Origin of the sequence: Streptomyces sp. NPDC057249 (assembly GCF_042669245.1) — a bacterium.
Taxonomy (GTDB): Bacteria; Actinomycetota; Actinomycetes; order Streptomycetales; family Streptomycetaceae; genus Streptomyces.
On record NZ_JBHUXS010000024.1, the window covers coordinates 1 to 100,300 of the forward strand.

At 72.4% G+C, this 100,300-nt stretch carries 85 protein-coding genes; 39 read left to right on the plus strand and 46 right to left on the minus strand.

The window, feature by feature from the left end:
• Positions 1–239 precede the first annotated feature (239 nt).
• Positions 240–923, minus strand: a complete 684-nt coding sequence (locus ACFUJY_RS31435) for a DUF3105 domain-containing protein (RefSeq protein WP_383305881.1) — start codon at positions 921–923, stop codon at positions 240–242.
• 219 nt (positions 924–1,142) lie between these two features.
• Between ACFUJY_RS31435 and glnA (ACFUJY_RS31440) the strand changes: the two genes are divergently transcribed.
• A complete protein-coding gene (gene glnA / locus ACFUJY_RS31440) occupies positions 1,143–2,504 on the plus strand; it encodes a type I glutamate--ammonia ligase (protein ID WP_018103490.1) in 1,362 nt (453 codons plus the stop codon).
• 113 nt (positions 2,505–2,617) lie between these two features.
• Here glnA (ACFUJY_RS31440) and ACFUJY_RS31445 read toward each other — a convergent pair whose 3' ends face one another.
• Complete coding sequence (locus ACFUJY_RS31445) at positions 2,618–3,187, minus strand: SMI1/KNR4 family protein (RefSeq protein WP_383305884.1); 570 nt, start codon at positions 3,185–3,187, stop codon at positions 2,618–2,620.
• A 47-nt stretch (positions 3,188–3,234) separates the two neighbouring features.
• Positions 3,235–3,687: a contact-dependent growth inhibition system immunity protein gene (locus ACFUJY_RS31450; protein ID WP_383305886.1), complete on the minus strand. Its 453-nt coding sequence runs from the start codon at positions 3,685–3,687 to the stop codon at positions 3,235–3,237.
• A gap of 667 nt (positions 3,688–4,354) precedes the next feature.
• On the opposite strand from ACFUJY_RS31450, the gene ACFUJY_RS31455 reads away from it, so the two are divergent.
• The 4 genes from ACFUJY_RS31455 (at position 4,355) to ACFUJY_RS31470 (ending at position 6,898) form a co-directional block, all read left to right on the plus strand.
• Entirely contained in the window at positions 4,355–5,608 is a 1,254-nt protein-coding gene (locus ACFUJY_RS31455; protein WP_383306035.1) for a helix-turn-helix transcriptional regulator, read from the plus strand.
• 14 nt (positions 5,609–5,622) lie between these two features.
• Positions 5,623–5,997 (plus strand): hypothetical protein, encoded by a 375-nt coding sequence (locus ACFUJY_RS31460; protein ID WP_383305888.1) that lies wholly within the window; start codon positions 5,623–5,625, stop codon positions 5,995–5,997.
• A 92-nt stretch (positions 5,998–6,089) separates the two neighbouring features.
• A complete protein-coding gene (locus ACFUJY_RS31465) occupies positions 6,090–6,548 on the plus strand; it encodes a tetratricopeptide repeat protein (RefSeq protein ID WP_383305890.1) in 459 nt (152 codons plus the stop codon).
• Positions 6,545–6,898, plus strand: a complete 354-nt coding sequence (locus tag ACFUJY_RS31470) for a hypothetical protein (protein ID WP_383305892.1) — start codon at positions 6,545–6,547, stop codon at positions 6,896–6,898. Before ACFUJY_RS31465 ends, ACFUJY_RS31470 begins: the two co-directional genes overlap by 4 nt.
• 239 nt (positions 6,899–7,137) lie before the next feature.
• Here the strand turns inward: ACFUJY_RS31470 and ACFUJY_RS31475 are convergent, their stop codons facing one another.
• The gene (locus tag ACFUJY_RS31475; protein WP_383305894.1) at positions 7,138–7,431 is read right to left on the minus strand and encodes a hypothetical protein; all 294 of its coding nucleotides are present in this window, start codon (positions 7,429–7,431) and stop codon (positions 7,138–7,140) included.
• 538 nt (positions 7,432–7,969) lie between these two features.
• Between ACFUJY_RS31475 and ACFUJY_RS31480 the strand changes: the two genes are divergently transcribed.
• From ACFUJY_RS31480 to ACFUJY_RS31505, 6 genes are all read left to right on the plus strand, one after another.
• On the plus strand, positions 7,970–9,151 hold the full coding sequence (locus ACFUJY_RS31480) for a S1 family peptidase (protein WP_383306037.1): 1,182 nt from the start codon (positions 7,970–7,972) through the stop codon (positions 9,149–9,151).
• A 139-nt stretch (positions 9,152–9,290) separates the two neighbouring features.
• On the plus strand, positions 9,291–10,199 hold the full coding sequence (locus ACFUJY_RS31485) for a hypothetical protein (RefSeq protein WP_383305896.1): 909 nt from the start codon (positions 9,291–9,293) through the stop codon (positions 10,197–10,199).
• A gap of 113 nt (positions 10,200–10,312) precedes the next feature.
• Complete coding sequence (locus ACFUJY_RS31490) at positions 10,313–13,171, plus strand: LuxR C-terminal-related transcriptional regulator (protein WP_383305898.1); 2,859 nt, start codon at positions 10,313–10,315, stop codon at positions 13,169–13,171.
• A 25-nt stretch (positions 13,172–13,196) separates the two neighbouring features.
• Positions 13,197–13,421, plus strand: coding sequence for a hypothetical protein (locus tag ACFUJY_RS31495; RefSeq protein WP_383305900.1), 225 nt, complete (start codon positions 13,197–13,199; stop codon positions 13,419–13,421).
• Positions 13,422–13,585: 164 nt separating this feature from the next.
• Positions 13,586–14,389 carry a putative protein N(5)-glutamine methyltransferase gene (locus ACFUJY_RS31500; protein WP_383305902.1) on the plus strand — a complete coding sequence of 268 codons (804 nt, stop codon included), beginning with the start codon at positions 13,586–13,588 and terminating at the stop codon, positions 14,387–14,389.
• Between the two features lie 118 nt (positions 14,390–14,507).
• Positions 14,508–17,498: a bifunctional [glutamine synthetase] adenylyltransferase/[glutamine synthetase]-adenylyl-L-tyrosine phosphorylase gene (locus ACFUJY_RS31505; protein ID WP_383305904.1), complete on the plus strand. Its 2,991-nt coding sequence runs from the start codon at positions 14,508–14,510 to the stop codon at positions 17,496–17,498.
• A gap of 187 nt (positions 17,499–17,685) precedes the next feature.
• On the opposite strand, the gene ACFUJY_RS31510 is transcribed toward ACFUJY_RS31505, so the two are convergent.
• Both ACFUJY_RS31510 and ACFUJY_RS31515 read right to left on the minus strand, forming a co-directional pair.
• A complete protein-coding gene (locus ACFUJY_RS31510) occupies positions 17,686–18,594 on the minus strand; it encodes a phosphatase PAP2 family protein (protein WP_383306039.1) in 909 nt (302 codons plus the stop codon).
• A 161-nt stretch (positions 18,595–18,755) separates the two neighbouring features.
• A complete protein-coding gene (locus tag ACFUJY_RS31515) occupies positions 18,756–19,820 on the minus strand; it encodes a LacI family DNA-binding transcriptional regulator (protein ID WP_383305906.1) in 1,065 nt (354 codons plus the stop codon).
• Positions 19,821–20,191: 371 nt separating this feature from the next.
• On the opposite strand from ACFUJY_RS31515, the gene ACFUJY_RS31520 reads away from it, so the two are divergent.
• The 5 genes from ACFUJY_RS31520 (at position 20,192) to ACFUJY_RS31540 (ending at position 26,264) form a co-directional block, all read left to right on the plus strand.
• Positions 20,192–21,469 (plus strand): extracellular solute-binding protein, encoded by a 1,278-nt coding sequence (locus ACFUJY_RS31520; RefSeq protein ID WP_383305908.1) that lies wholly within the window; start codon positions 20,192–20,194, stop codon positions 21,467–21,469.
• A 20-nt stretch (positions 21,470–21,489) separates the two neighbouring features.
• Positions 21,490–22,506: a carbohydrate ABC transporter permease gene (locus ACFUJY_RS31525; protein WP_383305910.1), complete on the plus strand. Its 1,017-nt coding sequence runs from the start codon at positions 21,490–21,492 to the stop codon at positions 22,504–22,506.
• Entirely contained in the window at positions 22,503–23,387 is an 885-nt protein-coding gene (locus ACFUJY_RS31530) for a sugar ABC transporter permease (protein ID WP_383305913.1), read from the plus strand. Before ACFUJY_RS31525 ends, ACFUJY_RS31530 begins: the two co-directional genes overlap by 4 nt.
• Positions 23,388–23,481: 94 nt before the next feature.
• Entirely contained in the window at positions 23,482–25,209 is a 1,728-nt protein-coding gene (locus ACFUJY_RS31535) for a glycoside hydrolase family 13 protein (protein ID WP_383305915.1), read from the plus strand.
• A complete protein-coding gene (locus ACFUJY_RS31540) occupies positions 25,194–26,264 on the plus strand; it encodes a LacI family DNA-binding transcriptional regulator (RefSeq protein ID WP_365679488.1) in 1,071 nt (356 codons plus the stop codon). The genes ACFUJY_RS31535 and ACFUJY_RS31540 overlap by 16 nt, the downstream gene beginning before the upstream one ends.
• Before the next feature lie 109 nt (positions 26,265–26,373).
• Here the strand turns inward: ACFUJY_RS31540 and ACFUJY_RS31545 are convergent, their stop codons facing one another.
• Complete coding sequence (locus ACFUJY_RS31545) at positions 26,374–27,195, minus strand: hypothetical protein (RefSeq protein WP_383306041.1); 822 nt, start codon at positions 27,193–27,195, stop codon at positions 26,374–26,376.
• 554 nt (positions 27,196–27,749) lie between these two features.
• Here ACFUJY_RS31545 and ACFUJY_RS31550 point away from each other — a divergent pair.
• The 5 genes from ACFUJY_RS31550 (at position 27,750) to ACFUJY_RS31570 (ending at position 38,746) form a co-directional block, all read left to right on the plus strand.
• On the plus strand, positions 27,750–29,468 hold the full coding sequence (locus tag ACFUJY_RS31550) for a carbohydrate-binding module family 20 domain-containing protein (protein WP_383305918.1): 1,719 nt from the start codon (positions 27,750–27,752) through the stop codon (positions 29,466–29,468).
• A gap of 89 nt (positions 29,469–29,557) precedes the next feature.
• Entirely contained in the window at positions 29,558–34,882 is a 5,325-nt protein-coding gene (gene pulA, locus ACFUJY_RS31555) for a pullulanase-type alpha-1,6-glucosidase (protein ID WP_383305920.1), read from the plus strand.
• Positions 34,883–34,980: 98 nt separating this feature from the next.
• Complete coding sequence (locus ACFUJY_RS31560; RefSeq protein ID WP_383305922.1) at positions 34,981–37,017, plus strand: ATP-binding protein; 2,037 nt, start codon at positions 34,981–34,983, stop codon at positions 37,015–37,017.
• An 80-nt stretch (positions 37,018–37,097) separates the two neighbouring features.
• On the plus strand, positions 37,098–37,448 hold the full coding sequence (locus ACFUJY_RS31565) for a 5-carboxymethyl-2-hydroxymuconate Delta-isomerase (protein WP_383305924.1): 351 nt from the start codon (positions 37,098–37,100) through the stop codon (positions 37,446–37,448).
• Positions 37,449–37,522: 74 nt separating this feature from the next.
• Positions 37,523–38,746, plus strand: coding sequence for a hypothetical protein (locus ACFUJY_RS31570; protein WP_383305926.1), 1,224 nt, complete (start codon positions 37,523–37,525; stop codon positions 38,744–38,746).
• Positions 38,747–38,775: 29 nt separating this feature from the next.
• Here the strand turns inward: ACFUJY_RS31570 and ACFUJY_RS31575 are convergent, their stop codons facing one another.
• The 5 genes from ACFUJY_RS31575 to ACFUJY_RS31595 all read right to left on the minus strand — a co-directional run bounded on the left by ACFUJY_RS31575 (position 38,776) and on the right by ACFUJY_RS31595 (position 44,139).
• Complete coding sequence (locus tag ACFUJY_RS31575) at positions 38,776–39,498, minus strand: TetR/AcrR family transcriptional regulator (protein WP_383305928.1); 723 nt, start codon at positions 39,496–39,498, stop codon at positions 38,776–38,778.
• A gap of 35 nt (positions 39,499–39,533) precedes the next feature.
• Positions 39,534–40,625, minus strand: a complete 1,092-nt coding sequence (locus ACFUJY_RS31580) for a PDR/VanB family oxidoreductase (RefSeq protein WP_383305930.1) — start codon at positions 40,623–40,625, stop codon at positions 39,534–39,536.
• A gap of 2 nt (positions 40,626–40,627) precedes the next feature.
• Entirely contained in the window at positions 40,628–41,533 is a 906-nt protein-coding gene (locus ACFUJY_RS31585; RefSeq protein WP_383305932.1) for a metal-dependent hydrolase, read from the minus strand.
• A 79-nt stretch (positions 41,534–41,612) separates the two neighbouring features.
• A complete protein-coding gene (locus ACFUJY_RS31590; protein ID WP_383305934.1) occupies positions 41,613–43,526 on the minus strand; it encodes a hypothetical protein in 1,914 nt (637 codons plus the stop codon).
• Between the two features lie 67 nt (positions 43,527–43,593).
• Positions 43,594–44,139, minus strand: a complete 546-nt coding sequence (locus ACFUJY_RS31595; RefSeq protein ID WP_383305936.1) for a carboxymuconolactone decarboxylase family protein — start codon at positions 44,137–44,139, stop codon at positions 43,594–43,596.
• Positions 44,140–44,208: 69 nt separating this feature from the next.
• On the opposite strand from ACFUJY_RS31595, the gene ACFUJY_RS31600 reads away from it, so the two are divergent.
• The gene (locus ACFUJY_RS31600; RefSeq protein WP_383305939.1) at positions 44,209–44,712 is read left to right on the plus strand and encodes a MarR family winged helix-turn-helix transcriptional regulator; all 504 of its coding nucleotides are present in this window, start codon (positions 44,209–44,211) and stop codon (positions 44,710–44,712) included.
• Positions 44,713–44,732: 20 nt separating this feature from the next.
• On the opposite strand, the gene ACFUJY_RS31605 is transcribed toward ACFUJY_RS31600, so the two are convergent.
• Both ACFUJY_RS31605 and ACFUJY_RS31610 read right to left on the minus strand, forming a co-directional pair.
• Complete coding sequence (locus ACFUJY_RS31605) at positions 44,733–45,380, minus strand: LuxR C-terminal-related transcriptional regulator (protein WP_383305941.1); 648 nt, start codon at positions 45,378–45,380, stop codon at positions 44,733–44,735.
• Entirely contained in the window at positions 45,365–46,633 is a 1,269-nt protein-coding gene (locus ACFUJY_RS31610) for a sensor histidine kinase (RefSeq protein WP_383305943.1), read from the minus strand. Before ACFUJY_RS31610 ends, ACFUJY_RS31605 begins: the two co-directional genes overlap by 16 nt.
• A gap of 241 nt (positions 46,634–46,874) precedes the next feature.
• On the opposite strand from ACFUJY_RS31610, the gene ACFUJY_RS31615 reads away from it, so the two are divergent.
• Positions 46,875–49,010: an MMPL family transporter gene (locus tag ACFUJY_RS31615; protein ID WP_383305945.1), complete on the plus strand. Its 2,136-nt coding sequence runs from the start codon at positions 46,875–46,877 to the stop codon at positions 49,008–49,010.
• 72 nt (positions 49,011–49,082) lie between these two features.
• On the opposite strand, the gene ACFUJY_RS31620 is transcribed toward ACFUJY_RS31615, so the two are convergent.
• From ACFUJY_RS31620 to ACFUJY_RS31640, 5 genes are all read right to left on the minus strand, one after another.
• On the minus strand, positions 49,083–49,667 hold the full coding sequence (locus ACFUJY_RS31620) for a winged helix-turn-helix domain-containing protein (RefSeq protein ID WP_383305947.1): 585 nt from the start codon (positions 49,665–49,667) through the stop codon (positions 49,083–49,085).
• Between the two features lie 331 nt (positions 49,668–49,998).
• Positions 49,999–50,910 carry a DUF6891 domain-containing protein gene (locus ACFUJY_RS31625; protein ID WP_383305949.1) on the minus strand — a complete coding sequence of 304 codons (912 nt, stop codon included), beginning with the start codon at positions 50,908–50,910 and terminating at the stop codon, positions 49,999–50,001.
• Positions 50,911–50,993: 83 nt separating this feature from the next.
• Entirely contained in the window at positions 50,994–52,028 is a 1,035-nt protein-coding gene (gene glnII / locus ACFUJY_RS31630; RefSeq protein ID WP_383305950.1) for a glutamine synthetase, read from the minus strand.
• Between the two features lie 113 nt (positions 52,029–52,141).
• A complete protein-coding gene (locus ACFUJY_RS31635; protein WP_383305952.1) occupies positions 52,142–53,263 on the minus strand; it encodes a hypothetical protein in 1,122 nt (373 codons plus the stop codon).
• Positions 53,260–54,732, minus strand: a complete 1,473-nt coding sequence (locus ACFUJY_RS31640; protein ID WP_383305954.1) for a hypothetical protein — start codon at positions 54,730–54,732, stop codon at positions 53,260–53,262. The genes ACFUJY_RS31635 and ACFUJY_RS31640 overlap by 4 nt, the downstream gene beginning before the upstream one ends.
• A gap of 237 nt (positions 54,733–54,969) precedes the next feature.
• Here ACFUJY_RS31640 and ACFUJY_RS31645 point away from each other — a divergent pair, with 237 nt between their 5' ends.
• Entirely contained in the window at positions 54,970–55,884 is a 915-nt protein-coding gene (locus ACFUJY_RS31645) for a Gfo/Idh/MocA family protein (RefSeq protein ID WP_383305956.1), read from the plus strand.
• 18 nt (positions 55,885–55,902) lie between these two features.
• On the opposite strand, the gene ACFUJY_RS31650 is transcribed toward ACFUJY_RS31645, so the two are convergent.
• Positions 55,903–56,442, minus strand: coding sequence for a MarR family transcriptional regulator (locus ACFUJY_RS31650; RefSeq protein WP_383305959.1), 540 nt, complete (start codon positions 56,440–56,442; stop codon positions 55,903–55,905).
• Positions 56,443–56,512: 70 nt separating this feature from the next.
• Between ACFUJY_RS31650 and ACFUJY_RS31655 the strand changes: the two genes are divergently transcribed.
• A complete protein-coding gene (locus ACFUJY_RS31655; protein WP_383305961.1) occupies positions 56,513–57,385 on the plus strand; it encodes an alpha/beta fold hydrolase in 873 nt (290 codons plus the stop codon).
• Here ACFUJY_RS31655 and ACFUJY_RS31660 read toward each other — a convergent pair.
• Entirely contained in the window at positions 57,382–57,747 is a 366-nt protein-coding gene (locus tag ACFUJY_RS31660) for an arsenate reductase family protein (RefSeq protein ID WP_383305963.1), read from the minus strand. The two genes, ACFUJY_RS31655 and ACFUJY_RS31660, sit on opposite strands and share 4 nt — an antisense overlap.
• A 142-nt stretch (positions 57,748–57,889) precedes the next feature.
• Here ACFUJY_RS31660 and ACFUJY_RS31665 point away from each other — a divergent pair, with 142 nt between their 5' ends.
• Positions 57,890–58,171 (plus strand): hypothetical protein, encoded by a 282-nt coding sequence (locus tag ACFUJY_RS31665; protein WP_073965512.1) that lies wholly within the window; start codon positions 57,890–57,892, stop codon positions 58,169–58,171.
• Between the two features lie 51 nt (positions 58,172–58,222).
• Here ACFUJY_RS31665 and ACFUJY_RS31670 read toward each other — a convergent pair whose 3' ends face one another.
• The gene (locus ACFUJY_RS31670) at positions 58,223–58,660 is read right to left on the minus strand and encodes a hypothetical protein (RefSeq protein ID WP_383305966.1); all 438 of its coding nucleotides are present in this window, start codon (positions 58,658–58,660) and stop codon (positions 58,223–58,225) included.
• A 63-nt stretch (positions 58,661–58,723) separates the two neighbouring features.
• Positions 58,724–59,098: a VOC family protein gene (locus ACFUJY_RS31675; protein WP_383305968.1), complete on the minus strand. Its 375-nt coding sequence runs from the start codon at positions 59,096–59,098 to the stop codon at positions 58,724–58,726.
• 526 nt (positions 59,099–59,624) lie between these two features.
• Here ACFUJY_RS31675 and ACFUJY_RS31680 point away from each other — a divergent pair.
• A complete protein-coding gene (locus tag ACFUJY_RS31680; RefSeq protein ID WP_383305970.1) occupies positions 59,625–61,142 on the plus strand; it encodes a SulP family inorganic anion transporter in 1,518 nt (505 codons plus the stop codon).
• Between the two features lie 59 nt (positions 61,143–61,201).
• On the opposite strand, the gene ACFUJY_RS31685 is transcribed toward ACFUJY_RS31680, so the two are convergent.
• The 3 genes from ACFUJY_RS31685 to glnA (ACFUJY_RS31695) form a co-directional block, all read right to left on the minus strand.
• A complete protein-coding gene (locus ACFUJY_RS31685) occupies positions 61,202–61,804 on the minus strand; it encodes a TetR/AcrR family transcriptional regulator (protein WP_383305973.1) in 603 nt (200 codons plus the stop codon).
• Between the two features lie 48 nt (positions 61,805–61,852).
• The gene (locus ACFUJY_RS31690; RefSeq protein WP_383305975.1) at positions 61,853–62,431 is read right to left on the minus strand and encodes a GNAT family N-acetyltransferase; all 579 of its coding nucleotides are present in this window, start codon (positions 62,429–62,431) and stop codon (positions 61,853–61,855) included.
• 170 nt (positions 62,432–62,601) lie between these two features.
• Positions 62,602–64,011, minus strand: a complete 1,410-nt coding sequence (gene glnA, locus ACFUJY_RS31695; RefSeq protein ID WP_383305977.1) for a type I glutamate--ammonia ligase — start codon at positions 64,009–64,011, stop codon at positions 62,602–62,604.
• Between the two features lie 295 nt (positions 64,012–64,306).
• Here glnA (ACFUJY_RS31695) and ACFUJY_RS31700 point away from each other — a divergent pair, with 295 nt between their 5' ends.
• The gene (locus tag ACFUJY_RS31700; protein WP_383305979.1) at positions 64,307–64,774 is read left to right on the plus strand and encodes an RDD family protein; all 468 of its coding nucleotides are present in this window, start codon (positions 64,307–64,309) and stop codon (positions 64,772–64,774) included.
• 74 nt (positions 64,775–64,848) lie between these two features.
• Here ACFUJY_RS31700 and ACFUJY_RS31705 read toward each other — a convergent pair whose 3' ends face one another.
• The 4 genes from ACFUJY_RS31705 to lipB form a co-directional block, all read right to left on the minus strand.
• A complete protein-coding gene (locus ACFUJY_RS31705) occupies positions 64,849–65,559 on the minus strand; it encodes a DUF4191 domain-containing protein (RefSeq protein WP_383305980.1) in 711 nt (236 codons plus the stop codon).
• Positions 65,560–65,569: 10 nt separating this feature from the next.
• Positions 65,570–65,785, minus strand: a complete 216-nt coding sequence (locus tag ACFUJY_RS31710) for a hypothetical protein (protein ID WP_164399985.1) — start codon at positions 65,783–65,785, stop codon at positions 65,570–65,572.
• A gap of 255 nt (positions 65,786–66,040) precedes the next feature.
• A complete protein-coding gene (gene lipA, locus ACFUJY_RS31715) occupies positions 66,041–66,976 on the minus strand; it encodes a lipoyl synthase (RefSeq protein WP_383306043.1) in 936 nt (311 codons plus the stop codon).
• Between the two features lie 159 nt (positions 66,977–67,135).
• Entirely contained in the window at positions 67,136–67,948 is an 813-nt protein-coding gene (gene lipB / locus ACFUJY_RS31720; RefSeq protein WP_383305983.1) for a lipoyl(octanoyl) transferase LipB, read from the minus strand.
• 260 nt (positions 67,949–68,208) lie between these two features.
• On the opposite strand from lipB, the gene ACFUJY_RS31725 reads away from it, so the two are divergent.
• Positions 68,209–69,786 carry a regulator gene (locus tag ACFUJY_RS31725; protein WP_383305985.1) on the plus strand — a complete coding sequence of 526 codons (1,578 nt, stop codon included), beginning with the start codon at positions 68,209–68,211 and terminating at the stop codon, positions 69,784–69,786.
• Between the two features lie 11 nt (positions 69,787–69,797).
• Here ACFUJY_RS31725 and ACFUJY_RS31730 read toward each other — a convergent pair whose 3' ends face one another.
• Positions 69,798–71,144, minus strand: a complete 1,347-nt coding sequence (locus ACFUJY_RS31730) for an NAD(P)/FAD-dependent oxidoreductase (protein WP_383305988.1) — start codon at positions 71,142–71,144, stop codon at positions 69,798–69,800.
• A gap of 182 nt (positions 71,145–71,326) precedes the next feature.
• Positions 71,327–72,226, minus strand: a complete 900-nt coding sequence (locus ACFUJY_RS31735; RefSeq protein ID WP_383305990.1) for a TIGR01777 family oxidoreductase — start codon at positions 72,224–72,226, stop codon at positions 71,327–71,329.
• A gap of 56 nt (positions 72,227–72,282) precedes the next feature.
• On the opposite strand from ACFUJY_RS31735, the gene ACFUJY_RS31740 reads away from it, so the two are divergent.
• On the plus strand, positions 72,283–72,810 hold the full coding sequence (locus tag ACFUJY_RS31740) for a GNAT family N-acetyltransferase (RefSeq protein WP_383305992.1): 528 nt from the start codon (positions 72,283–72,285) through the stop codon (positions 72,808–72,810).
• 9 nt (positions 72,811–72,819) lie between these two features.
• Here ACFUJY_RS31740 and ACFUJY_RS31745 read toward each other — a convergent pair whose 3' ends face one another.
• The 7 genes from ACFUJY_RS31745 to ACFUJY_RS31775 all read right to left on the minus strand — a co-directional run bounded on the left by ACFUJY_RS31745 (position 72,820) and on the right by ACFUJY_RS31775 (position 83,253).
• Entirely contained in the window at positions 72,820–73,338 is a 519-nt protein-coding gene (locus ACFUJY_RS31745) for a DUF4240 domain-containing protein (RefSeq protein WP_383306045.1), read from the minus strand.
• Between the two features lie 61 nt (positions 73,339–73,399).
• Positions 73,400–74,380: a helix-turn-helix transcriptional regulator gene (locus ACFUJY_RS31750; protein ID WP_383305994.1), complete on the minus strand. Its 981-nt coding sequence runs from the start codon at positions 74,378–74,380 to the stop codon at positions 73,400–73,402.
• Between the two features lie 76 nt (positions 74,381–74,456).
• Positions 74,457–77,126 carry a pyruvate dehydrogenase (acetyl-transferring), homodimeric type gene (gene aceE / locus ACFUJY_RS31755; RefSeq protein ID WP_383305996.1) on the minus strand — a complete coding sequence of 890 codons (2,670 nt, stop codon included), beginning with the start codon at positions 77,124–77,126 and terminating at the stop codon, positions 74,457–74,459.
• Between the two features lie 255 nt (positions 77,127–77,381).
• The gene (locus ACFUJY_RS31760; RefSeq protein ID WP_018103556.1) at positions 77,382–78,005 is read right to left on the minus strand and encodes a GntR family transcriptional regulator; all 624 of its coding nucleotides are present in this window, start codon (positions 78,003–78,005) and stop codon (positions 77,382–77,384) included.
• 131 nt (positions 78,006–78,136) lie between these two features.
• Entirely contained in the window at positions 78,137–79,933 is a 1,797-nt protein-coding gene (gene sucB / locus ACFUJY_RS31765) for a 2-oxoglutarate dehydrogenase, E2 component, dihydrolipoamide succinyltransferase (protein ID WP_383305999.1), read from the minus strand.
• A gap of 60 nt (positions 79,934–79,993) precedes the next feature.
• Complete coding sequence (gene lpdA, locus ACFUJY_RS31770; RefSeq protein ID WP_383306001.1) at positions 79,994–81,382, minus strand: dihydrolipoyl dehydrogenase; 1,389 nt, start codon at positions 81,380–81,382, stop codon at positions 79,994–79,996.
• Between the two features lie 317 nt (positions 81,383–81,699).
• The gene (locus tag ACFUJY_RS31775; protein WP_383306003.1) at positions 81,700–83,253 is read right to left on the minus strand and encodes a leucyl aminopeptidase; all 1,554 of its coding nucleotides are present in this window, start codon (positions 83,251–83,253) and stop codon (positions 81,700–81,702) included.
• Positions 83,254–83,481: 228 nt separating this feature from the next.
• Here ACFUJY_RS31775 and ACFUJY_RS31780 point away from each other — a divergent pair, with 228 nt between their 5' ends.
• Positions 83,482–84,342 carry an endo alpha-1,4 polygalactosaminidase gene (locus tag ACFUJY_RS31780; protein WP_383306005.1) on the plus strand — a complete coding sequence of 287 codons (861 nt, stop codon included), beginning with the start codon at positions 83,482–83,484 and terminating at the stop codon, positions 84,340–84,342.
• A gap of 12 nt (positions 84,343–84,354) precedes the next feature.
• Here the strand turns inward: ACFUJY_RS31780 and ACFUJY_RS31785 are convergent, their stop codons facing one another.
• Positions 84,355–85,134, minus strand: coding sequence for an adenosylcobinamide-GDP ribazoletransferase (locus ACFUJY_RS31785; protein ID WP_383306007.1), 780 nt, complete (start codon positions 85,132–85,134; stop codon positions 84,355–84,357).
• Positions 85,135–85,221: 87 nt separating this feature from the next.
• Between ACFUJY_RS31785 and ACFUJY_RS31790 the strand changes: the two genes are divergently transcribed.
• Positions 85,222–85,983 (plus strand): hypothetical protein, encoded by a 762-nt coding sequence (locus tag ACFUJY_RS31790; RefSeq protein WP_383306010.1) that lies wholly within the window; start codon positions 85,222–85,224, stop codon positions 85,981–85,983.
• Between the two features lie 31 nt (positions 85,984–86,014).
• Here ACFUJY_RS31790 and ACFUJY_RS31795 read toward each other — a convergent pair whose 3' ends face one another.
• The gene (locus ACFUJY_RS31795) at positions 86,015–87,115 is read right to left on the minus strand and encodes a nicotinate-nucleotide--dimethylbenzimidazole phosphoribosyltransferase (RefSeq protein ID WP_383306012.1); all 1,101 of its coding nucleotides are present in this window, start codon (positions 87,113–87,115) and stop codon (positions 86,015–86,017) included.
• A gap of 137 nt (positions 87,116–87,252) precedes the next feature.
• Positions 87,253–88,455: a bifunctional adenosylcobinamide kinase/adenosylcobinamide-phosphate guanylyltransferase gene (locus tag ACFUJY_RS31800; protein WP_383306014.1), complete on the minus strand. Its 1,203-nt coding sequence runs from the start codon at positions 88,453–88,455 to the stop codon at positions 87,253–87,255.
• 136 nt (positions 88,456–88,591) lie between these two features.
• Here ACFUJY_RS31800 and ACFUJY_RS31805 point away from each other — a divergent pair, with 136 nt between their 5' ends.
• Positions 88,592–88,831 (plus strand): hypothetical protein, encoded by a 240-nt coding sequence (locus ACFUJY_RS31805; protein ID WP_383306016.1) that lies wholly within the window; start codon positions 88,592–88,594, stop codon positions 88,829–88,831.
• Here the strand turns inward: ACFUJY_RS31805 and ACFUJY_RS31810 are convergent.
• The 3 genes from ACFUJY_RS31810 to ACFUJY_RS31820 all read right to left on the minus strand — a co-directional run bounded on the left by ACFUJY_RS31810 (position 88,812) and on the right by ACFUJY_RS31820 (position 91,610).
• Positions 88,812–89,903, minus strand: coding sequence for a S1C family serine protease (locus ACFUJY_RS31810; protein ID WP_383306018.1), 1,092 nt, complete (start codon positions 89,901–89,903; stop codon positions 88,812–88,814). The two genes, ACFUJY_RS31805 and ACFUJY_RS31810, sit on opposite strands and share 20 nt — an antisense overlap.
• A 265-nt stretch (positions 89,904–90,168) precedes the next feature.
• A complete protein-coding gene (locus ACFUJY_RS31815) occupies positions 90,169–90,891 on the minus strand; it encodes a class I SAM-dependent methyltransferase (RefSeq protein ID WP_383306021.1) in 723 nt (240 codons plus the stop codon).
• 119 nt (positions 90,892–91,010) lie between these two features.
• Entirely contained in the window at positions 91,011–91,610 is a 600-nt protein-coding gene (locus tag ACFUJY_RS31820) for a DUF3043 domain-containing protein (RefSeq protein WP_365685273.1), read from the minus strand.
• Positions 91,611–91,884: 274 nt separating this feature from the next.
• Between ACFUJY_RS31820 and ACFUJY_RS31825 the strand changes: the two genes are divergently transcribed.
• From ACFUJY_RS31825 to ACFUJY_RS31845, 5 genes are all read left to right on the plus strand, one after another.
• Complete coding sequence (locus ACFUJY_RS31825) at positions 91,885–92,661, plus strand: PspA/IM30 family protein (protein ID WP_383306023.1); 777 nt, start codon at positions 91,885–91,887, stop codon at positions 92,659–92,661.
• Between the two features lie 9 nt (positions 92,662–92,670).
• Positions 92,671–92,949 carry a hypothetical protein gene (locus tag ACFUJY_RS31830; protein ID WP_383306025.1) on the plus strand — a complete coding sequence of 93 codons (279 nt, stop codon included), beginning with the start codon at positions 92,671–92,673 and terminating at the stop codon, positions 92,947–92,949.
• Between the two features lie 145 nt (positions 92,950–93,094).
• Entirely contained in the window at positions 93,095–94,360 is a 1,266-nt protein-coding gene (locus ACFUJY_RS31835) for a sensor histidine kinase (RefSeq protein WP_383306027.1), read from the plus strand.
• A complete protein-coding gene (locus ACFUJY_RS31840; protein ID WP_383306029.1) occupies positions 94,357–95,049 on the plus strand; it encodes a response regulator in 693 nt (230 codons plus the stop codon). Before ACFUJY_RS31835 ends, ACFUJY_RS31840 begins: the two co-directional genes overlap by 4 nt.
• 174 nt (positions 95,050–95,223) lie before the next feature.
• Positions 95,224–98,376: an efflux RND transporter permease subunit gene (locus tag ACFUJY_RS31845; RefSeq protein ID WP_383306031.1), complete on the plus strand. Its 3,153-nt coding sequence runs from the start codon at positions 95,224–95,226 to the stop codon at positions 98,374–98,376.
• A gap of 83 nt (positions 98,377–98,459) precedes the next feature.
• Here ACFUJY_RS31845 and nadA read toward each other — a convergent pair whose 3' ends face one another.
• On the minus strand, positions 98,460–99,656 hold the full coding sequence (gene nadA, locus ACFUJY_RS31850; protein WP_383306033.1) for a quinolinate synthase NadA: 1,197 nt from the start codon (positions 99,654–99,656) through the stop codon (positions 98,460–98,462).
• Between the two features lie 234 nt (positions 99,657–99,890).
• On the opposite strand from nadA, the gene ACFUJY_RS31855 reads away from it, so the two are divergent.
• Positions 99,891–100,247: an iron-sulfur cluster assembly accessory protein gene (locus ACFUJY_RS31855; RefSeq protein WP_018103583.1), complete on the plus strand. Its 357-nt coding sequence runs from the start codon at positions 99,891–99,893 to the stop codon at positions 100,245–100,247.
• The last annotated feature ends 53 nt before the right edge of the window (positions 100,248–100,300 follow it).

Below are 100,300 nucleotides of genomic sequence, written 5' to 3' on the forward strand. Positions count from 1 at the left end.
GTCGACGTGCTCTGGGCGATGCTGCGTGACAAGAGGCTGTTCACCTCCGCCCCACCGGTCACGCAGACGGCTTGACTTCATCATTGAGATTCCTCCTGCGTACCGAGGGGCGGCCGTACGAACATCCCCGAGCGAACCCATCGTCATGGGCCCGTTCGGGGGATGCGACCGCTATAGCCCATTCGGGTGTATTTACGACACGAGGGAACTTTCCGGGCGCTCCGTCGCCGCGGCCCGGGTCAGGAGCCGTCGAGGCCGCCCGTGCAGGCGGCACCCGGCTCGGGGGTCTGCGGCCCCTGCACGTAATGCGCGAAGAACTGCGCCACGCGCGGGTCGTCCGCTCCGTCGACGGTGACCTGCTTGCCCCAGGCGGTCAGCATGATCGCACCGGCCTGGTCCTTGTAGGGGCTCATGAGCGAGTACGGCGTGCTGGAGACCCGGTCGGCGAGCTTCGCCAGGTCGGCGGCGGGCGCGTCGTCGGTGTACGTCACCCAGACCGAACCGTGCTCCAGGGCGTGCACGGCGTTCACGTCGGGGATCGGCTTCTTGTAGACCTCGCCGTCGCAGTTCATCCAGACCGGGTTGTGGTCCCCGCCGACCGGCGGCTTCATGGGGTAGTGGACGTCGTCCGTCACATGGTTGCGGGTGAGCTTCTTCGCGTCCCAGGACTTCTCGCCCTTGATCGGCCCGGTGGCCAGGTTCTCGTCCTTCTCGCCGGCGGAAGGCGTGCCGCCCTTCCCGTCGGCGACCATCGAACTGTCCGAGCCGTCGGACTCCTTGTCGAGGATCGTGTACGAACCGAAGGCGACGAGCCCGGCGACGACGACGGCGCTGAGACTCACGGCCAGAATCCGGTTGCGGCGGTCCCGCGCCCGGTCGGCGTTGCGCATCTGCTCTATGCGGGCCCTGCGGTCGTAGCTCATGTCGTGTGGTCCTTCTGCGAAGGGGACGGGGAGCGGCGGCTCGGGGTGACGGGGCGGTTCCCGCCCGTACACACCACGGCCGCCGATCGTAGTGGGTGGCCGAGTGCTCCATGTCACGTCGGGTGCGTAATCTGGGGGAAATCCGGGGTCGTGATACTGGAGTCTCTCCCCAGCCCCGGGAGGTGGAGCACGGACCGTCTGAACTGCAAGGATGTGGCTATGGACAAGCAGCAGGAATTCGTCCTCAGGACCCTTGAGGAGCGCGACATCCGGTTCGTACGGCTGTGGTTCACCGATGTCCTCGGGTACCTGAAGTCCGTGGCGGTGGCACCGGCCGAGCTGGAACAGGCGTTTGACGAGGGCATCGGCTTCGACGGCTCCGCGATCGAGGGCTTCGCGCGCGTCTACGAGTCGGACATGATCGCCAAGCCGGACCCGGGGACGTTCCAGATCCTGCCGTGGCGCGCGGAGGCACCGGGCACGGCCCGGATGTTCTGCGACATCCTCATGCCGGACGGCTCACCGTCCTTCGCGGACCCGCGCTTCGTGCTCAAGCGCATCCTGGCCAAGACCTCGGACCTGGGCTTCACCTTCTACACCCACCCGGAGATCGAGTTCTTCCTGCTGAAGGACAAGCCGGTCGACGGCACCCGGCCCACCCCGGCCGACAGCTCCGGCTACTTCGACCACACCCCGCAGAACGTCGGCATGGACTTCCGCCGCCAGGCGATCACGATGCTCGAATCCATGGGCATCTCGGTCGAGTTCAGCCACCACGAGGGCGCGCCCGGCCAGCAGGAGATCGACCTGCGGTACGCGGACGCGCTGTCGACGGCCGACAACATCATGACGTTCCGCCTGGTGATGAAGCAGGTGGCGCTGGAGCAGGGCGTGCAGGCGACGTTCATGCCGAAGCCGTTCTCGGAGTACCCCGGCTCGGGCATGCACACCCACCTCTCCCTCTTCGAGGGCGACCGCAACGCGTTCTACGAGTCCGGCGCGGAGTACCAGCTCTCCAAGGTCGGCCGCTCCTTCATCGCGGGCCTCCTCCGCCACGCCGCGGAGATCTCCGCCGTCACCAACCAGTGGGTCAACTCCTACAAGCGCATCTGGGGCGGCTCCTCCCGCGCCGCGGGCGCCGGCGGCGAGGCCCCCTCGTACATCTGCTGGGGCCACAACAACCGCTCCGCGCTGATCCGCGTCCCCATGTACAAGCCCGGCAAGACCGGCTCGGCCCGCGTCGAGGTCCGCTCCATCGACTCCGGCGCCAACCCGTACCTGACGTACGCGGTCCTCCTCGCCGCCGGCCTCAAGGGCATCGAGGAGGGCTACGAACTCCCGGCCGGCGCCGACGACGACGTCTGGGCGCTCTCCGACGCGGAACGCCGCGCGATGGGCATCGAACCCCTCCCGCAGAACCTGGGCGAGGCGATCTCCCTGATGGAGAAGAGCGAACTGGTCGCGGAAACGCTGGGCGAGCACGTCTTCGACTTCTTCCTCCGCAACAAGAAGCGGGAGTGGGAGGAGTACCGCAGCGAGGTCACCGCTTTCGAACTGAAGGCGCTGCTGCCGGTGTTGTAGGCGCAGGTCAGGCGTCCAGAGACCAGAAAGCGGGCGGGTCACCCGGTTCAACCGAGGTGACCCGCCCGCAGCCGTGCGCGGCGGCACGGCCGCCGTAGGGGTGGGGAACCGCCTTACGACCAGACGAGTCGGCCTTCGGCGATCTGGCAGACGGGGTAGCGTCCCTCGGCGATCTCCGTCAGCTTCTCCGCCACGGAGTCGAAGTATTGGGCCAGCGACTCGTACTCGCCCGTGACCGTGATGTCACCGACGAACCAACTGCCGACACGTCCGTCCCGCACATCGATGAACTTTCCCATCCAGCCGTCGTGGTCCGACAGGAAGGGGATCCACTCATTGCGCCAGAACGGATTGTCCGGCTCGTCGGGAGGGTTGAACCCGCCGGGCATGGAATGGTTCGCGTAGAGCCCCTCCATCGACCGGATGCCCAGAAAGAAGCTTCCCTCGTCCGGGAACCCGGCGAAGCCGCAACATGCCACGTCGTCATCGAAGTCTTCCTCGGATAGATCCAAATTGTTCTGCAACAGCCACGTCCGCAGGTCCTCAGGGAGGGATATGCCCATCCGCTCCTCGGCGGCCGTGAGCACCTGCTCCGTAGCAGGCCCCGGCAACTTCGCGTGATCGGCCGGGGCGTGCTGCCGAAGGAGTGCCATCACATGGGACCAACTCTCAGCCGTACTCATCGCACGCTGCCCTTCCTCTGCCCGGACGCAAGAACCTTGCGGCGATGCTATTTCGAGCCTCCCGTCGCCCCGGTCCCGTCGATGGTGCGGTGTTCGGCTACGAAGCGGCCGGTCTCCTGCACGGCCCGGCTCGGAAGATCGGTGTACGCCGACTCTGGCAGGCCCGCTGCGACGGCACCCAACTGCTGTGCGAACTCCGGCAACAGGGCCCAAACGGTCGAGGGCACATTTACGGTGGCCAGGAGCAGGTCACCCTCGTAGAAGTAGGCGTCGAGCAGCGGCTCCTCCACCAACAGGCGCACGGCGAGCGGGACGACGTAGGGCAGCGCCACCTGCTGGGAGACTAGCGTCCGCAGATCCGCCGGCCGCAGATCGCGCAGCGGTACGCGCCGTAGCGTGTGCACCTTCCGTACCAGATGGGTCGCGGTGGAGGACGGATCCGGCCAACGCGGCGGGTCCAGCTCATCGAGCGTGCGGTCGAGATGCGTCAAAAGGCCCATGGCGTTCATTGTCGGCCTCGGCCCACGTGTGCCGGCCGGCGTGCCCGGCGAACAGGCAGCAGGCGTCGCCGTCGTGCCCGGGGGCGGTGGACGGGCAGTCCGGGAGGACACAGAGTCCGACTTCGGCGTCGTGCCACCGGAGCCACACGGCCGTGGCGGGACCGGCCTCGTCCAGGAGCGCGTAGTGCGGACCGGCGGTGTGGCGGGGGAGTTGGCACTGCGCGGCCGCGTCGACGCAACCCGACGCCGTCATCTGGCGCGCTTCCTCGGTAAGGGACAGTGGTAGTCGGCGCCAGAGCGCGCAGCGCATCACAGGGCCGTGCGGGCGGGGCGGTCGGTGCAGCGCGGACACATGCACGGTGGGAGCACGCCGGAGCCGATGGGCAGCATCCGGTCGTTGTCCGCCCGCACGTCCGTCCTCGGCCCCCACGACCGGCCGGAGTCGCGGGAGACGCGGAGGGTCATGATCACCCGCGCATCGCTGTCCTTCGCCGAAGATCCTCTTCCCGTAGTCATGATCGAACTCCTTGGTGATTTCGTGCATCCGTCCTGGTCGGACACCAGGAAATCGCGCGAAGTCGCAGGTCTCCACGGCACCACTGCGGCATTCTTGATGCAGATTCGGGCACGGCGCGGAGCCGGTCGGAGTCGGCGTGAGGGAGGCGTCATGGGGTTGGCGGAACGGCGCAGGACGCTGGGTTACAGTCAGGAAAGACTGGCTGAGCTGGTGGGCGTGGACCGTACGACGGTCGGGCGCTGGGAGAGAGACTCGATCCAGCCGCAGCCCTCGCAGCGGCGGCGGCTTGCGTCAGCGCTGGAGATCAGTCCCCAGGAGTTGAATGCCCTCCTGTCACCGCCACCAGCGGTAGTGAGGCAGCCAGCAGGGCGCCAGTCCGCACGTCCCCACTACGCGGGAGACCCCGACGACATGATTCGCCGTGAATTCCTTCGGATACTGACCATCAGCGGGGCTCTGACCATCTTGCCGGTGGAAGAGGCCGAGGCTCTTGTGGACGGTGTACGCCGGGGAGAGCCGGCCGATTTCGCGCGCATGAACAGTCATCTCTGGCAGGTCTATCAACTGGCCCGCTCCAAGGGATCCGTCTACCCGGTTGTCCGTGATCAGCTGACGAATCTGACCGAGGCGCTGGCCGGCGAACGCGGAAGTCCTCGCCCCTTGTTGAACGCAGCGGCTGATCTGTTTCAGCTTGCCGGTGAAGTTGCGTTCGACGGCAGTAGGTACGCCGACGCGGCGGCTTCCTACTCCTTGGCGGCATCGGTCAGCAGAGACGCCGATGCGTACGACCTGTGGGCGTGCGCACTCGTTCGGCATGCCTATGTCGACATGTCGGAGCGTCGTTATCAGCAGGCCGCGCAGATGCTCGGGGCTGCTGCGAGGCTGGCGGCGCGGGGCGACAGTCAGCTCTCGACTCGCCACTGGGTCGCCTCGGTTCAGGCCGAGGCGTATGCCGGGCTCGGTGACCTGGAGGCGTGCGAGCGCGCAATGGACCAAGCAGAGCGCGTACGCGACGTGACGGGAGGCAGCATCAGTGGCGGTTGGCTCAGGTTCGACGGCGCGCGCCTCATGGAGGAGCGGGGTTCGCGTTACGTCCAGCTTGGGCGCTTGGACCTGGCGGAGCAGGCGTTGCAGGCAGCGTTGAAGCAGACCGCTCTGGCGTCCGGGCCGTCCTACCGGCGACGTGCGGCGGTGCTCGTAGACCTGGCCGCTGTCGGCGCGAAGCGCCGCGATCCCGACCAGGTGGTTACGTACGGAAATGAAGCCGTCAGTTTGGCGCGCACCTCGGGGTCCGGCTACGTCGCCCGTAAACTCCGAGCCCTGCGCGACGAGTTCGGACCCTTGAGTCACGACCGGCGTGTGGCGGAGCTGGGTGCGGAGATCGGCGTGCTCAACACACTGTGAGGAGAGACGTGGTTATGTCGCAGACCGAGGGTGCGCGGCTGTTTCGGGAGAGTTGGATCGCCGGTGTGCGGCGGCACTTTCCCGGGGAGCCGAAGGCCGGTTACGTCACGCCGTGGGAGGAGACCCCGCAGTGGGAGCGGGACGCGGCCGGGGCCGTGTACGCGCAGGTGCGGCAGTTCGTCGAGGTGAGTGGCGGGCACGTGGCGCGGCTTTCGCGGGAGCAGAAGGGGCGGTTCGTCGCGCTGTGCTGGACGGCCCAGATGTACAAGCACTTCGAGGAGCCGAAGCCGGGGTACGTGGCCGACTGGGACGGCTTGCCGGTGTGGCAGCGGGAGACCGACGCCGACATCTTCGAAACCATCGAGGGCGTGCGGCCGCTTGCGGCGTAGCGGCGGCCGAGGAGAGTGAACCGGTTGCGGGAACCCGGGCACCCGTGTGGGCCGTCGATACCGGAGACTCTGGTGTGACGGGGAGGACGGGTATGTCACGTGGATGGAAGGTCGCCGCGGCCCTGGTGGCCGCCGGGTGCGCTGCCGAAGTGGTGCGCAGGCGGCGGCGGGGGGACTGGGTGGCTCGGGCGAACCGGGAACTGGATGTGCGGGACCGGGTGTTGCGCCAGGAGGACCCCGGGACCGCCGGCCTCCGGCACGAGGCTCATCGGCTGCGCGAACTCGGTGACGCGGACGGTGCGCTGGAGGTCCACGCACGTTTGTTGGCCGCCCGGACGGACGCGCTGGGCGCGGATGACCCGCATGTGCTCGTCACACGCTTCAATCACGCCGGCCACATGTGGGAAGCCGGGGACAAGGCCGGCGCTCTGGCCGCGTACGAAGAGGTCCTGGCCGACATGGTGCGCGTGCTGGGGGAGGATGACCCCGATACGCGGTGGACCCGGAACGTGCTGACGACCCGGCGGAACAAGGCGGAGGGGCGCACGTGACCGGCCGGCAGGCCACGACCACACTGTGGCGCCCCACCGGCCCCGAGGAACTGGCCCTGGTGCGCGACCTGGACTGGCGCGCCTGGCCCCCTCGCCTTCCCGAGCAGCCGATCTTCTACCCGGTCGTCAACGAGGACTACGCGATCCGGATCGCCCGCGACTGGAACGTCAAGCACAGTGGCGTCGGTTATGTGACCCGCTTCGAAGTCGAAACGGAATTCCTGCGCCGGTATCCCGTTCAGCAGGCGGGCGGGCGGACCATCCTGGAACTGTGGGTACCGGCCGAGGAGTTGGGCCGGTTCAACGCGCACATCGTCGGGAGGATCGCGGTGACCCACGAGTTCCGATGACACGCGTCTGCGTCGATACATGGACCGCGGCGGGCTTTTTCGCCGCGGCCCATGGTCTGATCGGCGGCGGTGGCTGCGAAGAGGAGGGTGATCTTCGCAGCCACCGGCACCGTGCCGGGCCGGAACCACGGAAATCATCTGTGGATGTCTCTCGGGCTCCGTCGGAATTCTAGGGACCGGATCGCTGTCGATTCCATACGGAGCAGCGATGTACGGATACGTAGAAAATGACGGGTCGGTCAGAAATGCTGCGCCATGCTCGTCCCTCCGCACGGCCAGACGTCCACGGTCGCGGCAGCCCAGTCGAAGACCCAGCCGGGGCGCAGGCCGCGCGCTCCCCAGCCGTCCGGGCGCCGGCGGGGGAGCGGGTGGCCCGCCTGCTGCGCGGTGGCGGCCGTGTCGCAGGTCTCGCGTGCGATGCGGAGGGCGTCCGACCAGGTGTCGGCGGGCCCTGTGAAGATGTGCAGCCCGCGCTGCTCGGGCCGTCCGCAGTTCCTTATGGGGACGTTGACCTGGTAGTAGGTCTGGGGCATGGCACCGTCTCCTCCGTAGAGCGGTCGCGTTCCTTCGCGGCCGCTCGGCTTCATGCCCGGGCGGTCGCCGGGCGGCCTCCGCCAGCGTACGAAGCGGCCCGGGCCCCTCATATCCGGAACGGTCAATCACCTATACGTATCCCGGGCTCCCGGCTGCGCCCCCGGGCGCGCCGGGTTTTCTGCGTATACGTGAATCCGCCCCCCCTGATGTAACGGCGGGCCCGCTGCCTCTACGGTTCGGGCGGGGCGCCGCCGCCCGAACCGAGGCGTGCCCCGAAACACTTTCAGGCGACGGCCTTTTGCTTGGTTCTCGTTCAACAGGAATACCGCAGGCCCTGTTAAGAAAGATTACCGACGCATGCGTCTTGAAATCCCTTCGATCGCTGGGCAATAGTTCCGTTCGCGGCGAGTCGATGACTTTCCGTTAGCCAGAAACCGCCTTCGCCGGCGTGTTGTTCACGCATTCCGGCGTACACCCCCCTTGAGTTTCTGGCTGCCATCAGAAGGGATCAACGTGCGTAACTCCCGTAAGTACCGCATGGCAGCGCTGGGCCTCGCGCTCTCGGCCTCGGCAGTCCTGGGAACCCAGACCCTGGCCCAGGCGCAGGAGCCGGCGCCCGCCCCCCGCTACCAGCCCGAGATGGTCCGGGCGCTGGCCGCTTCGCTCGGTGTGAGCGAGAAGGCCGCGATCGACCGTCTGGACCGGCAGGACGCCCAGCAGGCCAAGCTCGCCGCACTCACCAAGAGCGGCATAGCCGGCGACGGGGCCTTCTTCGACGCCTCCGGCAAGCTGACCGTCAACGTCGGCGACAAGGCCGAGGCGGCCAAGGTCGAGAAGGCCGGCCTCGCGGCCCGGGTGCCCGCGAGAGGCCAGGCGGAGCTCGACCAGGTGAAGTCCCGGCTGGACGCCCTCGCCGCGAAGAAGGTCCCCTCCGGAGTCGCCTCCTGGTCCGTCGACCTGGCCTCCGACAAGGTGACCGTCAAGGTCAACAACGACCGGGGCGCCGCCGCCAAGGCGTTCCTCGCCAAGGCCGCCCAGTACGGCGCCGCCGTCGAGATCGTGCGCGGCCAGGAGCAGCTCGAGCCCAAGGCCGCGATCTACCCCGGCAGCAAGATGACGCTGAACAACACCACCGGCTGGTGCTCCGTCGGCTACGGCGCCCACGACAGCTCCGGCAGGCAGTACCTGGTGAGCGCGGGACACTGCGTCGTGAACACCCTGCGCTACGACGGAACGGCCTTCGCCCAGGGCTACCACACCCGCTACAAGCTCGGCAGCAACAGCGTCGACATGGGCATCGCGACCGTCAACTCCGGCCACTCGATCGTCACCGCGGTGGGCACCTGGGGCCAGGGCAGCACCAGGACGGTCGCCGTCAAGGGCAGCAGCCGGGCCGCCGTCGGTGCCGCGATCTGCAAGTCCGGCGCCACCACGGGCTGGACGTGCGGTTCGATCACCTCGTACAACAACACCGTCACGTACGTCGATCTCAACGGCGGCCCCGACACGGTGATCACCGGCCTGGGCGCCTCCAGCGTCTGCGTCGAGGGCGGTGACAGCGGCGGTGCCTACATCTCCGGCAACCAGGCCCAGGGCATGACCTCCGGCGGCCCGACCAACCAGCAGTGCACGGGCGGGGTCTACTCCCGCGGCTCCTCGTACTTCCAGCCGCTCGGTGACGCCCTCCAGTACTACGGTCTGACGCTCAACACCAACTGAGCACGTCCGCAGCAGGCAAGGCCGGGGGCCGTTCGCGCGACAGGGCGAGCGGCCCCCGGCTGCTTCCCGGTGCGACGTGTCCGCTCCGGCCCCGAACGCCCGACTCCGCCCGAAGAACCTCCACCCGCTGGAAGACGCCATGGCGAACACCCCCCACACCACCGACCCGGACACGATGTTCGCGACCACCTTCAAAGAGGCCCTGCGGCGGCGCGGTCTGCCGTTGGAGCACGTACGCGAGCACCTCGAGGCCCACGGAATCACCGTCAGCGTCGCCACCCTCAGCTACTGGCAGAGCGGCCGCAGCCAGCCGGAGAAGGCCCGGTCCCTGCGCGCCGTCGACATCCTGGAGCCGTTCCTCGGTCTCCCCGGCGGCGCCCTGCGCTCCCTGCTGCGGCGCCGGCCCCGCGGCTGGGCCCCGCCCCACGACCCGGCCGCCGTCCGCGGTCTGTACGGCGAGAACTCCGACGTCGAACAGGCCCTCGGGGACGCCTTCCCGCACTTCAACGCCGGCCTGCGAAGGCTGGTCGTCCACGAGGCGGTACGCGTGAACGAGCACCGTCTCGTGGACGAGATCCGCGTCACCGTCGCGGTCAGGGCCGCCCACCACGACGCGCGGCACCTCACGGTCGTCCACGCTCTGGACGGCGCGCAGGGCGACGCGTGCGAGGTCACCGCTCCCTCGGGGCCGGCCCCGCGCACCCGGTTCCGGCCGGACCTGAACTGTGTGGTCGCCGAGATCCCCTTCGGCCGCCGACTGGTCAGGAACGAGACCGCGGTGGTCGAGTACACCCTGCGTACCGCCGCGACCGAGGGCGTCTCCCACCAGCACGAATCCCGCGTCACCACACCCTTGCAGAGCTATCTGCTCCAGGTCCGCTTCCACCCGTCGGCCGTGCCGTCGACGTGCTGGCACCACTACCGCAGACGACTCGGTGCCGAGCCCGGCCGGCAACTCGCCGCCCTCGACGGCCTCCATACGACGCACCTGCTGCCCACGAAGCCGGCGCCGGGCGTCTACGGCATCGAATGGGGCTGGGCGGACTGAACTCCGGCGCCCCCTCGCCTCCGCCACGGCCTTGGTACGGTGCGGGCACCGGCGGCGAGGTGCCGGGCGCCCGTCCCCGCACCTTCCGGATGAACGAGAGCGAGGATGACGCCGTGATCCAGACGCGTGGTCCCGCTCTGCGGCCCCTGGCCCGGGCCCTCACCGACGAGGGTGCCGAACCGGTACTGCTGTACGTCGAGGGCGCCGCCGGCGAGGGGAAGAGCCACCTGCTCCAGGCCCTGGCAGACCTGCCCGGGACGGCGCACACGGTCCGCGTGCGGTGGAGGTGCGGAGCCGGCGCCGGACCTCCCGGCGAGGACGGGCTCCGGCGGGCGCCCACCCTGTGGCTCGTGGACGACGTCCACCGGGCCGACGAGGACGAACTGCGGTGGCTGCGCCGCGTCCTCGGGGGGCTGGAGCCGGGCTCGGCGGCCGCCGTCGCCTACCGGCCCGAGGAACTGCCCGTACCCGGCCTCCCGCTGGGCGGTCGGCCGGTGACGTACCCCTCCCGGCTCACCGTGCTCCGGCACCGGCTGGTCCCCTGGGACGAGGAGCGCGTCCACCGGGCCGCCGCGGAGGCGCTGGGCGGGAGCTGCACGGCCGAGGCTGCGCGCAGACTCCACGAACTCACCGGCGGAGTGCCCCAGGTGGCCGTCGACCTCCTCGCCGTACTGCGGGAACGGCAGCCCGCGTTCACCGGCACGGCCGCCGAGGTGGAGGCGGCCGGTGTGCCGACCCGCCTCGCGGAACTCGTGCTGAGCCGTACGCACGCGCTGCCCCCGGAACACCGGCCGGTGGTCTGGGCGGCCGCCGTCCTCGGCGCTTCCGTCCCCAGGGGCGAACTCATCGCGGTGTCGGGGCTCGGAGCCGAGGCCGGGACCAGGGCGCTGCTGCGGGCCCTGGAGACGGCCGCCCTCGCCGAGCCGGCCGAGGGCCGCTACGGCTTCGCCGTCCCGCTGGCCGCCCCGGCCGTACGGGCTTCCGTACCGGGACCCGTCCGCCAGGACCTGCACGGCCGGGCGGCTGCCGTGCTGCGCGGCAGGCAGCCCGTGCCCTGGGCCGACGTCGCCGAACACCACAGGGCGGCCGGGGAGACCCGCACCTGGCTCCGAGCGGTCGAGAAGGCGGCCGGGGCCGCCGCCGCGGCCGGCCGGCACCAGCAGGCCGTCACCCTGCTGGAACGGACCCTGGCCACGCCCGGCCTGCCCCCGCAGAGCCGCGCCCGCCTCGCGCCGCTCCTCGCCCGCAGCGCGGTGACCGGACTGCGCTCGGACCAGACCGTCGAGGTGCTCACCCAGATCGTGCGAGACGCGTCCCTGCCCCCGGCCGTCCGCGGAGAACTGCGGCTCGACCTGGGCCTGATGCTCGCCAATCAGATGGGCCGGGGGCCCGAGGGGCGCCAGGTGCTGGAGATCGCCGCCGCCGAACTGTGCGAGGTCCGGCCGGTCCTGGCCGCCCGCGCCATGGCGGCACTGTCCAGCACCTTCGTACCGGGCAACCACATCGACGCCGACCGGGAGTGGATAGCCAAGGCCGTCACCCTCACGGAGGCCGGCGGGGACCGGGCCATGCGCACGGCGGTCCTCGCCAACCGGGCCGACCTCGCCCTGAGCTGCGCCGACCCGGGAGCGTGGGAACTGGTCGGGGAACTGGCCGGGGAGCTGTCCGGCGAGGACCCGGACCCCGCGTGCGCCCGGCAGGCCGCGCGCGGCCTGTGCAACGCCGCGAACTCCGCGGTCTGGCTCGGCTTCCACGACCGGGCGGAGGACCTGCTCGCGGAAGGACTCGACCTGGCCGCACGCAGCGGCGCGCCCTACCTCGAGCACACGGCGCTGGGGGCACGGCTGCTCCAGGAGTGGTGGACCGGCCGGTGGGCAGGCCTGGCCCAGCGGTGCGAGGATTTCGTCGCGGCGACCGCCGACATGCCGTTCCTCGCCTCCGACGCCTACGTCGTACGTGGCCTGCTCGCCCTCGCCCAGGGCGACTGGGGCGAGGCGGGGGCCTGGCTGGCCCAGCGCGGGACCACCCGGGCCGAGAACCTGCCCGTCCCCCTGGCCGCGACGGCGGCCGGCGCCGCGATCCGCCTCGCCCTGGCCCGCCAGGAGATCGAAGCCGCGGCGGACCGGGCACGCGCAGCCTGGGCGGCCCTCGCCGAGAAGGGGGTGTGGACGTGGGGTCCGGAACTCCTGCCGTGGGCCGTGGAGGCGGTGGCCCGCGCGGGCGACACGATCGAGGCGCACGCCATGGTCCGGGCCTTCTCCCAGGGGATCGACGGACGCGACGCGCCCGCCGCCCAGGCCGCACTGATCTGGGGCAGGGCCGTCCTGACCGAAACGGAAGCGCTCGCCCGGGAGGAGCGGCACCGGCTGCTGCGCGCCGCGGAGCTGTACCAGGAAGCGGCGGCCGCGTACGCGGCCATGCCTCACCCCTACGGCCGGGCGCTGACCGCGGAGGGCGCCGGGCGCTGTGTGCTCGTGGCCGCCGAAGCGGATGCCGGGCCGGCCGACGAGGGCGGGGACACCGCCGAACCTCCGGGGCCGGTCTGCCTCTCCACCCTGTCGGCGGTCGCCGAACTGGAGACCTGCGCCCGGGGCTTCACCGAACTGGGCGCCGTCTGGGACGCGGCACGGGTCAGGGCCCTGCTCCGCACCCAGCGGCCGGTGAAGAGGGGCCGCCCGCCCGGACGCCCGTCGCACGCCGACGAGTTGTCCCCCCGGGAGGCGGAGGTGGCCCAGCTCGCGGTCTCCGGGCTGACCAACCGCGAGATCGCCGCGACCCTCCACCTGTCCCCCCGGACGGTGGAGCAGCACATCGCCCGCGCCATGCGCAAGACCGGTGCGCTCTCCCGCCGCGACCTCGCCCACCGCCTGGCAACGACCCGTACGCCACGCGCCGGTGCGGGAGAGCCTGGACCAACCCCCGCCGGTGACCGACAATGGGTGGAAGATCACGCGTCCTGCGGGCCGCCGTGACCCGGGGGAACGGGGGAGGCACATCATGCACGCGGTCCTCATCGTGTTCGGGCTGCTCCTCGCGGCCATCGTGTTCCTGATCGCGAAGGTGAGCCTGCGCCAGCGGCGGCGTACGCACAACTTCGACGGCCAGGAGATCGAGCGGCACCACAGTGCGGAGATACGCCACGTCCGCGCCGCGAACAGGTCCAGCGCCGTTCACAACGGCTTCGTCAACGGCGGCAACGACTACCGGCCCAGGCGGGGCTGAGACCTGAGGTAGTCTTTCGCTTCCCGCACAGGGACATGACCAAGGAGGTGGGACCCATTACCGCTGTTTCGACACGGGTGCTCCCCTTCCGCGAACGCGTGGCCGACCGGACCTAGGGCCTGCCGCGGAGCACCCCTCGGTTTTCCTCCGAAAGGCTCCGCACCATGCCGGTCCCCCTGTCACCGTCCGACCTCTCCTCCCTCGCCGCCACCCTCCGCGCCGCCGGCTGCGTCTTCGCCGAGGACGAGGCCGGGCTCATCGCCGCCACCGCCGCCGATCCCGCCCAGGTCACCGCCATGGCCGAACGGCGCGCCGCCGGGCACCCTCTGGAACACGTCCTCGGCTGGGCCGAGTTCGCCGGGCTGCGGATCTCCGTCGACCCCGGCGTCTTCGTCCCCCGCCGCCGCACCGAGTTCCTGATCGACCGGGCCGTCGCCCTCGCCCCGGACCCGGCCGTCGTGGTCGACCTGTGCTGCGGCTCCGGCGCGCTCGGCGCCGCGCTCGCCGCCGCGCTGGACCGGGTCGAACTCCACGCCGCCGACGTCGAGCCCGCCGCCGTACGCTGCGCCCGGCGCAACATCGGGGACCGGGGACGCGTCTACGAGGGCGACCTCTTCGCACCCCTGCCCGGCGCCCTGCGCGGGCGCGTCGACGTGCTCCTCGCCAACGTGCCGTACGTCCCGACCGGCGATGTCGCCCTCCTCCCCGCCGAGGCCCGGGTCCACGAACCGCTCGTCGCGCTCGACGGCGGCGGCGACGGCCTGGACGTCCTGCGCCGGGTCGCCGCGGAGGCGGCCCACTGGCTCGCCCCGGGCGGCAGCCTCCTGGTCGAGACGAGCGAGCGGCAGGCGGAGACCGCGGCGGGCGTCCTGGCGGGCGGCGGGCTCGTGGCGCGCGTCGACTCCTGCGAGGAGCGGTACGCCACCGTCGTCACCGGGACGCTGCCGGTACGGCCCGCGGCCGGCTGACCGGGATGCCGAAGGAGCGGCCGCGCCCCACACCCCGGCCGCTCCCCGCGCCCCGACCCCGCACCGCCTAAACTCCGAAGGCTGGGAGCTGATCGGGCGGCGAGCGGGAGAGCGCGGGATGACCATGGTGCCGGGGCGCAGGAGCAGTACGTTCACCCGACTGCTGCGGCACGGTTTCACCGACCCGTCCGCCGCCGAGCGGCTGCTCGACCTGCCCGACTTCTCGTCCGTACGCTCCGACTCCGTGCTCCTCGACGCGCTCGGGGCCACCGCCGACCCCGACCTCGCGCTGCGCGGCCTCGTCCGGCTGGTCGAGGCGGAGGAGGCGGGGGAGCGGCAGATCCTGCTGGACACGCTCGTCACCGCCAAGCCGCTGCGGGACCGGCTGCTCGGGGTGCTCGGCGCGTCGGAGGCGCTCGGCGACCACCTGGCCCGGCACCCGCGCGACTGGCAGGCCCTCGTCACGTACGAGGCCGCCGACCTGCACCCCGGGGTCGCCGAGTTCGAGCAGGAGCTCGCCGGCGCGGACGGGCCGGACGGCCTGCGCGTCGGCTACCGGCGGTGCCTGCTGTCCATCGCCGCGCGGGACGTCTGCGGCACGACCGACGTCGCCGAGACCGCCGCCGAGCTGGCCGACCTCGCCACCGCGACCCTGCGCGCCGCCCTGCGCATCGCTTCGGCCGCCGCCCCCGACGACGCGGCGCAGTGCCGGCTCGCGGTCGTCGCGATGGGCAAGTGCGGCGGTCACGAGCTGAACTACGTCTCCGACGTGGACGTCATCTTCGTCGCCGAGCCCGCCGACGGCGCCGAGGAGAGCAAGGCCATGCAGGCCGCGACCCGGCTCGCCTCGCACCTCATGCGGATCTGCTCCGACACCACGGTCGAGGGCACCATCTGGCCCGTCGACGCCAACCTCCGCCCCGAGGGCCGCAACGGCCCCCTCGTCCGCACGCTCTCCTCGCACCTCGCGTACTACCAGCGCTGGGCCAAGACCTGGGAGTTCCAGGCGCTGCTGAAGGCCCGGCCGGTGGCCGGGGACCGGGCGCTCGGCCTGGAGTACGTCGAGGCGGTGTCACCGCTCGTCTGGCAGGCGGCGGACCGGGAGAACTTCGTCCCCGACGTCCAGAAGATGCGCCGCCGCGTGGTCGACACCATCCCCGCCGACCGCGTCGACCGGGAGCTGAAGCTCGGGCCCGGCGGGCTGCGGGACGTCGAGTTCGCCGTACAGCTCCTCCAGCTCGTGCACGGCCGCAGCGACCCCGCCCTGCGCAGCGGCTCGACCCTGGAGGCGCTGAAGGCGCTCGCCGAGGGCGGGTACGTGGGGCGCGTCGACGCCGTGCAGCTGGACGACGCCTACCGCTTCCTGCGCGCCATGGAGCACCGCATCCAGCTCTACCGGCTGCGCCGCACCCACCTCGTCCCCGACGAGGAACCCGACCTGCGGCGCCTCGGCCGCTCCCTCGGGCTGCGCACCGACCCCATCGCCGAGCTGAACCAGGCGTGGCGGCGGCACGCGTCCGTGGTGCGGCGGCTGCACGAGAAGCTGTTCTACCGGCCGCTGCTCGACGCCGTGGCCCAGCTCGCGCCCGGCGAGTCCCGGCTCAGCACCAAGGCCGCCACCGCCCGGCTCGTCGCCCTCGGCTACGAGGACCCGGCAGCGGCCCTCCGCCACCTGGAGGCCCTGTCGTCCGGGGTCTCCCGCAAGGCCGCCATCCAGCGCACGCTGCTGCCCGTGCTCCTCGGCTGGTTCGCGGACTCCGCCGACCCGGACGCCGGGCTCCTCGGCTTCCGCAAGGTGTCCGACGCGCTCGGCAAGACCCCGTGGTACCTGCGGCTCCTGCGCGACGAGGGGGCCGCGGCCGAGAACCTCGCCCGGGTCCTGTCGGCCGGCCGGCTCGCCCCGGACCTGCTGCTGCGCGCCCCCGAGGCCGTCTCCATCCTCGGCGACCCGCAGGGCCTCGCCCCGCGCAGCCGGGACCACCTGGAGCAGGAGGTGCTGGCCGCCGTCGGCCGCGCGGACGACGCGGAGACGGCCGTCGCGGTGGTGCGCGGGGTGCGCAGGCGCGAGCTGTTCCGCACGACGGCCGCCGACCTCATCGGCTCGTACGGTACGGAGGACAGCCCGGCCGAGTCCGACCCCGGCGCCCTCGTGGACCGGGTCGGCGGCGCGGTCACGGACCTGAACGCCGTCACCATCGCGGGCGCGCTGCGGGCCGCCGTGCGCGCGGAGTGGGGCGACACGCTGCCGACCCGGTTCGCCGTCATCGGCATGGGGCGGTTCGGCGGGCACGAGCTGGGATACGGCTCCGACGCGGACGTCCTCTTCGTGCACGAACCCCGGGAGGGGGTGGACGAGCAGGAAGCCGGCCGGGCGGCGAACCGGGTGGTCTCCGAGATGCGGCGCCTCCTCCAGCTGCCCACCGCGGACCCGCCGCTCGTCATCGACCCCGACCTGCGCCCCGAGGGCAAGAACGGCCCCCTCGTGCGCACCCTGAAGTCCTACGACGCGTACTACCGGCGCTGGTCCCTGGGCTGGGAGAGCCAGGCCCTGCTGCGGGCCGAGCCGATGGCCGGGGACCTGGACCTGGGCGCGGAGTTCGTGGAGCTGATCGACCCCCTGCGGTATCCGGCGGACGGGCTGGGGGATGACGCCGTCCGCGAGATCCGCCGGCTCAAGGCCCGGATGGAGTCGGAGCGGCTGCCGCGCGGCGCGGACCCGACGCTCCACACGAAACTGGGGCGCGGCGGGCTGAGCGACGTCGAGTGGACGGTCCAGCTGATGCAGATGCGCCACGGCCACGAGGTCCCGGGCCTGCGGACCACCCGCACCCGCGCGGCGCTGGCCGCGGCGCGCGAGGCGGACCTGATCTCCGAGGACGACGCCCAGACCCTGGACGAGGCGTGGGTCCTGGCGACCCGCGTCCGCAACGCGGTCATGCTCGTCCGGGGCCGCCCCGGCGACACCTTCCCCTCGGTCCCGCGCGAGCTCACCGCCGTGGGGCGGTACCTGGGGTACGAGGAGGGGCACGTCGGGGACATGCTGGACGACTACCGCCGGGTGACGCGCAGGGCGCGGGGTGTGGTGGAGGAGCGGTTCTACGGGGGGTGAGGGGCGCCCTCCGGAGGCTTCGCGGGGCGCTGCCCCGCACCCCGCTCCTCAATCGCCGGAGGGGCTTGATTTTGCCGCGGGCCGGGTATTCCCCGCGGGAGCAATCCTGCGGGTGCAGGCCGGGCAACAGCCGGCACCGAGCCCCTCCGGCGATTGAGGAGCGGGGTCCGGGGCGGAGCCCCGGAGGCTAGTGCCGGGTTGCCGCCGGCTCGCGGTGGGGCCGCACCCCCAGCGCGCTGAGGCGAGGACGCCCCGCCTTCGGCGGGATCCACCTGGGCAGCCGGTGCGGCAGCGACCCGTACCACGCGTACGACACCGCGTAGCCGAAGGCCAGGCATGCCATCCCGCCCACCGCGTCCAGCCAGAAGTGGTTCGCCGTCGAGACGATCACCATCAGGGTGACCGCGGGGTACAGCAGCCCGAGGATGCGCGCCCAGGGGGCGGAGGCCAGGGCGAAGACGGTGAGGCCGCACCAGAGGGACCAGCCGATGTGCATCGACGGCATCGCCGCGTACTGGTTGGACATGTTCTTGAAGTTGCCCGACGCCATCGAACCCCAGGTCTGGTGGACCAGGACCGTGTCGATGAAGTGGCCGCCGTTCATCAGGCGGGGTGGTGCCAGCGGGTACAGGTAGTAGCCGAGGAGCGCGACGGCCGTGGTGGCGAACAGGGCCAGCCTGGCTGCCGCGTACCGGCCCGGATGCCGGCGGAACAACCATACGAGCACACTGATCGTGACGATGAAGTGCAGCGTCGCGTAGTAGTAGTTCATCGACACGATGAGCCATGTCACCGAGTTCACCGCGTGGTTGACCGACCGCTCGACCCCGATGCCGAGGAAGCGTTCCACCGACCACAGCCAGTCCGCGTTGGCGAGGGCGGCGGTCTTCTGCTCGGGGACCGCGTTGCGCACCAGTGAGTACACCCAGTAACTCACCGCGACCAGCAGGATTTCGAACCAGAGGCGCGGACGCCGGGGTGACCGGGGGGAGCGCAGCCGGGACACGACGTGATCGAGTGGTCTGTCGAGCGCTCTGCCGAGCCCGTGTGCGCGACCGGACTGCTTGGTGTTCGCCTCGGGAGCCGCCTCGTTCACGATGGGTGACGGGGTGGCCTCCGTGCGGCCTTCCTGTCGTTTCACGCTCAATTCACCCATAGGCACAGAGTCTGCCAGATTTGCCCTCTCTGCCCGATGATCCTCCGGCGGGGCGCGAGTTGCACGTCCGGCGGGGGTGCCCAGGGTGCGCGACGGGCCGGTTACGCCCTCGCGTGCGATCCTGGAAGGGCGGCGGGGGCGGTCGTGTCCTGCCCCGGGCCCGCCGCGGTGGAGCCGCGTACCACCAGCTCCGGCATGAAGACGAACTCGCTGTGCGGGGCGGGCGTGCCGCCGATCTCCTCCAGGAGGGTGCGCACCGCGGCCTGGCCCATCGCCGTCACCGGCTGGCGGATCGTGGTCAGCGGCGGATCGGTGAACGCTATGAGCGGCGAGTCGTCGTACCCCACCACCGACAGGTCGCGCGGGACCTCGCGGGCGAGCCGGCGGGCGGCCCTGATCGCGCCGAGCGCCATCATGTCGCTCGCGCACACCACCGCCGTGCAGCCCCGCTCCATCAGCGCGGAGGCGGCGGCCTGGCCGCCCTCCAGCGTGTAGAGGGAGTGCTGGATCAGCTCCTCGACCTCGTCCGCCGTCAGGTTCAACTGCTCGCGCATCGTGGCGTGGAAGCCCTCGATCTTGCGGAGCACCGGCACGAAGCGCTTCGGGCCGACCGCGAGGCCGATCCGGGTGTGGCCCAGCGACACCAGGTGGGTGACCGCCAGCCGCATCGCCGCCCGGTCGTCCGGCGAGATGAAGGGTGCCTGCACCTTGGACGAGAAGCCGTTGACCAGGACGAAGGGGACGCCCTGGGCGCGCAGTTGCTCGTAACGCCCCATGTCCGCCGAGGTGTCGGCGTGCAGCCCGGAGACGAAGATGATGCCGGAGACGCCCCGGTCGACCAGCATCTCGGTCAGCTCGTCCTCGGTGGAGCCGCCCGGGGTCTGGGTCGCGAGGACCGGGGTGTAGCCCTGCCGGGTCAGCGCCTGCCCGATGACCTGGGCGAGCGCCGGGAAGATCGGGTTCTCCAGCTCGGGCGTGATCAGGCCGACGAGCCCCGCGCTGCGCCTGCGCAGCCGTACGGGCCGTTCGTATCCGAGTACGTCGAGAGCGGCGAGTACGGATTCGCGGGTGGCAGCGGCTACCCCGGGCTTGCCGTTCAGTACGCGGCTGACCGTCGCTTCGCTGACCCCCGCCTGAGTTGCGATATCGGCAAGCCGTGCGGTCATGGCAATGGACTGTACCGGGAGCGGGTCGGATTGCCCACCATGCACAGGAATCGGGCGGGACCGGCCGCCTCGTGGCGCCCGGAGCGGGGCCCCGCCGCGTCCGGCGGCAACATCTTGCAAGCTCTTGCGGGCCCCGCTTGCCGGCTGCGGTCAGATCGTCGCACTGCGGAATCGGGGCTGGTGGGCCTGGTGTGGCAGGGATCGGGGAGTTTCGTCAAGTGGCTTGACGGCAACCTTGAGGACACGCCAATGTAACGATCGCCGGAGCTTGCAGAAATCTTCCGCAAAGTCTTTCGGTCGCCTTTCATCCTTGTTACGTTCACGTCGACCCGGCGCCGCGACGGAGCGGTACGGCAGTTGAAGGAGTTCAGATGCGACGTGGCATAACGGCCACCGCCCTGGTCGCGGCCCTGGCGCTCGCGGCGACCGCCTGCGGCAGCGATGACGACAAGTCCGGCAGCACCTCCAAGGGCTCGGGCGAGCTCTCCGGCACCGTGACGTGGTGGGACACGTCCAGCGTCGGTACCGAGGACAAGGTCTTCAAGAAGATCGCCGAGGGCTTCGAGAAGAAGCACCCGAAGGTCGACGTCAAGTACGTCAACGTGCCCTTCGGTGAGGCGCAGAACAAGTTCAAGAACGCGGCGCAGGCCGGCTCCGGCGCCCCCGACGTGATCCGCTCCGAGGTCGCGTGGACCCCCGAGTTCGCCGACCTCGGCTACCTCGCGCCGCTGGACGGCACGTCCGCGCTGAAGGACCAGGACGACTTCCTGAAGCAGGCCGTGGCCTCCACGAAGTACAACGGCAAGACCTACGCCGTTCCGCAGGTCATCGACTCCATGGGCATCTTCTACAACAAGAAGATGTTCGAGAAGGCGGGCGTGAAGCCGCCGAACACCATCTCCGAGCTGAAGTCGGTCGCCAAGAAGATCAAGTCGAAGACCGGCAAGACCGGCCTCTACCTGCGCGGCGACGACTCGTACTACTTCCTCTCCTTCCTCTACGGCGAGGGCGGCGACCTGGTCGACGCCGGCTCGAAGACGGTGACCATCGACAAGCCCGAGGGCGTCAAGGCGTTCGAGGTCGTCAAGGACCTGGTCGACTCCGGGGCGGCGAAGACCGACGCCACGGACGGCTGGGAGAACATGATGCAGTCGTTCAAGAACGGCGACGTCGCGATGATGATCAACGGCCCCTGGGCGGTGGCCGACACGCTGACCGGTGACCAGTTCACCGACAAGGCGAACCTGGGCGTCGCCCCGGTCCCGTCCGGCTCCGCCGCGCAGGGCGCCCCGCAGGGCGGTCACAACCTGGCCGTCTACGCGGGCTCCAAGAACCTGGAAGCCTCCTACGCCTTCGTCGACTACATGACGTCGGTCGAGACCCAGGCGCAGACCGCCGGCGAGCTGAACCTGCTCCCCACCCGCACCTCCGCGTACGCCAAGCCGGAGGCCGTGGGCAGCGAGATCGTCCAGTTCTTCAAGCCGGTCGTCGAGACCGCCGTCGAGCGGCCCTGGATTCCGGAGACCGGCAGCCTCTTCGCGCCGCTGAACACCGAGTACACCAAGGTGCTCACCGGTCAGACCACGCCGGAGAAGGCCGCCAAGGCCACCGGTGACTCCTACCGCAAGCTCCTCAAGGGCTGGAAGTAACCAGGAAGGCAGGCCGACTGATGGCTGTCCACACCAGCCAGTCGGTGGCGAAGGCCGCGGGCGACGACGTCGCCCGCGGCCGGAGCCGCGGTACTGGCACCCCTCCGCGGCCGGGCGTGCTCCGGCGGGCCTTCTCCGTTCACTGGTACGCCTGGGCCATGGTCGCCCCGGTGGTGATCGTGATCGGCGTGATCATCGGATACCCGCTGGTCCGTGGTATCTGGCTGTCGCTGACCGACGCCAACGAGCGCAACGTCGCCCGCTCCATCGGCGTCAACGACATGCCGGCCACCTACAAGTTCGTGGGACTGGACAACTACGCGGACGCCCTCACCGGCGGTCAGTTCCTCGACACCCTGGTCTGGACCCTGGTGTGGACGGTCTCCTGCGTAGGCATCACCTTCGTGCTGGGCATGGCCCTGGCCAACATCCTGAACCGCAGGATCGCCGGCCGTTCCTTCTACCGCATGGCCCTGATCCTGCCCTGGGCCATCCCCGGCTTCGTCTCGGTCTTCGCCTGGCGCTTCCTCTACAACGAGGAGCGCGGCCTGCTCAACAAGATCCTCGGCGGCGCCGGCATCGACGGCATCCCGTGGCTGAACGACCCCACCTGGGCGAAGTTCTCCGTCATCGCCGTCAACGTCTGGCTCGGCGTGCCCTTCATCATGGTCGCCCTGCTCGGCGGCCTGCAGGCCATCCCGTCGGAGCAGTACGAGGCCGCGGAGATGGACGGCGCGACGGCCTGGCAGCGCTTCCGGCACGTCACGCTGCCGGGACTGCGCCCGGTCTCCACCACGGTGGTCCTGCTCTCCACCATCTGGACCTTCAACATGTTCCCGGTGATCTTCCTGCTCACCCGGGGCGGCCCCGGTGAGTCCACGCAGATCCTCGTCACCCAGGCGTACAAGTTCTCCTTCGAGATCAGCCCGCGCGACTTCGCCCAGTCGTCGACCTGGGGCGTACTGATCCTCGTACTCCTGATGCTCTTCGCCGTGGTCTACCGGCGAGTGCTCCGCACCCAGGGAGACAACTGGTGACCACCGCCGCGCACACCCCCGCCACCGCCCGGCACGCCGGCCGCCCGCCCCGCAAGCGCGGAGAGCGTTCGCCGATCGCGTCCGTGGCCCTGCACCTCACGCTGATCGTCGCCTCGGTGATCGCCGTCTTCCCGGTGCTGTGGGTCCTGCTGACCTCGCTGAAGCCCGCGAAGTACGCCACCACCACGGACTTCTTCCGCGACACGACGATCGAGAACTACACGAACCTGATCAAGGACACCGAGTTCCTGACCTGGTTCGGCAACTCCGTGGTCATCGCGGGGCTCAGCACCGTCCTCGGCGTCTTCGTCTCCGCCACCACGGGCTACGCCGTCAGCCGCTTCCGCTTCCCCGGCAAGCGCGGTCTGATGTGGACCCTGCTGGTGACCCAGATGTTCCCGGTCGCCGTCCTCATCGTGCCGATCTACAACATCATGTCCTCGATGGGCCTGATCAACCAGCCCGCCGGTCTGGTGATCACCTACCTGACGATCTCGGTGCCGTTCTGCGCCTGGATGATGAAGGGCTTCTTCGACACCATCCCGCGCGAGATCGACGAGTCGGGGATGGTCGACGGCCTCACCCCGTTCGGCACCTTCTGGCGGCTCATCCTGCCGCTGGCCAAGCCCGGCCTCGCCGTCACCGCGTTCTACTCCTTCATCACCGCCTGGGGCGAGGTGGCCTACGCCTCCGCCTTCATGGTCGGCGACGAGAACCTGACCCTCGCGGGCGGCCTCCAGAAGTTCGTCAACCAGTACGGCGCCCAGTGGGGCCCGATGACCGCCGCGTCCGTACTGATCGCGATACCCGCGGCCCTGGTGTTCCTGTTCGCGCAGAAGCACCTCGTCACCGGCATGTCCGCCGGAGCCGTCAAGGGCTGAGCACGCCCGTACGACCGCACGCACCAGTCACGGTGGCGCCGGAATCCCGACCCGGTCCCGGCGCCACCCCCCACCCAGACACCCCAGGGACGACATGACCCAGCACCTCGCTGCCCCCTCCACCGGTACGTCCGACGACGCCGCCGGCCACCGCACCGGCTGGTGGCAGGACGCGGTGATCTACCAGGTCTATCCGCGCAGCTTCGCCGACGGCAACGGCGACGGCATGGGCGATCTCGCAGGCGTACGCGGCAGACTCCCGTACCTCAAGGAGCTCGGCGTCGACGCGGTCTGGCTCAGCCCGTTCTACGCGTCCCCGCAGGCCGACGCCGGGTACGACGTCGCCGACTACCGGGCCATCGACCCGATGTTCGGCAGCCTGCTCGACGCCGACGCGCTGATCCGCGACGCCCACGAGCTGGGCCTGCGGATCATTGTCGACCTGGTGCCCAACCACTCCTCCGACCAGCACGAGTGGTTCAAGCGCGCGCTCGCCGAGGGCCCCGGCTCCGCCCTGCGCGACCGCTACCACTTCCGCCCCGGCAAGGGCGAGAACGGCGAACTCCCGCCCAACGACTGGGAGTCCATCTTCGGCGGCCCCGCCTGGACCCGGACCACCGACCCGGACGGCACCCCCGGCGAGTGGTACCTCCACCTCTTCGCGCCCGAGCAGCCCGACTTCAACTGGGAGCACCCGGCCGTCGCCGACGAGTTCCGCTCGATCCTGCGCTTCTGGCTCGACATGGGCGTCGACGGCTTCCGGGTGGACGTCGCGCACGGCCTCGTCAAGGCGGCCGGGCTGCCCGACCTGGGCACCCACGACCAGCTGAAGCTGCTCGGAAACGATGTCATGCCGTTCTTCGACCAGGACGGGGTGCACGAGATCTACCGCAGCTGGCGCACCATCCTGGACGAGTACCCCGACACAATGGGGCCCGCAGGGCCTTCCGCAGAAGGGCGGGGGTGGGCGACGGGTGGGCGGATCGCGGTTGCTGAGGCGTGGACGCCGACCGTCGAGCGCACCGCCAACTACGTGCGCCCCGACGAGATGCACCAGGCGTTCAACTTCCAGTACCTGGCCACCGCCTGGGACGCCGCCGCGCTCCGCGAGGTCATCGACACCTCGCTCGACGCGATGCGGCCCGTCGGTGCCCCCACCACCTGGGTGCTGTCCAACCACGACGTCACCCGGCACGCCACCCGGTTCGCCAACCCCGCGGGCCTCGGCACCCAGATCCGCACCCCCGGCGACCGCGAGCTCGGCCTGCGCCGGGCCCGCGCGGCGAGCCTGCTGATGCTGGCGCTGCCCGGCTCCGCCTACGTCTACCAGGGCGAGGAGCTCGGCCTGCCCGACGTCACCGACCTGCCCGACGAGGCCCGCCAGGACCCCTCGTTCTTCCGGGCCGACGGCCAGGACGGCTTCCGCGACGGCTGCCGCGTCCCGATCCCGTGGACCCGCGAGGGCTCCTCGTACGGCTTCGGTGCGGGCGGCAGCTGGCTTCCGCAGCCCACCGGCTGGGGGGAGCTGAGCGTCGAGGCGCAGACCGGCGTGGCCGGCTCGACCCTGGAGCTGTACCGGGCCGCCATCGCCGCCCGCCGGGCGCACCCCGGTCTCGGCGCGGGCGCCGAGGTGCGCTGGCTGGACGCCCCGGAGGGGCTGCTCGCCTTCGCGCGCCCCGGGTTCGTCTGCACCGTCAACACCACGGGCGCCCCGGTCCGCATCCCCGTACCGGGCACGGCCCTGCTGTCCAGCGCGCCGGTCGCCACCGACGGCGACACGGTCGAGCTGCCCGCCGACACCACGGTGTGGTGGACGGTGTGACGACCGTCCCCCTGCCGCGGGGCCCCGGCGCGGGCGGTGCGCTCAGGCTGTCGGACATCGCCGGTCAGGCGGCCGTCAGCGAGGCGACCGTCAGCCGGGTGCTCAACGGCAAGCCGGGCGTCGCGGACACCACGCGTCAGCGGGTGCTCGCGGCGCTCGACATCCTGGGCTACGAACGGCCCGTGCGGCTGCGGCAGCGCAGCGCCGGGCTGATCGGGCTGATCACCCCCGAGCTGACCAACCCGATCTTCCCGGCGTTCGCCCAGTCCGTGGAGCAGGTCCTCGCCGGGCACGGCTACACGCCGGTGCTCTGCACCCAGCTCCCGGGCGGCGCCACCGAGGACGAGCTGGTCGAGCAGCTGGTCGAGCGGGGCGTCGGCGGCATCGTCTTCCTGTCCGGGCTGCACGCCGACACCTCGGCCGACCCGGCGCGCTACGCCGCGCTGACCGAGCGCGGGGTGCCGTTCGTCCTGATCAACGGCTACAACGAGCGGATCAGCGCCCCGTTCGTCTCGCCCGACGACACCGCCGCGGTGCGGATGGCCGTGAGCCATCTCGCCGAACTCGGCCACCGCCGGGTGGGCCTGGCCATAGGGCCGCAGCGCTATGTGCCCTCGCGCCGGAAGCGGGACGGCTTCGTGGACGCCGCGGTCTCGGTGCTCGGCCTGGACCGCGCGGACGCCGAACTCCTGGTCTGCTCCACGCTGTTCAGCGTCGAGGGCGGCCAGGTCGCGGCGGGCGCGCTGCTCGACCGCGGGTGCACCGGCATCGTCTGCGGCAGCGACCTCATGGCGCTGGGCGTCGTCCGCGCGGCCCGGGACCGCGGGCTCGACGTGCCGCGTGACGTGTCCGTGGTGGGCTTCGACGACTCGCAGCTCATCGCGTTCACGGACCCGCCGCTGACCACGGTCCGCCAGCCGGTCCAGGCGATGGCGGCGGCCGCGGTGGGCGCGCTGCTGGAGGAGATCGGCGGCAGCCCCGTGCAGCGCACGGAGTACGTGTTCCAGCCGGAGCTGGTGGTCCGGGGTTCGACGGCGGCGCTGCGGAGCGCGTGAGCGGGTGGTCGTGAGGGCCGGGTCCGGAGGGGGGACCCGGCCCCTGACGCGTGTCCGGGAGCGGCGGTGCGGTGCCGGCGCGGCATCCGTCCTGCCGATCGGCGCCGGGTCAGCCCTCGCCGTCGCCCTTCTCGAAGAGGCGGACGGTGGACAGGATCTGGCGGATCGTGGCGTCGGACACCTCGTCCTGGACGCCGTGCGCTCCGACGTACGTCCACGAGACGAACTTGCCCTCCGCGTTCTTGAAGGCGAAGGTCACCGCCTTGCCGTCGGTGTCGCACTTGCCCTTCTCCGGCGTCCCGGACGAGGTGACGGTCACGAGGCTGCCCTCGACGCCCGACTTCGTCCGGAACGATTCGGGCTCACCGACCGTGAGGCGCGAGCGGTCGGGCTGGGTGTAGAGGCCGTAGACCCAGGTCTCGGCGGTGTCCTCGGCGGCCTCCGCCGCGCTCCTGGCACCCTGCTCGCCGGTGGTGCCGACCGAGGCGAGCGAGTACGCGTCGGGCGTGCCGTCCTTGCCGTCGTCGGAGGTGCACCACTTCTCCTTGAGGACCGCCGGCGCCATCATCGCGACCAGCGGCTTCTCCTCCGGGTCGTCGTTCTCCGTGACGTAGCTCACCCAGCTCGCGGACTGGCGCTTCCACGAGGCGGGCACGTCGAAGGTGATGCCGCGCTTGGCGTTGACCACGGTGTTCCAGCCGGGGACGAGCGGTTCCGAGCCGCCGCCTCCGCCCCGGGCCGTGCCGTCGGAGCCGGCGGACGCGCTCGCGGACGCCGTGGGCGTCGGCTGCGGACCGGCCTCGTCGTTCCCGTCGCCGCGCAGGGTCAGGTAGCCCACCGCGGCGCAGGCCACGACGACCGCCGCGGAGGCGGCCACCACGGCGACCGTGGTCCGGTTGCGGCGGGGGCGGGGCGGTTCGGGGGTGCTCATGCCGACCGTGGGGGCGGCGTGCCAGTCGGGGCTGCCCCGGCCGGGCTGCGCCGGGGGCGAACCGCGCCGGACGCCCGGCGTGTTCGGCTGATCGGGGGACGACTGCTCTCCTGGCCACATGGGGCGAGCCTAGCCGCGGCCCGGGACCGGTCCGTGGCCCGGGGCGGCCGGTCACAGGAGAGGCACCGGCAGTCGGCCCGGTCGGGCCGGCGGGGAGGTGTGACTGCCGGTGCCTCTCATGTCCTGACCGGTCCGGCCGGCCGGGCGCGTGGGGCCCGGGGTAACGGGACCCCCGGCCGACCGGACCGGAGTCGGGAGAAACGTAACAGGGCTGCAATGTCTTGCGTAAGACCTTGCAGGAAGAAATCCGCGGTATTTCGTGGATGTGAGCAGGCGGTGTCCAAAGGGTTGACCGGGACCTGCCGGGCTCGTACGGTCTCGCTGCGGCAAGGTTTGCATTCTTGCAGCAAGAACCTTCAGGAGCCTTGAGGGCAAGGCGCGTTGCCGATGAGGCTGCACCGTCACCCGCATTTCCCCCACAGCAGGAGGAAAACATGGCCAGCAGACCCCTGTCTGCCGCGCTCGCCCTCGTCGCGGGAGCCGCCGCCCTCGTGGTCCCCGCCACGACGGCCGAGGCGTCCGCCCCGGGCACCAAGGACGTCACCGCCGTCCTCTTCGAGTGGAAGTTCGACTCCGTCGCCCAGGCGTGCACGGACACCCTCGGCCCCGCCGGATACGGCTTCGTCCAGGTCTCGCCGCCGCAGGAGCACATCCAGGGCGGCCAGTGGTGGACCTCCTACCAGCCGGTCAGTTACAAGATCGCCGGGCGGCTCGGGGACCGTACGTCCTTCGCCAACATGGTCAGCACCTGCCACAGCGCGGGCGTCAAGGTGGTCGCGGACTCGGTCATCAACCACATGACCAGCGGTTCGGGCACCGGCACGGGCGGCACCTCGTACACGAAGTACAACTACCCCGGGCTGTACTCCTCGTACGACATGAACGACTGCACCTCCGAGATCAACAACTATCGCGACCGCGCCAACGTCCAGAACTGCGAGCTGGTCGGCCTCGCCGACCTGGACACCGGTGAGGACTACGTACGCGGGAAGATCGCCGGCTACCTCAACGACCTGCTCTCGCTCGGCGTCGACGGATTCCGCATCGACGCGGCCAAGCACATGCCCGCAGGCGACCTCGCCAACATCAAGTCCCGGCTGAGCAACCCGGGCGTCTACTGGAAGCAGGAGGCGATCTACGGGGCCGGCGAGGCCGTCTCGCCCGACGAGTACGCCGGGAACGGCGACGTCCAGGAGTTCCGCTACGCCCGCAGCCTCAAGCAGGTCTTCAACAACGAGAACCTCGCCAACCTGAAGAACTTCGGCGAGGGCTGGGGCTTCATGTCCTCCTCGAAGGCCGCGGTGTTCGTCGACAACCACGACACCGAGCGCAACGGGGAGACGCTGAACTACAAGGACGGCGCCACCTACACGCTCGCCAGCGTGTTCATGCTGGCCTGGCCCTACGGCTCACCCGACGTGCACTCCGGCTACGAGTGGTCCGACAAGGACGCCGGCCCGCCCAACGGCGGCACGGTGAACGCCTGCTACAGCGACGGCTGGAAGTGCCAGCACGCCTGGCGCGAGATCTCCTCGATGGTCGGTTTCCGCAACACCGCGCGCGGTGAGGCCGTCACCGACTGGTGGGACAACGGCGGCGATCAGATCGCCTTCGGGCGCGGCTCCAAGGCGTACGTCGCGATCAACCACGAGGGCTCCTCGCTGACGCGCACGTTCCAGACCTCGCTGCCCGCCGGCGACTACTGCGACGTCCAGTCCGGAAAGGGCGTCACGGTCAACGGCTCCGGCCAGTTCACCGCGACCCTCGGCGCCAACACCGCGCTCGCCCTGCACACCGGCGCCCGCACCTGCGGCGGCGGCTCCACCGACCCGACCGACCCCGGCACGGAGACCGGCACCTCCGGCGCCTCCTTCGGCGTCAACGCCACCACCCGGCTCGGCCAGAACATCTACGTCACCGGCAACCAGTCCGCCCTCGGCAACTGGAACACCGGCAGCGCGCTGAAGCTGGACCCGGCGACGTACCCGGTCTGGAAGCTCGACGTGAACATGCCCGCGGGCACCACGTTCGAGTACAAGTACATCCGCAAGGACGCGAACGGCAACGTGACCTGGGAGAGCGGTGCCAACCGCACGGCCACGGTGCCGTCCTCCGGCAGGGTCACGCTGACCTCGGACGTCTGGCGCGGCTGACCCCGCAAGCCACTCACCCGCCGGACGGGCCGTCCCCCAGCGGCCCGTCCGGCCCCGCACACCCCCGTACCCCTCCGAGGAGAGTCCGAGTGAAACGTCCGTACCCGCGCGTGCCCGCACGCAGAACGGCGACCGCCGTCGTCGCGGCCGCCCTGTGCGCGGCCCTGGTGCCCGCGCTGCCCGCCGCCGCGGCCCGGCCGCCCGCCGCTCCCTCGGACGCCAAGCTGGCCGCCCAGGCCACCCGGCACGACCTGACCCGCGAGCAGTTCTACTTCGTGATGCCCGACCGGTTCGCGAACGGGGACACGGGCAACGACCGGGGCGGGCTCACCGGTTCGCGCCTGGAGACCGGCTACGACCCCACCGACAAGGGGTTCTACCAGGGCGGTGACCTCAAGGGGCTGACCGACCGGCTCGACTACATCAAGGGGCTCGGCACCACCGCCATCTGGCTCGCGCCGATCTTCAAGAACCGGCCCGTGCAGGGCACCGGCAAGGACGCCTCGGCCGGCTACCACGGCTACTGGATCACCGACTTCACCCAGGTCGACCCGCACTTCGGCACCAACGCCGACCTGACGAAGCTGATCGACAAGGCCCACCGCAAGGGCATGAAGGTCTTCTTCGACGTCATCACCAACCACACCGCGGACACCGTCGACTACGCCGAGAAGACCTACGGCTACAAGTCCAAGGGCGCCTACCCCTACCTGGACCGCGACGGCCGTCCCTTCGACGACGCCGCCGGCATGGCGAAGACGGACGCCGACTCCTTCCCGTACAAGCCGGTGAGCGGCGGCGGCAAGACGCCGTCCTGGCTCAACGACCCGACGATGTACCACAACCGCGGCGACTCCACGTACGCCGGCGAGTCCACCACCTACGGCGACTTCTCCGGCCTCGACGACCTGTGGACCGAGCGCCCCGAGGTCGTCTCCGGCATGGAGAAGATCTACGAGAAGTGGGTCCGGGACTTCGACATCGACGGGTTCCGGATCGACACCGTCAAACACGTCGACATGGACTTCTGGACCCAGTGGGCCACCGCGCTCGACGCGTACGCGGCCAGGCACGGGCGCAAGGACTTCTTCATGTTCGGCGAGGTCTACTCCTCGGACACCGCCGTCACCTCGCCCTACGTCACCCAGGGCCGGCTCGACGCCACGCTCGACTTCCCCTTCCAGGAGGCGGCCCGCCAGTACGCCTCGCAGGGCGCCCCCGCCTCGAAGCTCGCCGCCGTCTTCGGCGACGACTACCGGTACACCACCGACAAGGCCAACGCCTACGAGCAGGTGACCTTCCTCGGCAACCACGACATGGGCCGCATCGGGACCTTCCTGAAGCAGGACAACCCGAAGGCCGGCGACGCGGAACTGGTGAAGCGCGCGCAGCTGGCCGACGAGCTGATGTTCCTCAGCCGGGGCAACCCGGTCGTCTACTACGGCGACGAGCAGGGCTTCACGGGCGCCGGCGGCGACAAGGACGCCCGCCAGACGATGTTCGCCTCGAAGACCGCCGACTACCTCGACGACGACGAGCTGGGCACCGACCGCACGCACGCCTCCGACGCGTATGACGAGACCCATCCGCTCTACCGCACCATCGCCGCCCTCTCGAAGCTGACCCGGGACAACCCGGCGCTCCGCGACGGCGTCCAGACCGAGCGGTACGCCGAGGGCCCGGTGTACGCCTTCTCGCGTACGGACGCCAGGCGCGGCGACGAGTACGTGGTCGCCGTCAACAACGGCACCTCCGCGAAGACCGTGGAGCTGTCCACCGGGTCCGCCCGCATGGACTTCCGCACCCTGTACGGCGGTTCCGGCACGGTCCGCAGCGGCGCCGACAAGAAGATCACGGTCACCGTCCCGGCCCTGTCGAGCACCGTGCTCCGCGCCGCGAAGCCCCTCGCGGCCCCGGCGGCCAAGCCCTCCGTCACCCTGAAGGCCCCCGCCGCCGGCGCCACCGGCACCGTCGAGCTGACCGCCGACGTGGACGGCGGCTCGCTCAACCGGGTCGTCTTCGCCGCCCAGACCGGCAACGGCAAGTGGACCACCCTCGGCACCGCCGACCACGCCCCGTACAAGGTCACCCAGGTCATCGGCGACGACACCGCCGCCGGCACACCGCTGCGCTACAAGGCCGTCGTGGTGGACCGCGCCGGCCGCACCGCGAGCGCCACCGCCTCCTCCACCGCCGGACAGGCGCCCGCCCCCGCCAAGCCCGTCGCCGTCGAACGCGACTACGCCGTCGTCCACTACAAGCGCGCCGACGGCGACTACGACGGCCGGCAGCTGAGGTCCGGCGGGACCACCGCCGCCTTCACCGGCCGCGACGCCTACGGCGCGTTCGCGTGGGTCGAGGTGCCCGAGGGCGCCGCCACCGTCTCCTACACCGTCGAGAAGGACGGCACCGCCGAGGGGCCCGAGCGCACCGTGGACCTCGCGAAGACCGGTGAGGTGTGGATCGAGCAGGGCGAGGACGGCCAGGCCGACACCGCGCCCGACGGCGCCTACCCGGCCCAGGACACCACCAAGGCCGTCCTGCACTACTACCGCGCCGACGGCGACTACGACGGCTGGGGGCTGCACACCTGGACCGGTGCCGCGGAGCCCACGGACTGGGCCAAGCCGCTCCAGCCCGTGCGGAAGGACGCCTCCGGGCTCACCTTCGAGGTCCCGCTCACCGACGGGGCGACCTCGCTCAGCTACATCCTGCACCGGGGCGACGAGAAGGACCTCCCCAGCGACCAGGCCCTCGACCTCGCCACGTACGGCCACGAGGTGTGGCTGCTCGGCGGCCGGCCCGGCTACCTGCTCCCGCAGGCCGGCGGAGTGCCGGCGCCCGACCTCACCAAGGCCGAGGCGCAGTGGATCGACGCCGGCACGGTCGTCTGGAAGGTGAAGGCCACCGAGGCCACCAGCCAGCAGCTCGTGTACGCCCAGAAGGGCGGCATCACCGTCGAGGACGGCGCCCTCAGCGACGAGGGCCAGTGGCTGCGCCTCACCCCGTCCGCGCTGACCGACGCCCAGAAGGCGAAGTACCCGCACCTCAAGGACTACCCCGCCTTCACCGTGGACGCCCGGGACCGCGACCGCGTCCGCGAGGCCCTGCGCGGCCAGCTCATCGCCACGCAGCGCGCCGCCAACGGGGCTCTGCTCGCCGCCACCGGGGTGCAGAGCGCCGGGGTCCTCGACGACCTCTACGGCGCGAAGGCGAGCGGTGCCGCCCTCGGCCCGGTCTTCCGCCACGGCACCCCCACCCTCTCGGTGTGGGCGCCCACCGCCCGTACCGTCGCGCTCGAACTCGACGGGAAGACGGTCCGCATGCGGCGCGACGACCGCACCGGCGTCTGGTCCGTCACCGGCAGGAGGAACTGGAAGGGCAAGCCCTACCGGTACGTGGTGAACGTCTGGGCGCCCACCGTCCAGAAGCTCGTCACCAACAAGGTCACCGACCCCTACTCCACCGCGCTCACCGCCGACTCCGCCCGCAGCCTCGTCGTGGACCTGGAGGACCGCGACCTCGCCCCCAGGGGCTGGGACAAGCTCCGCAAGCCCGCCGCCGTACCGCTGCGTGACGCACAGATCCAGGAGCTCCAGATCCGCGACTTCTCCATCGCGGACCCCACCTCGAAGCACCCCGGCGAGTACCTGGCCTTCACCGACACCCGCTCCGACGGGATGAAGCACCTGAAGCAGCTCGCCGACGCGGGCACCAGCTACGTCCACCTGCTGCCCGCCTTCGACATCGGCACCATCCCCGAGAAGAAGAAGGACCAGCAGAAGCCCGCCTGCGACCTTTCCGTCTACGCCCCCGACTCCGCCGAGCAGCAGGCGTGCGTGGCGAAGGCCGCCGCGAAGGACGCCTTCAACTGGGGCTACGACCCGCTGCACTACACCGTCCCCGAGGGCAGCTACGCCTCCGACCCGGACGGCACGAAGCGCACGGTCGAGTTCCGGCGGATGGTCCAGGGCATCAACGGCGCCGGACTGCGGACCGTCATGGACGTCGTCTACAACCACACCGTCGCCTCCGGCCAGGACGGCAAGTCCGTCCTCGACCGGATCGTGCCCGGCTACTACCAGCGGCTGCTGGAGGACGGCACCGTCGCCACCTCCACCTGCTGCGCCAACACCGCCCCCGAGAACACCATGATGGGCAAGCTCGTCGTGGACTCGATCGTCACCTGGGCCAAGGAGTACAAGGTCGACGGCTTCCGCTTCGACCTGATGGGACACCACCCCAAGGCCAACATCCTGGCCGTCCGCAAGGCCCTCGACGCGCTGACCCCCGCCAAGGACGGCGTGGACGGCAAGAAGATCATCCTGTACGGGGAGGGCTGGAACTTCGGAGAGATCGCCGACGACGCCCGCTTCGTCCAGGCCACCCAGAAGAACATGGCCGGCACCGGCATCGCCACCTTCTCCGACCGGGCCCGCGACGCCGTACGCGGCGGCTCCCCGTTCGACGAGGACCCCGGCGTGCAGGGCTTCGCCACCGGCCTCTACACCGACCCCAACACCTCCACCGCCAACGGCACGAAGGCCGAGCAGAAGGCCCGTCTGCTGCACTACCAGGACCTGATCAAGGTCGGCCTCACCGGCAACCTCGCCGACTACACCTTCACCGACACCTCCGGGAACACCGTCAAGGGCTCCGGGGTCGACTACAACGGCGCCCCGGCCGGCTATGCCGCCGCACCCGGTGACGCCCTCGCCTACGCCGACGCCCACGACAACGAGACCCTGTACGACGCGCTCGCCTTCAAGCTCCCGGCGGACACCCCGGCCGCCGACCGGGCCCGCATGCAGGTCCTGGCCATGGCGACGGCGACCCTCTCGCAGGGCCCCGCGCTCTCCCAGGCCGGCACGGACCTGCTGCGCTCCAAGTCGCTGGACCGCAACTCCTTCGACAGCGGTGACTGGTTCAACGCCCTGCACTGGGACTGCCGGGCCGGCAACGGCTTCGGGCGCGGACTGCCGCCGGCCGCGGACAACGAGGCCAAGTGGCCCTACGCGAAGCCCCTGCTGACCAACGCCACGGTCACCCCGGGCTGCGCACAGATCGACGGCGCCTCGGCCGCGTACCGCGACCTGCTCACCATCCGCACCACGGAGAAGGACTTCGACCTGACATCCGCCGCACAGGTGCAGTCCCGGCTCTCCTTCCCGCTGTCCGGCGAGGACGAGACGCCCGGCGTGATCACCATGCGCCTCGGCAAGCTGGTCGTCGTCTTCAACGCGGCCCCCAAGGCCACCACCCAGAAGGTCGCCGCGCTCGCCGGCCAGAACTACGCCCTGCACCCCGTACAGGCGAAGGGCGCGGATTCTACCGTCAAGAAGGCCTCGTACGAGCGGAGTTCGGGCAGCTTCACCGTTCCGGGACGCACGGTGGCGGTGTTCACCCTGCGCTGACCGTTACGGGACTACCGTGTGGGCAGCCGCCCGGGGGTGTCGCTCCACGCCACCCCCGGGCGCGCGCCTTTCACTCCACCTGTGCAGCGACGGTGACGATGGCCAGCAACCTTCCCGAGGAGACCACCAGCTTTGTCGGACGGACGGCGGAGCTCACCGGGCTCGAACACGCCCTCGCCACCGGCCGGCTGACCACCCTCACCGGCACCGGAGGCGTGGGGAAGACCAGGCTCGCGCTCCGCGCCGCCCGTCGTGCCGTACCCGGCTACCGCGACGGCGTCCGCTGGGCCGACCTCGCCCCGCTGCACGACGACGAACTCCTCCTCGCCACCGTCTCCGACGCCGTCGGCCTCAGCGACCACACCCTGCGCCCGCCCGTCGACGTGCTGTGCGAATGGCTCGCCGACAAACGGCTCCTGCTCGTCCTGGACTCCTGCGAGCACCTGCGCCCCGCCTGCGCCCACCTCCTCGGCGAGATCCTGACCACCTCGCCGGGACTCACCGTCCTCGCCACCAGCCGCCAGCCCCTGGACCTCCGGGGCGAACAGCTCGTGGAGGTCGACCCGCTGCCCGTCGACGGCGCCGCCGACGCGCTCACCCTCTTCCGGGAACGGGCCACGGCCGCCGCCCCGGCCACCCCCTTCCGGGAGCCCGGCACCGCCGAGGCCGCCGCCGACATCTGCCGCCGCCTCGACGGCATCCCGCTCGCCATCGAACTCGCCGCCGCGGCGGTCGGCCGGCAGAGCGTCCAGGAGATCGCCCAGCGCCTCGGCTCCCGGCTCGACGTCTTCGCCGACACCACCCTCCGCCCGGTCCGCCACCGCACCCTGCGCACCACCATCGGCTGGTCCCACGAGCTGTGCACCCCGCTCGAACGGCTCCTGTGGGCCCGGCTCACCGTGTTCCGCGGCGACTTCGACGAGGACACCGCCGTCACCGTCTGCGTCGGCGGCCCCCTCACCGGGGACGGCGTCCGCACCGCCCTGCGCGGCCTGGCCGCCAAGTCCGTCGTCACCCGCGAGGGCGCCCGCCACCGCATGCTCGACACCCTGCGCGAGTACGGCCGGATGTGGCTCGCGGAGCTGGGCGAGGAACGGTCCGCCGCCGACCGGCACGCCGCCTGCTTCCTGAGCCTCGCCCGCAACGCCCACGCCGGCTGGACCGGCGACGACCAGATCCTCTGGTACCACCGCATCGCCGACGCGCACGCCGACCTGTGCGCCGCGCTCGACCACCTCCTCGTGCACGACCCGGCCGCCGCCCAGGAGATGGCCGGCCGCATCGGCTTCTTCTGGTGCTGCTGCGGCCACCTCCCGCAGACCCGGGGCTACGCCCAGCGCGCCCTGGACACCGGACCGGCCGGCGGCCCCCACCGCACCCGGGTGCTGTGGGTGCTCGGCATCTGCGTCCTGCTCCAGGGCGACTACCCGGCCGCCGAACGCATCGGCCGCGAGTGCGTCCGCGAGGCCGCCGTGGACGGCACCGACGAGGGCATCCTCGCCGCCGCGTATCTGCGCGGACTCACCCACCTGATGACCGGCGAACCGGAGAAGGGCCTCCGCGAGGCGCAGCGGGTGCTCCGGACCACCGCGTCCGGCACCCGGCTCGAAGCGGCCTACCGGCTGCGCTGCCACCTCATCACCGTCTTCGCCCTCACCGGGCTCGGCCGGCTGGAGGAGGCCGCGTCGGCCGCCGTCGTGCTGCGGGCGGCCTGCGAGGCCCAGGACGAGTGCTGGACCCGGTCCTACGTGGACTACCAACTCGCCCTGATCGCCCTGCTCCAGGGCCGCGCCGAACCCGCCGCCGCGCACGCCCGGGCCATGCTCGCCGGCAAGCACCGGCTCCGCGACCGCTTCGGCATCGCGCTCGGCCTGGACATCCTGGCCGCCGCCATCGCCGCCCAGGGCGAAGGGGCCAGGGCCGCCCGGGTCTACGGCACCGGACAGGTCTACTGGCGGATGGTCGGCCACCCCCAGCGCGGCACCCCCGAACTCGGCCCGGTCCGCGAGACCTGCGAGCGGCGCGCCCGGGAGGCGGTCGGCGACGCGGCGTACCGGCGCGCCTTCGAACAGGGCCGGGCCGCCAGCGCGGAGGCGGGCCTCGCGCTGGCGCTGCACGGGGAGCTGCTCACATAGTGAATCCCGGTTGTGCGCCCTCGCCGGCACGGGAAGGCTGGGCGGCGTCCGTCCACGCCCCGACCGCCCCGGAGGCCGTCATGCCGCAGATCACCGTCGACTACTCCGCCGAGCTCGCCGAAGCCTTCGACCGCCCCGCGTTCGCCCTCGCGCTGCACCCGGTCGTCGCCGAGACCGTCGACACCAAGATCGCCGCCTGCAAGACCCGGTTCCGCCGGGCCGAGGAGACCGTGGTCGCGGACGCGCCGGACGGCGACGCGCTCGTGCACGTGGACATCTCGCTGCTGCCCGGCCGCACCCCGGAGACCAAGGCCCGGCTCACCGAGGCCGTCCTGGAGCTCCTGCGCGCCCACCTCGGCGCGGTCACCGGACACACGCTGCACCTCTCGGCGGAGGCGCGGGACCTGGACCCCTCGTACCGCAAGGTCTGACCGGGACCGGGTGCAACCCGGCGGGCGGACCACGGCACTTACCGGGTGAGACCGTCTCCGGAAGGAACCACCCCGTGCTGAAGCACCGCCGCCGCTCACTGCTCCACGCCGCCGTGGCCACGGCCGCCCTGGCCGTCGCCCTGTCCGCTCCCGTGCCCGCCGCCGCGCAGGACGGGGCCGGGCGCACCTGGGCGGCCGAGGCGGCCCCGTACAGCGACGCCACGCTCCTCGACGTCGCGAACGTGGGGCGGGGGAGGACCTGGGCGGCCGGGTTCACCATCCGCGACGAGGGCAAGGTGACCCGCTTCCGGCCCGTCGTGGCCGAACGCGCCGAGCCCGGGGCGGCGTGGACGCCCGTGGAGTCGGCGACCGCGGCCGCCGGGGAGGTCAGCAGCCGGGTCAACGCCATGGACGCGAACGGAGGCCGTGACGTGTGGCTCGTCGGCGACGACTCCGCGGTGCTGGACGGAAAGGTGTACACCCAGCACTTCGACGGCAGGCGCTGGCGGGTCGTGCCGGCGGCGCTGCCGGAGAAGTCGGACGCCGGTTCGCTGCTGGACGTGGACGCCCGGCCGGGAGGTGCCTGGGCCGCCGGGAACGCGCAGATCGAGGTCTCCCGCACCTGGAACGAGGCGAAGGGGACCTGGAACATCCAGTACCGGACCGCCGGAATCGTCCGCCACTTCGACGGAACGGCCTGGCGCGACGTGCCGCTCCCCGAACTGCCCGGCGACTACTGGTACCTGAACGGCATCCAGGCGGTCGCCGACGACGACGTCTGGGCGGCCGGTTACGACGGCGACGGCGGCCGTCCGCTGCTGCTGCACTACGACGGCACCTCCTGGCAGCGGGTGGAGGCCCCCGGCGTCACGGACATCCCCGGGCAGGCCCAGAAGTTCGCGGTGACCGGAGACGGCGCGCTGTGGCTGGTGGGCGAGGACTGGTCGCCCGAGGACGGCTCGACGCGCGCCCTGGTCGCCCGCCACGACGCCACCGGCTGGCACGGGCTCGCGGTGCCGGACGTGCCCGCCCGGCTCTTCGGGGTCACCGCCCGCCCCGGTGGCGGGATCGCCGTCGTCGGCCAGACCCTGGGCGAGCGGCGGGACGCGCTGGCATGGGCCTGGCAGCCGGCGGGCCGGGACCGCTGGAAGGACCTCGCGCTCCCGCAGCCCGCGGCGACGGACCCGGCGGAGAACGTGGCGAGCGCGGTGACCGGCGGCCGGGCGGGGCTCACGGTGGTCGGCACCTCGACCGCCCGGGGCGCGGAACCCCAGCCGTTCGTGTCCGTACGACGCTGAAGGCCCGGGGGGCGGCGCCCGTGCCGCCCCTACGGCAGCCGCTGCGCGGGCACCGCCGGCACGGCGGGCGCGAGGGCGGAGAGCCGGGCCAGCAGATCCCCGAACGGCCCGTCCGCCGGTTCCTGCGCCAGCACCCGCAGCACGATCCCCGCCATCTCGTCGTCGTACGCCGCGCTCACGGCGGCCAGCGCGGCGAAGTCGTGCACGAGCTGCAACTCCAGCTCCGCCCGGGGCACCCGCCGCCCGTCCAGCCAGAGCAGCGCCGTCGACTCGGCGAGCGACACCCAGGACCGTACGACCAACTCCAGCCGGGCCGGGGGCTCTCCGACGTCCAGATGGGCCACGATCTGTTCGCAGGCGGCCTGGCGCACCCCGTCGATCATGGCGTTCGCCGTGGACGAGCCCACCGCCGGACCGCCCCGCATCAGCGCGGCGAACCCGGGCCCGTGCTCCTCCACGAAGTCGAAGAACCGGCGCATCACCCGCAGCAGCCGTGCGCCGAGCGGCCCTTCGTGCGGCTCCAGGAACCTGGCCGCCAGCTCGTCGGCCGCCCGGCGCAACGCCGCCTCGTACAGGCTCTGTTTGCCCGGGAAGTAGTGGTAGACCAGGGGCCGCGAGATCCCGGCCGCCGCCGCGATCTCGTCGATCGACACCTCGTCCGGCGCCCGGTGGCTGAACAACTCCAGCGCGACGCCGATCAGCTGCTGCCTGCGTTCCTCGACGCCCATCCTGCGCCGCACCCCGGTCGTCATGCCCTCCAGCGTACCGACCGGTGGGTCCGGCGGGATCAGAGGTCCAGCACCAGCCGGCCGCCGCCCCGGCAGCGGGAGACGCAGATCAGCATGGAGTCCGCGCGCTCCGCGTCCGTCAGCAGCTCGTCGCGGTGCTCCACCTCGCCCGCCAGGACGCGCTGTCGGCACGTACCGCAGAAGCCCTGCTCGCAGGAGTACGTGACATGCGGCAGTTCCGCGCGGACGGCGGCCAGCACCGACTGGTCCGCCGCGACCGGGACCGTACGCCCCGACCGGCGCAGCTCCACCTCGAACGGGGCCGCACCGGCCGGGTCCGGCCCCGCTGCCGTGAAGCGCTCCAGGTGCAGGGCGCAGCCGGGCGGCAGGGCGGCGGCGACCGCGTCCATCAAGGGCTGCGGGCCGCAGCAGTGGACCGCCGTGCCGTCGGCCGCGTCCGCGAGGGCGGCGGCGATGTCCGGGTGGCCCGCCTCGTCCTGCGGGACGACCGTGACCCGGCCGCCCGCGGCGCCCAGCTTCTCGACCTCCTCCAGGAACGGCATCGTGGCCCGGCTCCGGCCCCCGTACAGCAGTCGCCAGTCGGCGCCCTCGGCGGCCAGCCGGCGGGCCATCGGCAGGACCGGGGTGATGCCGATGCCGCCGGCGATCAGGAGGTGCGCGGGGGCGGCGGTGAGCGGGAAGCGGTTGCGCGGGCCGCGCACCTCGACCTCGGCGCCCTCGTGGAGCGCGGTGTGCACCTCGCGGGAGCCGCCCCGCCCGTCCGCCACCAGCCGGGCGGCCACGGTGTACGAGCCGGTGTCGGCGGGGTCCCCGCACAGCGAGTACTGCCGGACCAGGCCGGAGGGCAGCACCAGGTCCAGATGGGCGCCGGGCTCCCAGGCGGGCAGGTCCGGCCCCTCCAGGCGGAGCCGGACGACGCCCTCGGCGGGGCTGGTCCGCTCGGTGACCAGCAGCCGCCGCCCGGTGGTCGAACGGCGCGTGTTCCGGCCGGATATGGGTACCTCCAGCGCGGGCATCGGCCACAGCGGGGACGCGGCGACGCGGCGGCGTATCGCCCGCCGGGCGAGCAGCGCGGCTCCGGCCGCCACGGCGACCGTGCGCAGGCGGGGGAGGGGCAGGGAACGCGGCATGGTCAGCGGGCTTCCGTCGTACGGGCCTCGGCCGCGACGGCGGCGGGCGAGCGGGTGAGGTAGTCGACGGCCTGAGCCGTACTGCCCTCCTGCGAGGGGTGGTACGTACGGCTCAGGTAGCGCGGGACCGACCGCAGCATGGCCGGGGTGCTGGGCAGGGTGCCGCGCCGGCCGCTGCGGTAGAACTGCCCGAAGGACGCCTTGCCGTCCAGCAGGCTCGGGTCGTTCTCCATGAAGAACCGGGTGCCGCGCTGCCAGAGGAAGAGCAGTGCGGAGAATGCCGTCGCCCAGGTCCGCACCCGCCGCCGGTAATCGCCGTCGACATGCGTGAACACGTCGAACGCGACCGAGCGGTGCTCGACCTCCTCGGCGCCGTGCCAGCGCAGCAGGTCCAGCATGGTGGGGTCGGCCCCGCGCCGGTCCAGCTCGTCGGCGTTCAGTATCCAGTCGCCCAGGAACGCGGTGTAGTGCTCGATCGCCGCGATGGTCGCCACCCGCTCCTTCAGCCACCAGGTGCGCGCCCGCCCCGGCGGCAGCGTCCGGTCGCCGAGCAGCTTCTCGAAGAGCCAGTCCACCTGCGCGGTGTAGGGCGTCGGGTCGAGCCCCAGCTCCTTGAGGCGCGGCAGCACGTCGTCGTGGGCCTGGGAGTGCATCGCCTCCTGGCCGATGAAGCCGATGACGTCCTGGCGCAGCTCCTCGTCGTGGATGTACGGGAGCACCTGGCGGTAGACGTGGATGAACCAGCGCTCCCCGGCGGGCAGCAGGAGGTGGAGCACGTTGATGGTGTGCGTGGTGAACGGGTCGCCCGGCACCCAGTGCAGGGGCGTCCGGTCCCAGGCGAAGCTGACCCGGCGGGCCTTGAGGGAGGTCCGCTCCGATATGACCGCCGCAGGCTGCTTGTTGGACATGGTGTCAAAATACTGAGCGGTAAGCCGGGGGAACAGGGGTGTGCGCCGACTTCCGGTGCCGGGGGCCCGCGGCGGTGGTTCAGTGCAGCGCGTCGACCCGGCTGCCGTCCTTCAGCCGTCCGTGGAGCCGCGGCCGGATGCCCTCGGCCGCGGGGACCGCGAGCAGCCGCCCCCGGGCGGCCCCCGTCACCCCGCCCGACGTGGACAACGAGGCGAACTGCGCGCTGCCCGCCGCCAGGACGTACCACCGCCCGCCCGGCGACTGCCACAGCACGCCCGCCAGCACCCTGGGCGCCCGTGCCCCGCACTCCGGCGCGTCCTCCGCGCGCGCCGCGACCGCGCCGGGCGCCGCCGGGCCGGCCGCCGGGGCCTGGAACTGGGCGACGACCCTGCTCCCCGAACCCCGCCAGGTCTCCGCCCGGGTGCACAGCCAGCGCGCCGTGCCACCGTCCTCGGGCAGCGCCTGCCGGGCGTAGGTCCAGGAGTTGACCGACCGCACCCCGTGCGACCGGACCTCCCGCAGCAGACACGCGGTCCGCGCCCAGCTCTCCCGCTCGGCCCGCCCGGTGACGTCGTGCGGGCTCCCCGGCGCGCCCGAGGTCAGCCGGGCCGGGGCCAGCTCGCCCAGGTCCGTGACCAGCCGCACCGATGAGTCCCCGGTCAGCTCGACGGCCGCCCAGGACCGGCAGCCGGAGCCCGCCGCCGGGTCGGCCAGCGGGCCGGTCACCCCGTCCGGGGAGCGGTCCAGCGGGCGGGGCGCCCGGTCCGGGGCGCGCAGGTCCCGCACCCGGACGCCCCGCACCCAGGGCGCCGTCAGATACCGCACCCCGTCCCCGGTCCTGGCCACCACCAGCGCGCCCGACGACGCCTCGTCCGCCCCGTCCACCCGGGCGAAGTCGAGGGCGGCACCCAGCGCCGGGTCGGCGTTGCGCGGCTCGGCGTACCGCACGACGCGCAGTCCGTCGTGGAACAGCACCACCGCGGAGTCCCCCACCTCACCCGCGTACAGCAGCTGCGGGGCGCCCATCGGGGGGCCCGTGGGCGTGCCGGGCGTCGCCGAGGTCCGGACCCCGGCGCCGGGCCGGGCCCACACTTCAAGGGCCCGCCGCAGCAGCCGGGTGTCCTGAGTGCGGTCGCCGCGCGTGGGCCAGACGGTGAAGTCGGTACGCGCCGAGCGGAGCCAGTACCCCGCGGGCACCCGGCGCAACGCCCCCGGGTCCAGGGCCGCTTCGGCCGCCGGATTGCGCGCGTACAGCGGGGCGGACCGCGCCGCGTGCCCCCAGCCGTCGCCGGGCAGCGCGAACAGCGCCCCGCACACCAGGAGCGCGGCGCCGGCCGCCAGCGCGGTGCGGGCCCGTCTGCGGCGGGCCGGCAGATCGGGCGGCCGGGCCTGGAGCGAGCAGGGGTCGAACTCCGGCGAGCCCAGCAGCGCGTAGCCGGCCCGCACCCCGTCCGCCTCGGTGAGGGCCGCGTGCGGATCGGCGACCCCGGAGGCGGCCAGCTCCCGCCGGACCTCTCCGTCCGGGAGCCCCTCCAGGCCGCGCAGGACGAACGCGGCCCGGGCGGGGGCGGTGAGCGCCGCCAGCTCCCGCTCCAGGGCGAGTTCCCCGGCGCCGCCCGGGTGCGGGAGCAGGCGCAGGCCCCACGCCCACGGCAGGGCGGGCGGCAACGGGGTGCGGCGCGGCCGGAACCGCGGGCGTCCGGCCGCCAGTGCCCGGCGCAGCACCTGGCGCCGCACGTGGGCGTACCCGGGGTCGGCGTCGTCGGCGCGGCGGGGGCGGGGGACGGCTGCCGCACCGGCGCGGCGGGCCGCCTGGAGGGAGCGCTGGGCGAGGGCGTGGGCGGCGAACACCCGCCGGGCACGGCTCGGCGAGGGCGGCAGCAGGAGGTAGCCGATCCGCACCAGCCGCGGGTAGTGCTCGACCAGCGCGGCCTCGGCCTGTTCCGCGTCGGCCGGGGCGACGGCCGGCGGTAGCTCTGACGGTGGGCGCACATTCAGCTGAACGAGCGAATGGTGCGATGGTCACTCCGGGCGGCGCACGCCGGACGCCCCGCAGGCGTCAGGCGAACCGGGCCAGAGGGCCGTCGACGGGGGCGCCCGTCATCCGGTTGGCGAAGGTGGACAGGGTGTAGGTGGCGATGCCGAGGGTCACCTCCAACGCGTTGCGCGCGGTGTATCCGTGGGCCGTGAACGCCTCGATCGCCGCGTCGTCGACGGCCCCGTTCGCGGCGAGGACGGCCAGTGTGAACTGCCGCAGGGCTTCCAGCCGTTCGCCCGGGAGCGGGGTGCCCTCGCGCAGGGCGGCGACGAGGGCGGGCTCGGCGTCCAGGGCGGTGAGTATGCCGGTGTGCATCGCCACGCAGAGGTGGCAGCCGTTCCGGGTGGCCATGGTCATGCTCAGGACCTCGCGCGAGAGCTTGTCCAGGGTGGTGGACTCGAAGAGCGCGTTCATTCTGAGGAAGCCGTCCAGCACCTCGGGGGAGGTGGCCATCCGCCCGGCGGCGGCCGGCAGAAAACCCTGCTTCCGGGCGATGGCGGCCAGTCCGGACCGGGCGGCGGCGGGGGCGGATTCGACGGTGTGGTCGGGGAAGGCGGTCGCGGGCATGGTGGGACCTCTCGGCTAAACTCGACAACGTGATTGACGAAAACGTAAACCAGGTTGTCGAGTTTCGCAATGGCTGAGCGTGAGCACGGCCGTGCCGGGGCGCGCCCCGACGAGGCGGGCCGGGGCTTCGAGCTGCCCCTCCTGCTGTTCGCCGGCTTCCGTACGGTCATCGATGCGCTCCACCGCGAGCTGGCCGAGCAGGGCCACCCGGACATGCGGCCCGCCTACGGCTACGCCCTCCAGGCCGTCGGCGTCGAGGGGGCGACCGCCAGCGAGATCGGCCGCCGCCTCGGTGTCTCCAAGCAGGCCGCCGGCAAGACCGTCGACAGGCTGGAGAGCCTCGGTTACGTGGAACGCGCCGACGACCCGGCCGACGGGCGCCGCAAGCTGGTCCTGCTGACCCCGCGCGGCATCGACGTGCTCCGCCGGTCCGCCGAGGGCTTCGACCGGCTGCGCGCCGAGTGGGTCCGGGTCCTCGGTGCCGAACGGGTCCGCGCCCTGGAGGACGACCTGCGCACGATGGCCCCGGACGGCGCCTTCCGGCTCGATGTGGCGGCCTGGTTCAACGGCTGAGCGCAGCCGCTGTCGCGCTCCTAACCCCGGTCCAGATACGCCAGGACGGCCAGGACGCGGCGGTTGTCGTCGTCGGACGGCGGCAGGCCCAGCTTCCCGAAGATGTTCGAGGTGTGCTTGGCCACCGCCCGCTCCGTGATCACCATCTGCGAGGCGATCGCCGCGTTCGACCGGCCCTGGGCCATCAGCTCCATGACCTCCCGCTCCCGCGGGGTCAGCCCGCCCATCGGTTTGTCCTGCGAACGCCGGGTCAGGAGCTGCGAGATGACCTGCGGGTCCATCGCCGTACCGCCCGCCGCGACCCGGCGGACCGCGTCGATGAACTGGTCCGCGTCGAACACCCGGTCCTTGAGCAGGTACCCGATCCCGCCGTTGCCGTCCGCCAGCAGCTCGCGCGCGTACAGCTGCTCGACGTGCTGGGAGAGCACGAGGACGGGCAGCCCGGGCCGCGCCCGCCGGGCCGCCAGCGCGCACTGCAGGCCCTCGTCCGTGTGGGACGGCGGGAGCCGGACGTCGACGACCGCGACGTCCGGCTCCAACTCGGCGAGGGCCTTGGCGAGTTCCGGCCCGGTCTCGACGGCGGCCGCGATCTCGAAGTCGTACGCCTCCAGCATCCGCACCAGGCCGTCGCGCAGCAGGAAGAGATCTTCGGCTAGGACAACTCGCAAGGAATCTCCATGGTCACCATGGTGGGACCGCCCGCGGGACTGCTGACGGCCATGATGCCGTCGAATGTACCGAGCCGCCGTTCGATTCCGCTCAGCCCCGAGCCCGCGCCCACCGAGGCGCCGCCCTTCCCGTCGTCCGTGACCGTGAACCTCAGCGACCCGTCGCTGTGGCGCAGGTCCACCCAGATCCGGTCGGCCCCCGAGTGCTTCGCCGCGTTCGTCAGCGCCTCGCTGATCGCGAAGTACGCCGCCGACTCCACCGGCGCCTCCGCCCGGCCGCCCAGCTCCACGTCCACGTCGCACGCGATCGGCAGTCGCAGCGCCAGCGCCTTCACCGCGTCCCCGAGCCCGCGCTCGGCCAGCACCGGCGGGTGGATGCCCCGGACCAGGTCGCGCAGCTCCGTCAGCGCCTCGGCCGAGGACTCCCGGGCCATCGCCAGGAGCCGCTTCGCCTGCGCCGGGTCCTTCTCGATCAGCGCCTCGACGGTGCCGAGGTTCATCCCCATCGCGACCAGCCGGGCCTGCGCCCCGTCGTGCAGATCCCGCTCGATGCGCCGCAGCTCGGAAGCGGCCGTGTCCACCGCCTCGTGCCGGGTCTCGGTCAGCCGGTCGATGCGCAGCGCGAGTTCCTGCTCCTGGGTCGGCGCGAGCACCGACCGGGCGAGCACGAAGTGCGTCCGCAGCAGCTGTTCGCTCAGCAGCACCCCGGCCGCGAAGATGACCACGCCGAGCGCGGCGGCCATCAGCCCCGTCGCCTGGCTGTCGACCGGGACGAACGCGTACCAGTACCGGTCGTCCGTGAAGACCCGCCACAGCCCCGCCGCCAGGACGACCCCCTCCACCGGGTAGAGCAGCAGCGCCGCGGCCAGGATCGCCACCGTGTAGCCGGCCGTCATGTCGACCAGCATCCACCGCATGTCCCGCCAGGTCGCCGGGTCCTTCAGCATCAGCGTGGTCCGCTCCACCTGCCCGGTGAACCCGCTCCGCAGATCCTTCGGGAACGGCCGGTACGGGACCGGGATGCGCACGTCCGACCAGGTGATCGCGAGCAGCCTGCGCTGGTTGGCGTGCTTGCGGACCGCCTCCAGGATGTACGGCGTGGTCACCAGGCCGATGCCCAGCGGGATCATGGCCATCGAGACCAGCGCCAGCGAGAACAGCGTGCACGAGCCCGCGAGGGCGGCGAACGACACCACCAGCCCGCGCCACGCGGCCAGCAGCGCCGACCCGATCCGTCCCCGTTTCGCGTCCATCCCGGTCCCTCTTCCCCTCGCCGGGCCCTCGTACCGGCCCCGTGTCGCACACAGTCTGACCCGGCACACCCGGCGCGGGGCAGCCGGTCCACCACCCGGTGGGGGTGTACCCAGCACCACCCCCCGTTCCTCGCCCTATGTGCCGCGTGACCGGGGGTTTCACCGGCTGGGGCGGCCGGCCCCGCGTTCCTAGATTCGAGGGGCATCGTCGGACTTCCACCAAACAGGGGGCGAACCCGCCATGAGGCGTAACCTCGCGGCACGTATCGGTGTGTGGAGCGCACACCACCGCAAGACGGCCGTTCTCGGCTGGCTGCTCTTCGTCGTACTCGCCGCGGGCATCGGCGGTGCCTCGGGCATGGTCGAGACGACCGACGCCGAGAACGGCGCGGGCGACTCGGCCCGCGCCGAGCAGATCCTCTCCGACGCCGGGCTCAGCCACCGGGCCGGCGAACTCGTCATGGTGTCCTCCGCCGAGCCGGACGGCTGGCGCACCGCCGCCCGTGAGCTGACCGCCGCCCTCCAGGGCACCGGCGAGGTCACCGGCCTGGCGGACCCGGTCGCGTCGAAGGACCGCGAGGACGCGCTGATCACCTTCGAGATGAAGGGCGACCCCGACACGGCCCCCGACCGGGTGCAGCCCGTCCTGGACGCGGTCGCCGGCGTCGGGCAGGGGCACCCCGACGTCACCGTCAGCCAGTTCGGCGACGCCAGCGCCGGCAAGTGGCTCGGCGACCTGCTCGCGGACGACTTCAAGAAGGCCGAGTTCACCGCCGTACCGCTGGCCCTCGGCATCCTGCTGGTCGCCTTCGGCGCCGTCGTCGCAGCCCTGCTGCCCGTCGGGCTCGCGCTCACCGCGTGCATGGCCGCCTTCGGCCTGCTCTCGCTCGCCAGCCACCAGCTGCACCTGTTCCAGACCACCTACTCCGTGATGTTCCTGATGGGCTTCGCCGTCGGCGTCGACTACTGCCTGTTCTACCTGCGCCGCGAACGCGACGAGCGGGCCGCCGGACGGGACGCCGACACCGCCCTGCGCATCGCCGCGGCCACCAGCGGCCGGGCCGTCCTGGTCTCCGGGGTCACCGTGATGGTCGCCATGGCCGGGATGTTCCTGTCCGGGCTGATGCTCTTCAAGGGCTTCGCCCTCGCCACGATCACCGTCGTGTTCATCGCCATGCTCGGCTCCGTCACCGTGCTGCCCGCCCTGCTGTCCTGGCTCGGCGACCGCATCGAGGCCGGCCGGGTGCCGCTGCTGAACCGGCGCGGCAAGCGGGGCGACAAGCAGAGCGGCCGCATCGCCGGCCGGGTGCTGCGCCCCGTCCTCGGCCGCCCGAAGTTCTTCGCCGCCGCCTCCGTCGCCGTCCTGCTGGTGCTCGCCGCGCCCGCGATCGGCATGAAGACCGAATCCCTGGGCCTGGAGAAGCAGTTCGGCTCCGACTCCACGCTGTCCGTCGCCTACCGCCACATCAGCGAGACCTTCCCCGGCGGCCCCGCGCCGGCCCAGGTCGTCGTCGCGGCCGACGACATCACCGCCCCGGCCGTACGCGAGGCCCTCGCCGGCTTCGACCACGTCACCGTGCACCGGGCGGAGAACGTCGCCGAGTTCGAGGTCCCGCTGCCCGGCGGCGAGAAGGACCTCACCGCCCTGCGCGAGGACCGCCTGCCCGCCGCCTTCGACCCCACCGGCGCCCGCGCCTACGTCACCGGCGAGGTGGCCGGGTCCGTCGACTTCAACGACCAGCTGAAGCGCGGAATCGCCCCCGTCTTCCTCTTCATCGCCGCCGTGACGTTCCTGCTGATGCTGTTCTGCTTCCGCTCGTACGTGATCGCCGTGACGTCCATCGTCCTCAACCTGCTCTCCGTGGCCGCCGCGTACGGGGTGATGACGGCGGTCTTCCAGCACGGCTGGGGCGCCGACCTCATCGGCTCGGAGGGCGTCGGCGCGGTCGAGTCCTGGATGCCGCTGTTCGTCCTCGTCGTCCTGTTCGGCCTCTCGATGGACTACCACGTCTTCGTGGTCTCCCGTATCCGCGAGGCCCACGGCCGGGGGATCGGCAACCGGGCCGCGATCGACGAGGGCGTCCGACGCACGGCCGGCGCGGTGACCGGGGCGGCCGTGATCATGGTGGCGGTGTTCTCGGTCTTCGCGACCCTGTCCATGCAGGACATGCAGCAGATGGGCGTCGGCCTCGCGGTCGCGGTCCTGCTGGACGCCACGCTCGTACGGATGGTGCTGCTGCCCTCCGTGATGGCGCTGCTCGGCGAACGCAACTGGCGCACCCCGCGCGGCCTGCGCCGGCTGCCGGTCCTGGACCACGGCGACCCCGCTGCCGCCCAGGCACCGGCGCCGGACCCGGTCGGGCCCGCCCCGCGCTGACCCGGCGCACCAGGCGGGCCCCGGTTCCGGTGACGTGTACCGGTACCGGGGCCCGCCCTTTCGGTCTGCCCGTCAGGGCGTGTACTTGTACCCGACCCGGCGCACGGTCTGGATCGACCGGCGGTGCTCGGCGCCCAGCTTGCGGCGCAGCCGGGCGATGTGGACGTCGACGGTGCGGCCGTCGCCCACGTGCCCGTATCCCCAGACCGTCGTCACCAGCTGGTCGCGGGTGTGGACGCGGTGGGGATGCGCCACCAAGTGGGCGAGGAGCTCGAATTCCAGGTAGGTGAGGTCCAGCGCCCGGCCGTCCACGGAGGCGGAGCGCTGTACGGGGTCGATGGTCACCGGGCCCGCCGGCCCCGGCTCCGGCGTCGCCGGCTCCGGCACCGCGTACCGCGCGGCGACGGCGGCGAAGGCCGGCTGCTGGTCGGCGGGCACCAGCACCAGGTAACCGACCATCGGCGGACGGCCCGGCAGGCTGGGCAGGGTGTGCTGGGGGGCGGGCAGCCAGGTCGTACCCGGCGTCAGGAGCGCCGAGACGTCGGCCGGCCGGACGCCCTCGTCGGGGGCGACGGCGCGCAGCCGGTGCCGGTCGGGGGAGGAGGGGCGGACCGTGGAGGTCGCAGCGACAGCGGAGAAGGTACGGGTGTTCGCCATGAGGGGTCAGCTCTTTCGCGCGAAGGAGTCGTCGGTGGACGGACTTGCCGCGTGCGCGCGGACCGGAGGCCGGGTGAGGGCTTCAGAGGGCCGGCGCGGTCAGCGCGCGGCAACACACCCGGTCGAAGTCGTGGTGCTGACGGGAGGGCCAGAACGGCTCGAGGTCGCTGCGACCGGTCGAGGTGTGCGGGAAGCTGGCCATGCCCCCATTGAAGCAGAGAACCCGCGCCGACGCGCCCCCCCTCCCGCGAGCCCGGCATGATCCGGACGAAGGGCCCTGGGGCCTGTATTGAGTTGTGGCGCGGTGTCGCGCCACAACTCGATACAGGCCCTAACCCACCAACCGCTTGCGCCAGTCCAGGTCCGTCAGCTCGATGGCCTTGTCCGGCGAACCGTCCCACTCCACCGTCAGCCCGGCCTCGCGCAGCGCGGCCACCACCTCCCGGCCCACCGCGGCCGTCGCCTCCGCGGAGTCGTCGAATCCGCCGTAGTACAGCGCGAGGCCGTGCCCGGCCGCCGCGCTCTCCGTGCCCTGGTTGTGGAAGAAGACGAAGCCCCTGGCGTCCTCGCGCCCGGCCGCCCCGATCTCGCTCATCCCGCACGAGCGGCAGCACGTGAAATGCTCCCGGGCCGTGATGCCGCTCCGGTCCAGCCGGGCGAACGCCCGCTCCAGCCGGTCCGGGTCCGTCACCTCCGCCCAGCCCCGCTGCTCCTCGACCCGCTCCAGCCAGAGCCTTTCCACCAACTCCCCCGCCTGGGCCCGGGAGACCGGCCGCTCCCCGTCCTTCACGAGATAGTCCTCGGCCGTCTCGGTGAGCGTGCGCACAGTGCCGTAACCGCCGCGCAGCAGCTCCCGGATGCGCGTCTCCAGCGTCTGCCGGACCTCCTGCGCGAGCTCCGGCACGGGCTCCGGCTCCGGTATCCCGGCGCTCTCCCAGCCGGTCCCCGCGTCCCAGCCGGGCTCCTCGCGCGCCCAGCGCGTCATCAGCGCGGCGACCCGCTCGGGGTCGCGGACGACCGTACGGACATGGCTCGCCGCCGTGCCCGTGCGGTGCTCCAACTCGTAGTCTCCGCCGGCCTCGTGCCACACCTGGATGAAGGTGCCGGGGATGTCCGGTATCCGCTGGACGACCAGGAAGTTGTCCCCGCGCCCGCCGATGCGGTGCACGAGGTCCCCGAGCTCCTCGGCGGAAACACGGGTGTGGGTCTGCTGGTTCTCGGTCTCGACCTTGACGCTGAGCATGCGCCCAGCCTGGCACACGGCACTGACGACGAAGGGAGCCCACCTCCCCCGCGGCGGGCTCCCTTCGCGTGTGCCGGGCCGGATCAGACCTGGCCGGCCTTCTCCAGGGCCGAGCAGCAGGTGTCCACGATCAGCCGCGTGACGACGTACGGGTCGACGTTCGCGTTCGGACGGCGGTCCTCGATGTAGCCCTTGCCGTCCTGCTCGACCTGCCACGGGATGCGCACCGAGGCGCCGCGGTCGGACACGCCGTAGCTGTACTCGTTCCACGGGGCGGTCTCGTGCAGACCGGTCAGCCGGTCGTCGATGCCCGCGCCGTAGTTCTTGACGTGGTCCATCGGCTTCGAGCCCTCGCCCAGCGACTCGCAGGCCGTGATGATCGCGTCGTAGCCCTCGCGCATCGCCTTGGTGGAGAAGTTGGTGTGCGCGCCCGCACCGTTCCAGTCGCCCTTGACCGGCTTCGGGTCGAGGGTCGCGGACACGTTGAAGTCCTCGGCGGTGCGGTAGAGCAGCCAGCGGGCGATCCACAGCTGGTCGGAGACCTCCAGCGGCGACAGCGGGCCCACCTGGAACTCCCACTGGCCCGGCATGACCTCGGCGTTGATGCCCGAGATGCCCAGACCCGCCTTCAGGCAGTTGTCGAGGTGCTTCTCCACGATCTCGCGGCCGAAGATCTCGTCCGAGCCGACGCCGCAGTAGTAGCCGCCCTGCGCGGCCGGGAAGCCGCCCTCGGGGAAGCCGAGCGGCCGGTGGCCGTCGAAGAAGGTGTACTCCTGCTCGATGCCGAAGATCGCCTCCTGCCCGGCGAACTGCTCGGCGACCGGACGCAGCAGCGCCCGCGTGTTGGACGCGTGCGGGGTCATGTCGATGTCGAAGACCTCGCACAGGACGAGGATGTCGTCGCCGCCGCGGATCGGGTCCGGGCAGCTGAAGACCGGCTTCAGCACCCGGTCCGAGGCGTGGCCCTCCGCCTGGTTGGTGCTCGACCCGTCGAAGCCCCAGACGGGCAGCGCGGACACGTCGGACGAGGCGCTGCCGGACATGATCTTCGTCTTGGAACGGAGCTTGGCGGTCGGCTCGGTGCCGTCGATCCAGATGTACTCAGCCTTGAACGTCACGGAAGCCATCCTTTGCGGGTGCTGCGGTCTATGCGCCGCAGCTTCGCAAGCCGCGATTTCCCGGCCGTTGCCCTCGTGTGAACCCCGTGTTACCGAGGTTTCCGACGGTGTCCTCAGCCGTGCCGGTCCCTCAGCAGCGCCTCGAAGCCCGCCCTCGTGATCCGCCTCCGCAGCTCCGCCTCGCTCGTCCCCAGGCCCCGCGCGGCGTCCGGGAGCCGCCAGTCCGCGTCGGCCAGCCGGTGCAGCAGATGGCCCCGGCGGATCTGCGCGTCGGACAGGCGGAACGTCTTCAGGTACGCGACCCGGCCCTTGTGGTCGGTGATCGTCTCGCCGATGTGCTGCCCGCGGCCGTCGCGTACGAAGGGCGGCAGGAACCGCCACAGCGTGAACGCCCCCATCCGGTACACCTGGTCGAAGCCGTACGAGCCGTCCAGCAGGTCGCGCGCGAACAGCGCGTCGTGCGCCTCGGCCCACACCCGCTCCTGCTCCCGCGCCGCCGCCCGCAGCGCGTCGAGCGTCCGCAGGTGCGGCCCGTCCGCGATGCGCGCCCCGAACTCCGGCACCGGCGCCCCGTACCACGCGTACTGGTGCACCAGCTCCCCGTACAGGTCCTCCACCAGCGTCGGGTGCAGGAGCCGGTAGTCGTCGGGGTGCGGCACGACGAAGGCGGCGGCCAGGGCATCGGCCGCGTACACCAGCACCCCGCACTGGCCCGGGTGGATCTCGAACGCCCGCAGCGCGTCCCCCAGCCCGCGCACCGACCAGCCGAGGTACGCGTCCTCGGCGCGCGGCGAGAGCCCGTCCCGCAGCGCCTGCCGCGACCACTCCTCCCAGGCCGTCGACGGGCCCCCGAAGTGCAGCGCGAGATAGCCCTCCAGCGCCAGGTGCAGCGGCAGGAACCGCAGCCGGTCCCCGGGCCGCCGCTTGGCGAGCCGGTGATGGCGGTGGCGCGGCAGCCGGACGGTCCGGGCCGGAGCCCCGCCGTCCGTGCCCAGCTGTGTCCCGTACGCGGCGCTCCGCGCCCCCTCGCCGGACCAGTCGGCGACGAAACCGTGCGGGACGTACGAGGTGTAGTGGGCACGCGGACCCACCGCCACCGCCCCGAGGCCGCCGTACACCTCCCGGTGCAGCCGCAGCCCGTCGACGGGGCTCTCGCGCACCAGCGGCACCAGCCGGATGCCGCCCCACACCTGCGACGGCCGGACGGCGAGCCCGGTCAGCTCCAGCCTGTTCATCGCGGCCCTCCCTCCTCACCCGTCCCCGTGAACCGGGCGACCCGCCGGTCCAGATACGCGTACAGCTCGGCGGCCCCCGTCCGCCCCTCGGAGAACCGCGCGATCTCCACCAGCGCCGGCAGGTCCTCCGCGTCCCGGATGCCCGCCGTCGGCACACTCGCCGACAGCCGCCGCACGTCGAAACCGTCCGCGTCGTATACGGGGTTCACATGCACCACCGCCGTCCGCCGGTCCGGATCGAGCCGGGTCCGCCACACCCGCAGCACCTCGCCGGCCAGCCCGGGCGGCGCGTTGTCCCAGCCGTCCGAGACGATGACCAGCCGCTCCGGAGCGTGCTCCAGGGCGTCGACGATCCGGGTGCCGAGCGGTGTCGGCCCCCACGGCCGCACCAGCAGCGGGTCACCGGTCCCGGAGGTCCACAGCGGGGTGTATTCGCCGGGCCCGGCGAGCGCCTCCAGCAGGTAGTGGCAGGCCAGTGCCACGGCGAGCGGACGCCGCCGCTTCTCGCCCGAGCCCGACGACGAGTAGCTGTCGTCCAGCACGGCGGCCACCCGGCCCCAGCTCCCCGCGTGCGGACCGGCCGCGCGCCGGGCGGCGGCGCGCAGGGCGCGGGTCAGCTCCGCCCGGTGCCGCACCCTCGCGTCCCGGTCCAGCGACAGCACGTACAGGGCGAGCCGGGTCAGCGGCATCCCCGTCGGATCGGTGTCCGGCAGCCCGTCCGACGCAGCCGCCCGCTGCCCCTGGGTGCGCAGCCGCTCCAGGCGGGTCATCCGGGGTGCCATGCGCTCCACGAACGCCTCGCGCGCCATCCCGTGCCGGGCCGCGAAACCCTCCGCGACGGTGAACGGCAGCTCGCCGACCGCGTCCTGCTCGTAGTGCGCCCGGCGCCAGGCCTCCAGCAGCCGGTGCTCGTAGCGCGGCAGCGCCCCCGGCTGGAACAGGAACGCGCCCAGCTCCCCGCCCGGCCCGTCGAGCCGCAGATGGGCGTGGCGGACGGCGGCCTTCAGTCCGGCCCGGTACTTCACCGCGTCGTGCGCCGCGTCCGGCCGGGCGGCCAGCCAGTCCCGCATGATCGCCCGGGTCCGGCGGTTGTTCACCTTCGCCGCACGCAGCTCCCGGAACAGCCGGTAGACCCGCTGCGGCGGCAGCGCCGACAGCCGGGCCGCGATCAGCCGCCCCTCGGTGCGCTTCTCCTCCGGCGAGGCGTCGGCCGCGGACTCCAGCAGCCCGCGCACGACTCGCACGGCGTTGTGGTCGTTGATGTCCAGGGCCAGCGACGCCGCGTACACCCGGCGGTAGTTGACCCGTACGTACTCGTGCAGGAAGTCGAGCGAGAGCCGCTGCCGGTACGCCTGGGAGCGGAACTCGCGCTGCCCCGTCGCGGTGATCGCGGCGTTCACGAAGAGGAGCACGTCCTCGGCGGCGACCAGGTCGGCGAAGGTCTCGGTGCCGGTTGCGGCGGTCGTCATGGTGGGTCCCCCGTGGTGTTCCCGCACGGCGGTTCGCGCATGCGGAAGCCGGCCGGGGAATGGAGGGGCGAGCAGCGAAATGATTGCTTCAGAGGCAAGTCCCGGAAGTCGCACCGGAGTCCCGCGGCCGGCCCGGCCAACGTAACCGCCCGGGCCCGGACGGCGCCACCGCATTGCGGGGCGCACGGGCACACCCGGGACCTCGGCCCCCTGCCCGCCACCCGGCACACTGGACCCATGACGACACCCGAGACCCCCCTGCGCATCGGCCTGGCCGGCACCGGACCCTGGGCCCGCAACACCCAGGCCCCCGCCCTCGCCGCACACCCCGGCGCCGTGCTCAGCGGTGTGTGGGGCCGCCGGGCCGAGGCCGCCGGGGAGCTGGCCGCCGCGCACGGCGCGCCGGCGTACTCCGGTGACGCGGGGCTCGACGAGCTGTTCGCCACGAGCGACGCCGTCGCCTTCGCGCTGCCGCCGGACGTGCAGGCCCCGCTGGCCGCCCGCGCCGCCGCGGCCGGCTGCCACCTGATCCTGGACAAGCCGGTCGCCACCACGGTCGCCGGTGCCCGCGAGGTCGCCGAGGCCGCCGAGCAGGCCCGGGTCGCCTCCGTCGTGTTCTGCACGCTCAGGTTCGCCCCGCGGCCCGCCGCCTGGATCGCCGAACAGGCCGCGGCGGGCGACTGGTTCACCGCCCGTGCCGAGTGGATCGGCGCGCTCTGGGCCCCCGGCACCGACAGCGAGTACGCCGCGTCCCCCTGGCGCCACGAGCGGGGCGGCCTCTGGGACGTCGGCCCGCACGCCCTCTCGGTCCTGCTCCCGGTCCTGGGCGACGTCACCGCGCTGACCGCCGCCCGCGGCCCCTCCGACGCCCACCACCTGCTCCTGCGCCACACCTCGGGTGCCTCCAGCACGGTGACCCTGGCCCTCGGCGCGCCGGTGGCCGCCGCCGGGGTGGAGGTCGTCCTCCGGGGCGAGCACGGCGTCGCCGAGCTGCCGAGGTGGGACGGGGCGGTGGACGCCTTCGCGGCGGCCGTGGACGCGCTGATCACCTCGGTGCGTACGGGCGAGGCCCACCCCTGCGACGTACGGTTCGGCCTCCGGCTGACGGAGCTCCTGGCGGAGGCGGAGGCCCAGGTCCGGGGCGGGGAGTAGGCGCCGGGCGGGGCGGGGTCAGCGGGCGGTCCCGGCCCGCCGGGGGGTTTCGGCCCGGCCGGTGGAGCCCGTGCCGTCGGTGGTCCCCGCCCGCCCGCCGGCGCCCGCCCCGCCGTCCCCCGACACCGCCGCCAGGAACCCCTCCAGGAACCGCCGCACCGCGGCGGCCTCCCCCTCGTCGAACTCCCGCAGCAGCGCCACCGCGCTCCCGATCGCCGGGCCGAACGCCGCCCAGCCCAGCTCCACCGCCTGCGGGGTCACCCGCAGCAGCACCCGCCGCCGGTCCCGCTCGTCCCGCGTCCGCGTCAGATGCCCCAGCCGTTCCAGTCGGTCGATGAGCGACGTGGTGCCCGCCGAGTTCAGCCCCAGCTCCGCCCCCAGCCGCCCGGCGGTGACCCCGGACCCAGCGCGCTCCGCGTCGAGCAGGCACACCAGGGCGCGCACATCCGTCGGATGCATCCCGTGCCGGGCCGCGAATTCCGCCTGGCGCAGCCCGAACGCGGACGTCACCTTCCGCAGCAGATGGACGATCTCCAACTCCGGCCCCTGCTCGGTCATCTCCGGCACCTCCCGCTATCGTCTCGCTCAGCGAGATAATATCCAGGCGTACGGAGTCCAGGGAGCGCCCATGACACCCACCCCGCCCGCGACGACCGCCGACGCGGCCTTCCTCGCCGCCTACGACGCGACCGTCGCGGCCACCTGGCCGCCCGGCACCACGCCGACCACGGTCCCCACCCCCTACGGCACCACCCATCTCAACAGCTACGGCCCCGAGGACGCCCCGCCCCTGGTCCTGCTGCCCGGCGGCGGCGCCACCTCCACCGCCTGGTACGCCCAGGCCGCCGCCCTCGGCCGCGCCCACCGCGTCCACGCCGCCGACCTCATCGGCGAACCGGGACGCAGCACGGCGGGGGAGCGGCCCGTCCGCAGCGTCGAAGACCTCTGCGGCTGGCTCGACGCCCTGCTCGACGGCCTCGGCGCCACCGGACCGGTCGCCCTCGCCGGCCACTCGTACGGCGGCTGGATCGCCCTGCACTACGCCCTGCGCGCGCCCGGCCGGCTGCGGAAGCTGATCCTCCTCGACCCCACCGGCTGCTTCAGCGGATTCCGCCCCGGCTACCTGCTCCACGCCCTGCCGATGCTGCTCCGCCCGAACGCCGCCCGCGTCCGCGCCTTCCTGGACTGGGAGACCGGCGGCGCCGCGCTCGACCCCCACTGGATGCGGCTGCGGGAGGCGGCGGCCGGCTTCCCGTCGGCCCGGCCGGTGACCGGACCCCGCCCCGAGCCGGACGCCCTGCGCGCCCTCGCCGTACCGACGCTGATCCTGCTCGCCGGCGACAGCCGCGCCCACGACGCCCGCAAGGCGGCCGCCACCGCGCACCGGCTGCTGCCGGGCGCGGAGACGGCCGTCCTCCCGGACGTCTCCCACCACGCACTGCCGCTGCACACCCGGACGGCCCCGGAACTCAACCGCAGAATGGGCGAGTTCCTGGCCTAATCCCGACGCCCCAGCGCGTCCCGGACCGCCTCGTCCGTGCGGCCCACGACCGCCGTGCCGTCCTCCGCCGTGATGATCGGCCGCTGGATCAGCTTCGGGTGCTCGGCGAGCGCGGTGATCCAGCGCTCCCGGGCATCCGCGTCACGCGGCCAGTCCTTCAGGCCCAGTTCCTTGGCGTCCGCCTCCTGGGTCCGCGTGATGTCCCACGGTTCGAGGCCGAGCCGGTCGAGCACCGCCCGGATCTCGTCCGGCGACGGCACGTCCTCCAGGTAACGGCGGACCGTGTAATCGGCCCCCTCCGCGTCGAGCAGCCGCACCGCGCTGCGGCACTTGGAACACGCGGGATTGATCCAGATCTCCATGGGGCCAAAGGTACGGGATGGACTTCGCCGGAAGGGCCGAAAGCGCCTCTGGCCAGGGCCGATTGTCAGTGCGGGCCGGTAGAATGGGAGTCAGTTCGTGAGGGTTTCCGAAGAGTTCCGCCACCGTGCCAGGAGGTAGCCCATGGCCGTTGCCGCAGTCACGACCAAGCCGCTCGACAAGCCCCTGCACCAGCCCCTGACCAAGAAGCCGCTCCCCGCCGGACGCCCCCGCGAGTGGTACGTCTCGCACAACCGCCGGCTGAAGGCGATGCGCCTCGCCATCGCCCTGCTCGACACCGGCGTCTACCTCCCGTCCAGCGCGAACAACGCCCGCATACGCACGACCGCCGCGCGCCTCGGCATCCACCCGCCGTCCGACATCACCTGCCGCATGGTCCGCGCCCTCATCCGCTACGGCCGCTGACCGCAGACCGACGGGGCGGGTCCCGGAAGCAGTCCTTCCGGGGCCCGCCTCTCAGTACCCGTCGCAGGTCGCCGTCGCGTACGCACCCGAGGCCGAGTCCGTACGCCGCGTGCCGTCGTCCACGGTCACCGAGCACGACACGTCGCCGCCGCCCCGGCCCACGCTCACCACGAACGAGCCGCCGCTCATGAAGCCCTTCGTGTCCAGCTCCCCGGCCCACGGCAGCGACCGCAGCGCCAGCCGCCCGGTCGACAGCTCCTCACCCCGCCAGGTGCTGTACGTCAGCACCACGTCGCGCGCGGTCCCCGTCACCTCGTACCGGATGTGCACCTTCCGCGAGCTCTCCGAGCGGAGCACGTCCGACAGCACCGCCATCACCGCGCCCGCGGCGAGGGCCAGCAGCACGGCGATCAGCAGCAGCACCCACGGCCACATCCGCCGCCGGGGAGGCGGCGGGACCGGACCGCCGGGCGGAGCCTGCTCACTCATCCCCCCAGCCTCCGCGCTCCGGCCCCGCACCGCGACCCCTCGGGGGCCGTCCGGCTGCCCTGCCTACAGATACGGCCGGGTGATCAGCTCGATCGCATGCCCGGCCGGGTCCTTGAAGTACACGCCCCGCCCGCCGTGTTCGCCATTGGTCTCGCCGGGCCGCTTCATCTGCGGATCGGCCCAGTGCTCGACGCCGTTCCCGACCAGCCGCCCGTAGGCCCGGTCGAACATCTCCTCGTCCACGAGGAACGCGTAATGCTGCATCTGGATCTCCACCGGCGGCTCCGCGAACTGGAGCAGCACGCCGTCCTCCAGCCGGACGTTGACGAACGGCCCCCAGGACGGGGCCTCGTCCAGCTCCAGCAGCTCCCGGAAGAACCGCGCGGACGCATGGCGGTCCACGGCGGCGATGATGGTGTGGTTGAACGAAACGGACATGGCTGACGACCTCGTGATCTCTTCGGCTCGACACAGTGGATTCGTACGGTGTACGAGCCGAGGGAGGCCCTCGCGCCAGGCGTGCGGAACACCCGGCGGGACCACGGCGGGGGCTCAGCCCACCACCGGGTAGCCGTTCCGTGCATGGCGTATCGCCGGTCCGGTGTTCACGGGCACGACCTTACGGGCGCCGGGCGGGAAGGTACAATGGTTTGGGCACCCCGCGGCGCGCGCACGCGTGCACGGGCCCCGCACTCAGTTGTGCGGGCCGGGGAGAGCCCCGATATTCCGGTGGAGAGAGAGCGAGCGAGCGGATGCGCATGACGACGCCCCGCACCGCCGCCTGCCCGCCGTGACCCCTCAGCCCTGAGCCTCCGGGCCCCGTCCGTGCGCCGACCCGCCGGACCCGCCCCTGGCCGGCCCCTGGCCCCCGCGCGTACGCACGCGCCCGCCGGACCCCGCCTTCCCCGCTGTCTACCCCCGCACGCCCCTTCCACGGGCGTGCCCGACCGACAGGTATGCCCTCTTGTCCTCTGCACCGCCCTCGACCGCGTCCGCCCCTGCGTTCCGGCTGCGCGCCCTCAAACCCGACTGGATCTCCGACCCCAAGGTGTGGCGCACGGAGGTCCTCGCCGGACTCGTCGTCGCCCTCGCCCTGATCCCGGAGGCGATCTCCTTCTCGATCATCGCGGGGGTGGACCCCGCGATCGGTCTCTTCGCCGCCTTCACGATGGCGGTCACGATCTCGATCGTCGGCGGGCGCCGCGCGATGATCTCCGCCGCTACGGGCGCCGTCGCCCTGGTGATCGCCCCGGTCAACCGCGAACACGGCCTGGGCTACATGATCGCCACCGTGATCCTGGCCGGCGTCTTCCAGATCGCGCTGGGCGCCCTGGGCGTCGCGAAGCTGATGCGGTTCGTGCCGCGCTCCGTGATGACCGGCTTCGTCAACGCCCTGGCGATCCTGATCTTCATGGCCCAGGTGCCCGAGATGCACGACGTGCCGTGGGCGGTCTACCCGCTGATCGCCGGGGGCCTGCTGCTGATGGTGTTCTTCCCGAAGGTCACCCGGGTGATCCCGGCGCCCCTGGTCTCCATCGTGATCCTGACCGTCACCACCGTGGCGGCCGGTATCGCGGTCCCGACGGTGGGCGACAAGGGCGACCTGCCCTCCTCGCTCCCCGTGCCCGGCCTGCCCGACGTGCCGTTCACGCTGGACACGCTGACGACCATCGCCCCGTACGCCCTGGCGATGGCGCTGGTCGGCCTCATGGAATCCCTCATGACCGCGCAGCTGGTCGACGACATCACGGACAGCCGCTCCAACAAGACCCGCGAGTCGGTCGGCCAGGGCATCGCCAACATCGTCACCGGCTTCTTCGGCGGCATGGGCGGCTGCGCCATGATCGGCCAGACGATGATCAACGTCCGCGTCTCCGGCGCCCGCACCCGCCTCTCCACGTTCCTCGCGGGCTCGTTCCTGATGGTCCTCTGCATCGTCTTCGGCCCGGTCGTCTCCGACATCCCGATGGCGGCGCTGGTCGCGGTGATGGTGATGGTCTCCTTCGCCACGTTCGACTGGCACTCCATCGCCCCGAAGACCCTGCGCCGCATGCCGGTGGGCGAGACGGCGGTCATGGTCATCACCGTCGCCATCGTCGTCGCCACGTCCAACCTGGCGATCGGGGTCGTCGTCGGCTCGGTCACCGCGATGGTGATCTTCGCCCGCCGCGTCGCGCACCTGGCCGACGTCACCGCGGTCGTGGACCCGGACGGCGGCCAGGTCGTCTACTCCGTCACCGGCGAACTCTTCTTCGCCTCCTCCAACGACCTGGTCACCCGCTTCGCGTACGCCACCGACCCCGACAAGATCGTCATCGACCTCACGGCCACCCACATCTGGGACGCCTCGTCGGTCGCGGCCCTGGACGCGATCGAGACGAAGTACGCCCAGCGCGGCAAGACGGTCGAGATCGTGGGCCTCAACCAGCCGAGCGAGACCCTGCACCGCACGCTGAGCGGCGAGCTGACGGGCGGGCACTGAGGACAGGCCCCACGGGGCCCGGGGGGAGCGGCCGCCCCCCCCGGGCTCCGTCGGCGCGCCTACCCCGCGACCGCTCCGTGCAGGAAGACCTCGACCAGCTCCCGGGGGGTGAGGTCCGGTTCGTCCTCCGTACGCGGCTGAGTGAACAGCAGCCCGAAGAAGAGCGCCGCGATCTGCTCGGGGGGCCGGCGCAGAGTGGCCCGGTCGGGCTCCAGCAACTCCGCCACAGCCGCACGAACAAGGGCCGACGACTCATTCCGCCCCGCCCCGCGCACCGGGCCGGGGTGCTTGCCGCCGCCATGCCCCAGCGACCCGATGACCGCACCGATCCTGGACATGTGCGCCTGAAGCGCCTCGGCCGCCTCCACGAGCCGGTCGGACAGCGGCTGGGTCAGATCGATCGCGTCGAGTTCCCGGATCGCGTGTTCGGGCGAGAGCGCCTCGGCCACACACGCCTGCATCAGCTCCTCCTTGTCGGCGAAGACCCGGAAGATCGTGCCCTCCCCGATGCCCGCGGCCCGGGCGATCTTCGCGGTCGTGAGGGCGGAGCCGTACTCGGCGATCAGCGGGATCGCCGTCTGGATGATCATCGCGCGCCGCTGCTCCGGCGACATGGCGGGGGCGCGGCGGCGGGTGGTCTTGTTCTCCTCGGATGTGGTCATGGGGACGACAGTACGGAGTGAGTCCTCACTCCGTCAATGAGTGAGGACTCACTCCGTCCCGTCGCCCAGGAGCGCCCGCACCGCCGAGGGCCCGGCGAAGTCCTGCGCGAGGGCGTCCATCAGCACCTCGTCGCAGACCTGCCCCAGCCAGTACCCGGCCGCGCGCAGCCGCCCCGCGCGCTGGAACCCGGCACGCTCGTACGCCTTGATCCCGGCCGCGTTCGGGGCCAGCACCTTGAGCCACACCATGCGCAGGTCGGCCACGTGGAACGCGTAGTCGAGCGTCAGCCGGGTCGCCTCGGCACCAAGGCCGCGCCCACGGGCTTCGCGCGCCAGCATGACGACGAACTCGGCGGTACGCACGGATTCGTCGGGCAGCAGGGTGGTGACACCAACGGGCACGGGCTCCGTGCCCGCCAGGTCGTAGACGGTGAAGCGGATGTTGGCCCCCCGGAGCTGGTGCCGCATGCCCTCGGCACGCGCCTCCAAGGACTCGGGGACCTGGCGGCCGTAACCGACCATGACGGTCGGGTCCTGCTCCCAATTCCAGTACGTCTCGACCAGATCCGCTCGGTAGGGACCGAGGCCGCACGCCTCGGCGGTCAGCCACAGAGTGGGCTCGGTCACGGGTGTCTCCGATCGTCGGGACGGCGTGTGGAGAAGCGTCGAGAGCGGTGCGGCCCGGGGCTCCGCCGCCAGTCTGGTGCCATGCCGGGCCTCGGCGCGGGAGGAAAAGCAGAGCGCCCTGTCACTCTCCGCGGAGAGTGACAGAGCGCTTCGTCCGGCGCAGCCGCGATTTAGAGGTCGAAGTACAGCTCGAACTCGTGCGGGTGCGGGCGCAACTGGATCGGGGCGATCTCGTGCGTGCGCTTGTAGTCGATCCACGTCTCGATCAGGTCGGACGTGAAGACGCCGCCGGCCTGGAGGTACTCGTTGTCGGCCTCGAGGGCGTCCAGGACGGCCGGGAGGGACGTCGGGACCTGCTGGACGTTGGCGTGCTCCTCGGGGGCCAGCTCGTACAGGTCCTTGTCGATCGGCTCGGCGGGCTCGATCTTGTTCTTGATGCCGTCCAGGCCGGCCATCAGGAGCGCCGAGAAGGCCAGGTACGGGTTGGACGACGGGTCCGGGGCGCGGAACTCGACGCGCTTGGCCTTCGGGTTGGAGCCCGTGATCGGGATGCGCATCGCGGCGGAGCGGTTGCGCTGCGAGTACACCATGTTGACCGGGGCCTCGAAGCCCGGGACCAGGCGGTGGTAGGAGTTCACCGTCGGGTTGGTGAACGCCAGCAGCGACGGGGCGTGCTTGAGGATGCCGCCGATGTAGTAGCGGGCGGTGTCCGAGAGGCCCGCGTACCCCTGCTCGTCGTAGAACAGCGGGTCGCCGCCGGACCACAGGGACTGGTGGACGTGCATGCCCGAGCCGTTGTCGCCGAAGATCGGCTTCGGCATGAAGGTCGCGGTCTTGCCGTTGCGCCAGGCGACGTTCTTCACGATGTACTTGAAGAGCATCAGGTCGTCGGCCGCGGCGAGCAGCGTGTTGAACTTGTAGTTGATCTCCGCCTGGCCGCCGGTGCCGACCTCGTGGTGCTGGCGCTCGATCTCCAGGCCGCTGTTCTGCAGCTCCAGGGACATCTCGGCGCGCAGGTCCGCGAAGTGGTCGACCGGGGAGACCGGGAAGTAGCCGCCCTTGTAGCGGACCTTGTAACCGCGGTTGTTCTCGATCGCACCGGTGTTCCAGGCGCCGGCCTCGGAGTCGATGTGGTAGAAGCTCTCGTTCGCCGACGTCTGGAAGCGGACGTTGTCGAAGACGTAGAACTCGGCCTCGGGACCGAAGTACGCGGTGTCGGCGATGCCGGTGGAGGCGAGGTACGCCTCCGCCTTCTTGGCCACGTTGCGCGGGTCACGGCTGTACTGCTCGCCCGTGATCGGGTCGTGGATGAAGAAGTTGATGTTGACGGTCTTGTCACGGCGGAAGGGGTCGACCCGGGCGGTCGACAGGTCCGCGCGGAGCGACATGTCGGACTCGTGGATGGCCTGGAAGCCGCGGATCGACGAGCCGTCGAAGGCAAGCTCGTCGGCCGGGTTGAAGGTCGCCGCCGGGACGGTGACGTGCTGCATCACGCCGGGCAGGTCACAGAACCGGACATCGATGAACTTGACGTCATTGTCGGCGATGAACTTCTTCGCGTCGTCGGCGTTCTGGAACATCCAACTCCTCCTACTCCCGGCCCGGGAGGGGACGGGGTTGCAGCTCGTTGTGGCCAGTGCGGTGGCACACGCTGGACCCGACCATAGGCAGACCGGATTTCTCAAGCATGACCCATTTGTTTCGCCGAAGTTAACCGGCGCGGGTGCGAGGAGCGGTCGTACGGGCCCCGGGCCGTCTTCTCCGCGTGGTCCCGGGGGCCTCCCGGCCGTAGCGAAGGGCGTCCGAGGAGTGGGACGACGCGTGGGACGGCACCCGCGCGGAAAGGCGCGCGGACGGGCGCAGTACCGTGGTCGGGTGGACAATAGGCAAGCAATCGGATCGTGGCTCTCCGGGCCGCGCGCGGCCGCCGAGGAGATGGGCGCCGACTTCGGCTACCGGGGCAAGCGGCTCGGCCTCCCCGAGCAGGGCCCCGGGGCCATCGCCCCGCTCGGCCGGCGCTTCGGGGCCCTCTTCATCGACTGGGCCCTGTGCATGCTGATCGCATACGGACTGTTCGCTCGCGGTGACCAGCAGGCGTCCGGGAACTGGGCGCTCGGCATCTTCCTCGTCATGAGTGTGCTCACCGTCGGCACGATCGGCTGCACCCCCGGCAAGCGCCTCATGGGCACCCGGGTCGTCGCCGAGGACGGCGGCCGTCTCGGCCTCGTGCGGGTCCTCATCCGCAGCGTCCTGCTCTGTCTGGCGATCCCGGCCCTCGTCTGGGACCGCGACGGCCGCGGCCTCCACGACCGCCTGGCCCGCGCGGTCCAGATCCGCGTCTGAGGCGTAGCGAAGCCGAAGAGGGCGGGCCGCGAACCACCAGGTTCGCGGCCCGCCCTCTTGGCGTTCCGTGCGCGTCAGCGCATCTTGCCGCCGCGCGGCATCCGCATGCCCTTCGGCATGGGCCCCTTCGGGAGCGGCATGTTGCTCATCAGGTCGCCCATCGCGCGGAGCCGGTCGTTGGCGGCCGTCACCTGGGGGCCGGTCAGGACGCGGGGCATCTTCAGCATCTTGGTGCGGACCCTCTTCAGGGGCACCTGGCCCTCGCCGTTGCCGACGATGATGTCGTGGACGGGGACGTCCACCACGATGCGGGCCATCTTCTTCTTCTCGGCCGCGAGCAGGCTCTTCACCCGGTTGGGGTTGCCCTCGGCGACCAGCACGATGCCCGCCTTGCCGACGGCGCGGTGCACGACGTCCTGGTTGCGGTTCATCGCGACCGCCGGGGTCGTCGTCCAGCCCCGGCCCACCCGGTCCAGCACCGCCGCCGCGGCGCCCGGCTGGCCCTCCATCTGTCCGAAGGCGGCGCGCTCGGCGCGGCGTCCGAAGATGATCGCCATCGCGAGGAGCGCGAGCACGAAGCCCAGGATGCCCAGGTAGATCGGGTGATCGATCAGAAAACCGATCGCGAGGATGACACCGAAGGTGACGATTCCCACACCCGCGACCACAAGACCGATCTTGGAGTCGGTCCGCTTGGTCATCTTGTAGGTCAGAGCGATCTGCTTGAGCCGCCCCGCGTTCTCGGCGCTGTCCGCGCCTTCAGTGGTGTTTGCCTTCCTCGCCATGCAATGAAGTTTACGTGGCCTTCGAACGACGGGCGGCCACGGCCTCCCGTTCCGGCACGTAGCCGGACTCGGCCCGGTCCTTCGCCCGGCGGCGGTCCTCCAGGACGGCCGTCCAGGCGTTGCGGCGGGCGGTGCGCTGGCCGCTGCCGAGCAGCAGCGACTCCACGGCGCGGAGGGTGTTGGTGACGGTCGGGATGACGGTGGCGCGTACCGGCGCGGCCTGCATCGTGGCAAGTCCCCTCGGAAACGATGTACGTGTGCTGCGCGGACTGGAGACGGGGCGCGGGAACGGCGGTGGCGGTGTCGTCACCGCGCCGCGCGTGCGTCCAGCGTCACCGTTCGGTGTTACCAGTGCGTGACCGGTCGGTCACACACCAATGAAACCTCGATGCGGGCCCCGCGCACGCCGACGCGGTCCGTCCGCGCCCCCGGGCCTCTCGGACCTGCGGGGACGGGACGGACCGCGTCGGGCGGGTGCGGTTTACGCGGCCGGCACCGGGGCCTGGGCCTCGCGCCGGTCCATCGCCTGCTGGAAGAGGCGGCCCGCGCGGTACGAGGAGCGGACGAGCGGGCCGGACATGACGCCGGAGTACCCGATCGCGTCGGCCTCGTCCTTGAGCTCGACGAACTCGTGCGGCTTCACCCAGCGCTCGACCGGGTGGTGGCGCACCGAGGGCCGCAGGTACTGCGTGATCGTGATGAGCTCGCAGCCCGCGTCGTACAGGTCCCGGAGCGCCTCGCTGACCTCTTCGCGGGTCTCGCCCATGCCGAGGATCAGGTTGGACTTGGTCACCAGGCCGGCCTCGCGGGCGCGGGTGATGACCTCCAGGGACCGCTCGTAGCGGAAGCCCGGGCGGATGCGCTTGAAGATGCGCGGCACCGTCTCCACGTTGTGCGCGAGCACCTCGGGGCGCGCGGAGAAGACCTCCGCGAGCTGGGCGGGCTCGGCGTTGAAGTCGGGGATCAGCAGCTCGACCTTGGTGCGGCCGGCCTCCCGGTCCGCCGTCTGCGCGTGGATCTGGCGCACGGTCTCCGCGTACAGCCAGGCACCGCCGTCCTCCAGGTCGTCGCGGGCGACGCCGGTGATGGTGGCGTAGTTCAGGTCCATCGTGACGACGGACTCGCCGACGCGGCGGGGTTCGTCCCGGTCCAGCGCCTGCGGCTTGCCCGTGTCGATCTGGCAGAAGTCACAGCGCCGGGTGCACTGGTCACCGCCGATGAGGAACGTGGCCTCGCGGTCCTCCCAGCACTCGAAGATGTTGGGGCAGCCGGCCTCCTGGCACACCGTGTGCAGACCCTCGCTCTTGACGAGTTTCTGCAGCTGGTTGTACTCGGGGCCCATCTTCGCCCGGGTCTTGATCCACTCGGGCTTGCGCTCGATGGGGGTCTGGCTGTTCCGGACCTCAAGGCGCAGCATCTTGCGCCCGTCGGGTGCGACAGACACTCCGGCACTCCCCTTTGCTTTCACTGCATTGGATTCTTCGGCGAACACCAGGGTACGCCCGTAGTTCATTCGGTTGTACGTCTGCCCAACCTGGGGCAGGCAGGGCCTATTCCCGGAAGCGTGTTCCGTGGGTCACGCCGTGGCCACGGCGTCGGCGGTGCGCTCGATCGTACGGGGGGCGAGCTCGGCGTTCTCTAGGATGTCCCGGAGGTGCTTCTCGACGACCGGCAGGACCTCGTCGATGGTGATGTCGCGGCCCAGCTCGTAGCTGAGCGAGGTGACGCCGGCGTCCCGGATGCCGCAGGGCACGATCCGGTCGAACCAGGTGTTGTCGGGGTTCACGTTGAACGAGAAGCCGTGCATGGTGACGCCCTTGGCCACCCGGATGCCGATCGCGGCGAGCTTGCGGTCCTCGCGGCGCTGCCCGGCGTTGGACGGGGCGTACTCCGGGCCGTTGAGCCGGGGGTCGAACTCCTCGTCCGCCAGACGCGGGTCGAAGTCGAGCGTGAGGCCGCCGAGGGCGGGGCGCTGCTCGACCGGGTCGCCCAGGACCCAGACGCCGCTGCGGCCCTCGACGCGGCTGGTCGCGACGCCGAACTCGGCGGCGGTGCGGATCAGCGCCTCCTCCAGGCGGCGCACGTGGGCGACGACGTCCACGGGGCGCGGGAGCTTCTGGATCGGGTAGCCGACGAGCTGGCCCGGGCCGTGCCAGGTGATCTTGCCGCCGCGGTCCACGTCGATGACGGGGGTGCCGTCGAGGGGGCGCTCGCTGTCCTCCGTGCGCCTGCCCGCGGTGTAGACGGGCGGGTGTTCCAGGAGCAGGCAGGTGTCCGGGACGGTGTCCTCGAACCGTGCCGCGTGCACCTCGCGCTGCTTCTGCCACGCCTCCTGGTAATCGACGGCGTTCTCGCCGAATCCCATGCGGACGAACCGGAGCTCACTCACGGCAGCAGCCTTTCTCCTCGCGGTGCCGTGGAGCCGGGGGTTTCCCGGAACCGCGTCACCCTGCACGAATCGCGCCCCAGTCACTGTACGACCGGCATCTGCGCGCGGGCCCGGCAGGTCTTCCCGTCAGCGCCGCCCACAATCCTCACACGATCGGATGAATGTGGAGCGAAGGGTGCTGGGGACGCCCCGCGGACAGCTAAATTCGCGCCGTTCGTCAGAGGGCTGCCCGGCCCCGAAGGCAGGAGACCCTAGAGCCGATGTCCGAACGACCTCCGCAGCGCACGCCCAACCGCCGGCTCGCCTCGCTCATCACCGAGGCCGGGTTCTCCAACGCCGGCCTCGCCCGCCGGGTGGATCAGCTCGGCCTCGAACACGGACTCGACCTGCGGTACGACAAGACCTCCGTGACCCGCTGGCTGCGCGGCCAGCAGCCCCGGGGCACCACCCCCGCGCTGATCGCCGAGGTCTTCACGCGGCGCCTCGGCCGCCGGCTCTCCGCGCAGGACCTCGGGCTGGACGCCTGCGCCCCGGTCTACGCGGGCCTGGAGTTCGCCGCCACCCCCGCCGAGGCGGTCGACATCGTCAGCGGGCTCTGGCGCAAGGACTCCGGCAGCCACGCCGAGCTGCGGAAGATCGCGTTCACCCCGGCCGGTCTCGTCGTGCCCAGCCGGGACTGGCTGATCGGCCGGGCCGACGAGTGGGTCGGCCGCCCGGCGCCCGGCGGGGCCAGGGCCGGTGCGGCGCGGACGGCCGCCGCCCAGCTCCCCGCCGGGGCGCTGACCGCCGTGCCCGAGCAGGGCGGCCGGCACAGCGCCCGGGGGCCGGTGCCGTCGCGGCCCGGCGGGGTGCCCGCACCGCCCGGCGCCCCGGCCGGCGGTGCGACGGCCGGCCCCGGGGTGCCACGGCAGCGGCAGACCGAACGGGCCTCGGGGCTGCGGGTCGGCGAGGGGGACGTCGCGGCGCTGCGCTCGGTGGCCGAGCTCTTCCGCACGCTCGACCACGCCTACGGCGGCGGGCACGCCCGGCAGGCCCTCGTGCGGTACCTGGAGCACGAGACGGAGCCGATGCTGCGCGGCACGTACGGGGAGGCGACCGGCCGGCGGCTGTTCGGGGCCGCCGCCGACCTGACCAGGCTGGCCGGCTGGACCTCGTACGACATCGCGGCGCACGGGCTCGCCCAGCGCTACTTCGTCCAGGCGCTCCGGCTCTCCCAGGCGGCCGGCGACCGGGCGTACGGCAGCTATGTGCTGATCACCATGAGCCGCCAGGCGGTCTATCTCGCCCACGGCCGGGAAGCGGTCCAGCTGGCCCGGGTCGCCCAGCAAGGCATCGGTTCGGCCGCGCCGCACACCGTCATGGCCATGCTGCACGCGGTGGAGGCGCGCGGACACGCGGTGCTCGGGGACTCCAAGGCGTGCACGGCCTCGCTCGCCCGCGCGGAACGCGCGCTGGAGACGGCCCGCCCCGGGGACGAGGTGCCGCACTGGGCGCGCCACTTCGACGAGGCGCAGCTCGCCGACGAGTTCGGGCACTGCCACCGTGACCTCCAGCAGTACCGCTCCGCCGCGCAGTACGCGGAGCGCGCGCTCCAGCTGCGCGCCCCCGCGTACGCCCGCAGCAGGCTGTTCTGCCGGGTGGTGCTGGCGTCCGCCCGGCTGGGCCTGGGGGAGCTGGACCAGGCGTGCCGGCTGGGCGCGGAGGCCGCCCAGCAGGCGGCCGAGATGCGGTCGGCGCGGGCCACGGAGTACGTACGGGACTTCGAACGGCGGCTGGAGCCCTACCGGGACGCCGCCGCCGTGCGCGGTTACCGGGAGCGTGTCGCCGCGCTGGGCTGAGAGGCCCCGCTTCAGGCCGCCTCGGGGAGCGCGGGGGCGTTCCCGGCGGCGGGGTGGACGCCGAGGTCGCGGAGGATGGAGGCGGCGGCGCGGGCGCCCGAGGCCAGGGCGCCCTGGACCGTGCCGGTGTCGCGGTGGTCGCCGCACACGTAGAGCCCGGCGAGGACCCGGACCGGGCGGTGCGGGTCGTGCGGGGCGGGCATCGCGGGGACGGCCTCCGGATCATGGTGGGCGGCCAGCAGTTCCCAGTCGTCGGTGGGCACGCCGTAGAGCGCGGCGAGATGGGTGCGGACCGTGCGGTCCAGGTCGTCGGGCGGGGTGCCGAGGACGGTGGAGCTGATCAGGGTCCGGCCGTGCGGGGCGCGGGCCGGGTCGACCTCGCTCATCACGGCGGTGTGGGAGACGGGGCCCGACCGGTCGGCGTCCAGGAGGAGCGAGGCGCCGGTGGGCGGGGGAGTGGGCGCGGTGTGGTGGAGCACCGTCACGGGGTGGAAGGACGGCAGGCGCAGGCCCGGCAGCAGCTCGGCGGCGGCGCTCGCCCCGGTGGCCACCAGCAGGGAGCGGCAGCCCAGCTCGCCGTGCTCCTTGGTGCGTACGGAGGTGATGTCGGCGGAGGTGACGTGCACCCCGGTGCGTACGGTCCCCGGCGGCAGGGAGGCGGCGAGGAGCGCCGGCAGCGTACCCGCCCCGCCCTCGGGCACACACAGCCGCCCGCCGGCGTACGTCCGCAGGGCGAGGTCGGCGTACCGGCTGGACGTGGTGAGGTCCGGGTCGCTGAGCAGTGCGGTGAGCAGCGGGCGTACGAAGCCGTCGAGCGTACGGGGGGAGAGCCGGCCGGCCAGGGCGTCGAGCGCCGCGCGTTCGGGCCGGGCGAGGATGCGGGCCGGCGGTGTCGCGGCGAGGCGGGTCAGGGCCACGCCGAGCCGGGCGTGGTCGAACGCGCCGCCCATGGCCCCGGTGAGGGCGCCCGCGCGCGGCGGCCGGGGGGCGTGCGCGAGGGCGCGCGCCGCTTTGAGCGCGCCCCGTGCGCCGCGTGCGCCCGGCACGCGGCGGGTCTCGCCGGTCCGGTGGCGGCGGCCCTCGCTGTGCACGAGGACCCCGGGATCGAAGGGGCGCAGGACGAGTCCGTCGAGCCCCGGCGTGGTGCGGAGCTCCGGATACGCGGTGTTGAGCAGCGGGCCGACGCGGTCGAGACGGAACCCGTCCACCTCGTCGGTGGCCATCCGGCCGCCGACGCCTGGGCCGGCCTCCAGGACGCTGACACTGACCCCGGCGCTGGTCAGTCGGTGGGCCGCCGACAGGCCGGCGATCCCGGCCCCGATGATGACGACGTCCGCGTGGTGTGCCGTGCTGAGCACGTACCCTCCCCGGTTCGACGCGAGTGGTGGGGGGCTCATGCCCTCAACCGCCCACCGGAATGCGTGAGTTCGTCAGGAGGCTAGGAGAGTGGCCCGATCGCGCGCAGTCGCGCGCGGACCGGTGCACCGATGCACGGGGTCGCACGCCCGTCCGAAAGGAACCGGGCCGCCCGGACGGCCCGTCAGCGCAGGGCGGCGCGGATCGCGGCGTCGACGGAGGGGAAGGCGAACGAGAAGCCGGAGTCCAGCAGCCGCGCGGGCAGCACCCGCTGACTGCCCAGCACATCCCCGGCGAACTCGCCCAGCGCGAGGCGCAGGGCCGGTGCGGGCGCCGTGAAGAGGGTCGGCCGCCGCAGCACCCGGCCCATCGCGGCGGTCACCTCGGCGTTGGTGACGGGGGTCGGGGCGGTCAGGTTCACCGGCCCGGACAGCTCCGGGGTGTCCAGGACGTGCCGCAGCGCCGCGATCTGGTCGTGCAGCGCGATGAAGCTCCAGTACTGCCGTCCGTTTCCCATCCGGCCGCCGAGCCCCGCCCGGAACAGCGGGAAGAGCCGTCCCCAGGCACCGCCCTCCCGGGCGACCACCAGACCGGTGCGGGCGTGCACCGTACGCACGCCGGCCTCCTCGGCCGCCGCCGTGGCCTCCTCCCACTCCACGCAGACCGACGGCAGGAACCCGTCCCCGGGCGGCGCCTCCTCGTCGACCGGGCGGTCGCCGGTGTCCCCGTAGAAGCCGATCGCGGAGCCGGACACCAGCACGGCGGGAGGGGTGTCGAGCGAGGCGACGGCGTCCGCGATCGCCGCGGTGCCCAGCACCCGGCTGTCCCGGATCTCCTTCTTGTACGCCTCGGTCCACCGGTGGTCGCCGACCCCCGCCCCGGCGAGATGGACGACCGCGTCGCAGCCCACGAGGCCGGCCGCGTCCACGTAACCCCGCTTCGGGTCCCACTCCACCTCGTCACCGTCACGGGCCGGGTGGCGCACCAGGCGGACCACCTCGTGCCCGTCGGCCCGCAGCGAGCGCACCAGCGCCGCTCCGATGAGTCCGGTCGATCCGCTGACGGCGATACGGGAGTGCGGCATGGCGTCCATCCTGCCCCACCGGAGCCGCCGTACACGGCCGTGGCATGGTGGCGCCCATGACCGATTCCACCGCATCCGCCGCTCCCCTCGTCCGCCGCGCCGTTCTCGCGGACGAAGCCGCGCTCGGCGAGCTGGACCGCACCACCTGGTCGACGCTGCACGCGGTGCAGCCGCGCCCGCGGCCCCCGTACGAGCCGTTCTTCGACGAGAGGCACACGCCCCAGGGCATCCTGGTGGCGGAGGCCGTGAACGAGGCCGGGGAGCGGGCGACGGCCGGCTACATACGCGTCGTGCCGCCGACCCCGCTGGCCTGCAACGCGCACGTCCGGCAGATCCAGGGCCTCGCCGTGGCCCACTGGGCGCGCGGCCGGGGCGTCGGACGCGCCCTGGTCCGCGCGGCCTGCGCGGCGGCGCGCGGCGAGGGGGCGAACCGGATCACCCTGCGGGTCCTCGGCCACAACGCCCCCGCCCGCGCGCTGTACGAGGCGGAGGGGTTCACCGTCGAGGGCGTGCTGCGGGGCGAGTTCTTCCTGAGCGGGAGTTACGTGGACGACGTGATGATGGCGCGCCCGCTCACCCCGTGACGGGCGCGCTCAGCCGCCGAACCGCTCCCAGAGCGCGGGCAGCCGGGCCGCCAGGGCGGCGTCGTCGTCCGGGTCGAGCGGGGTGCCCTCCGGCTCCTCGGGCTGCGGGGGCAGGCCGAGGTCGGGCGCGACGACGCCGGTGAGCTGTTCGTACGCCTCGTCGGCCGCGTACCCCAGCTCCTCGCCGTCGCCGTCCAGCTCCTCGTCGAACGAGTCGAGCAGCTCGGCCAGGGCGTCCGGGTCGTGCACGGAGCCCTCGAAGACCTCCCGGCCCCGGCCGATCAGCCAGCAGCGGAAGGAGTCGAAGGCGTCGTCGTCCGCGCCCCCCAGCAGGATGGCGGCGGCGCCCCACAGGTCCCAGCGGTAGGCCCGGTTGAAGCGGGCCTCGAAGTGCCGGGCGAAGTCCAGCACCGCTTCGGGGTCCCGCAGCACCAGCTGGTCGACCAGCAGGTCGGCGTGGTCCTCGGGGTCGCCGTCGGCGGCCTCGCGCGTGCTGTCGATCAGCTCCCAGAACTCGGTCTCGTCCATCACGGGTCCAGCATCTGCCCTGAGGGCGGCCGACGCACGCCCAGACACCGATACGAAGCCGTCAGGGCGCGCCCCCGTAGAGCGCGTGCAGCCGGGCGGCAGCGGTCGCGAACCTCTCCCGCAGCCCGGCGGGGGCCAGGACCTCCAACTCCGGTCCGAGGCCAAGCAGCTGGCCGTAGGCGACGTCCAGGGACTCCACCGGCAGGGTGACCGTGACCCGGCCGTCTCCACCGGGCGGCCCGGCCGCCTCCAGCGCCTCCGTGGCGGCGGCCCGGTCCACGAGGTGCGGCAGCCGGTGCGCGGCCGCCTCCGAGAGCCGCAGCGTCACCTCCGTACGCAGCAGGGAGCGGGCGAACGCGGCGGACCGCTCTTCCCAGAAGGCGGGCAGGTCGAAACCCTCGTCCCGGACGAAAGGGGTGGCCGTGACGGTGGCGGCGGTGAACCGGTCGATGCGGTACACCCGTGTGTCGTCGCCCGCGCGGGCGCAGAGGTACCAGACGCCCGCCTTCAGGACGAGCCCGTACGGCGCCAGCTCCCGCTCGGCGTCGGAGTCCCGGCCGGCCCGCCGGTACCGGGCCAGGAGCAGCCGGTCGCGCCACACCGCCTCGGCCACGGCGGGCAGCAGCTCCGGGGTGACCGGCTCCCGGTACCAGCCGGGTGCGTCCAGGTGGAAGCGCCGGCCCGCCCCCGCCGGGGCGTCCCGCAGCGCGGGCGTCAGGGCCGCCGACACCTTCAGCCGGGCGGCCGACGCGGCGTCCGCGAGCCCCATCTCGCGCAGCGCGGAGGGCAGCCCGGACAGGAACAGCGCCTCCGCCTCGTCGCGGGCGAGACCGGTCAGCCCGGTGCGGTACCCGCCGACGAGCCGGTAGCCGCCGGTCCGGCCGCGCTCCGCGTAGACCGGGACACCGGCCTCGGAGAGGGCCTGCGCGTCCCGGGTGACGGTCCGCTCGGACACCGCCAGCTCCCGGGACAGCTCGGCGGCGGTCATGCCGGGGCGGGCCTGGAGGAGCAGCACCATTCGGATCAGCCGGGCAGCACGCATGCGGCCATTGTGAACAGAGGACAGGCCCGTCCGGCGACCGAGGACGAAGCCTCGGGCCGGACGGGCCTGATCACGCTCAGAGACCGTAGCGGTCCCGGGCCTCCTTGACGGCGGTCGCCGGCACCTCGCCGCGACGGGCCAGCTGGGCCAGGGTCGCGACCACGACGGACTGGGCGTCGACGCCGAAGTGGCGGCGGGCCGCGTCACGGGTGTCGGAGAGACCGAAGCCGTCCGTGCCGAGCGAGGTCCAGTCCTGCTCGACCCACTGGCTGATCTGGTCCGGGACCCCGCGCATCCAGTCGCTGACCGCGACGACCGGGCCCGGAGCGCCCTCCAGCACCTGCGTCACGTACGGCACCCGCTGCTCACCGTGGAGCAGCGCCTCGTCGCACTCCAGCGCCTCGCGGCGCAGCTCGCCCCAGGAGGTCGCGGACCAGACGTCGGCCGTGACACCCCAGTCGGCGGCGAGCAGCTCCTGGGCCTCCAGGGCCCAGTGGATCGCCGTGCCGGAGGCGAGCAGCTGGGCGCGCGGCGCGTCCGCCGAGGGGGGCGTGCCCTCCTTGAAGCGGTACAGGCCCTTGACGATGCCCTCCTCGACGCCTTCCGGCATCGCGGGCTGCGGCTTCGGCTCGTTGTAGACCGTCAGGTAGTAGAAGACGTCCTCGGCATCGGGGCCGTACATCCGGCGCAGACCGTCCTTGACGATCACCGCGATCTCGTACGCGAACGCCGGGTCGTAGTTGAGCGACGCCGGGTTCGTGGCGGCGATCAGGTGCGAGTGGCCGTCCGCGTGCTGGAGGCCCTCACCCGTCAGGGTCGTACGGCCGGCGGTGGCGCCGACGATGAAGCCCTTGCCGAGCTGGTCGGCGAGCTGCCAGAACTGGTCGCCGGTCCGCTGCCAGCCGAACATCGAGTAGAAGATGTAGAACGGGATCATCGTCTCGCCGTGCGTCGCGTACGACGTGGCGGCGGCGATGAAGTCGGCCATGGCGCCGGCCTCGGTGATCCCCTCGTTGAGGATCTGGCCGTCCTTGGCCTCCTTGTAGTACATCAGCTGGTCGCGGTCGACCGGGTCGTACGTCTGGCCCAGCGGGGAGTAGATGCCGGCTGACGGGAACAGCGACTCCATGCCGAAGGTGCGGGCCTCGTCGGGGACGATCGGCACCCAGCGCCTGCCGGTCTCCTTGTCCCGCATCAGGTCCTTGACCAGGCGGACGAAGGCCATGGTGGTGGCCATCTCCTGCTTGCCGGAGCCCTTCTTGAGCGCGGCGAACGCGCGCTCCTCGGGCTGCGGCAGCGCCACCGCGTGCACCCGGCGGGCCGGGGCGGGGCCGCCGAGGGCGGCGCGGCGCTCCTGGAGGTAGCGGACCTCGGGGGAGTCGGCGCCCGGGTGGCCGTAGGGCACCAGGCCGTCGGCGAAGGCGCTGTCCGGGATCGGGAGGCCGAGCAGCTCGCGCATGCCCTTGAACTCGTCGATCGTCAGCTTTTTCATCTGGTGGTTGGCGTTCTTGGACTCGAAGCCCTTGCCGAGCGTGTAGCCCTTCACCGTCTGGGCGAGGATCACGGTCGGCGCGCCCTTGTGCTCGACGGCCGCGCGGTAGGCCGCGTACACCTTGCGGGCCTCGTGGCCGCCGCGCGAGGTGTAGAAGCACTCGGCGATCTTCGCGTCGGTGAGCAGTTTCGCCAGCTCGGCGAGGGCGGGCTCGGCGCCGAAGAAGTGCTCGCGGATGTACGCGACGTCGCGGGTGGCGTACGTCTGGAACTGCGCGTCCGGGACCTCGCGGAGGCGGCGGACCAGCGCGCCCGTGGTGTCGAGCTGGAACAGCTCGTCCCAGGCGTTGCCCCAGAGCGTCTTGATGACGTTCCAGCCGGCGCCCCGGAAGGCGCCCTCCAGCTCCTGCACGACGCGGAAGTTGGCGCGGACCGGACCGTCGAGGCGCTGCAGGTTGCAGTTGATGACGAAGGTCAGGTTGTCGAGCTTCTCGCGGGCCGCCAGCGCGAGGGCGGCGGTCGACTCGGGCTCGTCCATCTCGCCGTCGCCCAGGAAGGCCCAGACGTGCGAGTTCGACGTGTCCTTGATGTTGCGGTTGGCGAGGTAGCGGTTGAAGCGCGCCTGGTAGATCGCCGAGAGCGGGCCGAGGCCCATGGAGACCGTGGGGAACTCCCACAGCCAGGGCAGCCGCCGCGGGTGCGGGTAGGACGGCAGGCCGTTGCCGCCCGCCTCCTGGCGGAAGTTGTCGAGCTGCTGCTCGCTGAGCCGGCCGTCGAGGAAGGCGCGGGCGTAGATGCCGGGGGAGGCGTGGCCCTGCACGTACAGCTGGTCGCCGGAGCCGTCCCCCTCCTTGCCGCGGAAGAAGTGGTTGAAGCCGGTCTCGTACAGCCAGGCCGCCGAGGCGAAGGTGGCGATGTGGCCGCCCACGCCGAAGCGCGCGCCACGGGTGACCATCGCGGCCGCGTTCCAGCGGTTCCACGCGGTGATCTTCGACTCCATCTCCAGGTCACCGTCGAAGTCGGGCTCCGCGGCGGTCGGGATGGAGTTGACGTAGTCGGTCTCCAGCAGCTTGGGCAGCGCGAGACCGGCGCCCTCGGCATGCTGGAGCGAGCGCCGCATCAGGTACGCGGCACGGTGCGGGCCCGCGGCCTTGGTGACGGCATCCAGGGAGGCCGCCCATTCAGCGGTCTCCTCCGGGTCGCGGTCCGGGAGCTGGTCGAGCTCGCTCGGAAGCTTTCCAACGGGGTCGGTCATGATCGCCGCCTTCCGGTGAGGAGGGGGGTGGAGAAGTCCCTGACTGGCAGGACAGGGCGATGGGGCCGGTGGGCCCGCGAGGTGAACTGTAAATCGCCGATCGATGATCGATCAAAGGATGAAAGGCAAAACTTCTCGATATGAAGAAAGTGGCATGCGGTGCCATGAATTGGGGCACCGAGTGACGGGATTTACCCGTCAAAACGGGCGCTGACCTGCACAGAAGAGCAGAGGGTGCGACACTTGCGCAGCACCTCAGGCGCGCGGCGCGCACCCCAGGACGTGGGCCTTGACCAGCGTCCCGATGTCCGGGTCCTTGCGCAGGAAGGCGTCGATGAGGGCCTCGTGCTCCTCCGCGTACGACTTCTGGACCGTCCCCAGCCAGCGGATCGACAGGGCCGTGAACACCTCGATGCCCAGGCCCTCCCAGGTGTGCAGCAGCACCGCGTTCCCCGCCGCCCGCACCATCTCGCGGTGGAAGCCGACCGTGTGCCGGACCTGGGCCTCGCCGTCCGCCAGCCGGTCCGCCTCGTACAGCGCCGCCACGTGCGGGGCGAGCAGCGAGCAGTCCTCACCGAGGCCGGGGGCCGCCAGCTCGGCCGCGATCTGCTCCAGGCCCGCCCGTACCGGGTAGCTCTCCTCCAGGTCCGCGGCGGTGAGGTTGCGGACCCGGACGCCCTTGTTGGGCGCCGACTCGATCAGCCGCAGCGTCTCCAGCTCCCGCAGCGCCTCGCGCACGGGCGTCTGGCTGACCTCCAGCTCGGTGGCGATGCGCCGCTCCACGATCCGCTCGCCCGGCTTCCAGCGCCCGCTGACGATCCCCTCCACGATGTGCTCGCGGATCTGTTCGCGCAGCGAGTGGACGACGGGCGGGGTCATGACGGGCTCCTTCGGACAGACCGGTACGCCTGCACCGGGCACGGTGGCCGGGGCGACCGGTGGTGTCTAGACAATACGGCGGCGCCCCCGCCCGGAAGGGTTCCGGACGGGGGCGCCGATCGTGAGGCTGGTTACAGGCCGAGCTCGACCTCGAACTCGCCGGCCTCCAGGATCGCCTTGACCGCGGTCAGGTAGCGGGCGGCGTCCGCGCCGTCCACCAGACGGTGGTCGTAGGAGAGCGACAGGTACGTCATGTCGCGGACACCGATCACGGTGCCCTCCTCGGTCTCGATGACTGCGGGACGCTTGACGGTGGCGCCGATGCCCAGGATGGCTGCCTGGTTCGGCGGCACGATGACGGTGTCGAACAGCGCGCCGCGCGAGCCGGTGTTGCTGATGGTGAAGGTGGCACCGGACATGTCGTCCGGGGTCAGGCCGCCACCGCGGGCCTTGCCGGCCAGCTCGGCGGTCTTCTTCGAGATACCGGCGATGTTGAGGTCGCCCGCGCCCTTGATGACCGGGGTCATCAGGCCCTTCTCGGCGTCCACGGCGATGCCGATGTTCTCCGAGTCGAAGTACGTGATGGTGCCTTCGTCCTCGTTGATCCGGGCGTTGATGACCGGGTGGGCCTTCAGCGCCTGGGCGGCGGCCTTCACGTAGAACGGCATCGGGGAGAGCTTGACGCCCTCGCGGGCCGCGAAGCCGTCCTTCGCCTTGGCGCGCAGCTTCATCAGCTTGGTGACGTCGACCTCGACGACCGAGGTCAGCTGGGCCTGCGAGTGCAGCGCCTTCATCATGTTGTCGCCGATGACCTTGCGCATGCGGGTCATCTTGACCGTCTGACCGCGCAGCGGGCTGGCCTCCAGCTTCGGCGCCTTGGCGGCGGCCGGAGCGGCGGCGGCGGGCGCCGGGGCAGCGGCGGCGGCCTTGGCGGCCTCCGCGGCGGCCACTACGTCCTGCTTGCGGATGCGGCCACCGACGCCGGTGCCCTTGACCGCGCCCAGGTCGACACCGTTCTCGGCGGCGAGCTTGCGGACCAGCGGCGTGACGTACGCGCCGTCGTCACCGGAGGTGGCGGCCGGGGCGGCGGCCGGAGCCGGAGCCGGGGCGGCCGGTGCCGGGGCGGGAGCCGCCGGGGCCGGGGCCTGGGCGGCGGGCGCCGGTGCCGGAGCGGCCGGTGCCGGAGCGGGCGCGGCGGGAGCCGGAGCCGGTTCCGGCGCGGGGGCCGGAGCGGGCTGCGCCGGAGCCTCCTGGGCCGGGGCGGGCTGCGCCGGAGCCGGGGCCTGGGCCGGGGCGGCACCGGGCGCGCCGATGACGGCGAGCTTGGCGCCGACCTCGGCGGTCTCGTCCTCGCCGACCACGATCTCCAGCAGCACACCGGCGACCGGGGCGGGGATCTCGGTGTCGACCTTGTCCGTGGAGACCTCGAGCAGCGGCTCGTCCTCCGCGACCTCCTCGCCGACCTCCTTGAGCCAGCGGGTGACGGTGCCCTCGGTGACGCTCTCGCCGAGCGCCGGCAGGGTGACGTCGGTGCCGGAGGCGGAGGAGGCGCCCGTGGTGGCCTCGGCGCTCGGCGCCTCGGCCGGGGCCTGCGTCTCGGTCGACGGGGCGGTCGGGGCCTCGGCGGCGGCCGGGGCGGGGGTGGCGGCCGGCTCGGCGGCCGGAGCGGCCTCGGCGGCCGGGGCGCCCGAGCCGTCGTCGATGACGGCCAGCTCGGCGCCGACCTCGACGGTCTCGTCCTCGGCGACCTTGATGGACGACAGGACGCCGGAGGCGGGGGCGGGGATCTCGGTGTCGACCTTGTCGGTCGAGACCTCGAGCAGCGGCTCGTCGGCCTCGACGCGCTCGCCCTCGGCCTTCAGCCAGCGGGTGACAGTGCCCTCGGTGACGCTCTCGCCGAGCGCCGGAAGGGTTACGGAAACCGACATGGTTTCAGTTGCTCCTTACGAAAATGCGGAAGTGGTCGGTCGTCGCGCCCGGTCGACTGATCAGTCGTGGGAGTGAAGCGGCTTGCCGGCGAGCGCCAGGTGGGCCTCGCCCATCGCCTCGTTCTGCGTCGGGTGGGCGTGGATGAGCTGGGCGACCTCGGCCGGCAGCGCTTCCCAGTTGTAGATCAGCTGGGCTTCGCCGACCTGCTCGCCCATACGGTCACCGACCATGTGGACGCCGACCACGGCACCGTCCTTGACCTGGACGAGCTTGATCTCGCCCGCGGTCTTGAGGATCTTGCTCTTGCCGTTGCCCGCGAGGTTGTACTTCAGCGCGACGACCTTGTCCGCGCCGTAGAGCTCCTTGGCCTTGGCCTCGGTGATGCCGACGGAGGCGACCTCGGGGTGGCAGTACGTGACCCGGGGCACACCGTCGTAGTCGATCGGGACGGTCTTGAGACCGGCCAGCCGCTCCGCGACGAGGATGCCCTCGGCGAAGCCGACGTGCGCCAGCTGGAGCGTCGGGACCAGGTCGCCCACGGCCGAGATCGTCGGAACGTTGGTGCGCATGTACTCGTCGACCAGGACGTAGCCGCGGTCCATGGCGACCCCGGCCTCCTCGTAACCGAGGCCCTGCGAGACCGGGCCGCGGCCGATCGCGACCAGCAGCACCTCCGCCTCGAAGGTCTTGCCGTCGGCGAGGGTCACGCGGACGCCGTCCTGCGTGTACTCGGCGCTCTGGAAGAACGTGCCGAGGTTGAACTTGATGCCGCGCTTGCGGAAGGCGCGCTCAAGAAGCTTCGAGCTGTTCTCGTCCTCGACCGGGACGAGGTGCTTCAGGCCCTCGACGATCGTCACGTCGCTGCCGAAGGACGTCCACGCCGAGGCGAACTCGACGCCGATGACGCCGCCGCCCAGCACGATCGCGGACTTCGGGACGCGGTCCAGCTTCAGCGCGTGGTCCGAGGAGATGATGCGGTTGCCGTCGATCTCCAGGCCCGGCAGCGACTTCGGCACGGAGCCGGTCGCCAGGAGCACGTGGCGGCCCTGGATGCGCTGGCCGTTCACGTCCACCGAGGTGGGGGAGGAGAGCCGGCCCTCACCCTCGATGTAGTGCACCTTGCGGGAGGCGACGAGCCCCTGCAGGCCCTTGTACAGGCCGGAGATCACGTCGTCCTTGTACTTGTGGACGGCCGCCATGTCGATGCCCTCGAAGGTGGCCTTGACGCCGAACTGCTCGGACTCGCGGGCCTGGTCCGCGATCTCGCCGGCGTGCAGCAGGGCCTTCGTGGGGATGCAGCCGTTGTGCAGGCAGGTGCCGCCGACCTTGCCCTTCTCGATCAGAGCGACGTCCAGGCCCAGCTGCGCTCCGCGCAGGGCCGCGGCGTACCCGCCGCTACCACCGCCGAGGATCACTAGGTCGAAAACGGTGCTGGCGTCGTTCGCCACGTCACGTCCTCCATGCATGTGCGCCGTACGCCGGGCCCCGTCCTCGGGGTGTTACCGGCCGGTCGGCTGGTGTGCGGCCGCTTTGTCTTCGGCCCTGTGGTGGGGGCCCTGTCCTGCCGAGAACCCATCTTCGCACTTGTTGACGGTGGGCGGGACGCGGGGCCCGTGTCCGGGGCGGATCATCGCCGCCCCGGTGGATAACCGCTGCGCGGGGAACAGGGCATTTCGTCGAGAGCGAAACCGCCCCGGCCCCGGCACCTCGGGGGGAACACATACGGCCCCGGACGTATGCCCGGGGCCGTATCGCAGCCGCTGCCTCAGCCGAGGTCGCCGGCGGCGGTGCGCTCCGCCAGCTTCACCAGCGTGCGGACCGCCGAGCCGGTGCCGCCCTTGGGCGTGTAGCCGTACGGGGCGCCCTCGTGGAAGGCGGGGCCCGCGATGTCCAGGTGGGCCCAGGCGATGCCCTCGCCCACGAACTCCTTCAGGAACAGGCCGGCCACCAGGCCGCCGCCCATCCGCTCGCCCATGTTGGCGATGTCGGCGGTCGAGGAGTCCATGCCCTTGCGCATGTCGGCCGGGAGCGGCATCGGCCAGGACGCCTCGCCGACCTCCTCCGCGATCTCGTGGATCGAGGTGCGGAAGGCGTCGTCGTTGGACATGATGCCGAAGGTGCGGTTGCCCAGGGCCAGCACCATCGCGCCGGTCAGGGTCGCCACGTCGACGATCGCGTCCGGGTTCTCCTCCGAGGCGCGGGTCAGCGCGTCGGCCATGACGAGCCGGCCCTCGGCGTCGGTGTTCAGGACCTCGACGGTCTTGCCGCTGTACATGCGCAGGACGTCACCCGGGCGGGTGGCGCTGCCCGACGGCATGTTCTCGGCGAGCGCCAGCCAGGCGGTGACGTTGACGCGCAGGCCCAGACGGGCGGCCGAGACGACGGTCGCGAACACGGCGGCGGCGCCGGCCATGTCGCACTTCATCGTCTCGTTGTGACCGGCCGGCTTCAGCGAGATGCCGCCCGAGTCGTAGGTGATGCCCTTGCCGACCAGGGCCAGGGTCTTCTCCGCCTTCGGGTGCGTGTAGGCGAGCTTCACCAGGCGCGGGCCGCGCTCCGCGCCCTGGCCGACGCCCAGGATGCCGCCGTAGCCGCCCTTGACGAGCGCCTTCTCGTCCAGCACCTGCACCTTGATGCCGTGCTCCTTGCCGGCGGCGGCTGCCACGGCGGCGAAGGACTCGGGGTACAGGTCGTTGGGCGGGGTGTTGACCAGGTCGCGGGCGCGGTTGATCTCCTCGGCGAGGGCGATCGCGCGCTCGGCGGCGGCCTTGAACGCCTTGTCGCGCGGCTTGGCGCCGAGCACGGCGACCTCGGCCAGCGCCTGCTTGGCGCCGGTGGGCTTCGCGTCCTTGGGGGCCAGCTTGTTCTCACCGGCCTGGTAGGCGGTGAAGGCGTACGCGCCGAGCAGGGCGCCCTCCGCGATGGCCTCGGCGTCCTCGACGGAGCCGACGGGCAGCGCGAAGCCGGCCTTCTTGGAACCGGCCAGCGAGCGGGCGGCGGCACCGGCGGCCCGGCGCAGCGCCTCGGCGTCGTACGCGCCGTCCTTCTCGGGGGCCTTGCCGAGACCGGCCGCGATGACCACGGGAGCCTTCAGGCCCTCGGGGGCGGGGACCTTCGTCAGTTCGCCCTCGGCACCCGAGGCGCCCAGGGTCGCCAGGACGGTGGCGAGCTTTCCGCCGAACGCCTTGTCCACGGCCTCGGCGCCCGGTGCGAGGACCAAGTCCCCCGGCTTGGATCCAGCGCCCTTGGCGACGCCCACGACGAGGGCGTCGGCGCGCAGCGTCGCCGCACCGGCAGTGCTGAGAGTGAGAGCAGTCACGGTGGTGAAATCTCGCTTTCGTTGAGTTCTTATCCGGCCTGTGCTGGTCGGAAGGGGTGGCCGACCCGGACCGGCGCATCGTAGACGCGGCCGCAATGTGCCGGGAATGAGCCTACGCGCGCCTTTGCTGCCCCTACACGGCGGCGGGCCGTAGACGGTGTCCGCGGAGTGCGCGGCCGTCGTACGGTGGGGCCCCGGGAAGATCGTCCCGGTGGACATGGGAGAACGATGCGCGACCGCACGGCCGCACGGGTGAGCGGGGCGCGCTGCGCTCTCGCCGTCACCGCGATGACGCTGATCACGATGCTGGCGGGCTGCTCCCCGGGGGGTGGGAAGGACGCCCCGGCGGGGAAGGCGGACGGCTCCGCGCGGCCCTCCCCGGCGCGCTGGCGGCCGGCGCCGGGCACGGACTGGCAGTGGCAGCTGTCCGGGAAGCTCGACACCTCGGTGGACGCCCCGGTGTACGACGTCGACGGCTTCGACCGGACGGCCGCCGAGGTCGCCGCGCTGCACCGCGAGGGCCGCAAGGTCATCTGCTACCTGTCCACCGGCGCCTGGGAGGACTTCCGCCCGGACGCGGCCCGTTTCCCCACCGCCGTCCTCGGGAAGGGCAACGGCTGGAAGGGCGAGCGCTGGCTCGACATCCGGCGCACCGAGGTCCTGGAGCCGCTGATGGAGACCCGGATCGCGATGTGCGCGAAGAAGGGCTTCGACGCGGTCGAACCGGACAACATGGACGGCTACCGCAACAAGAGCGGCTTCCCGCTGACCGCCGCCGACCAGCTGCGCTACAACCGCCTGATCGCCCGCCTGGTCCACCGCCACGGCATGTCCGTCGGCCTCAAGAACGACCTCCCGCAGATCCCGGAGCTGGTCGGGGACTTCGACTTCGCGGTCAACGAGCAGTGCGCGCAGTACGAGGAGTGCGAGGAGCTGACCCCGTTCGTGAAGGCGGGCAAGGCGGTCTTCCACGTGGAGTACGAGCTGCCGGCGGCGGAGTTCTGCGCACAGTCCCGGAAGCTGGGGCTCAGCTCGCTGCGCAAGGAGTACGAGCTGGGCGTCGAGCGCGAAACCTGCGCGGCGGGCTGACGGGCCGCCGCCTCAGCCCAGCGCCAGGCACACCAGCGCCGCCGTCGCCGCCGTCTCCGCCAGCGCCCCGAACACGTCCCCGGTCACCCCGCCGAACCGCCGCACGCAGTGCCGCAGCAGCAGCCCGGCCGCCACCGGCGCGGCCACGGCGGCCAGCGCGTACCGCAGCGCCCCGTACCCGCCCAGCAGCGCCCCCGCCGCCGCGCACCCGGCCACCACCACGAGCCCCACCGCCCGGGCGCCGGCCACCGGGACCGTACCGGCGACGGCCGCGCCCAGGCCCTCCGGACGGGCCGCCGGGACGCCGCGCCGGGAGGCCAGGGTGAGCGCGAGCCGGGCGACGACGGCGGACGCGACGGCCGCCGCCGCACCCTGCGCCCAGCCCTCCGCGTACAGCCGCTGAAGGGCCGCCACCTGGGCCAGCAGCACGAAGAGCAGGGTGATCACACCGAACGGGCCGATGTCCGACTGCTTCATGATCCGCAGCGCGTCGTCGGCCGGCTTGCCGCTGCCCAGACCGTCGGCGGTGTCCGCGAGACCGTCCAGATGGAGGCCCCGGGTGAGTGCCGCGGGCACCGCGGCCGAGGCGACCGCGGCGAGCAGCGGACCCGCCCCGCCCCACAGCAGCAGGCTGCCGGGAACCGCCGCGAGGACGCCGACGGCCAGCCCGGCCACCGGGGCGCACAGCATCCCGGTCCGGGCGGTCTCGCGGTCCCAGCGGGTGACGCGGACGGGGAGCACGGTCAGGGTGCCGAAGGCGAAACGCAGGCCGTGGCTGTTCAGGGAGGTCACGGCGCGCAGGCTAATCGGTGGGGACGGCCGCTAGATTGACCGGATGCCGCATAACGGGGCACAAGCGGACGAGCGGGAGTGGGTGGCATGGGTCACTGGTTCGATCGCAACGTCGTCGAGCCGGGGAAACTCCCCCTGCTCCTCGCCCTGGCCGCCTTCGTCCTGACCTTCGCGATCACCCGGGTCGTGACCCGGATGATCCGGGCGGGGAAGGGGCCGTTCCGCAACATCACGCCGGGCGGTGTCCACATCCACCACGTGGTGCCCGGCGTGGTGCTGACCGTCGTCGGCGGCTTCGGCGCGGTGGGCAGCGGACGGCACGGGGTCACGGCCGGGATCTGCGCGGTCGTCTTCGGCGTCGGCGCGGGGCTGGTGCTGGACGAGTTCGCCCTGATCCTCTACCTGGACGACGTGTACTGGACCGAGGAGGGACGCCGGAGCGTGGAGGTCGTGGTGCTCACCGCGGCCCTGGTCCTGCTGGTGCTCGGCGGGTTCTCGCCGCTCGGCGTGGACGACCTGAGCGACGATCAGGAGCAGGGCCGGCTGGGGGCCGTGCTCACCGTCGTCATCAACTTCTGCTTCGTGCTGATCGCCCTCTTCAAAGGCAAGGCCCGGATGGCGGTGGTCGGCACGCTCGTCCCGTTCGTGGCGCTGATCGGCGCGGTCCGGCTGGCCCGGCCCGCCTCGCCGTGGGCCAAGCGGTTCTACCGCAACCGGCACCGCGCCCGCTCCCGCTCGGTGCTGCGGGCCTACCACCACGACGTGCGCTGGGTCGGCCCGCGCCGCAAGTTCCAGGACCTGATCGGCGGAGCGCCGGACCGGGTCCCGCTCCCGCCCGCCAAGCCCTGACCGCCGGGCGCGCCCCGCGGCCGGGCGGGCATCAGTCCGTCGCGTCGTCCTTCTCGTCGTCCGCACCACCGTCCGTACCGTCCTCCGCCGCCTCCGGCTCCCGCTCGGGAAGCTCGGCGGCCAGCGCGGCGGCGGCCTGGACGAACGGGAGGGCGAGCAGCGCCCCGCAGCCCTGGCCCACCACGACTCCGTGGTCGAGCAGCGGGTTGAGCGCCATCCGGTCCAGGGCCTTCGCCTGCGCCGGCTCCCCGCTCAGCTGACCCGCCAGCCACCAGTCGGGCGCCCGGAACGCCGCCCGCTGGCCGACCAGCGCCGCCGCCGCGCCGACCACCCCGTCCAGGACCACGGGCAGCCGCCGCACCGCGCACTGGAGCAGGAAGCCGGTCATCGCCGCCAGGTCCGCACCGCCCACGGTGGCCAGCAGCTCCAGCTGGTCGCCCAGGACCGGCCGGGCCCGGCGCAGCGCGTCGCGGATCGCCGCGCACTTGCGCATCCACGCCAGGTCGTCGATCCCGGCGCCGCCGCGCCCGGTCACCACGGAGGCGTCCGTGCCGCAGAGCGCCGCGATCAGCGTGGCCGCCGCCGTCGTGCCGCCCACGCTCAGGTCGCCGAGCACCACCAGGTCGGTGCCCGAGTCGGCCTCCTCGTCGGCCACCGCGATCCCGAGCCGCACCGCTGCCTCGGCCTCCTCGGCGGTCAGCGCGTCCTCGACGTCGATCCGGCCGCTGCCGCGCCGCACCCGGGTCCGGACCACCGCTTCCGGCAGCAGCTCCGGGTCGCAGTCCAGACCGGCGTCCACGATCCGCACCGGCACGGAGAACCGGCGGGCCAGGACCGCCAGCGGGGTCGAGCCGTCCAGCGTGGCCCGCACCAGCTCGTGCGCGGTGGAGGCCGCGCGGCCCGACACGTCGAGCCCGGCGACGCCGTGGTCGCCCGCGAACAGCACCACGCGCGGCTGCTCGACCGTCCGCACCGGCGACGCCTGCTGCGCGGTCGACAGCCACTCGGCCAGCTCATCCAGCCGGCCCAGGGCGCCCGGGGGCACGACGAGCCGCTCCCGGCGTTCCTCGGCGTCGCGCCGTACGCCCCCGTCGGGGCGTTCGATCAGGTCGGAGAAGTCGTCCAGATTCACGGGGGTCTGCCTCGCGGGTCGATACGGGGAGTGGTCCGGGGAGCCCGGCGGCGGGCTCCCTGCGGAACAGTACCCGCCGCCCCTTCCGGACCCGCCCGGTGCGGCCCCGGGGTCCAGGCACCCCCGCCCCGCGCGCCTCAGCCGCGCAGCGCCAGCACCTGGCCCGCCACCACCAGCAGCACCTGCTCGCACTCGCCGGCCACCGCCGCGTTCAGCCGGCCCAGCTCGTCCCGGAAGCGCCGCCCGGCCGCCGTCGCCGGCACCACTCCGGAGCCGGTCTCGTTGGTCACCAGGACCACCGTGCGCCGCGTCCCGCGCACCGCGGCGGCCAGCTCCGCCGTCCTGGCCCGCAACGCGCGCTCGCCGCCCTCCGCCCACGCGGCGTCGTCCCAGGCGTCCACCCGGTCCATCGCGTCCGTCAGCCACAGCGACAGGCAGTCGATGAGCAGCGGCGGCCCGTCCGAGGACAGCGGCTCCACGAGCTCGCAGGTCTCCTCGGTGCGCCAGGCGGCCGGCCGGCGTTCCCGGTGCAGCCCCACCCGGGCCGCCCAGTCCGCGTCCCCGTCCCGGGTGCCACCGGTCGCCACGTACACGACCTCCGGACAGGTCTCCAGGAGCCGTTCCGCCTCGACGGACTTCCCGGACCGGGCGCCACCGGTGACCAGGGTGCGCCGGGGGACCGCGGCCGGGGCGCGGAAGCCGCCGACCGCCAGCGTCGTGCCGTCCGGCACGGCCCGCGCCCCGGCGGCGGCGAGCCGGCGCTCCAGCTCGGGGGCGGGCGGCGCGTCGTGGTCCAGGTGGACGGCGATCAGCTCGGTGGCGGGCCCGATCGCCTCGACGGCCCGCAGCCGCGCCACCGCGTCGGGCCGTCCGACGACGTCCCCGGCGACCAGGTCGTACGGCTGCGCCACCGGGCCCGCCAGCCCGGCCGGTGCGCCGCCGGGCGGGAGGTACAGCAGCCGGGCGCCCTCCGGCGAGGTGACCTCGTACCCCGTACCGGGCGCGTCCATCGGCACGGCCCGCACCCGGTGGCCGCTGATCAGCGTCAGCACCCGCCCGTCCGGCACCCGGCCCGCCGGAGGCAGCCCGGGGGGCAGCTCGACGGCCGGTCCGTCGTGCGGGTGGGTGAGGAGCACCTGGCGTACGCCGGTGAGCGAGCGGCCGGCGCGGGCGGCGGCGAACACCGCCCCGGGCGTGAGGTCGAGCAGCAGCGCGTCGTCGACCAGGAGGGCGGTCGCGGCCCGGCTGCCGGCTCCGCGGGCGAGGGCGCAGGCGGCGCAGGGACAGTCGGGCCGCGGCAGCCCGTCGGGGGCTCCGGTGCCGAGCAGAGTCAGTTCCACGTTCCGATCCTCCCGCGTCGCCGCGCGGGTTGCGCGACGTGGGGGCGCAGATCCGCCGGACAGGCCGGAGAGGCCCTTCCCCTGCTGGTCGGAAGGGCTAGGCTGCCGAGGGGAACGACATACCCAGGAGGCGGACATGGCGTGGACGTGGCGGTTCGAGAAGTCCGACGGTACGGAGACGGAGCCGGCCCTGCGGCCGGAGGAGTTCACGACGCAGGGCGATGCCGAGTCCTGGATCGGTGAGTACTGGAAGGAACTCCTGGACGGCGGGGCGGACCAGGTCACGCTCTTCGACGACGGGACGAAGGTCTACGGCCCGATGAGCCTCCAGGCGGACGCGGCCGTCGCCGCGTCGCTCAGATCTCGCCGAGGGTGACCTCGGCCGTCTTCTCCGAGCTGCCGCGCGTGTACGTCACCTTCGCCTTCTGGCCCGGCTTGTGCCCGGCCAGGGCCTCGGAGAGCGAGGTGATCGTGGTGACCTTCGCGTCGTCCACCTTCACGATGATGTCGCCGGCCCGCAGCCCCGCCTCGTCGGCCGCCCCGCCCTTCTGGACGCTGACGATCGCGACCCCCGCCGGCCGGTAGTCGTCGTTGACGACCGTGCGTCCGGTGATGTCGAGCGCCGCCCGGCCCGAGTCGGTGACCTTGCCGTTCTCGATGATCTGGTCCGCGACCGTCCGCACCATCGAGGCCGGGATGGCGAACCCGATCCCGGGCGCCGCGCTGTCGCCCATCTGGGGGTCGGAGGCGGCGAGCGTCGGGATGCCGATGACCTGGCTGTCCAGGTTCACCAGGGCCCCGCCGCTGTTGCCCGGGTTGATGGCCGCCGAGGTCTGCACCATGTTGGCGATGGTCGCGCCGGTGCCGCCGCCCGAGCGGCTCTCGCTCACGGTCCGGCCGAGGGCCGAGACGATGCCCTGGGTGACGCTGCTGGACAGGCCGAGCGGCGAGCCCATCGCCAGCACGATCTGCCCGACCGCGACCTTCTCCGAGTCGCCGAACCTGGCGGGCCGCAGCCCGTCGGGCACGTCGTCCAGCTTGATGACGGCCAGGTCCTGCTCGGGGTAGGCGGCGACCAGCGACGCCTTCAGCACCTTCTCGCCGGTGGCCACCGTGACCTTGAACGTCTTCTCGTCACCGACGACGTGCGCGTTGGTGACGATGTGGCCCTTGGCGTCGTAGACGACACCCGAGCCCAGGCTTTCGGAGGCGTCGATCTGCACGACCGACGGCAGCACGTCGTTGATGGCGGACTGGTACGCGCTCTGCAGATCACCGGTGGCCTTCGCGGCCGGCCCGGGCTGCGCGGAGCCGGACGCCGTCGCGTCCGGCCCCGCGGCGGGGGCGTTCGAACCGGAGCAACCGCTCACCAGCGCGATCGCGCAGACACCCGCGGACAGGGGCAGCGACAGCCGGCGCGCACGGCGGCGTGAGTGAATGGCATCCATGTCCGGATTATTGCTTTTGCCCCCCGGGGTTGCCCGCTGAGCGCATCCATGGGAGGAAAGCCGCACGCGGCGGGGTCGGCGCCCGCAGATCAAGGGGGGATGTGCCGCACACGGCGGGGCGGGCACCCGCCAATCCAGAGGGACGTGCAGCGCATGACAGAGCCGGGCGGCCGAAAATCAAACCCGCCCGGCGATTGAGGGCAATCCTTCAGCCCGTCCGGCGCTTGAGGACAAGACGCCCACCCGGACGCCCCGGGCCCCCCGCTCAGCCCCGTACACCGCACAGATGCAGCAGCGCGGCGACCCCGCGGTACGGGTCCGTCCGGCCCGCCCGGTCCTCCGCCGCGAGCACCCGCTCCAGCTCCGCGGCCGGCGGCAGCTCGACGTCGTTGCTCACGTTGTCCGTGAAGAGCCGCACCCCGTACCAGGCGTGCAGCGGCGCCGCGATCGAGGCGAGCGTCGCCGTCAGCGCCTCCAACCGGTCCGCGCGCACGGACAGGCCGAGCCGGTTGGTGTACCGGTCGGAGTCGAACGCCGCCAGGGCCCCGGCGAAGTCCCCGGCCATCCCGGGCCGCATCGCCAGCGCGTCGGCGTTCCGCACGAGCAGGGACAGCAGCCCGCCCGGCGCCAGCATCCGGGCCAGGCCCGCCACCATGGCGTCCGGCTCCTGGACGTACATCAGCACGCCGTGGCAGAGGACCACGTCGAAGCTGCCGGGCAGGAAGTGGACCCCGGTGTCCTGGCCGTTGCCCTCGATGAGCCGCACCCGCTCGCGGATGCCGGCCGGCTCGCCGCCCAGCGCCTCACGGGCGGTCCGCAGCATCTCCGGGTCGGACTCCAGACCGGTCACGGTGTGCCCGGCCCGGGCCAGCCGCAGCGCCTGCGTGCCCTGGCCCATGCCGACGTCCAGGATGCGCAGCCGCTGCCCGACCGGGAAGCGGGCCGCGATCTGCTCGTCCAGCTGCCGGGCGACCAGCTCCTGGCGCACAGTGTTGCGCAGACCGGTCAGCCCCTTGGTCCAGACCGCGGAGGCCCCGGCGAAGCCGGAGACGGCACCGGCCGGCCGGTCGGCGGACGCACCGTCGACCGGGCCGGACGGCTCGGTGCTCAGGGCCGCTCTCCGCGCTTGACCTGCGGCTTCGGCAGGCGGAGCCGTCGCATCTGGAGCGTACGCATCAGCCCGTAGGCGACCGCGCCGCGCTTGGGCGTGTCCGGGAACCGCGTGTTCAGCTGCTTGCGCAGCCGGAACGCCAGCCCGATCGAATCGATCACGATCAGCACGATCACGACCAGCCAGAGCAGCAGCGAGATGTTCTGGATGCCCTGCACCTGGATCACGCTGAGGATCAGGATGACCACGGCCAGCGGCAGGAAGTACTCCGCGATGCAGAAGCGCGAGTCCACGAAGTCGCGGACGAAGCGGCGCACCGGCCCCTTGTCGCGCGCGGGCAGGTAGCGCTCGTCGCCGTTGGCGAGGGCCTCCCGCTGCTTGGCCATGTCCACGCGGCGCGCCTCACGCTGGCGCCTCGCGGCCTCCTTGCGGTCGAGCGGCGCACCACTGGAGGCACGACGGCGCTGCGTCTGGGCCTCGCTGCGCTTGGGGGTGGGGCGACCCTTGGGGGCCTGCGGGTCGCGGGGCGTCTTGGAGAGGTCCGCCGTCACCTTGTCGGTGGGGGCCTTCTCTTCCTTGGAGCGGCTACGGAACACAAGGCCCAAGGGTACGGGGTCGGTCGCGAATCCCCGCAGGCCGCCCGGGAACGATCCGGCAACGGCCCGCGTCCTCGACCGTGTACGGGCGGGCGATACGGGCGTCACCTACTCCTTGGGCGGGAGTGGACCGGGAGCACAGTCGTCCTTGGGGAGGAGCCCATCGACGCCCGAACAGTGCGGTAATAGAGACAGGGCCCGTACTGTGGGTTCTGTTGGAGTGCTGGAGCCCAGTTGAGTCAGAAGGGGGCGCGCGAAGCCCATGAGCGGTGTCATGAAGCGTATGGGGATGATCTTCCGCGCGAAGGCAAACAAGGCCCTTGACCGGGCCGAGGATCCGCGCGAGACCCTTGATTACTCGTACCAGAAGCAGCTGGAGCTGCTTCAGAAGGTGCGCCGCGGAGTCGCCGACGTGGCGACCTCGCGCAAGCGGCTGGAGCTGCAGCTGAACCAGCTGCAGGGTCAGTCCTCGAAGCTGGAGGACCAGGGCCGCAAGGCGCTCGCGCTCGGCCGCGAGGACCTGGCCCGCGAGGCGCTGTCCCGCCGCGCCGCCCTCCAGCAGCAGGTCACCGACCTGGAGACGCAGCACACCACGCTGCAGGGCGAGGAGGAGAAGCTCACCCTCGCGGCCCAGCGGCTCCAGGCCAAGGTGGACGCCTTCCGGACGAAGAAGGAGACCATCAAGGCCACGTACACGGCGGCCCAGGCGCAGACCCGGATCGGGGAGGCGTTCTCCGGCATCTCCGAGGAGATGGGCGACGTCGGCCTGGCGATCCAGCGGGCCGAGGACAAGACGCAGCAGCTCCAGGCCCGCGCGGGCGCGATCGACGAGCTGCTGGCCTCCGGGGCCCTGGACGACCCGACCGGCACGGCGAAGGACGACATCGCCGCCGAGCTGGACCGGATCTCCGGTGGTACGGATGTGGAGCTGGAGCTTCAGCGCATGAAGGCCGAGCTGGCCGGCGGCTCCTCCTCCCAGCAGGCGATCGAGGGCGGCCGGCAGGACGCCCAGCAGCAGAACAGCCAGGCGCACAAATTCGACAAGAACTGAGGCGGCGTCATGATCGTACGGATCATGGGGGAGGGCCAGGCAACCCTGGCCGACAGCCATCTCGCCGAGCTCGACAAGCTCGACGACGCCCTGCTGGCCGAGATGGAGCGCGGTGACGGGCCCGGTTTCCGCACCACGCTCCACGCGCTCCTGGCCCGCGTGCGCGAACTCGGCACACCCTTGCCGGACGACTCCCTGGAGCCGTCCGAACTGATCCTGCCGTCGCCGGACGCCACTCTCGAAGAAGTACGCGCCATGCTCAGCGACGACGGCCTGATCCCCGGCTGACGCCGACCGCTCTCCAGCACCCGCACACCTGTGCCCCGCGCCCGTCCCGACGGACGCGGGGCACAGGTGCGTCCGCGGGGGGTGCCCGGTCCGGCCGCTCCCGGCCGGACCGGGCGGCGCGCGGCACGCCGTAACGTAGCCCGACGTGACCACCCTCGGAACCGGGGTCCTGCGCATCCGCGACTGGCTGCGCGGCCACCCCCTCGCGCTGGACGGCGCGCTCGCCCTGGGCGTGCTCGTGGCCATGGTCTTCGCGTCCTTCGTGGACCCCGGCGGGCACGACGGGCCCACCTTCGGCGCCCGCACCCCCGCCGCGAGCAGCCTGCTGCTGATGCTGCTCAGCGCGCTGGTCCTGATCCGGCGGCGCCGCGAACCGATGGCGGTGCTCGCCGCCACCGGGGCGCTGACCGTCGTGGAACTGGTCACCGCGGACCCGCCGACCCCCGTCGTGATGAGCTCCGTCATCGCGCTGTACACCGTCGCCGCCCGCACCGACCGCCCCACCACCTGGCGGGTCGGGCTGCTCACCATGGCCGCGCTCACCGCCGCCGCCATGCTCTTCGGGTCGCCGCCCTGGTACAGCCAGGAGAACCTGGGCGTCTTCGCCTGGACCGGGATGGCCGGGGCCGCGGGCGACGCGGTCCGCTCCCGGCGCGCCTTCGTCGACGCCATCCGGGAGCGCGCCGAACGGGCCGAACGGACCCGCGAGGAGGAGGCCCGCCGCCGGGTCGCCGAGGAACGGCTGCGCATCGCCCGCGACCTGCACGACGTCGTCGCCCACCACATCGCCCTGGTCAACGTGCAGGCCGGGGTCGCCGCCCACGTCATGGACAAGCGCCCCGACCAGGCGAAACAGGCCCTCGCCCATGTCCGGGAGGCGAGCCGGTCCGCGCTCAACGAGCTACGGGCCACCGTCGGCCTGCTCCGCCAGTCCGGCGACCCGGAGGCCCCCACCGAGCCCGCCCCCGGCCTCGCGGTCCTGGGCCAGCTCGTGGAGAGCGTCCGCCAGGCGGGGCTGCCCGTGGAGGTGGCCTGCGCGGCCGAGGGCGACCCCCCGCTGCCGTCGGCCGTCGACCTGGCGGCGTACCGGGTGATCCAGGAGGCGCTGACCAACGTCCGCAAGCACGCGGGCCCGGGCGCCAAGGCCGAGGTGAGCGTCGTACGGGTCGGAGCCACGGCCGAGGTCATGGTCCTGGACAACGGCCGCGGGAACACCGTGGGCGCCGCCGCCTCGGGCGGTGGACACGGCCTGCTCGGGATGCGCGAACGCGTCACCGCCCTGGGCGGCACCCTCACCGCCGGTCCCCGCTACGGGGGCGGGTTCCGCGTCCATGCGATCCTGCCCGTCGAGGCCCGCGCGCAGGAGCCCGGTCGGCCGGGCGCGGCGGGCCGGACGGGGGACAACGCATGACACCGGCCATCAAGGTCCTGCTCGCCGACGACCAGGCGCTGCTGCGCAGCGCGTTCCGGGTGCTGGTCGACTCGGAGCCCGACATGCGGGTGGTGGGCGAGGCGGCGGACGGGGCGGAGGCCGTGGAGGTGGCCCGCGCCGAGCGGCCCGACGTGGTGCTGATGGACATCCGGATGCCCGGCACGGACGGACTCGCCGCCACCCGCATGATCAGCGCCGACCCGGAACTCGCCGACGTCCGGGTGGTCATGCTCACCACCTTCGAGGTGGACGAGTACGTGGTGCAGTCGCTGCGCGCCGGGGCCTCGGGCTTCCTGGGCAAGGGCGCCGAGCCGGACGAACTCCTCAACGCGATCCGGATCGCCGCGGGGGGCGAGGCGCTGCTCTCGCCGGCCGCGACCAAGGGCCTGATCGCCACGTTCCTCGCGCAGGGCGGCGGCGCCGGCGAAGGCCCGGGGGCGGCCGGGTACTCGGAGCGGCTGGCGGCCCTCACGACGCGGGAGCGCGAGGTGCTGGTCCTGGTCGCGGGCGGGCTGTCCAACGACGAGATCGCGGAGCGCCTGGTCGTCAGCCCACTGACCGTCAAGACCCATGTGAACCGGGCGATGGCGAAGCTGGGCGCCCGGGACCGGGCACAACTGGTGGTAATCGCGTACGAATCGGGCCTGGTGCGCCCACGGGTGGAGTGAAGGTGCAGCCGGGGTGTACTCCACCTGCGGTATGCGGGGCGTGAGAAAGCGACCCTGGGGCCGAGGACTTTCGTCCCCGGCATCGGCGATCGTATAAGCGGGCGGGATCTGTCCCCCGGGTACGACCCGGCATCCCGCCCGCCTGCCGCGTAAGCCACAGAAAGAGACCCACCCATGTCCTGGCTGTCCAGATTCAGCCTCGCGCAAAGGGCCCTGATCGGTCTGATCTCGATCGTCGCGCTCGTCTTCGGAGCGATCGCGATCCCGCAGCTCAAGCAGCAGCTGCTGCCCACCATCGAACTGCCGATGGTGTCGGTGCTCGCCCCTTACCAGGGTGCGTCCCCCGATGTGGTCGAGAAGCAGGTCGTCGAACCGCTCGAGAACTCCATCAAGGCCGTCGACGGCGTCACCGGCGTCACGTCGAAGGCCAGCGAGGGCAACGCCGTCATCATGGCGACCTTCGACTTCGGTGACGAGGGCACCAAGCAGCTCGTCGCCGACATCCAGCAGGCCGTGAACCGGGCCCGCGTCCAGCTGCCCCAGGACGTCGACCCGCAGGTCATCGCCGGCTCGACGGACGACATCCCGACCGTCGTCCTCGCCGTCACCTCGGACAAGGACCAGCAGGCGCTCGCCGACCAGCTGGACCGCACCGTGGTCCCCGCCCTGGAGGACATCGACGGCGTCGGCCAGGTCTCCGTCGACGGTGTGCGCGACCTCCAGGTCTCCGTCACCCCGGACGACAAGAAGCTCGCCGCCGCCGGACTCAACGCCACCGCGCTCTCCCAGGCGCTCCAGTCGGGCGGCGCGACCGTCCCGGCCGGTGCCTTCTCGGAGTCCGGCAAGAGCCGCACCGTCCAGGTCGGCGGCGCCTTCACCTCGCTGAAGCAGATCGAGGACCTGCGGGTCATCGGTCAGAACCCGGCCTCGGGCAAGCCCGGCAAGCCGGTCCGCCTCGGTGACATCGCGACGGTGAAGCAGGAGGCCGCCGCCGCGGACTCCATCACCCGCACCAACGGCCGCCCGAGCCTCGCCGTCATGGCGACGATGGACAAGGACGGCAGCGCCGTCGCCATCTCGGAGGCCGTCGAGGACAAGCTCCCGGACCTGCGCAAGGACCTCGGCTCCGGCGCCGAGCTGACCGTCGTCTCGGACCAGGGCCCGGCCGTCTCCAAGGCGATCTCCGGCCTGACCACCGAGGGCGCGCTCGGCCTGGTGTTCGCGGTCATCGTGATCCTGGTCTTCCTGGCCTCGCTGCGCTCCACCCTGGTCACCGCGGTCTCCATCCCGCTCTCCGTGGTCCTCGCGCTGATCGTGCTGTGGACCCGCGACCTGTCGCTCAACATGCTGACCCTGGGCGCGCTCACCATCGCGATCGGCCGGGTCGTGGACGACTCGATCGTCGTCCTGGAGAACATCAAGCGGCACCTCGGCTACGGCGAGGAGCGCCAGTCGGCGATCATCACCGCGGTCAAGGAGGTGGCCGGCGCGGTCACCTCCTCGACGCTCACCACCGTCGCCGTCTTCCTGCCGATTGGCCTCGTCGGCGGCATGGTCGGCGAGCTGTTCGGCTCGTTCTCGCTGACCGTCACCGCGGCCCTGCTGGCCTCGCTCCTGGTCTCACTGACCGTGGTCCCGGTCCTGTCGTACTGGTTCCTGCGCGCCCCCAAGGGCACCGCCGAGGACCCGGAGAAGGCGCGCCGCGAGGCCGAGGAGAAGGAGGCGCGCAGCCGCCTCCAGCGGATCTACGTCCCGGTGCTGCGGTTCGCCACCCGGCGCCGTATCACCAGTGTCGTCCTCGCCCTCGTCGTCCTCTTCGGCACCTTCGGCATGGCCCCCCTGCTGAAGACCAACTTCTTCGACCAGGGCGAGCAGGAAGTCCTGTCCATCAAGCAGAAGCTCGACCCGGGCACCAGCCTCGCGGCCTCCGACGAGGCGGCGAAGAGGGTCGAGAAGCTCCTCGCCGACGACGAGGGCGTCAAGGACTACCAGGTCACCGTCGGCTCCTCCGGCTTCATGGCCGCCTTCGGCGGCGGCACCGGCTCCAACCAGGCGTCCTACCAGGTCACCCTGAAGGACTCCGCCGGGTTCGAGGCCACCCAGGACCGCATCGAGAAGGGCCTCGCCAAGCTCGACGGCATCGGCGACACCACCATCAGCGCCGGCGACGGCTTCGGCAGCCAGGACCTGAGCGTCGTGGTGAAGGCCGCCGACGCGGACGCCCTGAAGAAGGCGTCCGAGCAGGTCCGCGCCGAGGTCGCCAAGCTGAAGGACGTCACCGACGTCCAGAGCGACCTGGCGCAGAGCGTCCCGCGGATCTCGGTGCAGGCCAACGAGAGGGCCGCCGACGCCGGTTACACCCAGGCCACGCTCGGCGCGGCCGTCGCCGGAGCGGTGCGGGGCACCCCGTCCGGCAAGGCGATCATGGACGACACCGAGCGCGACGTCGTCGTGAAGTCGGCCCACCCGGCCACCACCATGCAGGAGCTGAAGGACCTTCCGCTCGGCAAGGTGAAGCTCGGCACCATCGCCGACGTGAAGCTGGTCCCCGGGCCGGTCTCGATGACCCGGATCGACGGCCAGCGCGCCGCGACCATCACCGCCCGGCCCACCGGTGACAACACCGGCGCGGTCAGTACCACGCTCCAGACGAAGATCAAGGCCCTGGACCTCCCGGACGGTGCCACCGCCACCATCGGCGGTGTCTCCGAGGACCAGGACGACGCCTTCAAGAACCTGGGCCTGGCCATGCTGGCGGCCATCGCGATCGTCTTCATGCTGCTGGTCGCCACCTTCCGGTCGCTGATCCAGCCGCTGATCCTGCTGGTCTCCATCCCGTTCGCCGCCACCGGCGCGATCGGTCTGCTCGTCGTCACCGGCACCCCGATGGGCGTCCCGGCGATGATCGGCATGCTGATGCTGATCGGCATCGTGGTGACCAACGCGATCGTGCTGATCGACCTCATCAACCAGTACCGGGCCCAGGGCATGGGCGTGGTCGAAGCCGTCGTGGAGGGTGGCCGCCACCGTCTGCGCCCGATCCTCATGACGGCCCTGGCGACGATCTTCGCCCTGCTCCCGATGGCGCTCGGCGTCACCGGCGAGGGCGGCTTCATCTCGCAGCCGCTGGCCGTCGTCGTCATCGGCGGTCTGATCACCTCGACGCTGCTGACGCTCCTCCTGGTGCCGACGCTGTACGCGATGGTCGAGCTCCGCAAGGAACGCCGCCGGAACAAGAAGGCCGCCAAGCGGGCCGCGCAGGCCGGCACCCCGGCCCCGGCCGAGTCGCAGGGCTCCTCCGACGAACCGGAGCCGGCGAAGGCCTGACCCGCCCGGCACAGCACCAGGGGCCTGGTCCGCACACCCGTGCGGGCCAGGCCCCTGTGCGGACGGTGTCGTCCGCGGATCGCCTACGGCAGCGCCAGCATCCGCTCCAGGGCCAGCTTCGCGTACTTCTCCGTCTCCGGGTCCACCACGATCCGGTTGACCTGCTTGCCCTCGGCCAGGGACTCCAGGGTCCACACCAGGTGCGGCAGGTCGATGCGGTTCATCGTGGAGCAGAAGCAGACCGTCTTGTCGAGGAAGACGATCTCCTTGCCCTCGGGGGCGAAACGGTTCGCCAGGCGGCGGACGAGGTTCAGCTCGGTGCCGATCGCCCACTTCGAGCCGGCCGGGGCCGCCTCCAGGGCCTTGATGATGTACTCCGTCGAGCCGACGTAGTCCGCGGCGGCCACGACCTCGTGCTTGCACTCGGGGTGCACCAGCACGTTGACGCCCGGGATGCGCTCGCGCACGTCGTTGACCGACTCGACCGAGAAGCGGCCGTGCACCGAGCAGTGGCCGCGCCACAGGATCATCTTCGCGTTCCGCAGCTCCTCGGCGGTCAGGCCGCCGTTCGGCTTGTGCGGGTTGTAGAGGACGCAGTCCTCCAGGGACATGCCCATGTCCCGCACGGCGGTGTTGCGGCCCAGGTGCTGGTCGGGCAGGAAGAGGACCTTCTCCCCCTGCTCGAAGGCCCACTCCAGGGCGCGCTTCGCGTTGGACGAGGTGCAGATCGTGCCGCCGTGCCGGCCGGTGAACGCCTTGATGTCGGCGGAGGAGTTCATGTACGAGACGGGCACGACCTGCTCGGCGACACCCGCCTCGGTCAGCACGTCCCAGCACTCGGCGACCTGCTCCGCGGTGGCCATGTCGGCCATCGAGCAGCCCGCCGCCAGGTCCGGCAGGACGACCTTCTGGTCGTCGGTGGTCAGGATGTCCGCCGACTCGGCCATGAAGTGCACACCGCAGAAGACGATGTACTCGGCCTCCGGGCGGGCCGCGGCGTCCCGGGCGAGCTTGAAGGAGTCCCCGGTCACGTCGGCGAACTGGATGACCTCGTCGCGCTGGTAGTGGTGGCCCAGGACGAAGACCTTCTCACCCAGCTTCTCCTTGGCCGCGCGGGCGCGTGCCACCAGGTCCGGGTCGGACGGGGAGGGCAGGTCGCCGGGGCACTCGACACCGCGCTCGCTCCTGGGGTCGGCGTCGCGGCCCAGCAGGAGCAGGGCGAGCGGCGTCGGCTGGACATCGAGATCCTGGACGGGGTGGGCCGTGGTCACGTCACGCACCCTTTCTTCTGCGGACTTCTCTGCAGAGAAAGCCTTTTCGTCTAATTGACGCTATCTATCATAGCCGCTTCACGTCACTTTGACGATGCCGAAAGCGTCAATGTGACGCATCCGCCCGCAGGACGGGTGTGCGAGCATGAAGGGAACAGGCAAGCGCTCGGCCCGGAATGAATCCGCGGCCCCGACGGTTGCAACGTCGGCAAGCAGTCTCCGTACAACCCGGGAGAGAAGCAGATGTCCGTATCGGACGAGACCACCACCGTGAGCGACGGCATCCTCCTGTCCGACGCCGCCGCAGCCAAGGTCAAGGCCCTGCTGGAGCAGGAAGGCCGTGACGACCTGGCGCTTCGCGTCGCCGTCCAGCCCGGCGGCTGCTCGGGCCTGCGCTACCAGCTCTTCTTCGACGAGCGCTCCCTCGACGGCGACGTCGTCAAGGACTTCGACGGCGTGAAGGTCGTCACCGACCGCATGAGCGCCCCGTACCTGGGCGGTGCCTCGGTCGACTTCGTCGACACCATCGAGAAGCAGGGCTTCACCATCGACAACCCGAACGCCACGGGTTCCTGCGCCTGCGGCGACTCCTTCAGCTGAGCTAGCTCTGATCTAGCCCCGCACAGCGCGGAACATCCCCCAGGATGTTCCGC

What these genes read in the sequence shown, in the direction of transcription:
- ACFUJY_RS31435 (WP_383305881.1), bottom strand. Translation starts at nt 923, where the DNA reads ATGAGCTACGACCGCAGGGCCCGCATAGAGCAGATGCGCAACGCCGAC.
- glnA (WP_018103490.1), top strand. Translation starts at nt 1,143, where the DNA reads ATGGACAAGCAGCAGGAATTCGTCCTCAGGACCCTTGAGGAGCGCGAC.
- ACFUJY_RS31445 (WP_383305884.1), bottom strand. Translation starts at nt 3,187, where the DNA reads ATGAGTACGGCTGAGAGTTGGTCCCATGTGATGGCACTCCTTCGGCAG.
- ACFUJY_RS31450 (WP_383305886.1), bottom strand. Translation starts at nt 3,687, where the DNA reads ATGGGCCTTTTGACGCATCTCGACCGCACGCTCGATGAGCTGGACCCG.
- ACFUJY_RS31455 (WP_383306035.1), top strand. Translation starts at nt 4,355, where the DNA reads ATGGGGTTGGCGGAACGGCGCAGGACGCTGGGTTACAGTCAGGAAAGA.
- ACFUJY_RS31460 (WP_383305888.1), top strand. Translation starts at nt 5,623, where the DNA reads ATGTCGCAGACCGAGGGTGCGCGGCTGTTTCGGGAGAGTTGGATCGCC.
- ACFUJY_RS31465 (WP_383305890.1), top strand. Translation starts at nt 6,090, where the DNA reads ATGTCACGTGGATGGAAGGTCGCCGCGGCCCTGGTGGCCGCCGGGTGC.
- ACFUJY_RS31475 (WP_383305894.1), bottom strand. Translation starts at nt 7,431, where the DNA reads ATGCCCCAGACCTACTACCAGGTCAACGTCCCCATAAGGAACTGCGGA.
- ACFUJY_RS31480 (WP_383306037.1), top strand. Translation starts at nt 7,970, where the DNA reads ATGGCAGCGCTGGGCCTCGCGCTCTCGGCCTCGGCAGTCCTGGGAACC.
- ACFUJY_RS31485 (WP_383305896.1), top strand. Translation starts at nt 9,291, where the DNA reads ATGGCGAACACCCCCCACACCACCGACCCGGACACGATGTTCGCGACC.
- ACFUJY_RS31495 (WP_383305900.1), top strand. Translation starts at nt 13,197, where the DNA reads ATGCACGCGGTCCTCATCGTGTTCGGGCTGCTCCTCGCGGCCATCGTG.
- ACFUJY_RS31500 (WP_383305902.1), top strand. Translation starts at nt 13,586, where the DNA reads ATGCCGGTCCCCCTGTCACCGTCCGACCTCTCCTCCCTCGCCGCCACC.
- ACFUJY_RS31505 (WP_383305904.1), top strand. Translation starts at nt 14,508, where the DNA reads ATGACCATGGTGCCGGGGCGCAGGAGCAGTACGTTCACCCGACTGCTG.
- ACFUJY_RS31515 (WP_383305906.1), bottom strand. Translation starts at nt 19,820, where the DNA reads ATGACCGCACGGCTTGCCGATATCGCAACTCAGGCGGGGGTCAGCGAA.
- ACFUJY_RS31520 (WP_383305908.1), top strand. Translation starts at nt 20,192, where the DNA reads ATGCGACGTGGCATAACGGCCACCGCCCTGGTCGCGGCCCTGGCGCTC.
- ACFUJY_RS31525 (WP_383305910.1), top strand. Translation starts at nt 21,490, where the DNA reads ATGGCTGTCCACACCAGCCAGTCGGTGGCGAAGGCCGCGGGCGACGAC.
- ACFUJY_RS31535 (WP_383305915.1), top strand. Translation starts at nt 23,482, where the DNA reads ATGACCCAGCACCTCGCTGCCCCCTCCACCGGTACGTCCGACGACGCC.
- ACFUJY_RS31545 (WP_383306041.1), bottom strand. Translation starts at nt 27,195, where the DNA reads ATGAGCACCCCCGAACCGCCCCGCCCCCGCCGCAACCGGACCACGGTC.
- ACFUJY_RS31550 (WP_383305918.1), top strand. Translation starts at nt 27,750, where the DNA reads ATGGCCAGCAGACCCCTGTCTGCCGCGCTCGCCCTCGTCGCGGGAGCC.
- ACFUJY_RS31560 (WP_383305922.1), top strand. Translation starts at nt 34,981, where the DNA reads ATGGCCAGCAACCTTCCCGAGGAGACCACCAGCTTTGTCGGACGGACG.
- ACFUJY_RS31565 (WP_383305924.1), top strand. Translation starts at nt 37,098, where the DNA reads ATGCCGCAGATCACCGTCGACTACTCCGCCGAGCTCGCCGAAGCCTTC.
- ACFUJY_RS31575 (WP_383305928.1), bottom strand. Translation starts at nt 39,498, where the DNA reads ATGACGACCGGGGTGCGGCGCAGGATGGGCGTCGAGGAACGCAGGCAG.
- ACFUJY_RS31580 (WP_383305930.1), bottom strand. Translation starts at nt 40,625, where the DNA reads ATGCCGCGTTCCCTGCCCCTCCCCCGCCTGCGCACGGTCGCCGTGGCG.
- ACFUJY_RS31585 (WP_383305932.1), bottom strand. Translation starts at nt 41,533, where the DNA reads ATGTCCAACAAGCAGCCTGCGGCGGTCATATCGGAGCGGACCTCCCTC.
- ACFUJY_RS31595 (WP_383305936.1), bottom strand. Translation starts at nt 44,139, where the DNA reads ATGCCCGCGACCGCCTTCCCCGACCACACCGTCGAATCCGCCCCCGCC.
- ACFUJY_RS31600 (WP_383305939.1), top strand. Translation starts at nt 44,209, where the DNA reads ATGGCTGAGCGTGAGCACGGCCGTGCCGGGGCGCGCCCCGACGAGGCG.
- ACFUJY_RS31610 (WP_383305943.1), bottom strand. Translation starts at nt 46,633, where the DNA reads ATGGACGCGAAACGGGGACGGATCGGGTCGGCGCTGCTGGCCGCGTGG.
- ACFUJY_RS31615 (WP_383305945.1), top strand. Translation starts at nt 46,875, where the DNA reads ATGAGGCGTAACCTCGCGGCACGTATCGGTGTGTGGAGCGCACACCAC.
- ACFUJY_RS31620 (WP_383305947.1), bottom strand. Translation starts at nt 49,667, where the DNA reads ATGGCGAACACCCGTACCTTCTCCGCTGTCGCTGCGACCTCCACGGTC.
- ACFUJY_RS31625 (WP_383305949.1), bottom strand. Translation starts at nt 50,910, where the DNA reads ATGCTCAGCGTCAAGGTCGAGACCGAGAACCAGCAGACCCACACCCGT.
- ACFUJY_RS31635 (WP_383305952.1), bottom strand. Translation starts at nt 53,263, where the DNA reads ATGAACAGGCTGGAGCTGACCGGGCTCGCCGTCCGGCCGTCGCAGGTG.
- ACFUJY_RS31640 (WP_383305954.1), bottom strand. Translation starts at nt 54,732, where the DNA reads ATGACGACCGCCGCAACCGGCACCGAGACCTTCGCCGACCTGGTCGCC.
- ACFUJY_RS31645 (WP_383305956.1), top strand. Translation starts at nt 54,970, where the DNA reads ATGACGACACCCGAGACCCCCCTGCGCATCGGCCTGGCCGGCACCGGA.
- ACFUJY_RS31650 (WP_383305959.1), bottom strand. Translation starts at nt 56,442, where the DNA reads ATGACCGAGCAGGGGCCGGAGTTGGAGATCGTCCATCTGCTGCGGAAG.
- ACFUJY_RS31655 (WP_383305961.1), top strand. Translation starts at nt 56,513, where the DNA reads ATGACACCCACCCCGCCCGCGACGACCGCCGACGCGGCCTTCCTCGCC.
- ACFUJY_RS31660 (WP_383305963.1), bottom strand. Translation starts at nt 57,747, where the DNA reads ATGGAGATCTGGATCAATCCCGCGTGTTCCAAGTGCCGCAGCGCGGTG.
- ACFUJY_RS31665 (WP_073965512.1), top strand. Translation starts at nt 57,890, where the DNA reads ATGGCCGTTGCCGCAGTCACGACCAAGCCGCTCGACAAGCCCCTGCAC.
- ACFUJY_RS31670 (WP_383305966.1), bottom strand. Translation starts at nt 58,660, where the DNA reads ATGAGTGAGCAGGCTCCGCCCGGCGGTCCGGTCCCGCCGCCTCCCCGG.
- ACFUJY_RS31675 (WP_383305968.1), bottom strand. Translation starts at nt 59,098, where the DNA reads ATGTCCGTTTCGTTCAACCACACCATCATCGCCGCCGTGGACCGCCAT.
- ACFUJY_RS31685 (WP_383305973.1), bottom strand. Translation starts at nt 61,804, where the DNA reads ATGACCACATCCGAGGAGAACAAGACCACCCGCCGCCGCGCCCCCGCC.
- glnA (WP_383305977.1), bottom strand. Translation starts at nt 64,011, where the DNA reads ATGTTCCAGAACGCCGACGACGCGAAGAAGTTCATCGCCGACAATGAC.
- ACFUJY_RS31705 (WP_383305980.1), bottom strand. Translation starts at nt 65,559, where the DNA reads ATGGCGAGGAAGGCAAACACCACTGAAGGCGCGGACAGCGCCGAGAAC.
- ACFUJY_RS31710 (WP_164399985.1), bottom strand. Translation starts at nt 65,785, where the DNA reads ATGCAGGCCGCGCCGGTACGCGCCACCGTCATCCCGACCGTCACCAAC.
- lipA (WP_383306043.1), bottom strand. Translation starts at nt 66,976, where the DNA reads ATGCTGCGCCTTGAGGTCCGGAACAGCCAGACCCCCATCGAGCGCAAG.
- ACFUJY_RS31725 (WP_383305985.1), top strand. Translation starts at nt 68,209, where the DNA reads ATGTCCGAACGACCTCCGCAGCGCACGCCCAACCGCCGGCTCGCCTCG.
- ACFUJY_RS31735 (WP_383305990.1), bottom strand. Translation starts at nt 72,226, where the DNA reads ATGCCGCACTCCCGTATCGCCGTCAGCGGATCGACCGGACTCATCGGA.
- ACFUJY_RS31740 (WP_383305992.1), top strand. Translation starts at nt 72,283, where the DNA reads ATGACCGATTCCACCGCATCCGCCGCTCCCCTCGTCCGCCGCGCCGTT.
- ACFUJY_RS31745 (WP_383306045.1), bottom strand. Translation starts at nt 73,338, where the DNA reads ATGGACGAGACCGAGTTCTGGGAGCTGATCGACAGCACGCGCGAGGCC.
- ACFUJY_RS31750 (WP_383305994.1), bottom strand. Translation starts at nt 74,380, where the DNA reads ATGCGTGCTGCCCGGCTGATCCGAATGGTGCTGCTCCTCCAGGCCCGC.
- aceE (WP_383305996.1), bottom strand. Translation starts at nt 77,126, where the DNA reads ATGACCGACCCCGTTGGAAAGCTTCCGAGCGAGCTCGACCAGCTCCCG.
- ACFUJY_RS31760 (WP_018103556.1), bottom strand. Translation starts at nt 78,005, where the DNA reads ATGACCCCGCCCGTCGTCCACTCGCTGCGCGAACAGATCCGCGAGCAC.
- sucB (WP_383305999.1), bottom strand. Translation starts at nt 79,933, where the DNA reads ATGTCGGTTTCCGTAACCCTTCCGGCGCTCGGCGAGAGCGTCACCGAG.
- ACFUJY_RS31780 (WP_383306005.1), top strand. Translation starts at nt 83,482, where the DNA reads ATGCGCGACCGCACGGCCGCACGGGTGAGCGGGGCGCGCTGCGCTCTC.
- ACFUJY_RS31790 (WP_383306010.1), top strand. Translation starts at nt 85,222, where the DNA reads ATGGGTCACTGGTTCGATCGCAACGTCGTCGAGCCGGGGAAACTCCCC.
- ACFUJY_RS31805 (WP_383306016.1), top strand. Translation starts at nt 88,592, where the DNA reads ATGGCGTGGACGTGGCGGTTCGAGAAGTCCGACGGTACGGAGACGGAG.
- ACFUJY_RS31810 (WP_383306018.1), bottom strand. Translation starts at nt 89,903, where the DNA reads ATGGATGCCATTCACTCACGCCGCCGTGCGCGCCGGCTGTCGCTGCCC.
- ACFUJY_RS31825 (WP_383306023.1), top strand. Translation starts at nt 91,885, where the DNA reads ATGAAGCGTATGGGGATGATCTTCCGCGCGAAGGCAAACAAGGCCCTT.
- ACFUJY_RS31830 (WP_383306025.1), top strand. Translation starts at nt 92,671, where the DNA reads ATGATCGTACGGATCATGGGGGAGGGCCAGGCAACCCTGGCCGACAGC.
- ACFUJY_RS31840 (WP_383306029.1), top strand. Translation starts at nt 94,357, where the DNA reads ATGACACCGGCCATCAAGGTCCTGCTCGCCGACGACCAGGCGCTGCTG.
- ACFUJY_RS31845 (WP_383306031.1), top strand. Translation starts at nt 95,224, where the DNA reads ATGTCCTGGCTGTCCAGATTCAGCCTCGCGCAAAGGGCCCTGATCGGT.
- ACFUJY_RS31855 (WP_018103583.1), top strand. Translation starts at nt 99,891, where the DNA reads ATGTCCGTATCGGACGAGACCACCACCGTGAGCGACGGCATCCTCCTG.